A 111,973-nucleotide genomic window follows, 5' to 3' on the forward strand; every position below is an offset into this window, starting at 1 on the left:
TCCTTCACGCCATACGCTGCGGACCACCGGCAGATCACGGGCGAGATGCACGCGGATCAAATCGGCACGCTTGCCAGCAACAATCTCTCCCCGATCGTTGAGTCCGACGGCCTCAGCAGCCGTTTTGGTCACCGTCCGCACCGCCGATGCCAGATCGATCGCGGGCACGTGCCGAGGCAGCTGCAACGCTGCCATCAAGAGGCTCGATGGAATGTAGTCCGACGACATGATGTCGAGCAGGCCTTCGCGGGCGAGATCGATCGCGGCGATGTTTCCGGAGTGCGATCCGCCACGCACCACATTTGGCGCGCCCATCAGGACAGCTATGCCCGCCTGATGTAGCCCGCGCGCAGCCTCCATCGTGGTCGGAAATTCCGCGACCGACACGCGATCGCGGATTGCATCGGTGACGTTTTCCTCGGTCGTGTCGTCATGACTGGCAAGCGGAATGTTGTAGCTGTGCGCGAGCGCCACAATCTCGCGCATGTTGGCCTCGCCGTAGCTCTTTTGATAGAAAAACCGCCGCTCGAACATCACATCGAGTTCGGCGTCCGTCAGGCCGCCGCTCTTGCCTCGGTAATAATCGCGCAGCTTGCCTTCGTCGCGAAACTGGCGCTGGCCCGGTGTGTGGTCCATCAGGGACATCAGCCGCACGTCGGGGCGGCCGACCAACTCCTTCGCCTCTTCCACGACACTCGGCATTGGAATTTCGCAGCGCAGGTGAAGGAAATGCTCTGCACGCAGCAACTTCGCATCGCGAGCTGATGAAATCGCCTCCGCCAGTATTTCTGCCTGCCCGTCGACATCCTCGGCGCCCTCCTCGCGCCACACACGCAGGGAATCCAACACCGTGGTGATGCCACTGGTGGCGAGTTGTCCGTCATAAGACACCACGGCGGCAACCGGATCCCATAACACCTTCGGGCGCGGCACATAGTGCGCTTCCAGATGATCGGTGTGCAGTTCGACCAGCCCGGGCATCAGAAGATCGCCGTGCATATCTTCGCCGCGCTCGGGCGCGTCGCCCTCGCCAACCTCTGCGATCATTCCGTTGGCAGTTGCAACCCAGCCACGTTCAATCACACGGTCCTTCAGGACGACCTGGGCATTGCTGAAGATTCTGTCGGCTCGTTCGGAAATCATTCTCTTCCTCTTACGCTACCGCCGCGAACGACGCCACGTCGATAATGCGGTCCGCGATCAGGTTGCGCACCTCGTCATCATGAACGATTGCCACCATCGCTACACCGCGTAGCTTCTTCTCTGCGACAAGATCGACCACGATCTTCCGATTGGCTCCGTCGAGCGATGCGGTCGGCTCGTCCAGCAGCAGGATCGGCATGTCGGAGATGAAGCCACGCGCGATATTGACGCGCTGTTGCTCGCCACCGGAGAAAGTCGAGGGCGGCAAGGTCCAGAGCCGTTCCGCGATGTTAAGCCGGTGCAGCAACGCACCCGCCTGTGCACGGGCCTCATTACGGGCAACACCGTTCGAGATCAATGGCTCCGCTACCACATCGAGCGTCGCCACGCGCGGCACGGCCCGCAGAAACTGGCTGACATAACCGATCGTCTGTCTGCGGACACGCAGAATGTCGCGCGGCAGCGCCGTGGCGATGTCAACCACAGCATCATTGTGGCGGATGGCAATGCGGCCATGATCGCAGCGATAATTGCCGAAGATCATTTTCAGGATCGACGACTTTCCCGCACCCGAAGGTCCGGACAGCACCACGCATTCACCGACGTTGGCTTGCATCGATACGCCCGACACCACCGGCAGCCGCACTCCATTCTGCAAATGCATGGTGAAAGTCTTCGAAGCGCTGGATATCTCGATCATTGGAGACATGCTGTCCTCACGCGGGCAAAATCGAGGAAACGAGAAGTTGGGTGTATGGCTCATGCGGATCGTCCAGCACCTGATCTGTCAATCCGGATTCGATCACCTCACCGCCCTTCATCACCATGACCCTGTGCGACAATAGCCGCGCCACGGCAAGGTCGTGTGTGACGATGACGACCGCAAGCCCGAGTTCGTTGACCAGTCCCCGCACCAGATCGAGCAGCCGCGCCTGAACCGAAACGTCAAGTCCGCCGGTCGGCTCGTCCATGAACACAAGTCGCGGCTCGGTCACAAGATTACGCGCGATCTGGAGCCGCTGCCGCATCCCGCCCGAGTATGTCTTCGGCGCGTCGTCGATCCGATCCGTCGAAATCTCGACGCGCTCCAGCCACGACGACGACGTTTCACGAATTCGGCCGTAGTGCCCCCAGCCGACCGCCATCAACCGCTCTCCGACGTTCGCGCCGGCCGACACGGCCATACGAAGTCCCATGGCTGGGTCTTGGTGGACGTAGCCCCAATCGGTGCGGAACAGAAACCGCCGCTCCGCTTCGCCGAGGGTGGCAAGATCGCGCGTCACGCCGTCGCCCATGCGGTACGATACGCGTCCCTTGCTTGGCGCAAGCTGCGTGGACAGCATCTGTAGCAGCGTCGACTTCCCCGAGCCGGACTCGCCCACAATGGCAAGCACCTCTCCCGGGTAAAGCTGAAACGAGATGTTCTTGCAGGCAAGCTGCCGACCATAGGACTTGCTGAGTCCCTCGCAGATGAGCAGCGGCTGATCGTCGTTACTCATCACGTCACCTGATGATCGGCGCCGAAACCCGCGCCCTGATGACCGTCCGCGCGGCGCGTTTCGCAGTAATCCGTATCGGAGCAAACAAACATCCGTCCGCCTTTGTCATCAACCACGACTTCATCGAGATAGGACGCACCGGATCCGCACAGCGCGCATGGCGCATCGAACCGGTAGGTCTCGAACGGATGATCCTCAAAGTCGAGCGACGTCACTTTGGTGTGCGGCGGGATCGCATAGATGCGCTTCTCGCGGCCCGCCCCAAACAATTGCAGCGCCGCGCAATCGTCCATCTTTGGGTTGTCGAACTTCGGCGTCGGCGACGGGTCCATCACGTAGCGGTCATTGACCTTCACGGGATAAGCATAGGTCGTCGCGATGTGGCCATGCCGCGCGATGTCCTCGTACAACTTGACGTGCATCAGCCCGTACTCGCCAAGCGCATGCATGCGGCGCGTCTCGGTTTCGCGCGGTTCAAGAAACCGCAGCGGCTCCGGTATCGGGACCTGATAGACCAGAACCTGGTTGTCGTTCAGCGCCGTTTCGGGAATCCGGTGCCGCGTCTGGATCACGATCGCATCCGAGGTCACCGTGGTGGTCTTTACACCTGCGGTTTTCTCGAAAAACTTCCGGATCGAAATCGCGTTCGTCGTGTCGTCCGAGCCTTGATCGATCACCTTCAGGATATCATCGCGGCCAAGAATCGCCGCTGTCACCTGCACGCCGCCGGTGCCCCAGCCATAAGGCATCGGCATCTCGCGGCTGGCGAACGGCACCTGATAGCCGGGTATGGCGATTGCCTTGAGAATTGCTCGGCGAATCATCCGCTTGGTCTGCTCATCCAGATAGGCGAAATTATAAACCGGTGCGTTCATTCCGCAGCCTCCGCGAGCGTGACATCGCTATCCTTCGCAGCCTCAAACTCCTTGCGCAGCTTCCGCAGAAGGCCTAGTTCGGACTGGAAGTCCACATAGTGCGGCAACTTGAGGTGCTCGACGAATCCCGTCGCCTGCACGTTATCGGAGTGCGACATGACGAATTCCTCGTCCTGCGCTGGCGATCGCGCTTCTTCGCCGAGTTCACGTGCACGAAGCGAACGATCTACCAGGGCCATCGACATGGTCTTGCGTTCACTTTGACCGAAAGAAAGACCATAGCCTCGCGTAAAGCACGGTGCCGCCGTGGCCGACCCCTTGAACTGGTTCACCATCTGACATTCCGTCAGCGTGATCGATCCAAGCGGGACAGCAAAGCCAGCGTCTTCCACCATGAATTCGACCTCTACATCGCCGAAACGAATTTCGCCGGCGAATGGATGGGTCCGACCGAATCCGCGTTGAGTTGAATAGCCCAACGCCAACAGGAAGCCCTCGTCGCCGCGCGCAAGATTCTGCAGGCGCAGATCGCGCTCCGCTGGAAAGTTCAACGGCTCACGCGTCAAATCACCGATTGGCTTGTCAGGATCAGCATCAGGCGATGGCTCGATCAAGCCGTCCGCGCCGAGAATGTCGGTTACGCGCGGCATCGACGCATCATCCACATCGCCCCGAGCGGGCGCGGGCACCGGCGTGTCCTGCGTCAATGACGGATCCAGCAGCCGATGCGTGTAGTCGAATGTCGGCCCAAGAATTTGCCCTCCAGGAATATCCTTGAATGTCGATGAGACACGGCGGCGCACCTGCATGGCTGCGGTATTGAGCGGTTCGGTCGCGCCAAACCGTGGCAGCGTGGCGCGGAACGCGCGCAGCAGGAAAATCGCCTCGATCAGGTCGCCTCGCGCCTGCTTGATCGCCAGCGCCGCAAGTTCGCGGTCATAGAGCGAGCCTTCGGTCATGACGCGATCGACCGCCAGCGTGAGCTGCTCAGAGATCTGTGCGAGCGAGAGATCAGGTACAGCCGGATCGCCGCGGCGTTCATGCGCCAGAAGTTGGTGAGCGTTTTCGATGGCGCGCTCGCCACCTTTGACCGCAACATACATGACTCAAGTCCCCTTTACGGTGACGCGTGTGCTGCGCGGCAAGGCCACGAGTTCAGTCCCGCACGTCAACAGCAAATCGATCCCGCGCGGGAATAGCGCGCTATTGGTCTGCATACGTTCGGCAAAGTCGGGTGGCAGCGCACCGGCGCGCAACGACGCCATGCCCTTGATACCTGGACCACAAAGAACCAGTTCAGGCCCCTTGGTCAGTGTTTCGACCTGAATCAAAAGTGTCGTCGATTGATCAGGGTATTCCGGCGTTCCGAGAGCGAAGTCCGCAAAATCCGGCAAATTGGTACCGTTGTGGATCAGGGCAAAAGCTGCGCGGGACGCGTCAGTGGTGAGCGGCGCGTCGCTATGAAACCGCAACCATTCGGAAATTGCCGGAATCCCGGCGAAATGATTGTCCAGCCAGACAGGTGTATCATGATCGAACAGAGTGAGTGCTACCGCGGCGGTCGCCTGCATCAACGGCGATGATGCATGCACCGTATCGGCGATTGCCTGAATCGAACCGGGCCGCGCCAGCGCATTCATCACGCGACGAAACACCGATTGCGACGAAAGCACGGGATCGGTCAAACCTGAGCTGGATTCAAGATTCGCGTGAAGCGCCATCGTCAGCCCTCGCCTCTTACCAGCGTGTAGAAATCGACCCGCGTCGCGGCCGTCTCAGCGGCCTGTTGGCTACGCGTCGTCTCGCGCTCTTGCCGTAGCGGCGCGACAACTTTCTGTTCAATCTCGGCCGCTAAGTCGCCGCTCTGAATCAGCGCGTCGCACAGGGCGATCAGCCGGGCCTTCTCGCCGTCGCGCCCCAGTACGTAGCCAAATCCCACCTCGCCAGAGGCGAGACGCACCGCCGCTCGCGATACGCTGGCCTCGCCAAGGTTGAACGGCGCGCCGTCACCACCAATCCGCCCTCGGATCATGACGAGGCCGCTCTCAGGCTGACGCGCCAGCTCGTGCGATGGAAGGTCAATCGTTACCAGACATGCCGCTATCCGTTCCGTCGGCGCATGTGCCAGGACCGACATGGCGTCGCGGCGACGGGCTTGCTGCGGATCTAAATGGGGTTGGATCATGTCCGACTTGCCGATTCCAAGTTGTCTATGTTAATAGACAACTTCGTAACGCATGGCCATGACAATCTGGTGACACCGGACATGATTTTCACAGCGCAACAGGTGCATCACAACGAGTGGCAATCATGAGCCTAACCGGCGAAACCAATACCGGTGTGGCGCTTTGGCGACGCGTGGCGGATTCCATCGAGCAAGGTATCGCCGATGGAACGTATGCACGTGACACGCGCCTCCCCGGCGAACTGGAGATCGCGGAAGCCCATCGCGTCAACCGCCATACGGTGCGCCGCGCCCTCGCGGCTCTTGCCGAGCGAGGGCTGGTGCGCGCCGAACGTGGCAGCGGCACCTATGTCGAAGTGCCGCCCATCGCCTATCCGCTGCGCTCACGCACGCGGTTTTCGGAGATTGTTGGAGCCGGTGGGCAGGAAGCCGGCGGTCAACTGCTCAGCGCGTCTATTGAATCCGCGCCGCGAGAACTGGCGAAGCGACTGGCTCTCAAGGCAGATGCATCGCTCCTGCGGATCGACGCCCTGCGAATGGCAAATCGCATTCCTATCTGCCTTGGAACCACGTGGCTCGATGCAAACCGTTTCGCGGATGGCGGACGGATCTACGAAAAGACCCGGTCAATGACCAAACTGCTGGCCCATTTTGGTGTGCGTGACTACCGCCGCGAGTGGACCACCGTCTCGGCTGCCATCGCAGACGCCGCGGATGCCGCACGGCTCGACCTCGCTCTGGGACGCCCGGTGCTGGTCGCGGACAGTCTTGATACGGAGCCCAACGGCACGCCCCTGCTCACAACACGGGCGCGCTTTGCCGCCGAGCGCGTTCAGTTCGTCATCGAAAATCAGTAGTCCGCGAATTAGTGATGTACATCGCCCGCACGCCCGATAATCGCAAAACGCAGTCGGGTCGAAATGAAATCGATAATTGCGACAGCGACCAGAATCATCAGGATCAGTGTCGAGACCTTCTGCCATTCCAGCACGCGGATTTGTTCCGCGAGTTGCAGGCCAATGCCGCCCGCGCCGACAATGCCGATGATGGTGGCCGAGCGCGTGTTGGACTCGATGAAATAGAGAATTTGCCCCGCAAGCACAGGCAGCACCTGCGGCATCAGCCCAAACCGTATTTCATGCAGCTTGCTGCCCCCGGCCGCCCGGATGCCTTCCACCTGCTTGCGATCCGCCCCCTCGATCGCTTCCGAAAACAGCTTTCCAAACGCGCCGAAATCCGCCGTGGCGATTGCCAGCACGCCGGCGAATGGTCCGAGCCCCACAACGTTGATCCAGACCAGCGCCCAGATCAACGTATCGACGCCGCGGATCGAGTCCAGAAAGCGCCGTGCGGGGAAACGAAGAAAAATGGATGGAATTATGTTCCGCGCCGCCAGGAGACTGACCGGCAATGCCAGTACTGCCCCGAGCAGCGTGCCGAGAAACGCGATCGACAGGGTTTCCCCCATAGCCGCGAGATAGGTCGGAAGCGACGTTCCGGGATCCGGCGGGATCATCAGCATGACGAACCAGCTGAGCTGCCGGAGGCCGGTCATCAGACGATCCAGCGAAAAGTCCAGATACCAGCACCCAAACAGAAACAGCGCAAAAGCCGCCACGCCGATGGCCAGCGCCTTCAGCCGCGCCGTATGCGCCCCCTGAAAAAGCTCCGGGTACTGCGCCGCCAGTTGGGCTGGGTCTCGCGTCACCGGCGTCATGTGCGCTGCTCCACGCCAAACAAACGCCCGCGCAGCCACCCGGTGAGAATGTCGATGATGAAGACCGTGACGATAATCATCAGCAGAATGGCGCTGACGTCGGAGTAAAAGAACTTGCGCACCGCACCCACAAGTTCCTGGCCGATGCCGCCGGCACCGACAAACCCCATCACCGACGCTTCGCGCACATTGATCTCGAAGCGCAGCAACGTATAGCTCGCGAAACCCGGCATCACCTGCGGCAGCACCGCAAAGCGGATGGAAGACATCCAGCTCGCGCCCGTGGACCGGACACCTTCCAGCGGCTTCATGTCAATATTTTCAGCTTGCTCCGAATAGAGCTTGCCCAGCGCGCCGATCGAATGAATGGCAATGGCCAATACACCCGCCATAGGCCCGAGGCCAAACGCGATCACAAAGATCAAGGCGAACACGATGCTCGGAACGGTTCGGCAGAACTCCATGACCCTGCGCACAACAAACCGAGGGCCGGGATGCGGCGACAGATTGGTCGCAGCGAAAAAATTCAGGCTAAATGCGCCGACCGCACCGATGGTGGTGCCGACATAGCTCAACAGCAGAGTCTCCGCGAGCAACTTCAGCCACTTCTGCCAACCCCAAAACCACTCAGCGGGGTCGGTCCAGACTCTGCTGCCGGTATCGAGATTCAATATCCGATCGAAATAGCCGACAAAATTGCCGATCTTGTCGACAAAAATCCTCGGTGCGACTTCCGCGCCGAGGCTAGCGACGATCAGCAGTGCCACGAAGACTACGAGGCCCGCCGCAAAACGCAAACGCTTGCGTGCGACAGCTGCGTCATACGCGGCTTCGAGCGCCGCGATCTGCTGCGGGGGATAGCTGGAAAGGCTGATCGTCAATTTGGTCACTCTACGCACAAAGGAAGAAGGACCAGACCTGCAAAAGGTCCGGTCCCTCGTTCAAATCAGGAGGCTTTCCTCTTCCGAAGGCTATCGACGAACTTGATTAGTTCGATCATGCCGTCCCAATCCTTGGTGGTCGCGGCGTTGAAGTCCTTCTTCTGTCCGTCGGACAGCCTCTCGAAGGCGGCCTTGTCTTTGGTCGGCACTGCGAAGAAAGCCTTCTCGATGCCGGCCTTCAGATCGGCGGGCATGTCTGTCAGGACAGCATAAGGGCCGTTGAGGATCGGGGCGGACTTTTGAACGATCCGGAAGTCCTCCTTCTTCATTGCCGAGCCGTCTGCATTCTTCAGCATGCCCTTGGTCAGCATCTGTGCAAGCGTCGAATCGTTGTCGGCAGTCCACTGATTGGCGGCGACGTCGATGGTGCCTTGCGAGAGCGCAAGCAACGCGTTCTCGTGGCTTCCGGTGTACACCACCTTGCCAAAATACGATTCGGCGTCGGTAATCTGCATCTTGTTCAGTTCGAACCGTGGCACGTTGTTACCGGAAGTAGAGTTGGGATCGACCAGGCCGAGATTCTTGCCCTTCATATCGTCGATGCTTTTGTAGGGGCTCTTGGCCAGCACAAAGAACATCGAGTAGTAGCCGGTGGTTCCGTCGATATTGCGATCGTTGGCGAAGGCTTCGGTCTTGACGCCGGTCATACGGGCCCGCGCGAACGACGCGGAGCCATGGCTCGCGATATGAATCGCGCCGGTTCGCTGGCCTTCGATGACGGCTGCATAGTCGTTGGCGATGCGCAAGTTCACCTTCACGCCGAGCTCCTTGCTCAGGTAAGTGATGAACGGAGCCCAGCGCTCGGTCACGCCCGATGCGTTTTCAGCAGGAACCACCGCAAAAGTGAGTTCGGGATACTTGGCCTTCCAGTCTTGCGCGAACGAAGCGGTGGCGCTAAAGGCAAGCGCAGCGGCGCCGGCAATGACGGTGCGACGATTGATCATGATGTCCTCTCGGTGAGTCAGATAGGTTCGTTACAGAACAGGAAGTTACGCAGCCACACTTCCGAACGCTGGCGTCAGATCTCCGGGCACGAAGTCCGGCGTCCCGTCCATCACTTCGCCGGCCTCAAGATCATAGAGCTCGCGCGCGATGCTGTCGGTGAGCGCGGCTGGCGCGCCATCGAACACAATTCGGCCGGCGGACATGCCGATCAGGCGATCACAATAGGTCCTCGCGAGATCCAGGGAATGCAGGTTGCAAATCACCGTGATACCGAAATGCTTGTTGATGCGCAGAAGAGCATCCATCACGATGCGGGTGTTGCGGGGGTCGAGCGACGCAATCGGCTCATCCGCCAGAATGATATCCGGCTGCTGCACCAAAGCACGCGCGATGGCCACGCGCTGCTGTTGTCCACCCGAGAGCTGGTCTGCGCGCTGCGCAGCCATGGGCATCATGTCGAACTGCTCAAGCGCTGAAATCGCGATTGCCTTATCGTCCTGCGGCCAAAGCTGGATCAAAGATCTCCACAGCGGCACGCCGGCAAGGCGTCCCATCAAAACGTTGGTCAACACATCGAGCCGTCCAACCAGATTGAACTGCTGAAAGATCATCGCGGAACGTGCCCGCCAGCGACGCAAATCGCGCCCTTGCAGCGCAGTCACATCGATCCCTTCAAACAAGATTCGTCCGCGGGTCGGAGTTTCCAGCCGATTGATCATCCGCAGCAGCGTTGACTTCCCGGCTCCCGAGCGGCCGATCACGCCGACAAAGCGGCCCGGCTCAATCGAGAAAGAGGCATTGTCGACGGCCGTCTTTGTGCCAAACCGACACGTCAATCCGTCTACCTCAAGCATGCGCCGACTCCGTTTATGTAACCTCCCCCCTCGCTAGCGTGCGTTTCCTACAGTTGTGTGACATGACGACTTGCCAAGGCCGATCTGCCCGAAATCGCAAATCCTGTGATGAAAATCCCAGTGTCATTCAAACTTCACACCGTCGTCATGAAGACTCCCGATGACGTGATCTCCTTGGTTTGAAAGCAGTTGGCGCATGACGGACATTTTGATCGAGGGCGGCAGGGCGCTGGTCGGACACGAGCTCGTGGATGCCAGCATCCACATCGCGAACGGAACAATCGCTGAAACATCGTCGCGCAGCGGCACTGCCGCCATGCGTCTCGACAGCCGCGGCCTGATCGCCCTGCCCGGAATCGTTGACATGCATGGCGACGCCTTCGAGCGCCAGATGATGCCTCGTCCCGGAGTCGACTTTCCGATCGATATCGCTCTCGTTGATAGTGATCGTCAGGCGATCGCCAATGGCATCACAACAGTCTTCCATGCCACCACATGGTCGTGGGAGCCGGGTCTGCGCGGAACGGAGAACGCGCACCGGCTGCTCAATGCCATAGAGACCATGCAGCCACAGCTCGCCGCCGACACCCGCTTCCACCTGCGGCAGGAGACATTCAATCTCGACGCAGAGCCCACCATCGCCGAATGGCTGACGGCCGGGCGCATCGATCTCCTTGCCTTCAATGATCACATGGACATGACCACAGCGTCCATGAACAACCCGAAGAAGCGCGCCCGCATGGTGGAGCGCTCCGGTCTCAGCGAAACAGAATTCGACAAGCTGGTCGAACAGGTTCTGGCCCGCGCTGATAATGTTCCAGCGTCAATTACACGGCTTGCAACCGTTGGCCGCGATCACGGCGTCCCGCTGCTGTCCCATGACGACGAATCGCCCGATCAGCGCGCTGGCTTCCGCAGCCTGGGCATCGATATCGCCGAATTTCCAATCAACGAGGAAACGGCGCGCGCGGCGAACGAAGGCGGCGATTTCACCGTCTTCGGCGCGCCAAACGTGGTGCGCGGCGGCAGCCACACTGGATGGACCAGCGCCGCCGAGATGGTGAGCAAGGGCTTGTGTTCGATTCTTGCGTCCGACTACTACTATCCCGCGCCCCTGCTTGCGGCGTTCCTGCTGGCCGCCGACAACATTCTGCCGCTGCCGCAGGCCTGGTCGCTGGTCTCCGGCGCGCCTGCGAAAGCAACCGGGCTACACGACCGTGGTCAGATCGCCGCCAGGAAACGGGCTGACATCATCCTCGTCGATGCGCGCGAGCCGCGGAGGCCGCGTGTTGTTGCAGTCATTTCCGGCGGCCGTATCGTTCACCACACCGAGCCGCAACGCATTTTATCGGGAGTTGTTGCCGCGCGAAGGGTTGAACCGGCCTGAGCGGGCGGGTACTCAAGGTTTGCATGCCGCAGTATCCCCGCTACGCGATCTATTATGTGCCATCAGCCGCCAGCGCCCTTTATCGCTTCGGCGCTGAGCTGATTGGCTACGATGCGTACACAGGTCAACCACAGTCATTCGCCGACGGCATTGAGACCGAGGTTGAGGGATGGAAGCAACTTGCAGCCGATCCGCGCAAGTACGGCTTCCACGCCACACTCAAAGCTCCGATATCACTCGCTCCGGGCAAAAGCGAGAATGAGCTGGCGGCGGCGATGCAAGAGTTTGCGCGGACGCCCCGCAGCATCCCGGTGATCGCGCCCACTGTCCGCAGCATCAGCAGCTTCATCGCCATCGTGCCGGACGGTCCCTGCCCCGAGCTGCAAAAATTCGCGGAAGATTGCGTCACGGAATTTGATAATTTTCGCGCACCGCTAACCAGTCCAGACCGTGAGCGGCGAAATGTGTCGGCGCTCACCGACCGGCAGATCAAATATCTCTATCGCTGGGGCTATCCCTACGTGTTCGAAGAGTTTCGCTTTCACATGACGCTGGCAGGATCTCTTCCGGCAGAACGGCTTGGATCTGTTACCGAGGTCTTGCGAAAACGGTTTGCCGCGCTGGAACTGAAATCGATTCCGATTGATCGGCTGGCGTTGCTGCGTCAGGACGATGCGGCGTCAGGATTCACGCTCATCCAGCATTGGGCCCTTCAGAGCGCTTGATCGTGACAGGGTGCGCGCAGGAATTCTGCGTAGGCCCAGAACTCTATCGATAAAGCCCTTCGATCTCCGAAACATATTTCTTCTGCACGTTGGAACGCCGGACCTTCATCGTCGCTGTGACCTCGTCGTCGTCGTGGTCCAGTTCCTTCGTCAGCAGATGAAACTTCCGGATCTGCGATACTTGCGCAAGCTGCGCATTGGCGGTGTTGATCTCAGACTGGATCAGATCACGCAAGCTTTCGTTTTCAGTGAGATTCTTGAAATTCGTATAGGCGATGCCTTTTTCTTCCGCCCACTTCCCAGCGAGATCATAGTCGATCTGGATCAGCGCCGAGACGTATTTCCGCGCTTCGCCGATGACGATGCACTCCTTGATGAACGGACTCGACTTCACGGTGTTCTCGATTTCCGACGGACTCAGATTCTTTCCACCCGCCGTAATCATGATGTCTTTCAGCCTGTCCACGATACGGAAATGGCCGTCCTTCAACTCCGCGACATCTCCGGTGTGCAGCCATCCGTCGCGGATCGACATGCGGGTCGCTTCTTCGTTGCGATAGTAACCTTCAAACACCGTATCGCCGCGAATGAGCAACTCGTTCGACTGTCCGAGCTTTGTCTCCATCCGGTCAATGCCGCTGCCCACGGTCCCCACTCGCCGGTCCGACAACACCTGCCCCAGCGCGATGCCCGAACTTTCCGTCAAACCGTAGACCTCGATCAGCGGCACGCCGATGGCGCGGAAGAAATGCACTATCGCAGGCGAGATCGGCGCGGCACCGGTCATGGCAATGCGGGTCTTTCGCAGCCCGATGAAGTTTTGCAACGCGCGGAAGACCAGCCAGTACGACAGCGCAAACTTGAGCTTTTCAGACAACGTTCGGTCGGCTACGTTCTTCTCCGCAAAGGGCTCGCAAGCAGCATAGGCCCGCTCGAACATCGCGCGCCGGATGTGCCCCGCCTCCAGCAGCTTGATATGGATCGACGAGTGCAGCTTTTCCCAGATGCGCGGTACGCCGAGGAACATGCTTGGTGCAACCTCCCGCAGATCCTCCTGCACGGTTCGAATTGACTCTCCGAAGTTGACCAGCGAGGCCAGATACGTCGGGACCATCACTGTCGTCATCTGCTCGGCGACATGACACAGCGGCAGGTATGACAGGACACTTGCGGATTGATCGACAACCAGCCGATCCGCACAACCGATCGCCTGCGCCCGAATGTTCTTGTAGCTTAGCATCGCGCCTTTCGGCTTTCCGGTGGAGCCGGATGTGTAGATGATCAGCCCGATTTGCGAGAGTTGCTGCCGGTCGATGATGCCATCTACCAAAGACGAGTGACTGGTCTCGAACTCGACGCCAAGCGCTTCCAGCGCATCGAACGACATCACCTGATCGGGCGGATAATCCCTGATGCCCTTCGTCTCGACAACGATGATCCGCCGCAGCTTCGGCAGTTCATCGCGGCGTTCCAGAACCTTGTCGACCTGTTCCTGATCCTCGCAGACGATGATCTCGGATTCGGAATGTGCCAGCACATAGGCAACTTCATTCGACGGGCTGGTCGGATAAACACCGACCGCGACCCCATCGACGATGTTTGCGCCAATTTGCGCCAGCACCCATTCGATCCGGTTCTCGGACAGAATGGCGACGTGACCACCCTCATTGAGGCCGAGCGCCCGAAAGCCGAGGCCGACATGGCAAGCCCGCGGGTAATAGCGCTGCCAGGTCGAAGGGTTCCAGATTCCGAACTCCTTTTGACGGATCGCCACGCGCTCCGGATAGCGACGCGCGTTCTCGCGCAGCATCTGCGGCAGCGTCAGTTGGGGAAATCTGTCGCTCATTCGATCCTCGTTCACAATCCTAGGACAGCCAGCGCTTACGGCGCTTGTAGTGCTTGATGCCCCGAAAGCCCTTGGTCTCCGCATTCGCCGCGCCGACACCGAGATAGAATTCGCGAACATCCTGATCGCGCAACAGCTGCGCCGTGGGACCATCCGTCACGATCTTTCCCGACTCCATGATGTAACCATAGGTCGAGACAGCGAATGCAACCGCCGCATTCTGTTCCACCAGCAGCATCGAAACGCCCTGCTCGCGGCTGATGCGCGCAATAATCGTGAATATCTCTTCGACCAACTTCGGCGACAGACCAAGCGACGGCTCATCGAGCAGCATCAATTCCGGCTGCGCGATCAGCGCGCGACCGATGGCCAGCATCTGCTGCTCGCCGCCGGAGAGATAGCCTGCGCGCCCGGTTCGCCGCTCGAACAGGCGCGGAAAATAAGTGTAGACGAGATCGAAAGGTGTCTTCGCGCCGCTGCGACCCGACATTGCGTAAGTGGCGGCGGTCAAATTCTCCTCGACCGTGAGGTCCTCGAATATTCTGCGACCTTCCATCACATGGAAAAGCCCGCCCCGCACCAATTGATGCGGAGCGAGACGTGACACGGAGCTGCCCTTGAACAGAATGTCGCCTGTGGTGACCTTGCCATCCTCCAACTCAAGCAGGTTGGAGATAGCCTTGAGCGTGGTCGACTTGCCGGCCCCATTCGAGCCCAGCAAGGCGACCACCGCTCCCTTGTCGACCTTCAATGAGAGGCCGCGGAGCACCTGGACCGTCTTGTTATAGACGACCTCGATATTGTTGACGGAGAGGAGTGCTTCCGCTGTCATCGTCATTACTTCGCGATCTTGATCCAGTCGGAGACCGGCTTCATGGTCTTGTTCGCGCCGTCATACTGATAGACACGCCCAACAGGAACGGTGTTGCCGGGAATCGAGATCGGCACGCCGATGATACCGCCGGTGTCGAAGTCCTTGATCGAGTTCAGCGAGGCTTTCATGTTGGCCGCGGTGAGATCCTTCTTGGCGTCAAGCGTGCGCTTGGCAGCCTCGGTCATCAGCATCGCGGTCAGGAAGCCCTGCATGTAGCCGGTCGACTGATACTCCGGGCGGATCTGCCGGATCTTCTCCAGCATTGGGGACTTGCCTTCCGTGTCGAAATAGTAGCGATACGGCATCACGCCCATGAATCCATCAGCGACATCTGCGGACTTCGCCCAGATTGCATTGTCCATCGACCAGAACGTGCCCATGAACTTGGTCTTGAGGCCAAGCTGCTTGGCCTGGCTCATGAATTCCGGCAACGGCGCCAGGATGTAGCCGTGGAAAATGGTGTAGTCCGGATCAGCTCGGCGCAGCTTGAGCACCTCGGTCGAAACGTCGACGCTGGTCGGCGGCGTCGCAATCTTTTCCACCACCTTCAGGCCGAGTTCAGCCGCCCGCTTCTCGGTCGGCGCGATCGGATCGCGTCCAAATTCCGTATCCGAATTAACCAGAGCGATTTTTGCACCCGGCTTCGTCTTGGCGATGTACTCGAGCAGGATGCCAATCATCTCCGAATAATCTGGACCGGCGATGAACTGGTTGGGAAAGTTCTTCGGATCGTTCAGTTCGGTCGCGAAGGACGCACCTGCAAGCATGATATCGCCACGGCGATTTAGCTCGGCATTGATGGTCTTCGAGAAGGCGGTGGAGTCTCCGTAATAGAGGCTCACCTTTTCCTGGCTGGTGATGCGATTGAAGACCGCCACCGAGTTATCGACCTTGTAGCCGGTGTCCTCCGCAGCATATTTGACCTTGCGGCCATTGATGCCGCCGGCATCGTTCACGATCTTCACATAATCTTGGAACGCATTGTTCAGTGCGATTCCTGCGAAAGCAAACACACCCGTCATAGGCATCGATGCACCGATCACAATGTCGTCGGCGGCACGCGCTGGAGCGTTAAGGCCTAGTGCGAGACAGCCCGCAGCTGCGTAGGACAGCACCTTTCGGCGTGTTGGAAAGAATCTCATGGTTGCTTCTCCCTGTGTGTCATTTCTTGAACGGCCATAGATGAAAGAAACGCCGCACGCGGCGCCAGATTTCGGCAAGGCCCTGCGGCTCGAACAGCAGAAACCCGATAATCAGCAAGCCGAAAACGATTGTCCGGATTGGCGACAATTGCGCTGTCGCATTCGGAATGAAGGTCAGATAGGACACCGCGATCTTCAGAAATTCCGGCACCATGGTCATGAAGATCGCGCCAAGGATGGCGCCCAAGATCGTGCCCATGCCCCCCACGATGACGGCGGCGAGAAAGAACACCGAATAGATCAGCGGGAAACTTTCCGGCGTAACCACGCGGAAGAAGTACGCCCACATGCCGCCCGCAACGCCGGCGTAGAACGACGACAGTGCGAAGGACAACAGCTTGTACTTCAGCAAGGGAATACCGAGCACCTCGGCCGAAATATCGCGATCCCGTATGGCGATGAAGGCGCGGCCGATACGGGTCCGGAACAGATTGGCCGCGGCGAATACAGCCAGCGCCGTCAGCGGCATGAACAGCCAATAAAGCTGGAACGGACGCGCGAGATCGTAGCCGAACAACCGCGCGGGCGGCATGCTCAGCCCCTGCGTTCCACCTAGAAAGGCGGGCCCATTGGCGAACAGAAAGTGCAGAATGAAGGATGCCGCGATGGTCGCAATCGCAAGATAGAGCCCCTTCACGCGCAGGCTAGGCACACCGACAACGAGGCCGACCGCGGCCGACACGAAGCCCGCGATGATGAGATTGATAACGAACGGCGTACCGACGCGAATTTCAAGAATAGCGACGGTGTATGCGCCGACCGACATGAAGGCCGCCTGCCCGAGGCTGACGAGGCCGGTATAGCCAGTGAGGATGTTGAGGCCGGTGGTGCTGACGATGTGGATCAGGACAAGACAGGCGAGATAGATCCAGTACTGATCCGCGAAGAACGGAAACAGCACCAGCGCCGCGAACAGCGCGACCAGCATCACGCGCTGCACGTTGGTGTCGAGCAGTGCTTCTGCCTGAGCGTAGGTTTGATGGGCCGCGCCGATACGCATCAGAGTCGCTCGATTTCAACTGTGCCGAATAATCCGTAAGGACGGATCATCAGGGCAACCACAAGGATACTGAAGGTGACAAGCAACTTGAATTCGCCGCCCATGTAAGTACCGACGAGCGCCTCGACGACGCCGATGGCAAGGCCCGCCACCAGTGCGCCTGCAATGGAGTCCAGCCCGCCAACGATAACGGCGACCAGCACCGAGAGACCGAATACGCCCATGGTTGGCGAAATACCGCCAATCGAACCGATCAAAATGCCTGATCCCGCAGCCGCCATACCCGCGACAATCCATGAGACCGAGAATACCGCAGGAACATTGATCCCGCAGGAGAACGCGGCGCCTTGATCGGTCGCGGTGGCGCGCAGCGCGACGCCGCCCCGCCACGTCTGGAAGACAACGAGAAACGCTGCGATCAATACCGTCGCTACCACAAAGCTCACGGCGATCTTTGGTGAGATGTATGCGCTGCCTATAAATATCGGCTTCGACGGCAAAAAGTTCGGCAAGGTGGCGGGATCACTCCCCCACACAAACTCCACAAATCCGATCAGCACCGAACTGAGACCGACAGTCACCATGAACACCGAGATCGGGCTCTCACCGAGCATCGGTCGGATCAGAATACGTTCGATAACGCCGCCGAGAATGCCGCCGCCGATCACCGTGAGAATAATCGCAAGCCAGATTGGAAGCGCAAATGCCGCGGTCATTCCGAAGAAGAAGTACGCGCACAGCATCAGCATCTCGCCGACGGCAAGATTCAGAACCTTGGTTGCCTTGTAGATCAGCACGAAAGCAATGCCGGTCAGCGCCAACAGCGCGCCCGATCCAAGCCCAGACAACACGACCTCGAACAGGAACAGCCAATCCATCACGCTGCCCTCTCGCCCGCGATCCGCCGCGACAGATCACCGACATCGCCTGACCCGAGATAGGCTGCGATCACGTCCGGGTTGTTCTGAATCTCCGCGGGTTTTCCGGCCGCAATCACCTGACCAAAGTTCAGCACGACAACATGGTCCGAGATGTCCATCACCAGTCCCATGTCGTGCTCGACCATCAGGATGGTCACGCCCCACTCTTCCTTCACGTCGAGGATGAAGCGAGCCATGTCCTCGGTCTCTTCGCGGTTCATGCCCGCCACCGGCTCGTCCAGCATCAGCACACGCGGTTGCATCGCAAGCGCGCGCGCAAGTTCGACGCGTTTGCGCAGGCCGTAGGACAGTGACGCCACCGGCTGGTCGCGGATATGCTCCATCTCAAGAAAATCAAGCACCCGCCGCTCGATCTCGGATCGCAGCTCAAGCTCCTCGCGCCTGGCCCGCCCGAAGTACCACAGCGCGTCAAACACATTCGTCCGCATGTGCGCGTGACGGCCGAGCTTGATGTTGTCGAGCACCGTCATGCCGCGAAACAGCGCGATGTTCTGAAACGTGCGGGCCAGACCGATCTTGGCCCGCGCCGGCGGATGCAATTTGCTAATGTCGCTACCGTCGAATTCGATCGCGCCGGCCGACGGGCGGTAGAAGCCGGAGATGCAGTTGAACAGCGACGTCTTGCCCGCGCCGTTCGGACCGATCACGGCCGTGATCGATCCCGGAGCGACGGAGAACGAAACATCCGACAGCGCTTTCAATCCGCCGAACGCAAGCGAAAGGCCGCTGACGTCTAAACCTGCAGAGGACGACGATGTCTGATTGCTCATCGTCATGCGCCGAACTGCGCCGGGGACGCGGCGAGTACCGCCGGCCTGCCAGTCTTCAAACGGCGTGAATCAATCGAACTCAACTGACGCTCCCCCTTTTGACTTGCCCGCGGTTGATCCGCTCTTTTGGCTGTTCTCTCGTTTCGGTGCCTATCGCTTGCGGCCCACCAAAGCATGTTCCATGTACATTCGCTCGACCGGCCGATCGAGCGAGTTACCCGCGCGCTCAAAGCCTCTCCGCCAGTCTTCAACGTGCCGCCGCATCCATACTTTCCCCGCTTCCTTGTCGCGTCTACGGATCGCGTCGAGCAGGTGATGGTGTGCAACAATGAGGCGCGGCATGCCTTCGGCCACGTTGCGGACCACCATCTCCGTGGTGGGAAAAAACAGCAGACCTGCCGGTTCTCGCGCGAGCTGCAACACGCGGTTATGGGAGGCCTTCGCAATCAGGATGTGAAACTCCGCATCCAGTTCAGCGAATGCGGCATGATTTGCGATGGCCTGCTCGGTCTTCTCGATGTTCGCCGCGATCTCGGCGACGTCGTCATCTGTCGCATGATCGACAGCATATTCGATCGCGGCGATCTCGAGGATCATCGCGGTTTCATACAATTCGCGGAAGGTCACTTCGTGCAGCACAAGCGCCCGGCTCAACCGGCTTGCAAGCTTGTTGTAGCGCGGCAGGCACGCATACAGGCGGCGGCTGGAATCGCGCCGGATCAATCCGCTCTCTTCGAGCACCCGAATGCCCTCGCGAACCGTGGAACGATTCACACCGAACTGCTGAACAAGTTCGGACTCCGTTCCGATCGGATCATCGGGCTTGATGCGGCCATTGACGATTTCTCGCTCAATCGCGTCAGCCACCTTTTGATAGGCCGGCGCAACCTCAATACGCGCGAAATTCGGGACCACGGACGACATAGCGTCTCATCGTTGTTTGTCGGACAAAGGCTAGGGACGAAATCTTTCTCGGTCAATGGCCTAAAAACAGCGTCTGCAACGAAATTTTGGGGTGCATCGCACAAGATTCTGCACCAAATGTCACTTTGTCCGACAAGGCCATTGCATGATGGCAGCGGCCAACGACGAGGCATGATCAATTGACAAGGCACCAGCAGACGCGCCCGCTCGTTGTGGGCGGCCCAGTGATCAGGGTGTCGGTTGTTTGCGCAGTTCTGCGGTGCCAAGAACGTCGAACGACTGTGCAATCGGCGTTCTGGAAGCTGGCTGGCGACGCAGTGCTGATCGCACCGGTCTCCACCCGAATTCACTGCTAACAGGGAATTTTGCAGGGAAATCTACTATTCCAAAGCTTCAGAAGACTATTTCTAATCGACAAACTGCTGCGCTGCAGCGGCTTTCAGGGAATTCCCTGCGCAAGTAAACAGGGAAAGAATTTGGCTGATCAGAGAATTTTTGAACAGGAACAGAGAATTCTACCTGCAAATGCCGTAAGCGTTGAATTCTCACACACTTGTATAGCATCGCGTGGACGCGATCTGTTCTCCCCTTCGATTTGTGGATGTGGAGAGCGAGATGGTGGCAAAGAGTGGATCCTGGACACGTCAGGGCGAGGCTTTCTGGCGGGCGCATCATGAGGCGTGGAAGCGCAGCGACTTGAATCAAAGGCAGTATTGCGAGGCGTATGACATCCCGCTCAAGGCCTTCGGCAATTGGCGGGCTATTTTTAAAGCCGAGCCGCAGCCACCAGAGCGCAAGCTGCTCTATCGACGTCGGGGCTTTAGTCCTCCCCTAAGTCCGCTGCTAAATCCTCCCCTAAGTCACCCCTTAAGTCACCTGGCTTATCCCTCCTCGTGGTCAGGAAGCCCCATCGTTCCGCGAGCGCGTGAGGGCCATCGCCGACGCTTCAGCGAAGCGGACAAACGCCGGATTGTCGACGAGGCGACGCAAGCTGATACGAGCATTGCGGAGGTCGCGCGCCGCTACGGCATCGACCGCCGCGTTCTGCGTCGATGGAAGGTCGAACTAGCAGCCGTCACAGTGCCAACGTTCGTGTCGGTCGAGATCACAGACGCGACCTCGTCTGCAGAGGAGCGCATGGCATGACGCTGCTTCCCTCCGGCGTGAAGGTGCATCTGGCACTTGGCTTTATCGACATGCGCAAGGGCATCGACGGCCTGGCGATGCTGGTGCAGGGCGTACTGCAGCAGGATCCGTTCTCCGGCCATCTGTTTGTGTTCCGAGGCCGCACCAGAGCCAACCTCATCAAGATCATCCATTGGGACGGTACTGGACTTTGTCTCTTCACCAAGCGGCTCGATCACGGCATGTTCCTGTGGCCGCCGAGTATCGATCCGGGCGAGACGCTATCGCTTACGTCAGCACAGTTGTCCCTGCTGATCGATGGCGTGGACTGGCGCGCGCCGGAGCAGCGCTGGCGCCCGGCCCTGGCCGGATGATCTGCGACGGATTGACTCAATGGTGCCTTCGGAGCGGCGGACGCGGACGCGAGTCGGCTACACTCTATCGTCATGAACATCGATCTCGCCGCCCTGCCGGCCGATGTAGAGACGCTGCAGCACTTGGTGCGCGCGCTTGCGAGCGAGCGCGCCAGCTTCACCGAAGCGCAGGCCGAGATTGAACGGCTCCGCCTTATCATCCGCAAGCTGCAGCGCAGCCAGTTTGGACGGCGAGCTGAACAGCTCGACAACGATCAGCTGCAGCTGGGGCTTGATGACCTCAACGCCGATCTGGCGAGAGCGGAGAGCCGGATCGAGGCGAAGACGCCCTCACCGCGGACACGCACCGCGCGGGCAAGTCTGCCGTCGCATCTAGAACGCGAGGATGTTCGGCTCGATCTCGATCACCAGACCTGCTTCTGCTGCGCTGGCCGCCTCCATTTGATCGGTGAGACCGTCAGCGAGATGCTCGACCATGTTCCGGCGCGCCTGCGTGTGATCCGTATCTGCCGGCCGCGCTATGGGTGCCGGAGCTGCGGGACTATCCACCAGGTCGCGGCGCCGGAGCGGCCGATCGCCAAGGGCCTCGCCAGCCCTGCTCTGCTTGCTCACGTTCTCGTCTCCAAATACTGCGATCACCTACCGCTATACCGACAGAGCCAGATCTTCGCCCGGCAGAGCGTGGAGCTCGACCGCTCGACGCTCGCCAACTGGGTTGGTGGCGCCTGTTGGTGGCTGGAGCCGCTCAAGGCAAGGCTCGCCGAGCACGTCTTCGCATCCGGCAAGCTGTTCGCCGACGACACGCCGATCCCGGTGCTCGATCCCGGCCGCGGTCGCACCAAAACCGGTCGGCTGTGGGTGTATGCTCGGGATGATCGTCCCTGGCAGGGGCCCGATCCGCCGGCGGCCCTCTATCTCTATAGCCCCGATCGGAAGGCCGAGCGCCCCATCTCTCACCTCTCGAAGTTCAGGGGCGTTCTGCAGGTCGATGGATATCCCGGCTTCGAGCGGCTCGGCAGCGGCATCGATCTCGCGGCCTGCTGGGCACATGCGCGGCGTAAGTTCTACGAAGTGCATCAAGCAACAGGCTCGCCGATCGCAGGCGAAGCCTTACGCCGCATTGCGGAGCTCTATGCTATCGAAGCTTCTATCCGCGGGCAGACAGCGACTGAACGACAAAGCGCGCGTCAATCGAGGTCATTGCCACTCGTGACTGCACTCAAGGTTTGGCTTGAGCGACGGTTCGTGCATCTCCCGCCCCGCAGCAGCCTCGCCGACGCCATCCGATATAGCCTCACTCGCTGGGAGGCCCTTTGCAGCTTCCTCGGCGATGGCCGTATTGAACTCGACACCAACACGGTCGAGCGAGCAATCCGCCCAGTCACACTCGGCCGCAAGAACCATCTGTTCGCCGGGTCGGATGGCGGGGGCCAGCGCTGGGCGACCGTCTGCTCGCTCATCACAACCGCCAAGCTCAACAATGTCGAGCCCTTCGCCTATCTCAAGGACGTGCTCGAGCGCATGTCCGGCGGTCACCCGATGAGCCGGCTCGATGAACTCCTGCCGTGGAATTGGCGCTCGCCAGCCGCCTTCAACTGACACCACGTGTCAGAAATGGACGCTTACCAAATGCCGACGCATACCGTTCTGGGCAAACGACAGCTTGCCGCCGGTCAGGATCCTGAGCGCCAGCATCATGCCCGTCAGCATCCATGTGCTTGTTGCCAGCTCTTTGGAACAGGCCGAAACCGCGATATTGCGTGCGGCCACTTAACTGCCGCTTCGCGGCAGCAAGCCGAGACGCTTGGCCACGATCCTGTCGAGCATCCGCGTCGGCAACATTCGCCCTATCAGCAACTGGACCGGCTCCGGGCTAATGGAATAACGCACACGCGGGCGCGGGCTCGTCAAAGCTTGATAGACGAGTTCGCCGATTTTCTCTGCCGGCAATGCGCTCTCGCCGAGCTTCAGCATGTAGTCTCGAATCCGCTGAAGCGCGGGAAAGAAGGGAGAATTCCGGTAGGCGGAAATATCGACTTCTCCGGCCTTGGCCCAGATCGGCATTTTCACCGCGCCCGGCCCGATTACGATGACATCGATGCCGAACAGCATGAATTCGCGCCGGATGCTGTCGGAAAATCCTTCGATGGCATGCTTCGACGTGCAGTAGGGCGACAGCAGCGGATTGCCGTTTTTGCCTGAGACCGAACTGATCATGGCGATCCGTCCGGGCGCCCCCCTCAGCGAACGATCCGCGCCGAGCAGCGGCGCGAATGCCTGCGTGACAACGATCTGCCCGATGACGTTGACCTCCATCTGCCGCCGATAGTCATCGATTGAAAGCTCAAGCGCCGGACCTGACACCGCGATGCCGGCATTGTTGACGAGCCCCCTCAGCGTCGCCCCCTTCAATGCCTCACGAACAAAACGCGCCGCAGAAAGCACCTTCGCCTCGTCAGTGATATCGAAGAGAAGCGGCACGAAGTTGCTACCGAACTCTTTTTGCAAGCGATCGGCATCGACCTGCTTTCGCACACTGCCGAAGACGCGAAAACCGCGATCGAGCAGCACCTTTGCGGTGCCCCAACCAATCCCCGTCGATGTACCGGTCACGACGATAGACTGCATACGCAACTCCTGCTTTCGACCAACACCTGTTTACAACAAACAACGGAATCGCGTGCACGGCCCCGTCATCGATCTATCGGCGTTCCACTGCCTCGCCCGCTCTTGCGGTGAGAACTCCGAGAGGGTCGCGATGCAACGAGTCAGCACAGACTGTCCAATGTGGCATCGAGCCAAAATCAGCGCATCCATCGATCGATGTATAGCGCTCGAATATAAAAGGGCAGCGCAGACTTGGTGCCGACCAAAAATATGAGCCAAATCAACGAAATCGCACAAGCCGACTCAAAACCGAAAGCGGTCGCACATGATTTTCCGTCCGCTGTGATCGAAACATCACACACGCGAGTGCCGCTGACATGTCATTGCGGAATTTGGCGCTCAAAACGGTTCGTGATCAGCGGTGACATCATTCAATCGGGGGACGCGGCGCCAGTTGGGTGTCGTTAGAGTTGGCGCAGATGACAAGCTGAGTCGAAAGAAAGATGAATTGCGTTGGAAGTTGCTTTTGCAAAGCAGCGGAAAATTTCAATACGAAGTTCAAACTTTTGCAGGCCAAACCATTGGACCAAGATGTCCGGGCCAACACTTGCAAATCACTCATGGTCGCAGCTTCGATCATTGTGACAGTCTTCGCAGGGCGATGCTTTGACCTGAGAATATTGCAGTTTACCAAGACACTTATCCAAACGGATAGTTTCTGTTTAAGGGTGATCTGGAGTCTAATAGGTGCCTCCGTTGAAGAACTGCTGTTCAGGGGCGTTATACAAACACGGCTCACTGCGCGTCTTGCCTCTTGGCTCGCGATACTTGTCACGACAGTTCTTTTCCTTGCCATTCATATCCCCGGATGGGTCATACTTTCCGTGACGGTGAGCGCATCCGTCGTCGCAACCGTCACCCTCGTCGGCCTTATCTGCGGAGTGCTCAGGCACCGGAGCGGAAGTCTCTGGCCGGGCGTTGCTGCGCATTGGGCCAATAATCTTGGCGCGATGCTCTGACAAGGAACCGTCAACGAACATCGATGAAGTCTACAGTGGCAAAGGGAAGCTCTTTCATGTTGGCCCCGTGGGTGCCGCAAACCGCTGCGATTGCCGGCTTCCGACGTAAGTAGACCTCTCGTGCCGGAATATCGTGCTTCTCGTCACATCGGCCTTCGTCCTGCATGCCGACGCTGCCGGGAGCCATGCACCCGAACCTCCAAACGCCAGCCGGACGCACCCGCTGACAAAGCAATCGGGGCGATCCGTTCAACTGTGACCCGCGCAACACAGCTCCCCCATTTGTGGCGGGTTCAATCGAACGAGGGGCGCTGCGAGGCCGGGCATCCGGTCAAGTCAGACGACCCGCATGTTCGGTTTGAACAGCGAATACGGAGATATGCTCAATGACACGGCACGTGACTCGCGTTCACAATTGCTCGGGAATCCGACGGCAATCGGATGCCACAACCTCCTCACGACCTGCGGCGGAAAGTGTCCGCCATCCGGCAATCACGCGTCCCGGCGGCTGGACACGCTGGCGGGCGGCGCTGTTCGGCACCGCCGCTGCAGGCGCCCTGTGCGCGGCGGCGACTCCTGCTGCCGCCGGCCCGCAGCCCTGCACGATCAGCCCGGCGAATGTCGCCACCTGTCAGGGCAATCAGTCAGCGGGCATCCGATTTCTAACCGATTTGGAGCGGCGGTTGACGCGCTGCACGTCAACAACCTGACGCAGAACATCGGCGGGACCGGAATCGTCTTTAACCCGGCTGGCGGTCCCCTCACCTTCAACCTCTTCAGCAATACCGGAAACTTCGGCATCATCTCCAAGGGAAATGGCATCCAGTTAAACTCTGCCGGTACTCTGTTTAGTGTGGACCACACCGGCAATATCAATGCGAGGAACATCGCAATAAGGGTAGAGTCCTTCGGCGACGGAGAAAACGCCGGTCCCGTGACGGTGAGAATGGCGGGCAACGCCAACGCTGGCGATGGAATTTTTGCGCGGTCCCAAGTTGGCTCTCTCGACACCGGAAGCGCGGGCGCGGCAGCAATTATTTTCAAGGGCAATATCATTTCCGATGGGTTCGGAATTTCTGCCCGATCAACTGTCAATCTCGGTAACGACAACCGCAATGCCGGCATTTCATCTGTGGTCAGCAAGGGCGACATCCTTGCTAGATGCGTTGGCATTGAGGCGATATCTTCCGTGACTGGTACGGGCAACGCGAGCGGAGTCTCGGTCGACTCTGCTGGTAACATCATCACCCAAACGGGATTCTTCGGCATTGAAGCGCGTTCATCTGACAGAGACCGCTTAGGGACAGATCCAATTTTCGCGTCCCGGCTATACGCTGAGCACGTTACCGTTTCCTAGAGACCCTCTAAACACACCTCGCCTTATCTATAGGACTACTCTATAATAGAGAGATGAATAAGCTCTCCGTTATTTTCGACCGCAGCCGCATGCCTCTGTATTTGCAGTTGGCATCCGTGATGCGGCAGCGCATTGAAGCGGGCCGCTGGCAGAACGGCGACAAGATTTCGACGATCGAAGAGCTCGAGGCCGAATTCGGCGTCGCCAAGATCACCATCAGCAAGGCCATCGAAATTCTTCGCGAAGAGCGCATGCTCGATTCGCGGCAGGGTCTCGGCACCTTCGTATCCTACGTACCGAAGGAAAGGCATTGGCTGAACATCGCCAATGACCTCGACGGTCTGATCAGCTCGATCAAGGACAATCGCGTCGAGATCGTGTATATCGAGGAGAAGGTCGCCAGCCCTCCCCTCAGCGAGAACGAAGGTATTCCCGCGCACAGATATACGCTGCTAAGAAGCGTGCAGTACAACGAAGATGAGCCGTTCTCGGTTGTTAACCTGCACCTGTCGCAGGAGATATTCGCACGCGATCGAAAACAGTTCACGCGTTTGCCGGCCTTGCCTCGCATTATGGAGATGAAAGACATCTCGATCAGTCACGTCTATCAGACGGTGACGATCGGCATAGCGAACCCCGAGGTCGCCGATTTGCTCAAGATCGGACTTGGCGAGCCCACTGCCGATTGCAGGATCGTTCTTCTGGACGATCGCAACGTCGCGATCTATGTCGCGGATTTCCATTATCACAGGCATTGCTTCGCGCTTCGGCGAGATCTGATCAACCGCGGCTAAATACAAACTCCGCGCCGTTCCCCCAAAAAAGCTCCTGGGGTGCAAACCCCAGGCAGTACAGAGGAAGTGTCCGCACGCCAAAGACGATCTTGTCTTATGGCGCGCGTAGTTGTGAGCGAATTGCCAGCTCAATGGGCCGTTTCTAGTTCCGCCAAGATAAGTTTATCGACCATTCGGCGCATCTTCATGGGTGCTGCATCAATTCCGAGAATGATGCGCTTGTAATTCGGGTCGCGCTCTTCCTCGAGCTGAATTCGCTCCAGAATGACCTTGTCTTCCTTGAACGCCATATCGAGGTCGGCGGTCAGGGTGGCGTCCATGTCGTGCTCGTTGGTGCGGAAGTTGCGGACGTGAAACCAGTGCTGAAGCACTGTGCGCTCGTCGACAGGCGTCAGCACATGGCAGGCAAACATCTGGACACCCTGGTGCCGCTCGTCCATATCGGGAATAGAGCCCGTCGGGCACGATCCCATGTCGATCGCGAAGTAGCACGGCGTCGAGTAATTATAGTAATGCCAGCGATCGACCGACCCGCTCAGCTTGCCGTACTTCGAGAACAGCGGAATCGCCGGCCCGTTTCGTATCCATCGCCACACCGTGATCTCGTTATTCCGGTATTCGTTGTTCACCGGAACGGTAGCCCCAGCGGGAGTGCCAAGCGTCGTGGTGTGAACAAACGTGACGTGCGCTGGGTCAAGCAAATTGTCGCAAAGGCTGAGATAGTTGCACTCGATCCGCAGCGTGTCGCCCTGAGCTGCATGCCAGCCTTCGGCCTCATACTGCGGCAGATGAAACATCTTGCTGAGATCAGCCTTTTTAGGATCGCCCATCCAAAGCCACACCAGACCGTACTTGATCTGAAGCGGATAGGAGCGGACCAGCGCGTTGCCTGGAATCACTTCCTGGCCCGGGATGAGAACGCATTTCCCGCTGCAGTCAAATGTCATGCCGTGATAGCCGCATTCGATGTTATCGCCCTTCAACTTACCCAGCGACAACGGCGCAAGCCGGTGCGGGCAAGCATCCTGAAGAGCAGCAATGCTGCCGTCCTCAAGACGATAGATGACGATGGGCTCTTCGAGCACCACGTGCCTGGTCAACTCCCGCCCGACGCGATCAGCCCATACAACCGGATACCATGCATTGGTAACGTACTTCATTTTTTTGTTTCCCTTCGACAGTCAAGAATTCCACGGCCGTCAGTGATAGTAAGCGCCGCCATCGACGACCAACGTCTGGCCGGTAATGAAAGCGGCATGGGGGCCCGCAAAGAAAGCGACGGCGCCGACGACATCCCCGGCCAACATGTCCCGCTTGAGAGCTCTGTTGCGCACGGAGAATCCGGAAACCGTGTTCGCCAGCTCGGGATTGTTCTGAACGCCGTCGCTCAACGTGAAGCCGGGGGCGACGCTGTTGACGAGGACGCCATGTTCGCCAAGCTCGGTCGCGAGCGTTCTCGTCATGGATACGATCGCGCCCTTTGAAGCGACATAGTGCAGCATGCCGGGATTGCCCTTGAAGGCGACACCCGACGAGATGTTGATGATGCGGCCGGAGCCTTGCTTCTTGAACGCAGGAAGTACCGCCTTGCAGCACAGAAACTGCCCGATGACATTGACGTTCAGCATCTTGTGCCAGTCGTCGACCGTGAGCTGTTCGAAAGGCTTGAGGGACAGTGTCGAATAGATCGCCGCATTGTTCACAAGAACGTCGATGTGACCGAACCGCTCGATGGCCGCCGATGCCATGCGCCCGGTGTCCTGCTCGCTGGAAACATCCGCATCGACGTGATGGGCTTCATATCCGTGTTGGCGCAATTTCTCGGCGGCGGCCACACCTCCCTTGAGATCCGCGATCATGATCGACGCACCCTGCTTCGCCAGCGCCTCGCTGATCGCATAGCCGATACCCATCGCACCGCCGGTGACCACAGCCACCTTTCCTGTCAGGTCCATTCCTAATCTCCAGTTCCAAAAAGTGTGGGCGGCACGATGTAGAAGCCTCTTCCGATAGGCGCGGCAGCGCCTCTTTCATCGAGGATCGCAAGATTGATTATCGGCATAACGCCGGTGGCGCGGACGGCCTCGATATCGATGACGCCCCGGTCGCGATGAATGATGGCGCACCCGCGCGTTTGCGCATCTGGCGGAAGCAGATGCGCCCACTCTGCCGCGAGCATTGGCGCATGATTCAGCGCCTGTCCGCCAAATCCGCAGACATCGACGAGCGCACTGTCCCCGATGGCGCCGAGCGCAGGCGCTTCCTGCTGCGAATTGAAACGGATTCCCGTTGGGGGCGCGCATGGCACAGTGGCCCAGCGTGTCGTGCCGCGCCGGCGCAAGCCGAATTCAATGCCGTTGCCGCCGATGGCCACGATCTCGCTTGCCGAAGCCTGCAATTTCCAGGCAGCCCAGGCCATCCAGATGCCCAGAACGAACCCGGGATTTGCTCGGATGTCGGCTGCTATCCCCGCGGGCGTCTTGTTCAAAAGTTCGAGGAATAGCTCGTTCCCTGCACGGGTGATAGCATGGCAGTCGTCGCCGCTACGCAGCGCCTGCCGCATCATCGATTCAACGTCCGGGAGAGTGGCGAGTTGCGGATTGATGGCCTGCGCTGCCTCTGCGGTCCAATCGCGCGCACGCGTAACGCAGAGCGGATCGGCGGAGCCAAATCGCAGCGCTGGCGGCGGCCCCTCCGACACGGGAGAATAGAAGACGTTATCCTTGTCCCCGACCTCCAAGCACCACATCGACGGTGCGACGACCATCGCAAGCGGAACAACGACACCATGATCCTGCGCCGGTTCAAGTAAAAGAGAACCCGCCTCAAGCATCGCGCGCGCGGTCACGGCATCCCCGGCGAAGCCGCCGACTACAACAGCCTGCTCCGCCGCCGCCATGACGGCACGTGGGGGTTTACCTTTGAAAGGCGGTCCAGCATGGAGCAAAGTGCGCTCCGGCAGGTTCGCCTTGGCCTCACTTAACCGAACGAGACGACGAAGATGCGCGAGCTTCCGATTCATTCCGCACTCACCTGGCGCGCAGGACGCGCGGCTCTCACGACGTTGATTTGCAGCATTCGGCACTTCAAAAGTGCCTTCCTACCAATCTAGTCATTCTATTTATAGCATGATAGAGATATGCTGCAACTACGCAGAGTAAGGTTTTTGTGCAGATTGCCGTAATAAATAGCACCTATCGTTCACATTTGCGGCTTGGTCATCCTATCAATAGGGTGATAGATTGACTTTAGCGCGCTAACAGGCGGGCGGGTAAACCGGAGGGAGGAACGTTCGATGAAATCGTCTTGGTCCAGAATATTGCTAGCGATCCTGTCAACCAGCGTTGGGACAGGCGCGATGGCGCAGGAAACCATCAAGCTCGGCGTCAATCAGCCACTGACGGGCGTGGTCGCCGCGTCGGGTAATTTCGTCACCAATGGCGCAAAGATCGCCGCAGACGAGATCAATGCGAAGGGTGGCGTGCTTGGAAAGAAACTTCAACTGATCATCGAAGACAATAAGAGCAATCCTACCGAAGCCGCGAACGTCGCCGAGAAGCTAATCACGCGCGACAAGGTACCTGCGATGATGGGCGCATGGAGCTCGACTTACACACTCGCGGTGATGCCGAAGCTGATGGAATACAAGGTTCCGATGCTGGTCGAGACGTCCAGCGCCGACAAGATCACGACCATGGGCAACCCCTATGTGTTCCGGATCAGCCCGACCAACAGCATGGAAGCAAAGAGCTTCACTCGCTTCGTCGAACCACTGAAGATCAAGAAGGTCGATTTCCTGGTCGTCAACAATGACTGGGGTCTCGGTGCGGCTGCGGAGTTCGGGAAAATGCTCAAGGAGAAGGGCATCACGGTCAACCGCACGCTTCATATGGATGCAGCGGCGCAAGACATGTCTTCGCAGCTTTCTACCATCAAGAGCACCGACAGCGACACCCTGTTCACAACGTCCGGCCCGGAACAGATGACGCTGGTCATGAAGCAGGCGCAGGCACTCGGCATCAAGCGGCAGATCATCACGACCGGCGGCACTGTGCCGGATCAGTTGATTGCACAGGCCGGCTCGGCCGCCAACAATTCGCTGCATGACGCAATGTTTGCGCCGTGGTTTCCTGAAACCTCGGCAGATCCGACAGCCGCCCGCGCGTTTATCGCAGCGTGGGAAAAAACCGGACTTCCGTTTGCCGGGCTGCCTGAGGGTGCGCGCGGCTACGACGGCATCCAGGTGCTTGCCGCAGCTATCAAGAAAGCTGGCGTCGCCGAACCGGAGAAGATCCGCGCAGCTCTCTGGGAAGTCGAGTATCCCGGCCTGACCGGCCGTATCGTGTTCGAGAAGGTTGGGCCGGCCGGCTCCGAGAGCGGGCAAAGCCCGGCGACGACGCACCTCGTCAAGATCGACAACGGAAAGGTCGTGCTGGTCAGCAAGTAAACGAGGCAAGAATCAGCGGCGGCGCCGATGTCGGTGCCGCCGCTGCTTTTTACTTTGCTTTCAGAAGCAGCTAAGCCAAAACGGTGCGAAGTTTTGCGAGATTGAACGTTGTGTCGCCGGCCTGCTGTGCGGTCGGCGAGATCCGCCGCCCGATCAGATCCCGCGCAATCATGTGATCCCTTGCAGCGTTGATCGAATCGACCGCCACCAGACAGCTCTCGCTAAAATGAAAGATCGAGAACGAGTGGCTTTCCATGTCGCCCCGCAGGACGTGAGTATCTGCCCCGCGCGACAGGCCGGCAATCTGGAGCTTCATTTCATACTGGTCCGACCAGAACCACGGCGCTCCAAGGCTTGGCTTTTCCGCGCCCAGAAGTGCGCTAGCCGCCGATCGGCCCTGCTCGACCGCATTCTGAACCGACTCCAGCCGAAGCATCGAGCCGTCAGACAAACGGCGAACCGTGCAGTCTCCCGCGGCGACGATGTTCGGAACGGAGGTGCGACCGCACGCGTCCACCACGATACCCGTTTCGCATGCGATGCCGGCGTTCCGCGCCAGTTCGTCATTGGGCGTGACGCCGATTCCCACAACCACCAGTCCGGCAACGATGCAAGTTCCGTCGGCAAGCCGCACCTCGGCAGCATGGTCCGAGGTCTTTCGGATTTCGGCTATCCGAGCGTCAAAGATCAATGTCGTGCCGCGGTCGGCATGCAGCCTGGCGTACCAGTCGGACAGGTCCTGAGACAAAACCCTTTCAAGCAACCGCGAAGCCGCTTCGAGGATGGTGACCGCGATACCAAGCTTGCGCGCGCTCGCTGCGACCTCCAATCCGATGAATCCTCCGCCGACGACGACCAGAGGCAGCTCCCCTTGCGCGCAGTTCCGAAGTCTGCGCGCGATCACATCAGCATCGGCGCGGGACCGCAGCGTGCAGACCAGATCGCCAGCGCCTTGCGCCTGTGGAAGCTGGCGCGGTGTTGCGCCTGTGGCGAGAACGAGACCGCTATAGGTCAACGCCCGCCCGTCATGCAGCAACACTGATTGTGATTTCACATCGATCGCTGACACGGATGTGCCTGTGCAGAGATCGATCTGTTTCCGCTCCAACACGGAGAGATCGCGCAGCGTGAGCTGTTCGGGATCGAGATGATCTGTCAGCCACGCTTTCGAGAGCGGAGGCCGTTGATAGGGAGGGTGGGGCTCAGCGCCGAGGAGCGTTATTCTGCCTTCAAACGCTTCGCTGCGTAGCGTTTCCGCGGCCTGAAGACCGGCCTGCCCTGCCCCGACAATGACGATGTGAGGATCGGCGCCGATCACGTTTGGTACTCGGGAATGGTGACGATGAGTCCGTTCAACTCGGGTGCTGCCTTGATCTGGCATGACAGCCGGCTGTTGGGGCGCCGCTCGGCTTTCACTTCGTCCAGAAGTTCGAGCTCGTCCTCGCCCGGAGGCGGCAGCTCCGCGAAACGCTCTTGCTGGACGTAGACATGGCAGGTCGCGCAAACGCAGGAACCGCCGCACTCAGCGACAATGCCGTCGATGCCGTTTTTCACTGCGGCTTGCATGAGACTCCAGCCCTCCGGCACATCAAGTTGCAACGATGCTCCCGAAGGCTGAATGAGTGTAATCTGAACCATATCTCTCTATCTCATTGTTGTCCTATAGATAGGATGATATAAAGCAATCCAACCTGTTGCAAGCAGTGTAATCGGAGGGGGCAATGGATTCTCAGGGCGTCGGTGCGTCTCTGCTGCGAAAGGAAGACGATCGTTTCTTGCGTGGCCGCGGCCAGTATGTGGGCGACCTCAAGTTGCCGGGGCTCAAGGACGTCGCCTTCGTCCGCTCCCCGCTGGCGCATGCAAAAATACGCGGCGTGCGAATCCCGCCGGAACTCCAAGATCGCGTGTTCACCGCGAACGATCTTACGAACGTCAAACCAATCATTGCCGCGTCCGGCCTGCCCGGGTTTAAACATTCGGAGCAGCCTCTTCTGGCGCACGAAAAAGTCCGGCAGGTTGGCGAGCTTGTAGCCATGTGCGTAGGCAGTACGCGCGCCGAAGCAGAAGACATCGCCGCCGCGGTGGAACTCGACCTCGATGAACTACCGGTGGTGAGCGAGATGCTGGCCGCGAGGCGGCCCGATGCGCCACTGATTCACGAACACTGGGGCGACAACGTTTTCCTGGAAACGTACATCGACGTGAATATGGAGGCGGCCTACGACGCCCCGATCAAGGTGACCCGCGAAATCAAGACGGCGCGGCAATGCATGGCGCCTCTGGAGGGGCGCGCCACCGTTGCCTACTGGGACAATCGGCTCGATCAGCTTGTGCTCTATACCGGCACGCAGCAGCCGCACATCATAAGAACCGGCATCTCCGAATGTCTCGGGCTCGATCAGAGCAAGGTGCGGGTGATCTCGCCCGATGTCGGAGGCGGATTCGGTTATAAGGCTCTCATGCCGCCGGAGGATGTGTGCCTCGCCTGGCTTGCGATGCACTGCGGCCATCCGGTTCGCTGGATCGAAGATCGCCGCGAACATCTGACCGCGAGCGCAAACTGCCGGGAACATCACTATCTCATCACCGCATACGCGGATCGCGACGGCACCCTCCGCGGCATCGAGTGCGAGGCAACCGTCGATTCAGGCGCTTACTCATCTTACCCGTTCTCGGCATGTCTCGAGGCTGCTCAGATCGCGAGCATTCTGCCGGGGCCTTATGATTTCCCGTCATACCGTTGCCGGACATGGTCGGTCGCAACCAACAAGTGTCCGATCCTTCCCTATCGTGGCGTCGCCCGCACTGGCGTCTGCTACGCCATGGAACTGATGATCGATGCCGTTGCTCGCGAGGCAGGATTGGATCCTCTGGAGGTGCGGCTGAAGAATCTGGTGAAGCCCGAGCAGATGCCGTTCGACAACATCACCAAAAAGCACTTTGACAGCGGTGATTATCCCGAAGCGCTGAAACGTGCGATGGCGATGATCGATTTGGACAGCATCCGCAAGCGGGAGAAAACCAAGGACGTGCAAGGCCGGCTGATCGGCGTCGGTCTTTCGATCTACTGCGAACAGGGCGCGCATGGCACGTCGGTCTATTCCGGATGGGGAATCCCGATGATCCCCGGCCACGAACAAGCCACGGCGCGTGTCACGCCGGATGGAGGCCTTGAGCTGCGCACCGGCGTCCATTCGCACGGGCAGAGCATGGAGACCACATTGCCGCAGATCGCCCACGAAATTCTGGGCATCGAGACCGCGAAGATCAAGCTCGTCCACGGCGACACCCAATATACGCCCTATTCGACCGGGACGTGGGGCTCGCGGTCGGCCGTGATGGCGGGCGGCGCGGTCTCCCGCGCCTCGCACGAAATCGCCGGTCTCATCAAAGGCATCGGGGCGCATCTTCTGCAAACAGATGTCGCGAACGTGCACCTCGCGGGCGGCTCTGTCATCGGACCGTCGGGAAGCGTGACGGTGAAGGAAGTCGCTCACACCTGGTATCGGCGCCCGCAGGATTTGCCGGCCTCGGTCGATCCGCGCGGCCTCGAAACCACCATTGGCTACAAGCCAGTGCGTGATTCCGGCACCTTTAGTTACGCCGCACATATCGCAGTTGTCGCAGTGGACCCGGAAATGGGCGACATCGAGATTCTCGACTACGTTATCGTCGAGGACGGCGGCAAGTTGATCAATCCGATGGTCGTTGACGGCCAGATCTATGGCGGACTCGCACAGGGTATCGGCACTGCTCTCTATGAAGAGATGCCGTTCGATCCATCGGGACAACCGTTGGCATCAACCTTCGCGGATTATCTGCTGCCTGGTCCCACCGAGGTTCCTGCCCCCCAGCTCGAGCATATGGAAACGCTGTCGCCTTACACGGAATTCGGCGTCAAGGGCCTGGGCGAAGGCGGCGCGATTGCTCCTCCTGCCGCCATCGGCAATGCTGTTAACGATGCGCTCAAGCCGCTGAGAGTGGAATTGCTGCATTCGCCGATGACACCGCGCCGAGTACTGGAGGCAATCCACCGAGCGAAAGCGACCTGACGGATAAGCGTCTTTCATTGGACGATATGTCCGTACTGTGGGGAGCTTTTTTGCCGTGGAATGCCCGACGATCTGCCCAAATCTATTTCGCAGCACCGGACTTCACTGACGGAGATCGCGCGGCCATCGACGAAGCACTTGAGGCGCTAAAGTATCACAATTTTGAGCCTCGACGGCCAGTCATCGAAAACGGCCAATTGCCGCCGAACTCCGACGCCGCAGCCTTAAGCGACATGTACGTGAAAGATCGCGATCTGCTTAAGCAATGCGCAATGGTTTTTGCGGTGCCAGGATGCGTTAAAGTCCAGAAAGCCTGACCAACCGGACGAAGAACCGACCATTCCTTTCAACATCGCGATGATTGCGACCAGGACGGGGGTCAAGATCGACAGGACCGAAACGGAAATCAACGCTGCCTTTGCCAAGGTTGCCGCCGACGAACGAGATCGCGCTTACGCCAGATACGAAGCTACCTTGGCCGGCCTCCACGCGACCATTGAGGCCTTGAGTAGCCGTCTTTACGACTCCGAGGCAATGGAAGCCGAACTCGCAACGGAACTGGCTAAAGCCAAGGAAACCATTGAGCGGCTCACCGCCAATAGTGCGGTCCTGCTCACCGAAAACGAAGGGATGAAACACACCATGGTCGAGATCGACTCGGAAATGGAATCCTTGCGAGCGCACTCAATGGCTCTGGCGAAAGAAACGATCGACGTCAGGACGCTAAACGTCTTTCTCGCAGAGCGCCATTCTGATGTGGTCCAGCAGCGCGACACCCTTAAGGCCGAGGCCGAGAGCCTCCGGAGTGAGGTAAATCTCAGGGATAAAACCCACTTCGACCTGCTTCGGTCCAATTCAGCGCCCAGGCTGGATGTGAATGCACTGTCCGCCAAGATTCGGTTTTCGGAAGTGTCGTTGCAGGCGGCCGAACGGCGCAACACCAACGAGATTGCCGCGCTGCTTGATGCCATGAAGTCGTTGATCGCATCGATGTCACGGGACGGCAGCGGATACAGCCCGCCGCCCGAGCATGTATGAGCACGATAGCCGGTTTTCTGCGTCCTTCCGGAGAAATTCCTTAAACCAATCTAGGGCGCGTACCCATAAATTTCGGTCACGTCCGCTTTGCTCCTAAAGCGATTCGGTTGCTGCAGCGAAATGACGCGATGTGCCAATTGCAGACATTCCGCCTTCTGCAGATCGGGTAAGCAGTTTTCCGCCACTAATTCACTGTTGCTAAGTACAAACTGGAATCGAAATAGTCCGTGGCCGGCATCGCCGTCGTCACGCCAGCTTCGGTCATGAAGAAATCGCTGACTTGCTGCAGCCATTTTGTAACCGTTCCGTCGGCGTAAAGCCGCTTCCATTCCCGTGACGAGAACATCTTTTGCGCCTTAAGCGCCTCGGCGATGTCGGCAATCGAGGCCTTCTGGTAGTGGCGCTGCTGGAGAGACTCGGCTGCGGCCTTGGGATTGCGCACCATGTGGTCGTTCGCCGCCGCCCAGCCGCGGATGATCCGCTGCAACACATCCTTGTTCGCCGCATAGTAGTCATGGCGCGCGACCCAGCCGCCGACCACCGCCGACTGCGGATAGAAAGCGGAGGCATCCACCAGCTTGATGGCATCGGGAAGCTTGTCGCGAACGCTCAGGTTAAAGGGCACCCACAACGCGACGGCAGACACCTCGCCGGCAATGAATGCGCCGACAGCTTGGGGCATGCTGCTGTTGACCACCTGAATGTCGGCGAGGCCAAGGCCATTGGCGCGCAAGGCGCGGTCGAGAAAGATATGCGCCGTGGTTCGGGTCGTTGTCGCGACGCGCTTGCCGCGGAGGTCTGCGAAGGATTTGACCCCGCGGTCCGGGCGTACCCAGAGCTGCGCGGTGGCGACCTCGATATCGTTAATCAGAAAGGCGCGGCCGGCGCCGAGCGCGAGATAGTTAGAAATCACTCCCCCGGCCGACAGCACGTCCACCTCCCCCCGCGCCATCGCCTCAAACACTTCGGGTCCGGTATTGCGCTCAACCAGCTCGAAATCGATGCCCTGCTTATTGAACGAGCCTAGGTCGAGGCCGGTGAATATCTGACCATCGACGGCGACGACATGGAGGTACCCCACCCGGACGCGTGTTCGCGCCTGCGCGATCGCAGGAGCGGCAAAGGCGACGCCTGCCGCAAGCCCACCGGCCAGCACCTGACGCCTGTCGAAGGGACTGAGCACGCGCGTCATTGCATCGCTCCGTCAACCACACGGCGCGGCCCTCGCAACTCCGCGCGAAGCCGTTCGGCATGGTATTGCGCAACGCCGTCGCCGGGATACTGGGCAAGAAAGTCGGTGACACGCACCAGTGCTGCGGCCGGCTGATCCTGCCGGATCGCGGCGTACGCGAGTTCCCAGCGCTGGCAGAAGGCATGCTCCGACGCTCCATCCGTCTCGCAACGCAGTTCAAAGATCCGCACGGCCTCCGCAAAGCCCTTCGGCCTGATCTCGTCGACGCTGCGGAAAGCAAAGCGCCCTTCGACGCGCTCCTTCACGGCTGCGCTGACCAGCACCTGTGTCCCATAGTTTTTGTTGAGCCCTTCCAGGCGCGCTGCGAGGTTAATGGTGGCGCCGAGCGCAGTGTAATTCATGCGGTCGGCGGAGCCGACATTGCCGACGACGGCATCGCCGGCATGCAGGCCGAAGCGGGTGCCATAGGCGGGCCAGCCCTCGCCGCGGAACTGTTCGTTCAGCTCGCTGTTGCGTTTTACGCAGGCAAGCACGGCCTCGCAGGCATGGACGACGTGATCGGGATCGTCATCGGGCGCATTCCAGAACGCCATCACGGCATCGCCGATGAATTTGTCGATCGTGCCGTGGTGTTTCATGATGACCTCGGATAGCGCCGCGAAATAGCGCGAGGTGAAGATCATGACCTCGGACGGATCTGCCTTTTCCGTCTTGGCGGTGAAATCGGCGACATCGGTAAAGAGCACGGTGACTTCTCGCCGCGCTCCACCGAGTTCAATCGATGCTCCGGACTCAATGAGTTGTCGCACGATCGGCCTCGGCACGAAGCTTGAAAAATTGCGGATCGTCGTCCGCATCGTGAATACCGACCGGCCGAGTTCGTTGATCTCATCGATGATCGAACGCACGCGCGGACGATCCGCAAGGCGAAAATGCTGAATCTCGTCGGTTTGTTGCGCAAGGTTTCGCAGCGAACGCGAGAGCATGGAGCCAAGCCAGATGGCCAGCGGTAGCATGCCCAGCACAAAGCCGAGAGCAAGTGCAAACAGACCTCGGCGCTCCGAAATGATCTTTGCGAAAAATTCGTCGAGCGGCGCGATCACTGCGAGCTGGATACCGGCATTGCCCGCCGTCTCGATGCCGTGGAAGGCGGCGACGTAGGATCGTCCGGCATCGTCCGCAAAAAACTGCTGAGAAGCGCCGCCCTTTCGCCACGCCCCAACCGCTTGCGAAAGACCGGGCAACTTGATGGCGCTCATCAGCGGCAAGTCGTTGCCGCGCTCGAGAATTTCGTCCATCAGCCGACTCATCTCGGGATGACCGACGATCCGCCCGGAATCGTTAAACAGAACGGCGAGCCCTGAGTTACCAAGCCTTTGCTCGCCCAGCATCTCCTCGAGACGATTGAGCAGGAGATCTGCCGCCACCACGCCGCGGCGGCCCTCCTTCAGGATTGTGCGCAAAGTATAGCCGGGCTGACCGGTCGCAAAGAACACATACGGCCCGGTCAGCAGCGTTTTCTCGTCCTTGAAGGCCTCGACGTACCAGGGCCGCTGACGAGGATCATAGGTAGCGGGACCCTTGGTCTCAGCAACCTGGATCAGATTATCCGAAAGGAAGATGGTGACGGGCGACGGCGCGGTGCCGGTGCGCGAAATGATGACCACGCGGAAAGCGGCATCCTCATCGACGCCAAGGCTTGCACGGAAAGCCAGTTTGGCGCGGTCGATCACATCCATTTCAAGAAATGAGCCATCCTCATAGCCGATGTAGAGATTGAATATCTGCGGATTGTTGCGCAGCATCGAAGCCATCAGGGCGTAGAGCCGCGAATTGTCCTCGATTTCCGCTGATTGAATCGACGGAAGGCCCGCGAGAATTTCGAGGCTGTCGCGCACGTTGCGGAATTTTGAATCGATCCGGTCTGCGCCGAGCTGCGCCACCTTGTCGATGAAAGTGCTTGCCGCCGTCTGCGTGATCAGGGAGACGCGGCTGAAGCTGAGATAGACCAGCGTCAATCCGACAAGCAGCACCACAGCCACGAACAGCGTGACGATGGATGTGCGAAACCCGATACGAAGTGGGCGCCGCTCTGCTGGACGATTATTGGTCATCTCAGGACTCAAAACGGATTGACGTAATTCAGGATCGCAATCTGTCTCAGCAGCACCTTGCGGATGATGTGCGTTGCCTTGACATGCTCGGTGAAGATCGCGGCGTCACCGGCACTTCCCGCAGGCAACAGCGCCGCGATTTCGGCGTCGTCGAGCTTCACGCGGACGACGAACGGCGCGGACTGAACTTCTTTCGGCATCACCGCAACACCTGATGTTTGGGTCTGCCCCGTAGCGACAGCCTGCAGGATACTTTCCACGCGTCCCGTATAGATCTTGCCCGGGAAGAACTTGAACGTCACCTCGACGGGCTGTCCGGTTCGCAGATGCCGAGCATCATTCTGCGCGATTTCGACACCGACGATCGTCTCCGACGTATCGATGAAGGCCATCACCGGCGTCAGCGGCAAATTTGCCACCCGCGCGCCCTTGCGCAGCGCGACGTTGGTCACATAGCCATCGGCCGGCGCGCGCACGATAGTCTTGTCCAGATTCCATCGCGCACTGTCGCGCTGCGCGTTGAGCTGATCGACCTCCGATTGCCGCTGCTGAACATCGAAGCCGCGCCCGGCATCGCGCTCAAGCAGTTGCGTCATCTGTGCAAGGCGCATGTCCGACAATTTCAGTTGCGCTTCGATTCCTTTCACCTGCGCGTCGTAGGGCACCGGATCGATCCTGAACAGCACGTCGCCGGCCTTGAGCGGGGTGTTGGCGGCGACCGGCACATCGATTACCTCGCCGGCAACGTCCGGGACAATGGAGACCGCGTGGCGGACCACCAGCGCAGGCCCCTGCGGCGCGCCCCATCCCATCGGGATGAACAGCAACAGATTCAACAGCAGGAGGACAATAAAAGGAGAGGATTTCCAGAAGAGGTTGAAACGAACGATGCCCGTTCGCACAAGCACGAACAACAGAACGAGATAAACTGCCATCATCGCGATCATCATGACTGCTGCTCCCTCTTGCTGGAGGCAGGCACATCGACGTAAGCCCAGATCAATGCGACTGGCCAGAGCGCGAAGCCGCAGATCAGGGTGACCCAGCCTGCCACGGTCACGGCCTGCGCCTGCGGATGACCGCGGGTTTTCGCGATATGTCCGGGCAGCCAGCCGGCGATGCAGAACACAGAGATAATGCAGGCAGCCAAGATGATCAGGACAATCCACGCAAAGATGTCGAGTCCGCTCACCATTCCCTCCTAACTGACGCGCTGCACCGCCGGCGGCGTCCAGCTGCCATCCATCGCGGCTGCCTTCGGCCAATATGTACGGACGTAGAGTGAGAAGTCGCCTTTCGGGGCCGGCAGCCAGTTGGCGCGCTGCATCGGGTCCGTGGGCGCATCGGGCTGCACGTAGATTGTGAGCGAACCGTCGGCGGCAAACTTGATATCCTTGTTCTTGGTGCCGACCGAGAAGCGGTTGATCGGGTTGGCGACGAAGAAATGATGCTCGTTATAGATCGAGATCGACCAGAAACCGCTCACCGGCGGTGTGCCATCCTTCGCGAACGTCACGATGTAGCGGTTGGCACTGTTGAGCCGCGCACCCGAGGCATCGAGATCCTGGTAGAAATACTTCGTCTCGTTTGGCGCGTTGACGAGGATGTTCGATTTCGCCACCGCCGTGCGGGTGAAGTAATCGGTGCCGAACGCGGCTTCGTTCGAGATCGTGCTCCAGCGATGCGGAAGCTGCTGGCCCCAGTTGCGGAATTCGAACAGCGGCTTGACGACCTGCTCGTCCACTTCCGTCACAGCTTTAGTCAGCGCGTCCTTCAGCGCCGGATTGCTCTTGATCGCTTCAAGCAGCGCGCGCATCTGCGCGTAGCGCGATTCCTCGCCCGGCAAGGGAGGCGCGTCGGCGAGAATGTCGGGAAGCTGATCGAAGAATTTGTCAGGGAATACCCATTTCGATTCCGTCTCACCGGCCGCCGCCGCCGGCACCTTTTTGATCTTGCTCCAGTCCGTGCTTTTCATCCGCTCGTCGTATTCCGCCAGCGGATACATCGTGATCCACTGCAGCACGCTCTGGATCGCCTTCTTGTCTTCCGGCGTGTCGTCCTGAAACACGCGCGGCCCGGCAAAGCCGGTGTTCGTTGGGCAGCGAAACACCTGAGTGATTCCCTTGGGAACAGCGCCGTTCCAGTTCGGCCCAACCAAAAGGTAGAAGCCGGGCGTCGTGCCGTACATCTTGCCAAGCTGCACGAAGCCGTCGGTGCGCAGGTCGACGACCTGGTAGACCCAGAACCGCTCGCCGAAATCCGGCACCTGGATCACCACCGGCGAAAGATCGAGCGCGAGGGATCCTGCGCCATAGACCACGTCCTGATTGGGACAGGCGACCAGCCGCTCCTCAGGCTCGATGTAGTCGGTAAGCATCGCCAGACGGTTGAGTGGGGCGGCAGGTCCAGGCCCCACCATCATCACTTCGGGCACGTCCTTGAAATTAAGCCGCTTGTTGTAAATGTTGACCAACGGCCAGGCCCAGAAGAAGGCGTCGCGCGCGATCATCGCCGCATAGGCCTCGGAGATCTTCACGCTGGTGTCCGGCCCCGGCGGCAGCGCGCGTGCCCATTCCGGCGACGGGGGCAAGGGCTGCGGATTCAGCGACGAGTTTTGCGCGCGCGCGGCGGACGGCGCGCCGGCGCCGAGCGTCGAAGCGGCGACAAGCGTCGCTCCCGCCCCCAGCAGGATGCGCCGATCAACACCCGGATTATTCGTATTGCTCATTGTGTCCTCCACTGTTCCGGTCAGATTCTGGATTCCACGGAAACCGCATTGAGCGCGCGGCGCGCAGCGTTGAACGCGAAGATCGCGCCCGCAAAGTACACGGCGATGAAGAGCGCCTGCCCCAGTAGCCAGGCATTCTTTCCGGCGGCGACGGGCGAGTAGTAAAAGCTCGGCCAGATCGCATCGAAGACGAAATAACCGGGATAACCGACGGCGAACACGCCGAGGAGTCCAACGATGCAGAGCCAAAGCGCCGCCGAGCCTTCTTCCGACGGGCGCATTGGCGATACGCGCGCAGCAAGCATCAACGTGAGACCGATTGCCACCATGCCGAGCCCGCCAGCCTGCACGGCCGCGACCGACAGCGTCCACGGGCAGGCCCACCACAGCGAGATGTTCTGCTTGAAGAGTTCGCCGGTCGGCCATCGCGCGCCCACGCAGTAATGCGCGATGATCCCGAAGGTCAGGAATACGCCGAAGATGAAGAGACCCAGGCCCCATTTGGCGAAACGCGCGCCGACGTGCATCGCTCCCTCCTGTCGCATCATCGCTTGATCAGTGGCGGCGGATAGTAGGTACCGTTCGCCACACCTTCCGTCGGGCGATAGAACCGGAACGTGAGGCGATACTTCTGCCCCTTTGGCGTCGGCAGCCAATTGCTGTCTGGGGCGTCGGCAGGCTTCTGATCGGCGAAGTAAAGCGTGAGTGAGCCGTCCGGGTTGAATCGCACGCCAGACTGATTGTTGATCAGAAACCGGTTGATCGGGTTGGGCAGCACGCGAAAACGGTGGCTGTCGACCGCGATCACCGACCAGTAGAACGTCGCATACTGAGCTGGCAGCCCGTCTTTCGGGAAAGTCAGCGTGTAGACATTGTCGCCGTTCAGGTCTGCACCCGCCTGATCCACACTTCCTCGGTAGTAGAGAACCTCCGGCTTGATGTTGGCCCAGATGCCGCCGGTATTGATCATTGTCCGCGCCACATAATCGAGGCCGTATTCTCCGACAACACCCGGGCGCGCCCACCCGCGCAACACGGTCCCGTGACCGATGATGGGACTGGCCTTGGCGATATCGGCAAAGGCGCGCGTCTTGATCACCTGATCGACGCGCGTCCGTTCGGCAGGGTCCTTGACGGCGTTTCCGATGGCGCGGGCTTTCTCTGCCAGAGCTTCCAGGCCGACGCTGAGATCCGGCTCGCTGTCGAGCGCGATGTCAGCGGCCTCGAAGGCCTCGACGCCCGGCAACGCCTCCAGTTCGAATATCGGCGTCTTGGGAATCTCAGGAAGCTTCGGTGAACCTGTCGCCCGGAACTTGAACTGGTGTTGCAGAGCGACGGCGGCGTTCGGATCGGAACCGAGCTCGACGCGCGCAAGGACGCGGGAATACTTCACCGGAAGATCGATGCGCGTCGCGCCCGCAGGGATCGCAACGTTCGCGCCCCTGAGGCACATGGCGAACTCGCCGAACGGCCGCTTGGGAAAGAGGCGTTCGTTGATGTTGGTAATTGTCTCGCCCCAACCGTTGAGGAAGTGGACCGTGTAGTAACGGCCCTCGACCTTCGGCACGCTGACGATCGTGCAACTGCTCTCATCGACTGCGACCCACGCTTCGGAATATGCCACATCGAGATTGGGATTGGGCCAATCCACTTCGCCGGGCTTGCGATGGACGAGTTCGTTCCACTTGAAGCCTTCCTTGAAGTCGAGCTGCTGCTGACGCGTGACCAGCAGGCGACCCAGCAGGTAGATATACGCGTCGCTGACGTCCTGATCGGAAAACTGTGCGGGCTGCTGCTGCGCATTTGTTGATGTCGTTATCGCCATTAGTGCACCGAGAGCTGCGTAAATGAATCTGTTCATTTCCTGCTCCTGTCCGTGTTTGTAAAAAAACCTCACGGCTCGAATGCGAAAACCTTCTTCCAGTCCTGCTTCATATCCACGACGGTCCAGCCTTTCGCCTTCGCCTCCTCCCATGCCTTGTCGAGCTGCCCGATCTTCGACGGCCGGTCGTAGGCATATTCGCGTGCGGCATCGGTGTGATGGACGATGCCGGCAAAGCGAGCCCCGCTTCCCGCCATCGTCCATTGCAGCATCTGATGGTCGCCGTCGGAGTTGCCGAAGGCCAGGATCGGGCGGCGGCCGATGATCATGTTGATGCCGGCAGGTTTGCCGGGCCCGTCGTCAATGAACTGCACCTTGGCGGTCTTCAGCAACGACGGCTTTCCTGCGGCGTCGAGCCGGAATTGCGTGACGCCGGATGAGCCGACCACCTGCTCGGGTGGAATGCCGTAGGCCTTTTCGGCCCACACCCGCATGAACTCGACGCCGCCGCCGGACACGATGAAAGTCTTGAAGCCGTTGGCGCGAAGGTAGGCCAGCAGTTCGACCATTGGCTGATAGATCAGATCATTATACGGCCGGTTGAAGCGCGGATGTTTTGCGGTCGCGAGCCAGTCGGCGACGGACTTTGCGAATTCATCCGTGGTCATGCCGCTATGCGCTGCGGCCACCAGCGTTAGCAGGCCCTTCTCACCCTGCTCTGCCAGAGCCTTCTTGTCTCCGGCGAGGAACGCCTTGAACGGCTGCTGCTGCTTCCATTCGAGATGCTGCGCCGCCATCGCCTTGACGCGGTCGAGCGCAAAGGCAGCCTCGAAATAGATCGGCTGCTCGCACCACAGCGTGCCGTCATTGTCGAACACGGCGATGCGCTCGGCGGGCGGCACATAATCCGGCCCGCCCTGCGTGGTCACCTTTGCAACGAATTCGGTGATGGATTTTTTTACCGCGCCATCGTTCCATGAGGGCAGCGGATCGGATTGGGCATATGCCGTGCCGCCACCGATACAGATCGCGAGAAGTGTGAGGAATGCGCGTTTGGTGAACATAACGTCCTCTTCATCAGGCCGCTGGAGGTGATTCGGTGGCTTCGCGCTGGCGTCGACGCACGTCCTCCAAATCACGATCGAGAAAGTAATTGAGGAAAGTCCGGATCGCAGCTACCGCAGCAATCCGCCCCACCGCTTCCCAGCTTGTGGTGATCGAAGTCTCGATGATGTCGGCCGCGAGCTGGAATGTGAGTCCCGCAACCAGCCACCGCGCATAGCGCAGCCAGATGTCACGCCGCTCGTGCCCGGCCGGCGACGACAGCATTGCTCGCAGACCTCCGATGAATGCCTCAACGGTGCCGACGACGACAATAACGAGGGCCAGCGCATCGATGAACACGATGGCATTCTCGGTTGCAAAGATCAGCCATTGCTTCATGAACGCCTCGGCGGTCCGCGTTTAAAGACATCAGGCGGCGAAATCTTCGCCGCCTGATGGAGTGTCATTCAGTGATTTGCGCCGCTTGCCATGTCCGACATTTTCTTCAGCGCGTCGTCGATGGTGAACGTGTTCGGTGGCTGGATCGCAGGGAATTCCTTGAAGGTTTCCGCGAATTTTGAAGCAGCGACCTGCGCCATATAGATGAACGGGGCGTGCCGCATCATCCACTCCCAGTAGGAGTTCGAGGTAACCGTCGCGAACTCATAGGGATCGGTGCGCAGGTTGAACAATTTCACCCCGCGCAGCCGAACGAACGGGTCAACCCAGACCGCCATGGTACCTTGCGTGCGCTGCTCCATGAATGTCATCTTCCAATTGTCGTAGCGTATTGCGAGCACGTCGCCGTCGTCGCTGAAGTAGAAGAAGAGTTTGCGTGGGCTCTCCTTCGCCTCTCCCGTCAGGTATGGCAGCAAATTCATGCCATCGATGTGGTTCTTGTAGGTGCGGCCGATCGCCTGATAGCCTTTCTTGCATTTCTCGATGATCTCAGGCTCACCCGCCATGGTGAGGAAGGTTGGAAACCAGTCGTGGTGCTGCACGATCCCGTTGGCAACCGAGCCCGGCTTGATCTTGCCGGGCCAGCGGACGAGCAGCGGCACGCGGAAGGCACCTTCCCAGTTGGTGTTCTTCTCCGAACGGAACGGGGTCATGCCGCCATCCGGCCATGTGTTTCGGTGCGGACCGTTATCGGTCGAATACTGGACGAAGGTGTTGTCCGCGAGACCTGCCTGATCGAGGAAGTCCAGCAACTGACCGACATTCTTGTCATGATCGATCATGGTGTCGTGATAGTCCGATTGCCAGCGGCCCGCCTGCCCTTTGCTGGACGGTTTTGGATGCGTAATAAAATGCATATGCGTCGTGTTCACCCACACGAACCAGGGTTTGCCCGCCGCTTCCTGGCGCTTCATGAAGTCGATCGCCGCGGCGACGAAATCGTCGTCACAGGTTTCCATGCGCTTCCTGGTGAGCGGACCGGTATCCTCGATCTTCTGTTTGCCGACCTTGCCCCAGCGCGGCATGTCAGCGGAATCGTCCTTGTCGGTGGCCCATGACTTGATAACGCCGCGCGGTGCGAACCTTTCCTTAAAACCGGGAACATCGGCTGGATAGTCGTCCATTTCCGGTTCTTCCTCGGCATTCAGGTGATAGAGGTTGCCGAAGAATTCATCGAAACCGTGATTGGTTGGCAACATGTGGTTGAGATCACCGAGATGGTTCTTGCCGAACTGGCCAGTGGCGTAGCCCTGGTTCTTCAGCGCGGCGGCGATGGTTATGATCTTCTCGTTCATTCCAATGGGTGCGCCGGGAAGGCCAACCTTCGACAGGCCGGTGCGATACACACTCTGTCCAGTGATGAACGATGATCGGCCGGCAGTGCAGGACTGCTCGCCGTAGCTGTCCGTGAACAGCATGCCTTCCTTGGCGATGCGGTCGATGTTGGGCGTGCGATAGCCCATGAGCCCGTGCGTGTAGCAACTCAGGTTCGACTGGCCGATATCGTCGCCCCAGATGACGAGGATATTGGGCTGCTTGGTCTTAGCCATACGACTACTCCCTTTTTTAACTTTCGCTGCCGTGGTGGTTACCTTGGTTTCGATGATGCGGTTTTCCCTGCTTTCTTCGGTCCAGCCGTCTTGCTGGACTTCTTCTTCGTCGCGCGCGTTGCCATGTATCCTCCTCAGCCGAACGGCCCAACTCGAAACACCATGCTGACAATCGCGAATATCCCGATGAGCAGAAGAATGATCGCTGTGAGCAGTGTCAGTGAAACGGGAAACTGGCTTTGCGCGTGGATGAGCCCCTCAGCGGCCATGGCCTTGCGCTCTTCGCGCAGGTGAAACATGAACTGCAGGTGATAGATGATGCCGCCGATCAGCATGACGATGCCGAGCGCGACGAGCGTGACCCCGAAGTTGCGCGCGGCGCCCGCATGCGTGATAACGTCGTGGTCGCGCATCTTCTCGAATACCTGGAAGATCGTGAAGCCGAACGAGATTAGTGATAGCGACGTTCGGATCACCGACATCAGTGTCCGGTCCGCGCTCATGCGCGTACGCTGGAACGACATGCCTGTGCGGCGCGAAGACAACTCGACCGAAATCAGATCAGAGCTCGACTTGGACGTGATGTTTTCCATACCCGAATGCCCTCAAGCTCTGCCGATACGTACTATGCCAACGTGTTCGTCCCCTTGCGCGCAAACCACCATCTGGCAGCACGCTCAACAATCCATCGGAAGACGAAGTAGGGAATAACGGCGAGCAGGAGCGCCATCATCAGCGCCTCACCGGGATAGAAGCGATCCAGCACCTTGAACTGGTAGATTACGTCCATGCTTAGTCCGAGCAGTACGACGCGCGCCGTCGAGATCAGGCCCTCGCGCAGACGCCCCTTGGGCGCGCTTGAATCCCACAGCGCTGACCAGAAAAATGATTTGTGCCCGGCCCGCGCATCATTGACGCCGTCGGGAAGCGCCGCAATCGCCGCCATCACTGGCTGGAGATAGAAGCGGAATGTCATCGGCCCGTGAATGCGATCAAAGATGTCCGCCCAGAACCGCTGGTGAATGTCCATCGACCAGCCGTAACGAAGAATCCCCCACACAAGCAAAATGGCAGCAAGCCCGACCGCCAGCCATGTCATGGCGCGTGCTACACTCGATGGTTCGGCCGCGCTCATGGCCCAGGCCTTCCGCGCACAACGCAGCGGAATCCGACATGGCTCGTCGATGTGTCGACCGGTTCGGCGTGTCGGGCCGCCGGGCGATAACGGCGGCAATAATTCGGCGCGCACAAATGCGAGCCGCCCTTGAGCACCTTGCGCGGAATTCTGATAGTCGGCTGGCAGGCGTCGTAGCTTTGCTCTTCCCGGCCTCCGCGCGGATTTTCGGGAATGCAGCATGCCTTCGGCGCATCGGCATCGTGCTTCGGCGAGTACCAGTCGCTGGTCCACTCCCAGACATTGCCGATCATGTCGTGAAGCCCGTAGCCATTCGGCGGAAACGCAGTCACCGGCGAGGTGCGCTCAAAGCCATCCTGATTGAGATTCAGCCGCGGAAATTCGCCCTGCCACGTGTTGGCTAAGTGTTGACCACCCGGCGTGAACTCCTCACCCCAGGCATACTCTGCACCATCGAGCCCCCCTCTCGCGGCGAACTCCCATTCAGCTTCGGTCGGCAAATCCTTGCCGGCCCATTTCGCGTAAGCGAGTGCATCCGAATATGAAACGTGCACGACAGGGTGATTGTCGTGCACATTGATGTTGGTCTTGGGACCGTAAGGGTGCCGCCAGTCGGCACCCTTCATAAAGTTCCACCACTCAGCCCAATTGCGCAGATCGACCGGCTGATGCGGCGGCGTGAACACCAGCGAACCGGCATAAAGCATGTGAGGCAGTGCGCCGGGGTAATCCTTCGGATCGGGTGGAATTTCGGCGAGGGTCACATGCCCTGTGGCTTTCACGAACTGTTTGAACTGCCGGTTCGTGACAGGTGTTTTGTCAATCCAGAAGCCACCAACCGCCACGCGATGGCTCGGCGCTTCCTCCGGATAATGATGATCCGACCCCATGCGGAAGGTCCCGCCGGGAAGCCACATCATCCCGTCCGTTCGTAAATCGTCCGCTGGTCGGTCCCCTCGCTCATTGTCGGGCAGCAACATCGTTGTCATGGCATTCCCACTAACCATCGCCTATTGGCAAACGTCCCAGAACCCCTGTCTCTGACTTGGGTCGGTATAGTACCAGCAATAGCCGGGCGCAGGCGGAGACCCAGCCCATGCGGCCGCTGTCGCTGCCGTTACGACACCGATGGCCGCACCTGCGGCAATCGCACCGCCGGGCGGCCATCTGTACCAGCCAGGACGTACCCAGCGCGCCGGCTTGACGACCGGGCGAACAGGCCGAACGCCGGGACGCGCGACAGTGGATCGGCGCACGGCAGCGCCGCCGCGTGGACCGACAACGGCCCGGCCTCTGCGCGCAACCGCGATCGGGACAACCGCTGACGTGTCGCTGACTTGTTGTTTGAGCAATGCACCGCGACCAGGGACGGCGGCGGTCGCCGGCGCATCTTGAATGGCAACGAGGAGCCCCGCCACAATGAGCAGCGCAGAACTCCTGCGAAGAAGCCTTGAATTGTCGAAGGTCATTGTGTCTGCCCTTCTTGTTTCAACGCATTGAAATTTTAGCAAAAGCGAACTACAGCCGCGTCGAGCGATAACGCAGCTCACTTGATGGGGCCGGCGACGGGCACACTATGCGCATGATCTGAAATTGGGATGTGCAGTTTGTGCCAAATTTTTCGATTGCCGAACAAGCATTAAAGAACATTTGTCACAATTCGCAATTTGCTTAAAAATAGAGCCTGAGGTTTCACGCCTGACTTTTGAGGTTGGTGTCCGGCAAAAATTCCGCTTAGACTGAACGTGGCCATACTCGCGGTCGCACGTCGATTCCTTTGGGCGGAGGTAACGATGCGATACGGTTTTCGTTTGTTCGGCGTTGCGGCAGCGCTGTTCCTCGGTGTTGCGGGCGAGTCAGCAGATGCAGCGGAAGGCGCGGTCGGCGTCTATCTGCTTGGCGCGCGCGGTCCGATGGCCGGCTTCACTCCACCACCTGGCGTCTATTTCCAGGACGACACTTATTTCTATTCGGGAAAGATCGGCGGCGGCCGCGCGCTTCCAACCGGCGGCTTGCTCGTTGCAAATGTGAGCGCCCAAAGTTGGTTCAATCTTCCAACAACGTTGTGGGTAACGCCTGCAAAAATACTGGGCGGCGATCTCGCGTTCTCGGCGACCATTCCGACTTTTGGCGCGCCGCGCGTCAATGCCAGCTTGCTGGTGAACTCTCCCCGCTTCGGGCCGATTGGCATCAACGTGACCGATGAGAAGACCAACCTAAGCGATTTCCAAGTTGGCTCGTTTCTCGGATGGCATTCGGGAAATTTTCACTGGCAACTCGGTGTCAGCGGCGTCATCCCATCCGGCAGCTATGTCTCGGGGCAGTTGTCCAATGCGTCGTTGAACCGGCCAGCGGTGGATGTATTCGGCGCACTGACATGGCTCGACCCTGCGATCGGTGTTGATCTATCCATGGCCATGGGCGTCACATTCAATCAAGTCAACCGGGCGACGGACTACAAGACTGGCGACGAATTCCATCTCGAATGGGCCGCCTCGAAGTACATCACCAAGGAATTCACCATCGGTCTCGTAGGTTACTACTATCAGCAGATTACCGGCGACAGCGGCAGCGGCGCGAGACTTGGAGCGTTCGAAGGCCGCGTCATCGCGCTGGGCGGAACGGTCGGCTACACTTTTGAAGTCGGGAAGCTGCCGATCTCGACGCGCATCAAGGTCTATCGTGAGTTCGATGTGCAGAATCGCATGGAGGGAACCGCAGGCTACTTCACCGTCTCCCTTCCCCTCGGCGTCGATTCATCCGTGAAGCCGATGGCATCAGCGATCAAGGCTAAGTTTTAGGCGAGGCCCTCACTAGACAAGACCCTTTATTGGACGAGACCTTTATTAGACGAGACCCTTGGCGGTCGGTGCGAGGCCGTTCAAATTTTATCGATCAGTTTCTCTCATGCAATCTGTTGCGTCGCCCGGTGCGACGAGTTCGGTTCGTTATCGCATCCCGTTCGTCATCTCGCCATTAGAGCGACAGAAGGGCAATCGTATGAGCGAGGGATTTTCGGTCACCGCCGCTCGCGTGGACGATTTCGAAGGTTTTCGCGAGGCGGTCCATGGTTCCCACGTTGACGTGATGCAACTTGAGCGCGGCAAGCTGCACGGCTCTCTGACTCATGTCGGAATCGGAAATTTCTCTCTCAGCATTGGATCATTCTCAGCCGGAATTCGAACGCAGCGGACGTCGAAGGAGCAAAAACTTATTGTCGGGATGCTGCTGGGATCAACGAATCGCGTGACGCACTGGTCGTACGACATGCAGCCCGGCGACGTTCTGGTTATTCCGCCGAGTATCGACCATGATGGCAGGCTCTTTGGCGCCTCCTCCTACGCGGCCATTCGTCTGGATTTGACGGACGTGGCCAGCATCTTCGGCGGTGAAACGGATTTGGCCGATCCTGCGACATGGACTGCAAAGAACCACTACAAGGCCAATCCATCCATCGGCTCGGTTGCGATTCACAGATTGCGCAAGATTGTCTCGTCCCTTGCAGACCCGAACATCGACTTGTCCGAGCAATCGGCTGATTTCTGGAGACGATCGATCACCGACGCCATGATGGCAACCGTCATGCATTCGCTGCCATCTGACAACTCAGGGCTGCCGCTGTCCGCAATCCGGCTGGTTCGGAACGTAGAGCATTACGTCGATACTGTAGGCGTCAGGCCTGTGCACATCTCCGAGATTTGCGCCGAGTTCGGTGTATCTCGTCGAAGCCTGCATCGTGCTTTCGACGAGGTTCTCGGCATGGGGCCGGTGACGTTCCTGCGCTACAAGCGCCTGTGCTGGATTCATTCCGTGCTGCGAGAGAGCGATCCTGCGCAAACCACGGTGGCCGAGGTCGCGTTGCAGCATGGATTTATCGAGTTGGGTCGTTTCGCCCACTATTACCATATGCTTTTTGGAGAGCATCCGTCTGAGACGCTACGGTCGCATTCGGGCGGCTTCACAATATCGCGCGCGGCAACGGAGCGAAATAGCATCGCCCGGCTGAGTGGTTGAAGCGTCACTCATGCGCGCCGAAGGCAGCGCTCTCTCCCCAGCACACCGTGATATCTCTGCGCAATATAAAGGCTGCGCCAAGCGGACTTAGCTCGAGTGGGACCTTAATGGCCGCTAAGAGTCATTCTCGACTGAGTCGACAGTCATTGCCTACCATCTGATGTCCGCTCTGCCCCAAAAGCGACCGGTTGCCGAGCCTAGCCCCCAAAGTGCAGGCCTCGGCTCAAAGCGGCAAGCGCGAAAAGCCCCTCCTCGTCTTCGTTGCTGTCCCGGGTGATGCCGCCGCCTCAGCCTCGCGCCGAAGCGTCTCCATGAGGCGACGCGAGACGCAGATGGCTGGCGCTTCCCACGCCTTGTCCAGACCATGGACTCATAATTTCCGATCCAGAGGCAGAACAACGGAGACCAGGAGGTTTCTGATGAGCTTATCGAAACGAGTTGCAAGTTGCGACGCGCCTGACGGCCATCGTGATCAGTCAACGCCGCATTTTTGCGGCGTTGGGACTTCCGGTGAATTCGCCGCGGCGTCCACAAGGCGCGGAATATCAACCGGCAGCACCCGCTTGTCGATGGCCACTTTCAGAATTGCAAGCGTCCTGCCGTGATCGTAGTTCGCGAACTCGCTGCTACGGGCCTCGCTCGTGTGGCCGGTGAGTGCTTCTGCATGCGCCTGGGGAACACCGACATTGATCATCTCGGTACAAAATGAATGCCGGAACGAATGCAAATCTCTCAGATGAGCATAAAGGGGGACAAAGGCATGTCCGTTATCACCATTCTTCCTATGGGCCTCGTCGTAATTCTTCCGGTAGGTTCCGAATTTCTGACCGAGTTTGTCGCCAAAGGAGTTGTTTGACTTCGACCGATAAAGGTCCGGAAATAGCTGTTCGTTTGGCTCCCGCCCCTTGTGCAAGGCCTTGATGATGCCGAGTTGAATCAGCGCATCCGGCACCGTGACCCAGCGTTTAGATCCGGAATCCCTCCTCCCATTTTTTTCCCTCTCCTTTTTATGATCTTCAACTGAAGCCCGGGAGCCTTCAGATTAAAGTACCAGATGTCCTTTTCTTCGTGATGGCACAGATGCTCCACTCGGAGCTGGCAGATTTCCTCGCGCCGCATTCCGGTGTAAGCAACAATCAGGATCACCCAATACAGCGAGTCACGGATCACGAGGTTACCCGGCTCATATCGGCGGCCAGGTGAACGGCAACCTGCAAAGAGAGGCGAGGCAAACAGAGCGCGCATCTCCTCTTCCCTCCAGGGCTTGCGCTCTTGGCTTCCTCCCTCCGAGACCGGCTCGTCATCGACAATCAGGAAAAGTTGTTCAAACGGGTTTGGAGCCGTTGGAAAGGTGAGCGCATTCAGCTTGCCCCATTTCCAGAATTCCGACAGCGTTGACAGGTGGCGATTCCAAGTCTTGCGCGCCGTCCTCTTCTCTCGCAAGCTCGTCTTCTCCTCCTCCGATGGAGCCTGTTCGATTTCCTGCTGGAAAGCATGAGCTGCCTTGGCGAATGGGCATATCGAGCTGTTCGGCAAGGTCCTGGATTTCCTCGACCACGCCACTGATATTGTTTTTCAAGCGATCGGCACGGGCTCTTTTGGCCCAGACCTCATAATTGAGGAGAAGGCGGGCGATTACATATTCATCGTTGTATCGGTTGAGGGTGAGCATCGCATCGACGAACAACTTCAGTTGATCGGGATTGATGAGATCGGGTTCGTCGCCTTCTTCTAATTTGAATTTTACAAACATTTGAAACATCCGCTCGGTGACGATCCAGAGCTGGCTGGCCCGGAAACGGGCCGTCCGGGGATCGCAGCGTCCAAGCGAACGGACTATCTCCCGTTTCTTGAGAAGAGCTTGCAAAGCGGCAGGCACCTTGCGGCGGAAGAAGAAGATTCCGTTTTTCTGGCGAAGATTATGTAAAAGCGGCACTTTCCACGCCTTTTGTGGCCCGAGGGGTGGACCTTGGCGGTGGTGTTCCCTATCTTGGGGTGGATAACTGTCGCTTTTCGCTGGACTTTTAGAAAGCTGGCTGGGGAACTAGGATTCGAACCTAGACAAACAGAGTCAGAGTCTGTTGTGCTACCGTTACACCATTCCCCAATCGATCGCGGACCTGATCTTGCACGGTGAAGCACCGTGCGGATCGCTGTCCAAATCAGCAAATCGATGTCGCGCGCAGGATATAGAGCGGTGCTGCGCCGCGGTCTACCCCTGCCTTGCCCTGTCCACCAGCGGCGCTCAAAAAACCACACACCCGGCGTATCAACCGGGCTGGAAGATCATCCATTAGTCCAAGGTAAACAAAGACTTAATTCCAAGGAAATCCGCCGGCGGGCTCTCGTCAACCAATATCAAAATACCCCTTCAACTTCGGGACCTTAGCCCGACGGGTAAATCTCATCGGTTGTACCATCATCTGGGCACCACCTCGCAGAACCGCCCAAAGTCACCAGGGGCATTTAACAATTCCTGCAACAAGCCTTTGTACAGTCGAGGAAATTCAGCAGTTCAGACAGGCCATATCGCTCTATGTTGACTTCACCGCAGCCAGCCTCGCTCGGGCGCGTCATTTCGGTACGCGGCTCACAAGCGCGAGTCGGCCTTGTGACGACGAGCCAGATCAACGACGCGAATGTCCGCGCCACGGTCGGCCAGTTCTTCGGCATCCGCACCGCCACGACGATCATCGTTGCGATGATCACCGAGGTGAGCCGCGAAAACCTGCCGCCCACCGACAACTACATCGCAATTGCCTCTGTCGACCTGCTGGGCGAGATCGCCGCCGGCCCTTCCGGCCGCTTCCAGCGCGGCGTCACGAGCTATCCGACCATCGGCGATCTGGTGGACGTGTTGACTAACCAGCAATTGCGGACGGTGTACGCGCCATCGAAAGCCGAGCAGATCAATATCGGTACGCTGCAGCAGGATCCGTCCGTCATCGCCTATGTTGATGTCGAGGACATGCTGAGCAAGCATTTCGCCGTACTCGGCTCCACCGGCGTCGGCAAGTCCAGCGGCGTCTCGCTGCTGCTAAATGAGATTCTCCGCGTAAGGCCGAACCTGCGCGTGTTCCTACTCGACGTGCACAACGAATATGGCCGCTGCTTCGGCGACAAATCGCTGGTTCTCAATCCGCGAAATCTCAAGCTGCCGTTCTGGCTTTTTAATTTCGAGGAATTCGTCGACGTGATCTTCGGCGGCCGCCCCGGCGTGCCCGAAGAACTCGAGGTTCTCGTTGAACTCATTCCGGTCGCGAAAGCGACCTACACGCAATATCAGAACACAGACCGCGTCGGACTGAAGCGTGTCGATGCCAAGACCGTCGGCTACACCGCCGATACACCGGTGCCCTATCGTCTGGTCGATCTGATTTCGTTGATCGATGAGCGCATGGGCAAGCTGGAAAACCGCTCATCGCGCATCGTCTATCACAAGTTGATTTCGCGCATCGAGACGGTCAAAAACGATCCGCGCTACGCCTTCATGTTCGAAAACGCCAATGTCGGCGGCGACACAATGGCGGAAGTCATCAGCCACCTGTTCCGGATGCCCGCCAACGGCCGGCCCATGACCGTCATGCAGCTCGCAGGCTTTCCTGCTGAAGTTGTGGACTCCGTCGTATCCGTACTCTGCCGCATGGCGTTCGATTTCGGTTTGTGGAGTGACGGCGCCTCCCCGCTGCTGTTCGTCTGCGAAGAAGCGCACCGTTACGCGTCCGCCGATCGCGGCGTGGGTTTCGGGCCGACACGTAAGGCCGTCTCGCGCATCGCCAAGGAAGGCCGCAAATACGGCGTCTACCTTGCGCTGGTTACGCAGCGCCCGGCGGAACTGGACGCAACGATTATTTCCCAATGCAACACTTTGTTCGCGATGCGCCTTGCAAACGAGCGCGACCAGATGCTGTTGCGCTCCGCAGTCTCGGATGCCGCGGCGAATCTCCTGTCGTTCGTGCCATCGCTAGGCACACGCGAAGTGCTGGCTTTCGGCGAAGGCGTTGCTTTGCCAACCCGGCTCCGCTTCAAGGAAGTCCCTGTGCACCAGTTGCCGCGCAGCGAAGCCACCATCGCGACGACGCCATCGGCCCTCAGCGGTCACGACATCAACTTCGTTAGTTCCGTGCTCGAACGCTGGCGCGGCGCGACCTCGCATCGCGAAACTCCAAACGATCCGACGTTCGATCGCGGCGGCATGGATCGGCCTATTCCGCGCGCGCCGGAAGCACCGATGCTGCAACCGTCGCTAGGTCTTGATCCCGACCGCTTCTCGCTGCTGAAAAAGCCCCTTCGCTGATCACTACGCGCCGCGTGGGACTGTCTTGCATCGGCGGACGCTTTGCGCCGGTGCCTTCCTCGACTATGGTCCCTGCAGACACTCCTACCGCCTGCATCGGATCATCAGCATGACCACACCGTCCATCAGCCGCTTTCCTGTTCCTGCGCTGAACGCGCTGCCGGATGATATCCGGACGCGCATTCTCGGCGTGCAGGAGAAGTCGGGTTTCGTGCCGAACGTGTTCCTCGCGCTGGCCTACCGGCCCGACGAGTTCAGGGCATTTTTCGCCTACAACGACGCGCTGATGGAAAAAGACGGCGGACTGAGCAAGGCCGAGCGTGAAATGATCGTGGTCGCGACCAGCGCGGCCAACCAGTGCCATTACTGTGTCGTCTCGCACGGAGCGGTGCTGCGGATTCGCGCGAAGAATCCTCTGATCGCCGATCAGATTGCCAACAACTACCGCAAGGCCGACATCACACCGCGCCAGCGCGCGATGCTGGATTTCGCTGTCAAGGTTTGCCTGGAATCACAAAAGACGTCGCCGCAGGATTTTGAGATATTGCGTGGCCACGGCTTCAGTGATGACGACATCTGGGACATCGCGGCGATTGCAGCGTTCTTTGCGCTGTCGAACCGCATGGCGAGCCTCACAGACATGCGCCCGAACGATGAATTCTATATGATGGGTCGCGTACCGAAGGCGTAACGCGCCCGGTTCCCGGCTATCCTTTTTGACATCCCAGCATTACGCTGGTGTCCGAAGACAGTTTTGTTTCATGGGCTAATGTCTTCGCGTTGATTTGGGACCGTTTACCGATGACTGACGGCGAGCATCGCGTACTGAAATTCCGTCCGCGTACGCATACACCGCTACCGGCGGTTCAACGGTCGGGGAAGCTCGCGCCTGACCTGTCTCGATACGAGCAAACTGACGAAAGCCCGGATGACTATCGTCACCGCATGATCGCGAACGCCGCCGCCATCGCGTTCACGGCGGTACTGACCGGCGTCGGTATCTGGCTGGCGATTGCTCTCGCCGATCTGCGCAACACGCAGGATTGTGTCCTGATGGGTCGGCGGGACTGCGCGCAGATTTCGGCGCAGAGAATCGATCCGATTCGCCACAATTAGGCTTGGAAACCGGTCCTTCTTCGCCCGTGCTGCGCCATTGAACTCGGATCATGGCTCCGATATACGGGGTTTCAACCCGTCCCGAGGGGAACGCGGCACGGTTTCAAGCCAGCGTCCCGCGCCAAGAAATGGCATTTATCTCAAAAATCTCAAAGGTTTAGCATGTCGTCTACATTCGATCAGGTCGCCACGATCATTGCGGAAACGTGCGACATTCCACGCGACACGATCAGCCCGGAAAGCCACGCAATCGACGATCTGGGCATCGACAGCCTCGACTTCCTCGACATCGCTTTCGCCATCGACAAGGCGTTCGGCATCAAGCTGCCGCTGGAGAAGTGGACGCAGGAGGTCAACGACGGCAAGGCCACGACCGAGCAGTACTTTGTCCTGAAGAACCTCAGCGCGCGCATCGACGAATTGGTCGCCGCCAAGGGCGCCTGACGCGCCCCGCCATGCAGCTCGAATACTTCCAGATGGTTGACCGCATTACCGATCTCGACGTCGGTAAGCGGACGATTACGGTCGAGTCACAGGTTCCCGAGACCAGTACCGTCTTCGAGGGGCATTTCCCCGGCTATCCACTGATGCCGGGTGTGCTGCTGACTGAGGCGATGGCGCAGACTTCGGGCTGGCTTCTGATCGCGCTTCTGAAGTTCGAACGCATGCCGTTTCTTGCCAGCGTCAAGGAAGCTAAGATGCGCGACTTCGTGAGGCCCGGCGAACTGCTGACGATCGATGCAAGTCTGGTCCATGATGGCTCGGGCTACGCTGTCACCGACGCAAAGGTCCGCGTTGACGGCAAGCTGAAGTGCAATGCGACGCTGACCTTCCGTCATACACCGTTTCCGCATCCCGATTTACGCGCACACATGGAATCGATGGCCAAGCGGATCGGCTTTCCCGAACAGGTAATCGCTCATGGCTGAGACCCCTTCATCGCCCGGCGGCCCGCGCGAAGCCTGGATCACGGGTATCGGCCTTGCGACGTCGCTCGGCGAAGGCCTCGACGCGCACTGGGACGCGTTGAACGCCAAGACAGTTAATGTCGACGAGACGACATTCGCTCCTTACGTCGTCCATCCCATGACGAAGCTGGTCTTCGATGCGCAGATCCCGAAGAAGGGCGACCAACGCCAGATGGAAGCGTGGCAGCGGATCGGCACTTATGCAGCCGGTCTCGCGCTCGACTCCGCCGGTATCAAGGGTAACACCGACATTCTCTCGCGCATGGATATGATCGTCGCTGCCGGTGGCGGCGAACGCGATCTCGCCGTGGATTCCTCGATCATCAATGCCGATGTTCAAGGCAATGCCGCGCCCGGATTTCTCAACGAACGCCTGATGAACGATCTGCGCCCCACTCTGTTTCTGGCGCAACTGTCCAACCTGCTCGCCGGCAATATCTCGATCGTCCATGGCGTCACCGGATCATCCCGCACGTTCATGGGCGAGGAAGCCGCCGGCGTCGATGCCGCGCGCATTGCGCTGGCGCGGATCGCTTCAGGTCAAAGCGACATTGCCCTTGTCGGCGCCGCACAGAACAGCGAGCGCAAGGAAATGCTGATGCTCTATGAGTTCGGCGATTTCAATCTGAAGAACAAATTCAAGCCGGTCTGGGAGCGCGACAACGGCTTCGCGCTCGGCTCCGGCGGCGTGTTCCTCGTCATCGAGTCCAAGGAACACGCGCAGGCGCGCGGCGCCAAGCCATATGCGAAGCTTACAAACGTGATTGCTGACCGCGCCAAGCGCAAGACTGATGGCGATGTGACCGCAACACTCGACGGCCTGTGGTCGAAAATTGGAACTGTCAGCCAGGACAGCGCAATCATCACCGGTGCGACCGGCGCTTCACCCGTCACCGCCGAGGAGCGCGCATTCCTGGCCAAGCATCGCGACATCCCGGCACGTGCGACCGGCACTGCATTCGGGCATGCCGTGGAGGCGCAGTTTGCACTCGGGATCGCACTTGCCGCCCTATCGATTTCGCGGGGCGCGCTGTTTCCGGCGAACGATACCGCCGGTGTCGAGATTGAAATGACGAAGCCGCCGTCCCAGATTGTTGTGATCGGGGCTGGACACTGGCGCGGCGAAGGCATGGCGCTGGTCGAGGCGGTATAAAGCCACATATGAGGGCACGATGACATCGACTCGCGACAAGTTCGGACGGCCTATCGTCGTCGTCACCGGCATGGGCCTCGTCACCTCCCTCGGCGCAGGCAAGTCCGACAACTGGGCCAAACTTACCGCTGGCGAATCCGGAATCCGGACCATTACCCGTTTCCCCACCGATGGTCTCAAGACCACGATGGCAGGCACGATCGATTTCATCCCGGTCGAGCCGTTCTCGTCGACGGTTCTGTCCGAGCGTCTTGCCGACGTCGCGACCGAAGAGGCCGTTGCGCAGGCCGGAATCGGCGCCAAGGGCGACTTCCCCGGTCCGCTGTTTCTGGCCGTTGCACCGGTCGAACTCGAATGGCAGCCGCGGCAGGACATTGCCCGCGCCACCGGCATGAAATCCGGCATCGACTACGATGCGCTGTTGAAAGCCAGCGGCGGCGGACGCTTCACCAATCTGCACCGCCGGTTCATCTTCGGCTCTGTCGCCGATCATCTGGCCGACACCTTCGGCACCAAGGGCTCCCCCATTTCGCTCTCGACCGCCTGCGCATCGGGCGCGACCGCGATCCAGCTCGGCGTCGAGGCGATCCGCCGCGGCGAAACCGACGCGGCGCTCTGCGTCGCAACCGACGGCTCGGTCAACGCGGAAGCACTGATCCGCTTCTCGCTGCTATCTGCTCTTTCTACCCACAATGATCCGCCGCACGCGGCGGCGCGCCCCTTCTCCAAGAACCGCGACGGTTTTGTCATGGCGGAAGGCGCTGGTGCGCTGGTGCTCGAAAGTCTGGAAGCGGCAACCGCGCGCGGCGCGAAAATTCTCGGCGTGGTCGCAGGCTGCGGCGAACTCGCCGACTCGTTCCATCGCACCCGCTCGAGCCCCGACGGCAAACCGATCGTCGGGTGCGTGCGCAATGCGCTGGCCGACGCGGGCGTCGGTATCGAGCAGATCGACTACATCAACGCGCACGGCACCGGGACGCCCGAGAACGACAAGATGGAATATCTCGGCATCTCGATGGTGTTCGGCGAGCGCGCCAAGGAAATTCCGGTATCGTCCAACAAGTCGATGGTCGGGCATACCCTCTCGGCCGCCGGCGCGGTGGAGGCAGTAGTCTCGCTGCTCACCCTTGAGCACCAGCGCATCCCGCCGACGATCAATTACGACATGCCCGATCCTGCGATCCCGTTCGACGTGGTGCCCAACAAGGCCCGCGACGCGCGGGTAAGCGCGGTGATGTCGAATTCGTTCGGATTCGGTGGCCAGAATGCGTCGCTGATCCTGACCCGCGAACCGATCTAGCAGTCACGGACGCAGCTTTCGGCGGTTGACGGCCTTCGCCGAACCGGCGATACGCAGCCCAACAGTTCACAATCCTTCGTGCCGGAGACGCGGTATTATGCGTGCGCTCAGTCTTGTTGCCGACCGCCAGCTGGTGGTCGCGGATACGCCGCCACCCCCGCCGCCCGGCGCGGGCGAGGTGCAGATCCGCGTCAAGGCCGTCGCCCTCAACCATATCGACGTTTGGGGCTATCGCGGCATGGCGTTCGCGAAGCGCAAGCTCCCGCTCGTGGTCGGCGCGGAAGCCTCCGGCGAGATCGCTGCGATCGGCGAAGGCGTCACGCGCTTCACGCCGGGGCAAAAGGTCGTGATGTACGGCGCGCTGACCTGCGGCGTCTGTCCTGCATGCCAGGCTGGCCGCGACAACCTCTGCGAAAACGTCGCCGGCATCATGGGATTTCATGTCGATGGCTTTGCCCGCGAATTGATGAACCTCAACGAACGGCTGGTCATCCCGGTGCCGGATGGCGTATCCGACCGTGACGCCGCCTGCGCGCCGATCGCGTTCTCTACCGTTCAGCACATGCTGTTCGACAACGCCAAACTGCTGCCGGGTGAAAGCGTGCTGGTGCATGCCGGCGGCTCCGGCATCGGCACAGTCGCGATCATGATGGCCAAGGCGATCGGCTGTACCGTCATCACCACCGTGGGCGACGATACCAAGATCGATGGCGTGAAGAAGCTCGGCGCCGATCACGTCATCAACTACCGCAAGGATCGTTTCGAACACGAGACCCGCAAGATCACCAAGAAAAAGGGTGTCGATGTGGTGTTCGAGCATGTCGGCGCTGACACCTTCAACGGTTCATTGCTGGTCCTGAAGCGCGGCGGGCGGCTGGTGACCTGCGGCTCGACCTCTGGTCCCACCACCACGATCAATCTGATGCAGTTGTTCCAGCAGCAGTACCGCATCTTCGGATCGTTCGGAGCCACGATACGCAACATCGCCGAGAGCCTCGACAAGATGGCTCAAGGTATGACCCCGGTGATCGACACCGAAGTGCCGATTGAAGATGTCGCCCCCGCGCTCAAGCGAATGGAAAGCCGACAGGTGTTCGGCAAGATTGTCGTTACGTTCTGATGCGCCGCTTGCTCCTCCGCACAAGAGCCATCCTGCGCGATGCGCTGAAGCCTGTGACGGGAGCGATCCTGGGCGCGATTGCCGTCGGCCTGTTGCGCGTCACTCGCTATTTCGACCCGGACCGCACCGCAAACTTCTTCGCATCGGTGACACGCGCCGTTGGTCCCTGGCTGCCCGAGCACAAGATCGGTCGCGCCAACCTGATCGCAGCATTCCCGGACAAGCCGCCTGCCGAGATCGACGCCATCCTCATGGGTGTCTGGGACAATCTCGGCCGGGTTGGTGCGGAGTTCGCACATCTCGATCACATCTGGAAGCTCGATCCCGAGCATTGGGACGCCAGCCGCGTTGAGCCCGCGCCCGGCGCCATCGAGAAATTCGAGATGCTGCGTGACGACGGCAAGGGTGCACTGATCTTCGCAAGCCATCTTGCAAACTGGGAGCTACCGGCACTCGCTGGCCCCGCCTACGGGCTGGAATCGGCGGTGCTGTTCCGCCGCCCCAACATTGCAGCCGTGGATCGCGCGATCCAGCAAATTCGCTCCGTCAACATGGGCACGATGATCGCCACTACGCACGACGCACCGCTGCGACTGGCGCAGGCGCTGCAAAAGGGCGTGCATGTCGGCATGCTGGTGGATCAGCATTTCGGGCGCGGCGTCGATGTGACATTCTTTGGCCGCACCACCAAGGCCAACCCGTTGCTCGCTCGCCTCGCCCGGCAGGTCGAAGTCCCGATTCACGGCGTACGCATCATCCGGCTGCCGAACCATCGCTTCCGCGCGGAGCTATCGGACGAGGTCAAACCCGTCCGGGATGCCGAAGGCAAGATCGATGTTCAGGCCACCACGCAGGCGATCACTACCGTGCTCGAGGGATGGATTCGCGAACATCCCGAACAATGGCTCTGGCTCCACCGCCGCTGGCGGTAATCACCGCCCGGTCTTCACCCGCGTCCACAGGCGATTGATGATGCGCTGGGTGGCAGGATCGCGTGCCGTGATCACGAACAAGCGACTCAGCGTTGCCTCGTCCGGGTAAATCGTCCTGTCATTGAGTATCTTCGGATCGATCAACTTCTGGCTGGCAAGATTCCCGCTCGCATAAGACAGGAAGTCCGAATTCTTTGCGGCGACATCAGGCCGATAGAGATAATTGATAAGCTCATGGGCCTCGGCGACGTTCCGCGCGTCTGCCGGAATGGCGAAGTTGTCGAAGAACATCTGCGCGCCCTCTTTCGGAAGCGCATAGCCGATCTCGACGCCATTCTTGGCTTCCGCCGCGCGGCTTTGAGCCTGCTTGATATCGCCCGACCAGCCGACCACGAAGCAGATTTCGCCCGTGGCAAGCGCGTTCAGATACTCCGACGAATGAAACTTGCGCACATAGGGCCGCACCTTGCCGACCAGTTCTGCTGCTTTATCGAGATCGGCCTGCTTCGTCGTGTTCGGATCAAGACCAAGATAATTCAGCGCCGCCGGCAGAATGTCGTCTGCGGAATCCAGCATGTGGATTCCGCAATCCTTGAACTTGGCAAGGTTCTCGGGCTTGAACACGATGGACCAGGAATTCATCGCTGAATCGATCTTCGCGTCCGCGCCGAGAATCTCCTGAACCTTCTTGACGTTGTAGCCGATGCCCGTGGTGCCCCACATGTAGTTGGCCGCGAAAGCGTTGCCGGGGTCGTAAACCGCAAGGCGCTTGGTCACCTCGGGCCACGCATTGGCAAGATTGGGGAGCTTCGACTTGTCGAGTTTCTGGAAAATGTTGGCCGCGATCTGACGTTGCAGAAAATACGCCGTCGGCACCACGACATCGTAGCCGGATTTTCCGGCCAGCAGCCGGGTCTCGAGCGTCTCGTTGGCATCGAACGTGTCGTAGGTGACCTTGATGCCGGTTTCCTTGGTGAACTGTTCGAGGACGCCGGGCGCCATGTAGTTCGACCAATTATAGAAATTCACGCTGCGCTGCTGCGCCTGCGCCAATGACGCCGAAGCCACAAAAGCACCTGCGACGACTGCGAGGGCTAGCCCCCTCTTCATGCCAATGGACACCGGATTTCCCCTCAACCGTGAAGAACGTGCGTGAGCCGCTCCAGCGCCGTGTCGAGCGTTGCGTCCTTCTTCGAGAAACAGAACCTCACCACCGAAGTGACATGGTTCTCTTCATAGAAGGCCGACACCGGGATAGCGGCAACCTTGTGCTCGTGCACGATACGCTTGCAGAAGGCCACGTCGCTTTCATTCAATCCGAGCGGCGCGAGATCGACGTTGAGAAAGTAAGTCCCCTGCGATTGCAGCACCGGGAAACCAAGGCTGGTCAGGCCTTTGCTCAGGCGATCACGGCTCCGTGCAAGATCGGCCCGCATCTGCAGGAAGTAGTCGTCAGATTTGCCAAGACCATAAGCGACCGCGACCTGAAGGTTGGGCGGAGTCGTGAAGGTGATGAACTGATGCGCCTTGGCAAGTACGCGCAGGATATGCGGCGCGGCGCAGACGAAACCGATTTTCCAGCCGGTCAATCCGAACATCTTGCCCGCGGACCCGATCTTCACGGTGCGATCGCGCATTCCCGGAATCGCAATCAGCGGAATGTGCCCGCGCCCGTCGAACACGACATGCTCCCAAACCTCATCGCAGATAGCGATCAGGTTGTATTCCTGACAAATCCGCCCGAGCATCTCGAGGTCCTCGCGCGGATAGACCACGGCCGCCGGGTTGAGCGGATTGTTGAGGATCACGTAACGCGTCTTAGGAGTGATCGCGGCGCGGATCGCCTCTTCCGGCAGGCGCCAGTGCGGCGGCTCAAGGCGAAGGAACTTGGGAATGCCGCCAGCGAGCCGGATGATCGGCACATAGGAATCGTACATCGGCTGGAAAACCAGCACCTCGTCGCCGGGCTGAACCAATCCGAGGATCGATCCCGTCAAAGCTTCGGTGGCGCCCGAGGTCACCATCACCTCGCTCATCGGATCGAGTTGTACGCCGTGCCAGTGCGCGTAGTGGGTGGCGATGGCCTGGCGCAGTTCCGGGATCCCCATCATCGAGGGATACTGGTTGTAGCCGTTCAGGACGGCATCCGCGGCCTTCTCCCGGATGTCGAGCGGGCCCGGATCGTCCGGAAAGCCCTGGCCCAGATTGATCGCGTTGAGATCGCGGGCGGCCTGCGACATGACGTCGAAGATGGTATTCGGCAGGTCCGCGAAAATCTTGTTCATCGGAAGATCAGCCGCCGGTTTTGGACGGCAGCCCGGCAGCCTTCCACGCCAGCATGCCACCTGCGAGGTGTGAGTCATAAGGCTTGCCGCCGGCTTGTGCGGCCAGCGATGCAGTCACCGAACGCTTGCCGGAGCGGCAGGCGAAAACCACTGTTTTGCCCTGCGGATCGGGAATTTCCGCCGGATCGAAGGTCGAAAGCGGCAGAACCACCGCGTCCGGATAAGCCTCGACGGCAACCTCATTCGGTTCACGCACGTCGATCAGGAGATAGCGCCCCTGCGCAATGCCGGCAGCAACCTCTTCCGCCGTCAGATCGTGAACTTTTTCAGCCTGTGACACATCAACCTCCACCAGGGGCAATCCGAAAAGCGGTCGCAGCTTTTCGAAAAATCACGCCCCGAGATTACGCGCGAACGGCGCACAACCTCTCTTTTTGCAGCAAGAAAATCAAGCGCGGCAGACCACCGATTGTCCTTAAATGGTGACCTGCGTACCGACTTCCACCACCCGCCCTGTCGGGATCTGGAAGTAGTCGGTGGCGTCGTTCGCCGACCGGCTCAAGGCGATGAACAGATGGTCCTGCCACTGCGGCATGCCGGATTGCGCCGCTGGCTTTAGCGAGCGCCGCGACACGAAGAACGACGTCGACATGATGTCGAATTGCCAGCCGAGCTTGCGGGCAACTGCCAGCGCCTTTGGCACGTTCGGCGATTCCATGAAGCCGAACGACAGCCGAACGGTGGAGAATTTGTCGCTGATCTTCGCCATCCGCACACGATCCGCCAGATCGACACGCGGCGTTTCGGCTGTGTGGATGGTCAGGATCACATTGTGTTCGTGGAGAACCTTGTTGTGCTTCAAGTTATGCAGCAATGCGGTCGGCACGTATTCGGGATCGCTGGTCAAAAATACCGCAGTGCCCTTGACGATATGCGGTGGGCGTTTCTCCAGGCTCTTGATGAGATCGAGCAACGGGACCTCGGTGCGCCGGGTCTTGTTGGTCAGGATCGCGGCGCCACGGCGCCATGTCCAGATCAGACCGGCCATCAAGACTCCGAAGAGCACCGGTACCCATGCGCCCTGCAACAGTTTCAGGAGGTTCGCGGCCAGGAACGTCAGATCGACAATCACCAACGGCACGATTAGCGCTGCCGCCGTCGCGGCTCGCCAGTTCCAAACCTTCCAGATCACGACGAAGCACATGATGCCGTCGCAGACCATTGTCGTGGACACCGCGATCCCGTAGGCCGATGCTAGGTTACTTGAGGTGCGGAACAGCCCGACCAGCAGCAAGACACCGATCAGCAGCATGATGTTGACCCGCGGCAGATAAATCTGTCCCGCATGAGTCTCCGATGTGTAGCGAACCTCGAACCGCGGCAGCAGACCAAGTTGAATCGCCTGACGCACCAGCGAGAACGCGCCGGTGATGACAGCCTGACTCGCGATCACGGTGGCGGCCGTCGCAAGACAGATCAACGGCACCAGGAATGTTTCCGGCACCATGCGATAGAATGGATTTTCGATGGTGCCCGGATTCGCCAGAACCAACGCGCCCTGCCCGAAATAATTCAGCAGCAGGCATGGCAGCACGAAATAGAACCACGCCGCCTGAATCGGTTTGCGTCCGAAATGCCCCAGGTCGGCGTAGAGCGCCTCGCCGCCTGTAACCGCGAGGAATACCGCGCCGAGAATCACCAGCCCGATCACGCCGTGGGTCAGCAGGAACCTGACGGCATGCCAGGGATTGATCGCATAAACCACTGTGGGATCGTCGCTGATGTGCATCAGGCCCATGACGCCCAGCGTCAGAAACCAGATAATCATCACCGGGCCAAAAGCGCTGGCGACCATCGCCGTTCCCCTGCTCTGCACCGCGAACAGACAGATGAGGATGACAATAGCGAGCGGGACGACAAAGTGCTCGAGCGCGGGCGCTGCGATCTTCAAGCCTTCGACCGCCGAGAGCACCGAAATAGCCGGCGTGATCATCGCGTCACCGAGGAACATCGATCCGCCGATCACACCAAGGGCAAGGAGCGGCCAACTGCGCCGCCCCAACGCTCGCTGGCCGAGAGCCATTAGAGAGAGCGTGCCGCCTTCGCCGTTGTTGTCGGCGCGCAGCAGGAGCAGCACATACTTGATGGTGACGACAACGATCAGAGACCACAGGATCAGCGACAGCACGCCAAGCACGATCTCGCGGGAGACGGGACCACCATGCGCCGCGTTATGGACCGCCTCGCGAAAGGCGTACAACGGCGACGTACCGATGTCGCCGAACACCACCCCGACACTTCCGAGAGTGAGAGCCCAAAAGCCGGTGGTTACCGGCACCTCTTGGGGCGTATCGGCAGGTGAGTCGCTGGCAGCCATGATCGAGGGAACGCCCTGACGGTGTCATTGATCCCGGCAAGCCCGGTGATCACTTTGGAGTGGCGCTTCTTATATCACTACCATCCGATGTCTACTGCGACAGGAAGCCGGAACCCGGAACATATCGCTAAATGGTATAATAATACAGTCAGATCAAGGCTTGAGGTTTGGAGGCAGCGGCGGATCCTCCCTCATCAACGTAATGGTCACACGACGGTTTGCGGCCAGCGAGGGATCGTCCGGAAACAATGGCTGGGTATCCGCCTTGCCCGCGACAGAGAACACGTGCGAGGCCGGCAACCCCTCCTGTTCAAGGATCTGGCGGACAACATTGGCACGATCCGCAGACAGGTCAAAACCGTCATACCCGGATCGCGTGGGCATGAAGCCCGCAGAGGTGTGGCCGACGATGGCCACACGCAGCGGCGTCGCCTTCAGCGGCGAGGCAAGTTTTTGAAGCAGGCGGCGGGTTCGCTCCAGCGGCTGCTTCGAGCCATCGGCAAACATCGAGCGGCCATCCTGATCGACGATTTCGAGATTGAGCCCCTGCTTGGTTTCCTCGAACAGGATGTGCTTGGACAGTTCGGAGATTTCCGGCAGGTCCTGCAGCGCCTGGCGCAGCGAGGCCGACGCAAGCGCGAATTCGCGGTCGGTCTTCATGCGCGCGCCGGCGGTCTTGTGCTTGTCTTCCTGATCCGGCGTCGGATTGTTCGACGCCTCTTCCGGCGGAACGTGGGACGTGTTCTTCAGCCGCGCACGGGTCGGAAGCCCGTCAGATTCGATAATGCCGGAGAAGCGAGATTGGGTCTGAACGCCGAATGCGTCGCGCATCGATCCGGCGACGATCTTGAGCTTGTCGGAGTCCTGATTGGAGAACGCCACGAGCATCACGAAATAGCTCAACAGAAGAGCCATCAGGTCGGCAAAGGTCACGAACCAGCCGTGACCTCCATGCTCCTCTGCGCGCTTTTTCTTGGCCATCCTGGTAGATCCGTTTCCGCAGCCGTCGTTTAAGCCGGAACCGGCTCACCCTCTTCGTGGCGATGTTTTTCCGGCAAGTAAGCCAGCAGCATTTCACGGACGAGCGTCGGAGACTTAGCATCACGGATCATCAGGATTCCGTCGATGATCAGCGTACGATTGGTCTCCTCGTCGAGCACCTTGACGTGCAGCTTGTCAGCGATCGGCAGACAGACGAGGTTCGCAACCAGTGCGCCGTAGAGCGTTGCCAGCAGCGCCACCGCCATGAAAGGACCGAGCTTGGAAGGGTCCGACATGTTGGAGAACATCTGCACCATGCCGAGCAACGTGCCGATCATGCCGAACGCAGGTGCGCAATCGCCAATCGCGCGATAAATCTTCGACCCCTCGGTGAGGTGCATCAGGAAGTTGTCTCGATCGCGCTCGAGATTGTCGCGAATGAACTCGAGGTCGTAACCGTCCGCGATGTAGCGAATGCCCTTCGCCAGAAACGGATCGTCGGCTTCGATTTTTTCAAGGCCGACCGGCCCCTGTTTGCGGGCCACTTCGGCGATGCGCGCCAATTCATCGACGAGATCGCGCGCGGTCAGGCGGCTCAACGTAAAGGCGTACTTGGCGCCAAGCGGCAAGCCATGGATGATCGCGGAAAGCGGAAAACGGATCAGAGTTGCAGCGAAAGAACCGCCGAAAATGATAATGACGGCATGAATGTCGTAAAACATCCGGAAATCGCCGCCCATCAGGACCAAGGTGCAAAGCACCGCGATACCCACGAGCAGACCGATACTTGTAGCGATATCCATGGAGAACTCCGACGCAACTCGACGGCGCGCTCGTTCTGAGGGCGCATCGAAACTCTAGCGTCGGGGCCATTAAGGTCGGGTAAAGGTTATCGAATTGATGCGCGACTGGTGCGAGATTGTCGGCAAAACTAACGACAAGCGGTCAAATGGTAGCGATCGGTGCCGATAATGGCACCGCGCGTAACATCGATCCGAACAAATTTCAGGAAATCATTAACCATACGACCGCGCGTGGCTGCGGCTAGTTCAGACGCGGCGGGCGGTCCGCTTCGACAGGATCAACCGGCACGTTGAAATCCGACGCGGTGGGGCTCGCATGGCCTGGTTCGCTTGCCGCCGCGGCTTCGCGAGCGCGGCGCTCATGCGCGCGATAGGACATCCAGCCGATGGGAAGACTAAGCAAATACAACAGCGAGCCACCGGTCAGAAGCTGCCACGGATAACTGATCAGCACAGCGATGAACAACACGACAAGTACGACCACCGGCAGCACCATGTCCGGCGCGATCTTGCCGCCGATCATCTTGCCGGAGAACACGGGCAGCCGCGACACCATCAGGAATGCGATCGACAAGGTGAATACTGCCGTGATCGGGGCCGGCAACTGCGGCGCGCCGATAAACACCAGGTACATCGGCAGCAACACGCAAAGTGCGCCCAGCGGAGCCGGTACGCCCGTGAAATAGTTCGCGGCGAACGGTGGCTTGTTCGGATCGTCCATGGTGGCGTTGAAGCGAGCCAGCCGTAATCCGCCGCTGATCGCGAAGATCATCGCCGCGATCCAGCCGACGTTCTTCAAATCATGCAACTGCCAGAAATACAGGATCAGCGCGGGCGCGACGCCAAAATTGACGAAGTCCGCAAGGCTATCGAGTTCCGCGCCGAAACGGGACTGGCCCTTGATCATGCGTGCCACGCGGCCATCGATGCCGTCCAGAATTGCCGCGAACACGATCGCCGCGAGGGCGAGTTCGTTGCGCCCTTCGATGGACAGCCGGATCGCAGTCAGTCCGGCGCAGATCGCCAGCAACGTGATGACGTTGGGCACCAGCATCCGGATCGGAATCTGGCGAAACCGGCGGCGGCGCAGGTCGGGCGTTCTGGGATCGGGAAGCATGGCCATGGGACCTTATATAACAAGCCCCACCCTGCGTCGCCATTGTGGCGAAAAGCCTGCCGGATGATCGCAGGCTTGGTTAATCCACGCGGTAGCTCCGCCCGCCGTCGCCCAGCTTGAAATCGGCCAGCACGGTTTCACCGGCGATGGCCGTCTGGCCCTCCGATACAAGGGCTTTGGCGCCCTCGGGAAGGAAGACGTCGAGCCGCGAGCCGAAGCGGATCAGCCCGAACCGCTCGCCTGCCCCAAGGACCTGTCCTTCCTTGACGAAGGACACGATACGCCGGGCCACCAGACCCGCGATCTGGATCACCCCGATCCGGCCCGCCGGCGTGGAGATGACCAGCGAATTGCGCTCGTTGTCCTCGCTGGCCTTGTCGAGATCGGCGTTCAGAAACTTGCCGGGGCGGTAGGCAATGCGATCAATGCGGCCAGCCACCGGGCTGCGGTTCACGTGGCAGTTGAACACGCTCATGAAGATCGAGATGCGCGGCAGTGGCTTGTCGCCAAGGCCGAGCTCCGCCGGCGGCACCGCCTGCACCACCATCGACACCCGGCCGTCGGCCGGCGACACCACGATGCCCTCGCGCACCGGTGTGACACGCACCGGGTCGCGGAAGAACAATGCACACCACACCGTCAATCCGCATCCGATCCAGCCGAGCGGCGTCCAGATCCAGAACAGGATCAGGCTGGCGAAGGCGAAAGCCCCGATGAAGGGATAGCCTTCCGGATGGACCGGGGGAATTTGCGCGCGAATGGAATTGACGACGGACATGAGTTCAAAGACCTGCGTTTAATGTGACCCAAAACTATTCGGCGGCAGCGGGCGTGACCAGTGGATCGTTGACCGGCGGCGGCGCGCGATTGGGCGCGATGTTCTCGTCGGCCATCATGGCCAGCTTTTCCCGCGCTTCCTGAGCCTCACGTTGCCTGTTCCACATGCTCGCGTAAAGGCCATTTGCCGCCAGAAGCTGTGAGTGGGTGCCGCGCTCGGAAATGCGTCCCTGATCCAGCACGATAATTTCGTCCGCGCCGACAATCGTGGACAGCCGGTGAGCGATCACCAGCGACGTTCGGCCGCGCGCGACTTTCTCCAGCTGATCCTGGATCTCCCGTTCGGTGTGACTATCGAGCGCGGACGTCGCCTCATCCAGCACCAGAATCGGCGGCCCCTTCAGGATGGTGCGAGCGATTGCAACCCGCTGCTTTTCGCCACCGGACAATTTCAGCCCGCGTTCGCCGACCTCGGTCTCGTAACCGTGCGGCGACATGCGAATGAAGCCGTCGATTTGCGCCATCCCCGCCGCAGCCTCCACTTCCGCGTCGGTCGCATCCCAGCGGCCGTAGCGTATATTGTAGCGAATGGTGTCGTTGAACAGCACGGTGTCCTGCGGCACCATGCCGATGGATGCGCGCAGCGACGATTGCGTAATGTCGCGGATATTCTGACCATCGATGGTGATCCTGCCGCCGCTGACGTCGTACAGCCTGAATAGCAATCGCGAGATGGTCGACTTTCCCGCGCCTGATGGGCCGACGATAGCGACGGTCTTGCCCGCCGGCACCTCGAACGAGAGCCCTTTCAGGATCGGCCGCTCCGGATCGTAAGAGAATTGCACGTCTTCGAAGCGAACCGTGCCGGCAGAAATATGCAGTGGCTCCGCGCCCGGGATGTCTTTCACCTCCGGATTGCGCGACAGCACGCCGAACATCTTCTCAATGTCGATGATTGCCTGCTTGATCTCGCGATACACCATGCCCATAAAGTTCAGCGGCTGATAAAGCTGGATCATCATGGCATTGATCATGACGAAATCGCCAACCGTGTTGGTGCCGTTGCGGATGCCGACGGCACACATCATCATGGTTGCAGTGAGACCGAAGGTGAAGATCACCGCCTGCCCCGTATTCAGCACCGCTAGCGATGTATAGGTGTGAACGCTGGCGCGTTCGTAACGCTCCATGGACTTGTCGTAGCGCAGCGCCTCTCGCTCCTCGGCGCTGAAGTATTTCACCGTCTCGTAGTTCAGCAGCGAGTCGATCGCCTTGGTGTTGGCCTCGGTATCGGAATCGTTCATGCGGCGGCGGATCTCAATCCGCCATTCGGTCGCGTAGTAAGTGTACATCATGTAGATGACGACGGTCACGAACGTCACCAGCACGTAACGCCAGTCGAATTGCCACAACAGCACGCCCATCATCAGCGCCAGTTCGACGATGGTCGGTGCGAGTTGAAGGATGACCATGCGCACCATGGTCTCGATGCCGGTACGACCGCGTTCGAGCACGCGCGTTAGACCGCCGGTCTTGCGCTCAAGGTGAAACCGCAGCGACAATTCATGCATGTGCACGAAGGTGAGAAAGGCCAGCTTGCGCACCGCATGCATCGCCACTTTGGCGAAAAGGCCGTCGCGCCATTGCGTTAGTACCATCATGATGATGCGGATGGCGCCATAACTGAGGGTCATGATCAGAGGCGACGCGATCAGCCACAACATCCAGTTCGAGGACTGAACCGGCGCGGTGTCAGCGCCCGTCAGGGCATCAACGGCCCACTTGAATGTGAACGGGACGAACAGTGTCGCCGCCTTGGCAACGAGCAGCAGCACCATCGACCAGACGACGCGCATTTTGAGGTCGTCTCGGTCACCCGGCCAGATGTACGGCCACAGATGGGCGAGCGTTCCGAAGAGCGTTGCTTTCTCGGCATTCAAATCAGCAGGCGCCGGCGCCTTGGCGTCGTCCGACACCTCGTCAGGCGGGGCAGGATAGAGATCGGCCATTTAAACGTCAGTCACCTTGAGGCCAAGCGGGGCCTGATGCTGCGCGGGGCGCCCGTTCGTGATTGCGGTCATGGCCGTCATATAAAGCGTTTGCGCGGTTTTCGCACCCTTCCCCACCGATTCTTTTCCCCAAAACCGCCGATTTGGAGAACTATCCACCTTGCACTGCGAGACACACGCCTTGAAGATGTCGCAACAAATCGCCAGATAACCGGTATGAATACAATTAAGAACGTTTGCGTCTATTGCGGTTCCGGTCCCGGTACCAATCCCGAATTCGTCAAAGCGGCCACAGCTTTCGGCAAGACCCTCGCCCAGAATGGCGTCGGCCTCGTCTATGGCGGCGGGTCGATCGGCCTGATGGGTGCGGTCGCGGCCGGTGCGCTCGACCACGGCGGCAAGGTCACGGGCATCATCCCGACGTTTTTGACGAAACGGGAGCATGTGCTGAAAGACGCGCAGGAGGTTATCGTCACCAAGGACATGCACGAGCGCAAGCAATTGATGTTCGAGCACTCCGATGCCTTCGTGGCGTTTCCCGGCGGGGTCGGCACCCTGGAAGAACTGGTCGAGCAAATGACGTGGTCGCAGCTCGGCCGTCACAGCAAGCCGATCCTGCTCGCCAACATTGACGACTTCTGGAATCCCCTGCTCGTGCTGATCGATCACATGAAGCAAACAGAATTCATCCGCGCGAACCTGTGGGTGGATGTGCTGACCGCTGATCGGGTCGAGGACATTCTCCCGACCCTTCAGAAGGTAGCCGCGCAGGTGCCCGAAGCCGCCAAGCTGATGGACGATCAGGTCGCGAGCCGGCTCTAGCTAGCCTCTGGAGCCGAAGGCGAGACCTCATCCTTGAGGAACGTCACCACCTCGATGCGGTTGCCGTCGGGATCGACGACAAACGCGGCGTAGTAGCTCGGGTGATATTCCGGGCGTGGGCCTGGAGCACCGTCCGACCGGCCACCCGTCTTCAATGCGGCATTATGAAACGCGTCAATCTGGGCCGCCGTCCTCGCGCGCAGACAGATATGCGTGCCGCTTTCCGGAGGCACCGGTGTCATGCCGGTGCGAAGATTGATCCAGAATTCAGGATAGGTCTTTCCAAAGCCGATGGTCGCCGGTCGCTGAATCAACCTGGTCAGTCCTAACGGCGCGAATGCCGCTTCGTAGAATTTTGCGGCCCGCTCAAGGTCCGCAACACCCACCGAGACGTGATCAATCATTGCGCCCTCTCCCGTTTTCGGGATCAGCTATGCCGGCGCGTTCGACTTCACCAGCTTGTAGACGACCGAATCCATCAGCGCCTGAAACGATGCGTCGATAATATTGGGCGACACGCCGACCGTGGTCCAGCGCTCGCCGGCCTCATCCTCGCTTTCGATCAGAACGCGCGTCACGGCCTCGGTGCCGCCATTGAGGATACGCACGCGGTAATCGACCAGCTTAAGGCCCTCGATGTATTTCTGATACTTGCCGAGATCCTTGCGCAGCGCAACATCGAGCGCGTTCACGGGGCCGTTGCCTTCCGCCGCCGAGATCAGCATTTCGCCGGCAACATCGACTTTCACCACCGCCATCGCCACGGTGACACGCTGAGCCAGTGCGTTGTAACGCTGCTCGACATTGACGTCGAACTGCACAACGCGGAAATAATCCGGCACCTTGCCGAGCGTGCGCCGCGCCAGCAGATCAAACGAAGCGTCCGCGGACTCATACGCGTAACCCGCGGCCTCCTTCTCCTTCATTTCCTCGACCAGACGCGTCAGCTTCGGATCGTTCTTGTCGAACGGAATGCCGGCGCGTTCCAGTTCAGCGATGACGTTGGAGCGCCCCGCCTGATCGGAAACCAGAACCTTGCGGTGATTGCCGATCGCTTCGGGAGCAACATGCTCGTAGGTCTGCGGATCCTTCAGCACCGCCGAAGCATGGATGCCGGTCTTGGTGACGAAGGCACTCTCGCCGACATACGGCGCATGTCGATCCGGCGCGCGGTTGAGAATGTCGTCCAGCGCACGCGAGGCATGGACCAGCGTTGCGAGCTTTTCCTGCGACACGCCGATCTCGAACCTGTCGGCAAATTCTTTCTTCAGCTTCAGCGTCGGGATCAGCGAACAGAGATTGGCATTGCCGCAGCGCTCGCCAAGCCCGTTCAGCGTGCCCTGAATCTGCCTAGCGCCCGCGCGGACCGCGGCCAGCGAATTCGCAACCGCCTGCTCGGTGTCGTTGTGGGTGTGGATGCCGAGGTGGTCGCCGGGGATGTGCTTCACCACCTCGCCGACGATAGCCTCGATCTCGTTCGGCATCGTGCCGCCATTGGTGTCGCATAGCACCACCCAGCGCGCGCCGGAGTCATACGCGGCCTTGGCGCAGGCCAGTGCGAACTGTGGATTTTCCTTATAACCATCGAAGAAATGTTCGCAGTCGAGCATGACCTCGCGGCCCGCCGCTTTGGCGGCGCCAACGCTGTCGCGGATCGAGGCGATGTTTTCCTCGTTGGTGGTCTCTAGCGCCACTCGCACTTGATACTCGGACGACTTCGCCACGAAGCAGATCGCGTCGGCCTTGGCCTCGATCAGCGCCGCAAGGCCCGGATCGTTCGATGCCGAGCGGCCAGGACGGCGCGTCATGCCGAAGGCGGTGAATTTCGCATGCTCGAACTTCGGTTTGGCTGCAAAAAATTCGGTATCGGACGGATTTGCGCCCGGATAGCCGCCCTCGACATAATCGATGCCGAGATCGTCGAGCATATCGGCGATGATCCGCTTGTCGTGCAACGTGAAATCGACGCCGTTGGTCTGCGCGCCGTCGCGCAGCGTGGTGTCGAACAGATAGAGGCGTTCGCGGCTCATGATGGCCTTCCCGGCATTTCGCCTCGCGGCGCATCGCCGCCCAGTGACTTTTTCATTGTCGTGTTGGCAAGCCATTCATCGCCGACCGACACCGTATTGCGTTGCTGGCTTGTGTAGCCGCGCTTGACGAAGAACGGTTCGGCGGTGTCGCTGGCTTCGACTGTCAGCGCCGTTGCCCCTCGCGCTCCGGCTAGTTTCTCAAGCGCATCGCAAAGCGCTGTCGCGACACCCTGCCGTGCAAAACCCGGCAGAACATAAAGAAGATCGAGATGATCCTTGCCTTTCAGCGAGGCAAAGCCGACCGGCGAGCTTTCTATCGTTGCAACCAGCGTGAGCTGGCCGGCGAGGCGCTTTCCGAATTTGTCCTCATCCTCGGCGGCACCTGCCCAGGCCTCGCGCTGCGCATCCGAATAGTCTTCCTCGGCAAGCTCATCGATACTGGCGACGAAGATCGCCGCGAGCACCGGGGTGTCTTGGGGGAGAAACGGCCGCAGGCCGACTTTGGGCATAGATTGTCCCATCGGACTAAAAAGCTCCAAACAGCTTGAGCGCGATCACGACCGCAGCCACGATCACGACCCACTTCAACACGATGTAGTAGCGCCAGTGCTTTGGAAAAGGCGTGTCAGGCTTCGTCATCGCGCGATCTCCCACGTGGTGCCGTCCTTGGAATCCTTGATCACCACGCCCATCGCCGCGAGTTCATCGCGGATGCGGTCGGATTCCTTGAAGTCTTTCCGCGCGCGCGCGGCGGTGCGGTCGGAGATCAGGTTGTTGACTTGCGCCTCGTCAATCCCGCTCGCAACCTGCTTGCGCGATTTCCATTCGGAGGCACTCTCAGAAAGGAAACCAAGCAAACGCAACGACGCTGCAAACTCACTACGGCGATCATCATCTCCGGAGGCTGCAGCATTGCGCAAACTATGTAGTGAAGCGATAACTTGCGGCGTATTAAGATCGTCAGACAACGCGACGGTCACGGCGCTCGATGGACGACCGCCGTTGTCATCTGCGGCGACCCAATACCAGTCATCGAGCGTCTTCGCGCTTTCCTCCAACCCCTTCAGCGTCCAGTCGATCGGCGAGCGGTAATGCGTTCTCAGCATGTTGAGGCGCAGCACCTCTCCCGGCCAATCTTTCAGCAATTCATTGATCGTGACGAAATTGCCGAGGCTTTTCGACATCTTCTCGCCTTCGACCTGCAGGAAGCCGTTGTGCATCCAGACATTCGCCATGCGCTCTTCATGAAAGGCGCAGCACGATTGCGCGAGTTCGTTCTCGTGATGCGGAAATACGAGATCGATGCCGCCGCCATGAATGTCGAACTGCTCGCCGAGATGCTTCCACGCCATCGCCGAGCACTCGATGTGCCAGCCCGGACGCCCCTCGGCCTTGATGCCAGCCGGAGACGGCCACGACGGTTCGCCCGGCTTCGACGGCTTCCACAGCACGAAATCCATCGCGTCGTGCTTGTAGGGCGCAACGTCGACGCGCGCGCCTGCCAGCATCTCGTCAAGCGACCGGCGCGCGAGCTTTCCGTAGTTCGGATCGGACGCCACCTTGAACAGGACGTGGTCCTGCTCGGCATAGGCATTTCCGTTGGCGATCAGCTTTTCGATGATCTCCCGCATCTCTGCGATATGCTCGGTCGCGCGCGGTTCAACGGTCGGCCGCAGGCAGCCCAGCGCATCGACATCGGCATGAAACTGCTTTTCAGTCTGCTCGGTGACCTTGCGGATCGCTTCGTTCAACGGAAGCCCCGGGAAATCCCGCGCCGCGCGATCGTTGATCTTGTCGTCGACGTCAGTGATGTTGCGGACATACTTGACGTGATCGGCGCCGTAGACATGCCGGAGCAGCCGAAACAGCACATCGAAAACGATGACGGGGCGCGCGTTGCCAATATGCGCAAAGTCATAGACCGTCGGCCCGCACACATACATGCGCACGTCTTTGGGATCGAGCGGCCGGAACGGCTGCTTCTCCTTGGTCAGCGTGTCGTAGAGCTTTAGCTCCATGGAAATAGAATCCCTTGCCTTGCGGCCGGGTCGTCCCATGATCTCGATTGAGAAAAGACGGCTCCAGCCAGCGAATCGCTAGCTAATAATCTCGCGGCAAATGCCGAAAATGGAGACAGAACCGTTCATGGGCCGCACAATGGTCCAGCCGGGGTAACCGCGTCAAGGTCACACTCCATGGATTTCGGCCTCTTTGGGTCCGGTCCGCCACGGAATCGCCGTCCTTAATCATTCTTAACCGTTCGGGCTTATTGATGGAGGCGCCTGTGCTTCTCCCGAACTGGTGCCACCATGCGATTCCTGTTCACACTGACTGCCTGCATATCTCTGATGGCTGCGGCCGAGACCCGCGCCGACAGCCGTGTTTTCATCATCGCCAACCAGCCGGACGGCTACGGCGTCGATGAGTGTCTGGCCAAGGGTGAAAAATGCGGAGCCCCTGTTGCGCGGGCCTACTGCCAGTCGCGGGATTTCGCGCAGGCCACCGGTTACCGCCGCATCGATCCCGACGAGGTGACGGGCGCGATCCCAGCATCCACCGGCACAACCGGAAGTCATGGCGAGTTCGTCGCGATCACCTGCCATCGCTGAAGCGGGCCACCCCAGTTCCCTGGGGCTTCTTTTCGTCACGATTCTCTGCCTTATCTCGTCCCTGAATCGACGTGACCTTGCCGCCGGAAGCTAGTATGTGAGCGTCCGTCGGCCGCGCCGCGGTCAGCCAGCCGGATCGGGACAGCTTGCCGAATTCTTCGTTTCTGCGATGGACTTTTGCCTACGTTGCGCTTGTGAGCGCGGCGATGCTGAGCCATGGCGCCACGGCACAGCAGGGATTTCCGCCTCCTCCGCCAGGTCAGCCCGCAGCCGCCAATCCCATCTGCCAGCGGCTTGTTGGCCAGTTGTCGGCAATCGAGGGCGGCGGTGGCGACAGCGCCAAGGCGGACCAGATACAGCGTTATATAGAGGCCCAGAGCCGGCAACAGTCCGAGCTGGAGCGCGTGCAGGATCAGGCCAAGCGGCAGGGCTGCGACAGTTCGGGTTTTTTCTCGCTGTTCAGCGGCCAGTCCGCGCAATGCGGGCCGATCAACACGCGTATTCAGCAGATGCGGTCCAACCTGGACCAGATCACCAACAATCTTGAACGCTTGCGCGGCGGCGGGTTCGGCGGTTCGGAGCGCGAGAACCAGCGCCGCTCGGTGCTGATGGCGCTCGCGCAGAACAATTGCGGCCCGCAATACGCGGCTCAGTTGCGCAACAGCGGTGGCGGCGGCTTCCTCGAGAACCTGTTCGGCGGCAATAACAATACCGGCGCGCCGATCGACAACGGGGCCGCCTCGGGCACCTACCGAACGGTCTGCGCCCGAAGCTGCGACGGCTTCTATTTCCCGATCTCTTTCGCCACCGTGCCGGGCCGCTTTGCGGACGACGAGCGCACCTGCAAGGCACTCTGCCCGGCCGCGGATGCGACGCTCTACAGCTATCGCAATCCCGGCGAAGACATGAACCAGGCCGTATCGATCAACGGCCAGCCGTACGCTCAGTCCCCGAACGCATTCAAGTATCGCCAGGCGTTCGACAAGTCGTGCAGTTGCAAGGCCGTCGGCCAGACATGGTCAGACGCGCTGAAGAACATCGACGACAAGGCCGCGGCCGCCCAGCAGGGCGACATCATCGTGACCGACGAGAGCTCGAAGAAGATGTCGCAGCCAAAAGCTCCGGCACCGGCCCAGAAGAAAGCGGGCTCCGTCGCAACGCCGGCGAACGCCCAACCGTTGCCGACCGGCGCACCGACTGCGCCCGCCGATTCTGGCGACAAGCCGATCCGATCGGTCGGGCCGACATTTATCCCAGCACGCTAAGGCTGGCTCACCCCTCGAAAGCTTCCGCCGAGCCGCGGCTGGATCGCGTCACCAGCGAATGATCAGGCGCGGACGGCTCCGTCCCCGTGTCCCGGAATTTGTTGATGATCGGATAACGACGGTCGCGGCCGAAATTCTTGCGCGTCACCTTCACGCCGGGTGCTGCCTGACGGCGCTTGTATTCGGCGATATTCAGCAGCCGGTCGATGCGCGTGACGGTCTCGCGGTCGAAGCCCTCGGCGATGATCGAGGCCAGTGGCTCCTCGCGTTCGACCAATCTCTCGAGAATGGCGTCCAGCACATCGTAAGGCGGCAACGAATCCTGATCGGTCTGGTTCTCGCGCAATTCCGCCGTCGGCGGACGCGTGATGATGTTCGGCGGAATGACCTCGCCGGACGGACCAAACGCGCCCTCAGGCTTCCATGAATTGCGCAACGTCGAAAGCCGAAACACTTCCGTCTTGTAGATATCCTTGATCGGATTGTAGCCGCCGTTCATGTCGCCATAGAGCGTAGCGTAGCCGACCGACATTTCGGACTTGTTGCCGGTGGTCACCAGCATCGAACCGAACTTGTTGGAAATCGCCATCAGCAAAACGCCGCGCGTGCGGGCCTGCAGGTTTTCCTCGGTGACATCACGTACACGCCCCGCGAATGTCGGCTTCAGGATGTCCTCAAACCCTTGCACCGCCGCCGCGATTGGCAGCACCTCGTACTTGATGCCGAGTTGTTTTGCGAGCTTTGCCGCGTCGTCCAGCGATTCCTGCGCCGTAAACCGAAACGGCAGCATCACGCCGCGCACCTTGTCCGCGCCGAGTGCGTCCACAGCAATGGCCGCGCACAAGGCGGAATCGATACCGCCGGATACACCGAGCAGCACACCTGGGAAACCGGTCTTGCCGACATAATCCCGCAAACCCAGCACACAGGCGGCATAGTCGCCCCTGTCACCGTCAAGCACCGGCGTGACCGGCCCCTTGCAGCTCCAGCCGCCCTCACCCTTGGTCCAACGTACCGTCGTGATGTCTTCCACGAACCCCGGCAACTGGAAGGCCAGCGAGCGATCCGCGTTCAGCGCGAAAGACGAACCGTCGAATACCAGCTCATCCTGACCGCCGATCTGGTTGAGATAGATGAGCGGTAGCCCGCTTTCAGCCACACGAGCCACGGAGACCGACAATCGCATGTCGTTCTTCTCACGCGTATAAGGCGAGCCATTCGGTACGATCAGGATTTCCGCGCCGGTCTCTGCGAGACATTCGACGACGTTTTCGTAGTCTTCGGACTCTTCCATCCATGTGTCTTCACAGATGGGCACACCGACCCGCACACCGCGGATCGTGACCGGGCCGGACACCGGCCCGCGCGCAAACACCCGCTTCTCGTCGAAAACACCGTAATTCGGAAGGTTGACCTTGAACCGCAGCGCCGCGATCCGGCCGTCGTCGAGCAGCGCGCAGGCGTTATAGAGTTTGCCGTCCTCGACCCATGGAGTGCCGATCAGTACCGCCGGTCCGCCATCGGAGGTTTCCCGCGCGAGCGCTTCAACCTCGGCGCGGCATGCGGCCTGAAACGCCGGCTTGAGTACCAAGTCTTCCGGCGGGTAGCCCGCCATGAACAGTTCTGGCAATACCAGCAAATCGGCGCGATCGGCTTTCGCCCGCGAGCGGGCTACACGGGCCTTGGCAGCGTTGCCCGTGACGTCGCCGACGACGGGATTGAGCTGCGCGAGCGTGATCGTGAACTGGGATTTGGTCATGATCGCTTTTAGCCCGCCCAACGCAGCATCCGCAATTGCTCAATATGAGCACAATTCAGATGAGACCTATGCGTTCGGCGATCGCAAACAGCCAGAAAGCGCCCGCGATCAGCAGCATCACGGCGACTGCCGCTGATCCCATGTCCTTGACGCGGCCGATCTGGGGATCGTGATCGGTCGTGAGACGGTCGGCGAGCTTTTCGATGGCGGTGTTCAGGAGTTCGACCACCATCAGCAGCAGCACGACCATCACAAGTTCAAGACGGCGCACCGGCGTGACGCCGATCAGCCATGCCAGCGGGATCGCCAGCAGTAGCGCAATCAACTCTTCGCGGAAGGCCTGTTCGGAACGGAAGGCAAATGCCAATCCGTTCCGGCTGTTGATCGTGGCGCGGCACATCCGCGACAGCACCACTCGCACCATCAGAACCCCGCGACGGCCGGCATCGGCTTCACCTTACCGACGCGCTCCTGCTTGAGAAGTTCGGCGATCAGGAAAGCCATGTCGATCGATTGCTCGGCGTTCAGGCGCGGATCGCAGACCGTGTGATAACGGTCGTTGAGATCCTCGTCGGTGATCGCACGTGCGCCGCCGATGCACTCGGTGACGTCCTGCCCGGTCATTTCCAGATGGACGCCGCCGGCATGGGTGCCTTCCGCGGCATGGATCGTGAAGAACGATTTCACCTCTGACAGCACGCGATCGAACGGCCGGGTCTTGTAGCCGGACGTCGACGTGATGGTGTTGCCGTGCATGGGATCGCACGACCAAACCACGACGCGGCCTTCCCGCTGCACAGCACGGATCAACTGCGGCAAGTGAGCATCAACCTTGTCCGAACCGAAACGGTTGATTAGCGTCAACCGGCCCGGCTCGTTGTCGGGGTTGAGGACGTCGATCAGCTTGATCAGTTCATCCGGCTTCAGCGACGGGCCGCACTTCAGGCCGATCGGGTTCTTGATGCCCCGGAAGTATTCGATGTGGCCATGATCGAGCTGGCGGGTGCGGTCACCGATCCAGATCATGTGACCCGTGGTCGCGTACCAGTCGCCCGTCGTGGAATCGACGCGCGTGAACGCCTGCTCGTAGCCGAGCAGCAGCGCCTCGTGGCTGGTGTAGAAGTCGGTCGCGCGCAGTTCCGGATGGCTCTCGAGATCGAGGCCGCAGGCGCGCATGAAATTCAGCGCCTCGGAAATACGGTCGGCCAGTTCCTTGTAACGACGAGACTGCGGCGAATCCTTCAGGAAGCCGAGCATCCACTGATGCACGCTGCCCAGGTTGGCGAAGCCGCCGGTTGCGAACGCGCGCAGCAGGTTCAGCGTTGCCGCCGACTGCCGGTACGCCATTAGCTGGCGTTGCGGATCTGGAATGCGCGCCTCTTTCGTGAAAGCCATGTCGTTGACGATGTCACCGCGATAGCTGGGCAACTCGACATCGCCCTGCTTTTCCATCGGCGAAGAGCGCGGCTTGGCGAACTGTCCGGCGATGCGGCCGACCTTCACCACCGGCAGCGCGCCGGCATAGGTCAGAACCACCGCCATCTGCAGCAGCACGCGGAAGAAGTCGCGGATATTGTTCGCGCCGTGTTCGGCAAAGCTTTCGGCGCAGTCGCCGCCCTGCAGTAGGAAGGCTTCGCCGGCCGCGACGCGGGCCAGCGATTTCTTCAGGTTGCGCGCCTCACCTGCAAAAACCAGCGGTGGAAACGTTGCAAGCTGCGCCTCGACATCGGCCAACGCTTTCGCATCGGGATAATCCGGCACTTGCATAACTGGCTTCTTGCGCCAGCTGTCGGGCGTCCACCGCTCGGACATGACTGAAACTCCTCAGGAAACGACAATCGCGTGATAGCGCCGGGTTATACACAGGTGGTCCCGGTCTTGCCAGTTGCAAATCGGCATGACGGATCAGGGACTTGCCGCCTCAGACAAGGCTGCCTTGGCGGGCTTTGTGCCGGTTTTGGCGGAATTTTCCAGCTGGCCGTATGGCTCAGCCGGACCGGAGTTGGCTATTCCGCGGCCTGGCGGACGTGGCGTGCACTTGGGGTCCGCAAGGTCACCAGCTCTTCCGCCGCAGTCGGGTGAACCGCCATCGTTGCGTCGAAGTCAGCCTTGGTCGCCTTCATTTTCACGGCAATGCCGACAATCTGAATCAGTTCGCCCGCCTCCGGCCCCACGATATGGCAGCCCACGATGCGGTCGGTCGAGGCATCGACGATCAGCTTCATCATGATCCGGGATTCGCTTCCCGACAGTGTCGATTTCAGCGAACGGAAATCGGTCTTGTAGATATCGACGTGGGTATATTGCGCCCGTGCCTCAGCTTCGTTGAGCCCCACTGTGCCCACTTCAGGCTGCGTAAAGACTGCGGTTGGAATGTCTGCATGGTCGACGCGCGTCGGTCGTTTGCCGAACACCGTGTCAGCGAACGCGTGCCCTTCGCGGATCGCGACGGGCGTCAGGTTGAGCCGATGCGTAACATCACCCACCGCGTAGATGTGCGGGACATTGGTCTGCGAAAATCCGTCAACCGCGACCCCCCCATTGACCGGGTTCAGCGCAACGCCAGCCTTCTCCAGCCCAAGCCCCTTGATATTCGGGTGTCTCCCGACTGCGAACATCACCTGATCGGCGGCAACACTCGATCCGCTCGACAGATGCGCCGTGAAAGCTTCACCGTGCTTGTCGACTTTGGTGACGACGCAGCCGGTCAGCACTGTGATGCCGGATTTTTCCATTTCGTTGCGCACATGCTTTCGCACGTCGTCATCGAAACCACGCAGGATATTCTCGCCGCGATAGATCACGGTCACATCCGCACCAAGACCGGCGAAGATGCAGGCGAATTCCAGCGCGATGTAACCCCCGCCCTGAATCACGATCCGCTTCGGAAACGTCGTAAGGTGAAACACCTCGTTGGAGGAGATCACATACTCGATGCCTGGAATGGCTTCGCCATGGTTCGGCGCGCCGCCTGTGGCAATGAGGATATATTTTGCTCTGACGGTTTCGCCTGTTGAAAGGCGCAGCGTATGCGCGTCTTCGAACGTGGCACGTGCTTTTAGAATTTTGGCGCCGGCCTTTTCGACATTGAACGTATAGGCCGCCTCGAGCCGGGCAATTTCCCTGTCCTTGTTGGCGATCAGGGTCGGCCAGTCGAATGTCGCGGGCGGAATGGTCCAGCCGAAGCCCGCAGCGTCATCCAGTTCGTGGCGAACATGGGATGCGTAGACCATCAGCTTCTTGGGCACGCAGCCGCGAATCACGCAGGTGCCGCCCATGCGGTATTCCTCTGCGACCAAAACGCTTGCACCGTAGCCGGCGGCAATCCGGCCAGCGCGTACGCCGCCCGAGCCACCGCCGATCACGAACAGATCAACGTCGAAGTCCGCCATAGGAATTCCGATCGTGCTTAAATTTCCTTGCCGCGCTTCTTCATTTCAGCACGAAACTTGCCGTTGATTTCTTCGCCGAATTTCTGCGCCCACTGATCCATATATTGGCGCGCTGTGTTGAATGCCACCGGCTCCTGCGCGATCACCTTGACGCCGAGCGGCGACTTGTAGAACGCCGCCAGCTCCTTCAGCTCCTGCTCGGTGAAGGCGGTGGCGTAGATCCGCGCCATTTCCTCGCCGATTTCCTTTTCGCGGCCCGCGAGGTCCTTCGCGACCTGGACAGCGACTTCGTTGAGGTCCTTCTGGTAGTTCAGGTTCGACTGCAACAGCACATCCTTGGTCCGCTGTACGAGACCCGGGACCGCGCCCTGATAGATCATGCTGACATTCTTGGACGTCAGGATGTCCTTGGCATAGCCGAGGGCAGCGGCGGATGGCGGCTTCGGAGCCTGCGCCATCGCGCTACCCACCATCAGGGCAAGCGCCGCGCCGGCCGCGAGCAACACGTTCGAAAACTTCTTCATTTCAATTCTCCTCAATTGCGGCGCGAGGGCCGTTCAACAACGCGAATACCCTCGGGGCCAGCGAGCACAGCCGTCCGCGCGAGTCCGATAAACAAACCGTGTTCGACCACGCCCGGAATCGAATTCAGTGACACTGCCAATCTGGCGGAATCCGGTATTTGCCCAAGGCGGGCATCGACAATCCAGTGGCCGCCATCGGTGACGAAAGCATGGCCGTCTTTGGCCTTACGAATATCCATTTGGCCGGAAACGCTATTTTCCGCAAAGGCCGCCTCGATGGCCCGGCGCGTCGCGCCGAGGCCGAACGGAACAACTTCGATCGGCAGCGGAAAGCGCCCGAGGGTTTTGACCCACTTGGACTCGTCTGCGATCACAATCATCCGGTCAGAGGCCGCCGCGACGATCTTCTCGCGCAGCAGGGCCCCGCCTCCGCCCTTGATGAGTTCGAGATTGGGATCAATTTCGTCGGCGCCATCCACGGTGAGATCGAGTCGGTCGACCTCCTCCAGTGTGGTAAGTGGTACTCCGCAGCGCTCGGCGTCGGCTCGTGTCGCTTCCGAGGTCGGAACGCCAATAACTTTTAGGCCCGCCTGCACACGTTCGCCGAGCAGTTCGACGAAGTGCTTGGCGGTGGAACCGGTGCCGAGCCCAAGCTTCATGCCGTCCCGCACCTGCTCGACCGCACGCGCCGCAGCCTGTCTTTTCAGATCGTCCATCGACATCATCGCCCTCGACGTTCCGTTCCCATGGAACGCGAGGCATATAGCGCGGTTTCCGCAGCGGTGGATACGGCCTTGCGGCGGAAAAAGCCGCCAAAAGGGTCCCGCATAAGACCAATTCCACTGCAGGTCTTGCATGATCCTGCCCCGCCCGTTAGCGATCCGCCATGACCATTCAGCCCCTTATCGTCTTCGATCTCGACGGCACCCTCGTCGATACCGCGCCCGACCTGGTTGGGGCTCTGAACTTCGTGCTTCAACGCGAAGGCCTGCCACTCGTGCCGGTTGCATCAGCGCGCGCCATGATTGGTGCCGGCGCACGCAAGCTGATCGAGCGCGGTCTGGAACTCGAGGGCCGGGTCATGAGCGTCGCCGATGTCGACCGGCTGACCGCCGATTTCATCGCATACTACAAAGACCATATCGCCGACGCCTCGCTCCCGTTTGACGGTCTTCATGCGGCCCTCGACAAGCTTGAAGGACAGGGATTCAGGTTCGCTGTCTGCACCAATAAGCTCGAGGGCCTCTCGAAGCTTCTGCTCGACAAGCTGGATATGACCGGGCGATTTGCGGCGATCTGCGGGGCCGATACCTTCGGGGTGGCGAAGCCCGATCCCACCATTCTGCGCCAAACCATCGTGCAGGCCGGCGGGGAAGTTTCGCGATCAATCATGGTCGGCGACTCCGGGCCGGATGTCGGGGTCGCGCGGCGGGCCGGCATTCCGGTGATCGGAGTTGAATTCGGCTACACGGAAATTCCGATTGCCGACCTGAAGCCTGACACTGTCATTGGTCACATGCGGGAACTGCCCAGCGCTGTTACAAACCTTTTGGAACCAGCCGTAACGCGTTGATATTTAATATATTTATGCCATCTTGGATTTCAGGCTCGACATTAACCCTCTCTTAACGAATCCGATGCGAACCGTTGCGCGCGCGGAACGACACTTCTAAGGTCCGCGCGGGGACTATGCGGCTACAACCGCATCACATGACGGATGCACCATGCGTATCATTGTTGTTGTCGCGGCGGGTCTTGGCCTCGCGGGCTGCTCATCGTTCTCCATGCCCGACATGTTCAAGTCGACGCCGCCGAGCGCAACGATTCAGCTTGAATCGCTGCCCGCAGGCGCTGAGGCGCGCGCCTCCAGCGGCGAGACATGCAAAACCCCCTGCTCGCTCTCGGTCGTTGCGGCTGAGAATTTCTCTGTGACGTTCTCGCTGCCGAAGTATCAGCCGGAAACAGTCCCGGTTCAGATCATCCGCGACCCAAGTGGCCCTGGCGTCGTCGTCGATCCGAATCCGGTCTATGCGGAGCTACAACCAGCCCTTCCTACCAAGAAAGGCCGGGCAGCCCCCAAGGCCGCGCCAAAAGCCAAAAAGCCACCCCCACCGGCAGCCGCTGAGCCAGCCGAGGAACCGAACTCCCCCTTCCCGCCGCCACCGCGTCGCTGACGGTTTCCTGCAGACAGATTCATTGTGTCTGCAGCCGATCGTCCCTAGATTGTGACTGGCATGCCAAGCCCACAACGGCTTGGCATCTTGCGACAATCAAGGCGCGCTGAATGACCGGATCGCTTCCGAGCTCCATGGCAGAACCCATCACCTCCGCGATGACCGATCCTTTCGGGCGGACGATCAAGTATCTGCGCGTGTCGGTGACCGACCGCTGCGATCTGCGCTGTTTCTATTGCATGTCGGAAGACATGACATTCCTGCCGAAATCGGACCTGCTCTCACTCGAAGAACTCGACCGGCTTTGCTCTGCCTTTATCGCCAAGGGCGTTCGAAAACTGCGCCTGACCGGCGGCGAACCGCTGGTTCGGCGCAACGTGATGTCGCTGGTGCAGTCGCTGTCCCGTCATCTTGATACTGGCGCACTTGATGAACTGACTCTGACAACCAACGGATCGCAACTCGAGAAGTTTGCTGCCGAGCTTAGGGGGCACGGCGTGCGGCGCATCAATGTCTCGCTCGACACTCTCGACCCCGCAAAGTTCCGCGCCATCACGCGCTGGGGAGACCTCGACAAGGTACTGCGCGGCATCGAAGCTGCTCGGACCGCGGGCCTGAAGGTCAAGATTAACGTCGTCGCGCTGAAGAACATGAACGAGGACGAGATCCCCTCGCTGATGGAATGGGCGCACGGCAAGGGCATGGACCTCACCCTGATCGAGGTGATGCCGATGGGCGATATCGGCGAAGGACGAATTGACCAGTACCTGCCGCTGTCGTTGCTTCGGGCTCGCCTCGCTGGCCGATATACGCTGACTGACCTCGCCGACGACACCGGCGGCCCGGCACGTTACGCTGGCGTCAGCGAGACCGGCGGAAAGCTCGGCTTCATTACACCGATGACCCACAATTTTTGCGAATCCTGCAACCGGGTTCGCATCACCTGCACTGGGACGCTCCACACGTGTCTCGGTCACGAGGATGCCTCCGACCTGCGCAAACCGCTGCGGGCGTCCAGCGACGACGCCCTCCTTGCGGCAGCGATCGATCGAGCGATCGGGCTCAAGCCGAAGGGGCACGATTTCATCATCGACCGCCGCCACAATCGGCCCAGCGTCAGCCGGCACATGAGCGTGACTGGCGGCTAGTCCGGTTACGATTATTTCCGCACCGGCGGCTTTGCTTGCCATAAATTTCCGCACCCTCTGAGCGACGCAACATTCCGCCTTGGAATCAACAAACTTCCAATTGACGGCGGCGTGACACGCTGATTTGGTCGAGCGGCTTTATGCGCCTTCGGCTGTAAAAGCCGGCATGCCGTCACCCTTCCTGGTCCCGGCAGAGCCAAGCAACGCAAGGGCATATTCGGGAGGATGGGGTTTGCAATCGCTTCTCAAATTGAGCCGCGCGATCGACGCGTTCAATACGCTTGTCGGCCGCTGGGTATCGTGGCTGATCGTGCTCGCCGTGATCATTTCATCGGCGAACGCAACGATCCGCAAGATTTTTGACGTCTCGTCGAACGCTTACCTCGAATTGCAGTGGGTTTTGTTCAGCGTCGTGTTCCTGCTCTGCGCGCCATGGACGTTGCTGAACGGCGAACACATCAAGATCGATATCATCAATCACAGTCTGCCTCTCAAGGTCCGAAGCTGGATTGATATGATTGGGCACGTGTTTTTCCTCGTGCCGTTCTGCATCATCCTGATCTGGACCTCCATTCCGTTCTTCCTGGTTTCCTATCATCAAAACGAACAATCGTTCAGCGCCGGCGGACTACCGCAGTGGCCCGCGAAATCCCTGATTATGATTGGTCTCTCGCTGCTGCTCGTTCAGGCGATATCGGAAATCATCAAGCGCGCCGCTGTGATGCAGGGTCTGTTGCCCGATCCGAACGCACACGCATTGAGTGCACATGAGATCGCCGAGCTTGAGGCCTTGAAGCTGGCGCAAGCCATTACACCCGAAAAACCATGACCGGCGTCGCCGTCACAGCGTTCAACGAGAGAGATTTCTAATGGCGGCTATGTTCATCCACTACATGGCGCCGATCATGTTCGCGTCGCTGGTGCTATTCCTGCTTCTGGGATATCCGGTCGCATTCTCTCTGGCCGCCAACGGGCTGCTGTTCGCGTTCATCGGCATCGAACTCGGGCTGTTCCGGCCGGACTTCCTTCAGGCGCTTCCTGAGCGCGTCTACGGCGTCATGAACAACGAGACGCTGCTGGCGATCCCGTTCTTTACATTCATGGGGCTGATACTCGAACGATCAGGCATGGCCGAGGATCTGCTCGAAACGATCGGACAATTGTTCGGCAGCATCCGCGGCGGCATCGCCTATGCCGTGATCTTCGTCGGCGCGCTGCTAGCCGCTACCACCGGCGTCGTCGCCGCATCCGTAATTTCGATGGGCCTGATCTCGCTGCCAATCATGTTGCGCTACGGCTACGATCGGCGCGTCGCCACCGGCGTGATCGCCGCCTCCGGCACGCTGGCGCAGATCATTCCGCCATCGCTGGTGCTCATCGTGATGGCCGACCAGCTCGGACGATCCGTCGGCGACATGTACGAAGGCGCCTTTATCCCGGGTATCGTGCTCTCGATCCTTTATGCGTTCTACATTTTCCTGGTCGCGACTTTCTATCCGCAGGCAACGCCCGGCCTGCCGCTGGAAGCGCAGACCCTGCGCGAACCCGAAACTGCCACGCATCCGATCATCATGCCGCTGGCGGCGGTTTCCGCCGCTGCGACCGCCTATTTCTTCGTGGTGAAACTCGGACTGTTCGACTGGACTTCGCCCGTCTTCAACATGATCTCGGAAAATCCGCTTGTGCGGCACGGCTTCTGGTTTGTCGTGATCACCGGACTTTTTGCCAAACCTTTCATTGGCATCATCCGCACGATGACGCTGTCGCTGTTCGTGGTTCTGATCGGCGCCACCGCGATCGCGCTCGAAATCATGCAGTTCACCAACGTTAAGGCCGGCGCAGACTATGTTGTGCTGACCATGTCCCTTGTTGTCGCGATGTCGTTCGTGCTCGCCGTCATCAACCGTGTTTCCGGCCTGAAGCTGCTGTCGAAGCTCGCCGAACAGGTCGTGTTCGTGATGGTGCCGCCGCTTGGCCTGATCTTCCTCGTGCTCGGTACGATCTTCATCGGCGTCGCAACGCCGACCGAAGGCGGCGCGATGGGTGCCGCCGGTGCGATGATCCTAGCGATGATGAAACGCCGGTTGAGTTTCGATCTGACGCGGCAGGCTGCGGAATCCACCGCGAAGCTTTCTGCGTTCGTGATCTTCATTCTAGTTGGCGCCCGCGTGTTCTCTCTCACCTTCTACGGCGTCGATGGCCACCGCTGGGTCGAGGAACTACTTGTCTCGCTGCCCGGCGGCCAGACCGGCTTCCTGATCTTCGTCAACGCTTTCGTCTTCGTCCTCGCGTTCTTCCTCGACTTCTTCGAACTCGCGTTCATCGTCATTCCGCTGCTTGGCCCCGCAGCCGAAAAGCTCGGTATCGACCTGATCTGGTTCGGCGTGATCCTCGGCGTGAACATGCAAACCTCGTTCATGCACCCCCCGTTCGGATTTGCTCTGTTCTACCTGCGCTCCGTGGCACCCAAAGAAGCGTATACCGATCGCCTCAGCGGCAAGCGGATGGAGCCTGTGACCACCGGACAGATCTATTGGGGTTCGGTGCCGTTCGTGATCATCCAGGTCATCATGGTCGGTCTCGTGATCGCCTTCCCCGCCATGGTCATGCATTACAAGGGAGCTTTGTCGACTGTCGATCCGAACAAAGTCGACATCCAGATCCAGCAGCAGGAAATGCCGCCGCTCGATTTCGGGCCGCCGAGCAGCAAGTAAGGCCGCGGTCTTTATCTCTTTCCAGGCAAAAAATCCCGGCCTTCTCACGAAGGCCGGGATTTCGTTATGCGCGAAACGATCAGGTCCGCGTGCGGGACCGGATCTGGAAGCTGTCGAAGCCGTATTCCGCGACCTGCCACCACGTGTACTGGTCGTTACGGAACGCGGCCATTGCCTCATAAAGCTTCTTGAAGTTGGCGTTGGTCGCCGAGGTCTCGGCATACACCTCGTTCGCAGCCTTCAGCGACGCATCCATGATCGACGCCGTGAACGGACGCAATTGCGTTCCGCTCGCCACCAGCCGCTTCAGGGCCGGCGGATTGTAGGCGTCGTAGCGTGCCTGCATGGTTTCGTTCGCGAGTGACGACGCCGACTTGAGGATCGACTTGTACCCTGCCGGCAACGATTCCCACTTTGGAAGATTGATGAGATTGTGCAGCGCAGGTCCACCTTCCCACCAGCCCGGATAATAATAGTACTTCGCAACCTTCTGAAACCCGAGCTTTTCGTCATCATACGGACCGACCCACTCGGCCGCATCGATGGTGCCCTTTTCCAGCGACGGATAGATATCGCCGCCTGCGACCTGCTGCGGTACGACGCCGAGCTTGGTCAGAACCCTGCCGGCGAAGCCACCGATCCGCATTTTTAGACCGCTAAGATCTGACGGCTCCTTGAGTTCCTTTCGGAACCAGCCACCCATCTGGCAGCCGGTATTCCCGGCCAGAAGCGCAACAACATTATGCGGCTTCAGAAACTCGTTGAAAAGTTCCCCGCCGCCACCGACCTGCAACCAGGCGGTCTGCATGCGACTGTTCAGGCCGAACGGCACGGCGGTCCCGATCGCAAAAGTCGGGTCCTTGCCAATGTAGTAGTAGCTGGCCGTATGAGCCATTTCCACGGTGCCGTTCGACGCCGCGTCGAGAGCCTGCAGGCCGGGGACGATTTCGCCTGCGGCGAAGACCTGAATCTGGAACTTGTTGTCGGTGGCTTCTGCGACAGCTTTCGAAAACACCTCGGCCGCGCCGTAGATGGTGTCGAGAGACTTAGGGAAGCTGGACGTCATGCGCCATTTGATTTCAGGCGACGACTGGGCGATAGCAGGTGAAGCAATCGCGGCACCGGCTGCGCCTATACCCGCGACTTTGATAAATTCACGACGTTTCATGAATAACTCCCTGGATGTGATTTTCCGTGTCCGCCTTTCTTTCCGAGGCTTTGATCTCAGCATGGAACAAGCGCTTCCGAATATCCATGCTGATTTCCTTGACCGCACTGCAAAAGAAAAGCCCGGCCTCCTTGCGGAGACCGGGCTTGCCGTAGGGGAGATGAAGCCGGGATCAGCCGCGGGTGCGCGACCGGATCATGAAGCTGTCGTTGGTGTACTCGGCAACCTGCCACCACAGGTACTGATCTGAACGGTAGGCCTGCATCGCATCGATCGTCTTCTTGAAGTCGGCGTTCTTTGCCGAGATTTCGGCCCACAACTCGTTGGTGGCCTTCAAGCATGCGTCGAGCACTTCGTTGGTGAACGGACGCAGCTGCGTGCCGCTGGCCACCAGACGCTTCAGGGCGCCGGGATTCTGCATATCGTAACGTGCAGGCATCCAGCCGTTAACGTGCGCCGTAGCGTTGGTCAGAATCGCCTGATAGTTCTTCGGCAGCGCGTTGAACTTCTCGAGGTTGGTGAACGCGTGGACCGTCGGTCCGCCTTCCCAGAAGCCTGGATAGTAATAGTATTTCGCGACCTTATTGAAGCCGAGCTTTTCGTCGTCATACGGACCGACCCACTCGGCCGCATCGATCGTGCCCTTTTCCAGCGAAGGATAGATGTCGCCGCCGGCAAGCTGCTGCGGAACGACGCCGACCTTGGCCAGCACCTGCCCAGCGATGCCGCCGATGCGCATCTTCAAGCCCTGAAGATCAGCGACCGTCTTGATCTCCTTACGGAACCAGCCGCCCATCTGTGTGCCGGTGTTGCCGCAAGGCATGCCGATCACGCCGTACTTCTTGTAGAACTCGTTGGCCAGCTGGTTGCCGCCACCCTGATCGAGCCATGAATTCTGCATGCGGGTGTTCAAGCCGAACGGCACCGATGCGAAGATCGCGAAGGTGGGATCCTTACCGACATAGTAGTAGGAAACCGTGTGGCTCATTTCGACCGTGCCATTGGAGGTCGCGTCAAGAGCCTGCAAACCCGGAACCAGTTCGCCCGCGGCAAACACCTGAATCTGGAACTTGTTGTCAGTCATCTCGGCGACGTACTTCGAGAGCTGCTCAGCACCGCCGTAAATGGTGTCGAGCGACTTCGGGAAGCTGGACGCCAGGCGCCACTTAACTTCAGGCGAGGACTGGGCAATGGCCGGCGAGGCAACCGCAGTTGCTGCTGCTCCGGCCGCAGTTACTTTCAAAAAATCACGACGCTTCATTGGCATCTCCTTTTGGGGGCGTTTCTTTTTGAAATCCCTCTGGGGCGGTCTCTAGCACGGAAGTTGACCGGCGGAAAATGCAGTAGCACTGCTTCCTGCGGGCATTAAACCAAAGTCGAATAAGGCCTCAAACCACCATAAAACGAGGCATTCTGAGATCATCAGACCGCCGCTGCCGCGCCCACAACCTGCCTTTTGATTTCCGCGCCGATAGAGCGGTAAATCGCTGCGTGAACGCCGTCCGGCTCGCTGTTGACCACCGGCGTGCCGGCATCCGACGACGTCCGGATCGACATGTGCAGCGGGACTTCGCCCAGAAACGGCACCTTGAGCCGTTCAGCCTCATGCCGGGCTCCGCCATGTCCAAAAATATCGGAGCGCGTGCCGCATTCGGGGCATTGAAAGTAACTCATGTTCTCGATGATCCCGAGGGTGGGCACGTTGACCTTGTCAAACATGGCGATCCCCCGCCGTGCGTCGATCAACGCCAGATCCTGCGGCGTGGAAACGATCACCACGCCCCGGAGTGGCACCTGCTGGGCCAGCGTCAATTGTGCATCCCCCGTACCGGGCGGCATATCCACCACAAGGACGTCCAGTTCACCCCAGGCGACATCCCACAGCATCTGCCGGATCGCGGACATGACCATTGGTCCGCGCCAGACCATCGCGGTCTCTTCTTCGACCAGAAAACCGATCGACATCAGCGGCAGCCCGAAGCGCACAATCGGGACCATTTTCTTGGCGTCGTTGAGTGTTGGCTTTTCGCGCACCCCGGTCAGGCGCGGCACCGACGGACCGTAAATATCGGCATCGAGAAGGCCGACGCGCAGGCCTAGGTCGCGTAGCGCCAGGGCAAGATTGAGCGCCGTGGTGGATTTACCGACACCACCCTTGCCCGACGCCACTGCGATGATGGAGCTGATGCCCGGAATGGAGGCCTGCTTGCCCATCGGAGAATCCGCCGGTGCGCCGTGTGGCCTGTGCTGCGCCACAGGCTTCACACCATGCGAGTGCGAAGCTTGCGCCGGAGCTGCCGCACCCGGCTTGCGCTCGGCCGTCAACGCGACCATTGCGGTGGTCACCCCCGGAATAGCGCGGACGGCCGCCTCCGCTCTGGCGCGGACCTCTTCCCACGCCCTCGCCTCGTTGGCATCGACATTGATCGAAAAGAAAACCTTGCCGTCCGAGGCGGTGATTTCCGAGAGCACCTTTGCTTCGGTCAGCGATACGCCGCGCGGCGAAGCCACGGTCCGAAGGGCTGCAAGAACCTGAGCTGTATCAACTGCCACAACCAACCTCCCAGCATACGGCCCCGGTGGGCCGCCGCCTCGCGGGCCTTCATACGCGCGTCACCTGCGCCGTCAACGGCCTTGCAAGGCTGTCCATCATTCGCATAGCTGTTGCCATCCCACCTGCCGGGAAACCCGGCCGAAACACACCAGCAATCCAAAGAGCAAGATATGGCAAAAGTCGCATTTCTCGGTCTCGGCGTCATGGGATTCCCCATGGCGGGACATCTGGCCACCAAGGGTGGTCACGAGGTGACCGTCTACAATCGTACCGCCTCAAAATCGAAGGCATGGGCCGAGAAATTCGGCGGGCGCGCCGCAGCAACGCCCAAGGCCGCCGCGGAAGGTCAGGACTTTGTGATGGCCTGCGTCGGCAATGACGACGACCTGCGCGCCGTCACTATCGGGGCCGACGGAGCGTTTTCGGGCATGAAGTCGGGCGCCATTTTTGTCGATCACACCACCGCTTCTGCAGAGGTTGCCCGGCAGCTTGATGCAGCCGCAACGAAGAGCGGATTTCAGTTCATCGATGCGCCGGTTTCAGGTGGTCAAGCGGGCGCTGAAAATGGCGTGCTGACGGTGATGTGCGGCGGCAACGAAGCGGCTTACAAGCAAGCCGAGCCCGTGATCGCCTCCTACGCCCGCATGTGCAAACTGCTTGGCCCCGCCGGCTCCGGTCAGCTCACCAAGATGGTCAACCAGATTTGCATCGCCGGGCTCGTCGAAGGCCTGTCGGAGGGCATTCATTTCGCTAAGAAGGCCGGTCTCGATGTCCAGGCTGTGATCGACACCATCTCGAAGGGGGCCGCACAGTCCTGGCAGATGGAGAACCGCTACAAAACCATGAACGAGGGCAAGTTCGATTTCGGATTTGCCGTCGAATGGATGCGCAAGGACCTCTCAATCTGTCTCGCGGAGGCTCGCCGCAACGGCGCAAGCCTGCCGGTGACCGCGCTCGTCGACAATTTCTATTCTGAAGTCGAGAAGATGGGCGGCAAGCGCTGGGACACATCGAGCCTTTTGGCGCGGCTCCAGCGATAATATCGGTCTCGCGAACGACCGAGATTTGAGGCGGTACGGTATCCCGTGCCGCCTTTCTCGTTTGCGCAACTAGGCGGCATCGAAATTCATACTTTCTTAACCCGAATAAATTGACCTTTAAGCCACCTCTTAATGATTTAGCGCCAGAAATAGCGGGCAGGAGTATGCGCGCGGCCAGGCGCATCATTCGCATTTGTCCAGGATTTGTCGCGTAAATATGAGTGAGCCCGCCGACAGGAAAGAACTCTCCGCAACATCGGCGGAAATGCCGGCGCGGAGCCGCCGGGCAGCCTCGCAACGCGTGCGCGAGGCGCGCGATCGTCTGACATCGACCAGCGGGACCCGGCCGGCTTTCGATCACGAATTGCTGCGGCAGTATGCGCAAACACGCATCTCGGCTTCGCTTGTCGTCATTCTTCTTGTTGTCTCGACCGGCATCCTGGCGAGCTTCTGGATTCCTCCCGTCGCTGCGCTGGTCTGGACTGCCGGTATTCTCGCAATCCACGGCGTCGTCATTCGGTTCTGTTCGAAATTTCTTGCCGTTGCATCCTCATCGCCAGCCATTACGCGCAAATGGCGCCTGCGCTTTGTGGGACTGGATCTGCTTTACGGATTGGCGTGGACGCTGGTCCTGATTCATCCGTCCGGCATCGACGTCGTCTCGAACACACTGATGCTGTTCGTGATGCTGCTGGTCATTGCGGTATCTAGCATGCTGGCCGCGAGCCTGCCGATCGCGGCCTTCGCCGCGACCGTCCCGGTATCCGCGGCCATCGCCATGAACTTCGTTCTTCGCGGCACCTTCGACGACTATATTCTTGCAGCGCTCGCCGTGACCGCGGAGGGTTACTTCGCCCTGCTCGCTCACCGTTTGCATTCGACAACACTTGCGACCCTGGAGGCGCGCGCCGAAAAAGATGCGCTGATCGGTGAACTCGAGCAAGCCAAAGCAATCTCGGACGAAGCGCGCCATCGCGCTGAATCCGCCAACGTCTCGAAATCGCGCTTTCTCGCCCAGATGAGCCACGAGCTGCGTACGCCACTGAACGCCATTCTCGGATTTTCCGAGGTGATGAAGAGCGAAATCTTCGGACCACATGCCGTCGAGGTCTACAAGGACTATTCCGCAGACATTCATAATTCCGGCGTCCATTTGCTGAACCTCATCAATGAGATTCTCGATCTGTCGCGCATTGAGGCCGGACGTTACGAACTCAACGAAGAACCCGTAGCGCTGGTTCATGTCGTCGCGGATTGTCATCACCTGCTGAAACTGCGCGCGTCCAGCCGTGGCATCACCATTCACGAGGTATTCGAGCAGGACATGCCGAAGCTGTGGGGCGACGAGCGCGCCACGCGGCAGGTCGTCCTCAACCTGCTGTCCAATTCGATCAAGTTCACGCCGCCGGGCGGCGAAATCTGGCTCAAGGTGGGCTGGACTGCATCAGGCGGACAATATCTCAGCGTCAAGGATACCGGCTCCGGCATCGCCGAGGACGAGATCCCGGTCGTGCTGGCATCGTTCGGTCAGGGATCCAACTCGATCAAATCCGCCGAGCAAGGCGCCGGACTCGGCCTGCCGATCGCCAAGAGTCTCATCGACATGCATGGCGGCACGTTCACGCTCAAATCGACCCTTCGTGTCGGGACCGAGGTGATCGTCACATATCCACCGGAGCGCGTGATGACGGCCCTCGCGCCGATGCGGGACGACTCGCCGCCATTGCAACCCGACCGACCGCCGGAAGGAATGACCGGCGACAAAAGCCGCCCCCGTTACAAGCCGATCATGAACGCAGGAACCGGCTTGTAAGGACCTTGCGCGAGCGATGAAAATGTCCATCAGTAACGCCCATGAACCAGGAAGCGACCTCGAAACAAGAGACGCCTTGCATCGCCGTGTGCTTCATCGATCCGAAGGCCAAGCTTTGTCTGGGCTGTGGACGCACCCTGCCCGAGATCGCGAGCTGGCACAAAATGGACAACGGCGAACGACGCGCCGTGATGGCCACGCTGCACCAGCGTATGCTGGACGCGGGCTTACCAATTCCGGCACCACCGTCCGGACGCCGGACCGGCTCCTGATCGCGACAGGTGCCGTATGATGCGCGGACTGATGATCGTTGTCCTCGTGGTGTCGGCTGTCGGCTTTCTGCTCTCGATGTCCCATCCCGTCGCATTCGCAAGCATGAAGGGGGCGCTGATCCGCGCCACGGATCAGACCTTGAATACGAAGCCGACTCGCTCCGTCGAGATCGCACGCGGCGATAGCGGTGAATTTACATTGCGGGCAAAGATCAACGGCGTGAGCACGCCGATGGTGATCGACACCGGTGCAACCTCCGTCGTTCTGACCTATGAAACCGCGAAGGCCGCCGGTCTGCCGCTGGAGTTGCTCGACTATAGCGTGGACGTCGAAACCGCAGGAGGCCGCGTTCGCGCCGCGCGGCTGACGCTCGACCGTCTCTCCGTCGGCAAACTTGTCGAGCGTTCGGTCCCTGCGCTGGTCGTGCCGCGCGGCCAGATGAAATCAAACCTGCTCGGCATGAGCTTTCTCAACCGGTTGGAAAGCTGGGAAGTCCGTCCCGACAAGCTGATGCTGCGCGGATATCCGTAGTCCTGCGCGGGTCTAATTACGCAGCGATCGATGCATCAGTGCGTTGTCCGACAATGCGAAGCGCCTCGCGCAACGAATCCGTTCCCGCGCCCGGCTTCGTACAGACCTCCGCAAGATAACGGCGAAACCCGCGCGCGCCCGGCACGCCATGAAACGCGCCGACAAGATGACGGGTGATGGAATGCAGCCGCGTACCGAGCGACAGCTGACGTTCGATATAGGGCACCAACGCTTCGATCGCCTCATGCATCGTTGCATGGGGTGCCGCCTCGCCGAACAGTTCGGGATCGACACTCAGCAGCCGCCACGGCTCCTGATAGGCCGCGCGGCCAAGCATGACGCCATCGACATGATCGAGATGCGCCTTCGCCGCCGCGATGGTGGTGATGCCGCCATTGATGACGACCGGCACATCAGGCAACGCCGTCTTGAGGCGATAGACCCGGTCGTAGTCGAGCGGCGGGATGTCGCGGTTTTCCTTCGGTGACAATCCGTTGAGCCACGCCTTGCGGGCATGAACCACCAGCGTGTCCGCACCCGCCGCGATCACCGCGCGTGAAAGTGTATCGAGCGCGACTTCCGGATCCTGATCGTCGATGCCGATGCGGCACTTCACTGTGACGGGAACGGCGACAGCCTGCTTCATCGCCGCGACACACTCCGCCACGAGTTGCGGCTCCGCCATCAGGCAGGCGCCAAAATTTCCGCCCTTTACGCGATCCGACGGACAACCGACGTTGAGATTGATTTCGTCGTAGCCGAAGCCCTCGCCGATCCGCGCGCTTTCGGCAAGGTCGCGTGGATTCGATCCGCCAAGCTGGAGCGCCACGGGATGCTCGCTCGCATCGAAGCCGAGCAGCCGCTCGCGATTGCCATGAATGACCGCGCCCGTGGTCACCATCTCGGTATAGAGCCGGGCACGGCGTGACAGCAGGCGGTGAAATACCCGGCAATGAGTATCCGACCAGTCCATCATCGGCGCGACACTAAATTTCCATCTATTATCAGTCACTTAGGAGCCCTTGTCGATCCAGTATTGGGAGGACACGGCATGTGTACACTGATTTCGTTGGGTTTTCTGTAGCGGTTAGATTTTTTAGCCAGTTCTAGCGGGGTGAGTGCTCTGTGATCGCTGCCACCGAGTCCGCCAGTGCGGCGCAACGGGAAAACTCAACAAGCCCTAGTACAGGGTGGCAACTGCGCGATCGACGGGCACATCAATGAGAACGGGCCCGTTCACCCGCCAGGCTTCGATCAGCGCGGCTTCAAGCGACGCGGCGTCACGGACTCGGGAGGCGGCGCAGCCGAACCCGGCCGCGATCTGCACGGAATCGATGCCAGGAAGATCAATGCCCGGCGGGGCCTCGACATTCAAGGCCCGGCTGAACGAGCGCATAGCACCATAGCCGCCGTTGTTGGCGACGACGATCGAAATCGGCAGGCGATGCTGCGCTGCCGTCCAAAGGGCTTGGATGGAATACATCAGGGAGCCATCCCCCATGATGCAAATGACGCGCTGTTCCGGCTTCGCCAGCGCGACGCCGACGGCGGCGGGCAGCCCATAGCCAAGCCCGCCGCTCGCCATCGTGTAGAACTGGCCAAAGCCGCGGATCGGCAGATGCTCGTGCATTGCGGGCCGATGCGATGGTGCCTCTTCCACAATGATGGCGCCGGCCGGCATCGTCGCAGAGATCATATGCATCAAATACTCGGCAGGGATGGGGTCGCGTGCCAGCGGTATCTCGCGCAAGGGGCGTTGCGATGGCGCGACGCGGTTGCGCGCGGGCAAGAGCGCCATAATCGCGGGCAGCGCGAGACGCAAACTGCCGACGATGCCCGTCCCGATCGGCGCGGCTGCGGCCGCCTCGCCATCTGTCGTGATTTGGAAGAGCGGCGTATCGCTCCTGAACAGCGCGCAATCGCCGGCAACATGAAAGGTGAAGACAGGCGCCCCCAGCACGACAACGAGATCATGAGGAGATAGCGACGCCGATACCGCTCCCGGTGCGGCAGGCAAGAAACCGGCAAAAAGCGGATGCTCTTCCGGAAAGCCGACGTTGCTCGAAAAGGGGCTGACCCAGACCGGGGCGCAGAGACGTTCGGCCAACGCGACGGCAGTCTCGCCCGCGCCTTCGGAATCGACTTCCGGTCCGATCACCAGCACCGGACGTTCCGATCTCCCCAGCGCGCGCGCCAGCGCTGCAAGCAGATCAGGATCAGGCGCCGTGTCGCGGCTGACAACGCGCGCGGCGGCGGGATAGGTCTCGGCGCTCCAGTCATCCATCGGGATGGAAACAAAAGTCGGCCCGCAAGGCCTTTGCATGGCGATATGGTAGGCATGCGCTAAAGCCATCGGCACATCCTCGGCGCGCGCCGGTTCGCAACTCCATTTGACGTAGGGCTGAGGAAAGTTCGCCGCTTCCGTGGCGCCGAGGAATGGCTGCATCGGCAGGAGGCTGCGAGCTTGCTGCCCGGCAGAAATAACCAGGGGCGCTTGATTGCGGAACGCCGTGAAGACGCTTCCGAGCGCATGACCGATGCCGCCAGCGGAGTGCAGATTGCAGAAGGCGGCGCGGCCGGTGGCGCGCGCATAGCCATCCGCCATCGCCACGACCGACGCTTCCTGCAAACCGAGAATGTAACGGAAATCACGCGGCCAGTTGTTCAGGAACGGCAACTCCGTGGAACCGGGGTTGCCGAATACTGTCGTCATATCGAGCCGGCGCAATAAATCGATTGTAGCTTCGCGAACGGTTATCTTGTCGGTTGCCGCCGGCGTTCGTGTCGTCATTATGCTACTCCAGGCGAGTCCATGGGCTGTTCAATTGTCCTGCGCCTTGATACCGGCTTCGCGGATGACCGCTCCCCAACGATCCATCTCGGCGCGTACATGGCTCGCGAGCGCATCCGAGGTCGAACCGGCGACGCGAGCGCCAAGGTCCTCCAGCCGGGCCTTCACCGAGTCATGCTGCAGGGCCGCCCGCACGTCCTCCGATACTTTCTCGACGATATCGCGCGGCGTCTTCGCCGGGTAGAATAGCGCAAACCAAGACCCGACATCGAAGCCAGTCACGGTATCGGCGATCGGCGGCACCTCGGCCAGAGCCGGAATGCGCTCGCGCGTGGAAACGCCCAGCGCGCGGATTGTGCCCCCACGAATCTGGCTCATGGATACGGTCGCTGTATCGAACATGACGTCGATACGCCCTCCCACCAGATCGTTCATCGCGGGCGCCGCGCCACGATACGGCACATGCTTCATATCGATGCCGGCCGAGCGTTTGAACAACTCGCCGATCAGATGCAGCGATGAGCCGATGCCGGCGGAGCCGAAATTCGATGTCCCGGGCTTCGCCTTTGCCATTGCGATAAAGTCGGTCACGCTTCGCGCCGGCGAGGAGGTTGGGACGACCATCACATTGGGAATGACCGCCACCAGCGATACCGGCGCGAAGTCGGCGATCGGGTCAAAGGGCAGCTTTTCGAAAAGGAAGCGGTTCACCGCAATCGCACTCGATGTGATCAGGAGATGATGTCCGTCCGCGTCGGCGCGCGCCACTTCAGTCGTCCCGATATTGGCGCCTGCGCCGGGCTTGTTCTCGATATAGACCTGCTGGCCCCACATCGCGCTCAGGCGCTCGGCGAGTACGCGCGCGATGATGTCGTTGGCGCCGCCGGCAGCAAAAGGAACGACAAGACGAACGCTCTTCGTCGGGCGCCAGTTCGACGCGCGTGCGGGGCGCCGATCGATCAGCGGCAAGAATACTGCGGCGCTGGCCAGCGACATCACCTGGCGACGCGTCACGCCTAACGCCCCTGATCGCTTGATTGAACCGCACGACGGGTTCAGAGAGCCTTGCTTGCGCGTCATTGTGCACCTCCTCCATTTTGCTGGTTTTGGTTGTCTGTTCTTCGGAACCTTCCCTGATTATTCTAAATCGGATAATGCTGCGGGCCGGTTTCGATCGTGATCCATCGCAGTTCGGTGAATTCAGCGATACCCGCCTTGCCTCCGAAGCGCCCATAGCCTGACGCTTTGACGCCGCCAAATGGCATCTGGGCTTCATCGTGCACCGTCGGTCCGTTGACATGACAGATGCCGGACTCGATCCGCTTTGCGACATCGAACGCGCGCGCGATGTCGCGGCCAAAGACCGCGGCCGACAATCCATATTCGGTGTCGTTCGCAACCCGCACGGCCTCGTCCACGCCGTTGACCCGGACGACCGTTACGATAGGGCCAAATGACTCCTCGCCGTAAATCCGCATCGTCGACGTGACATGATCGATCACCGTCGCTGACATCAGCGTGCCATCGACCTTCCCGCCCGCAACGACCCGCGCGCCTTTCCCGACCGCATCCTTGATCAAGCCCTGAATCCGGCTTGCGGCTTCAATGCCGATCAGCGATCCAAGCGGCATGTTTCCCGTGCGTGGATCGCCCGCCACGAGCGTTCCTGCCTTGGCGGCGAGTTTGGCGACAAACGCGTCAGCGACTTTCGTATCGATGACAATTCGTTCGGTCGACATGCAGATCTGTCCCTGATTCATGAAGGCGCCGAATGCTGCGGCCGCGACTGCCGCGTCGATGTCGGCATCGTCCAGCACGAGAAGCGGCGCCTTGCCGCCAAGTTCGAGCAGGACGGGCTTGAGATATTTCGCGGCGGTCTGGGCAATGATGTGCCCCACGCGGGTGGAGCCTGTGAAGTTGATGCGCCGTACCGCCGGATGGGAGATCAGCGCATCAATGAGCGCTGGTGCATCTTCCGGCGCATTTGTAATGACATTCAGCACACCCGGCGGCAGGCCTGCCTCGCGCAGACATTCGGCAATGAGCCGGTGCGTGCCGGGGCAGATTTCCGACGCTTTGAGGACAACCGTATTTCCACAAGCCAGGGGCAACGCCACTGCGCGCACGCCGAGGATAACCGGCGCGTTCCAGGGTGCAATGCTGAGCACCACGCCGGCTGGTTGGCGGATCGCCATTGCGATACATCCGGGTTTATCGGAGGGGATCACCTCGCCGGAAATCTGCGTCGTCATCGACGCTGCCTCGCGCAGCATGCCAGCGGCAAGGTTGACATTGAACCCCGCCCAGCCAGCGGTCGCGCCAGTTTCCGCAGCCATCAACTCAACGAATTGGGGAGTCCTGCTCGCCAGTACATCCGCCGCTTTCAGCAGGATCGCGCGGCGCTGGCTCGGACCGGTTGCCGACCACGACGGAAAGGCCGCAGCAGCGGCGTCGGCTGCCCTCCTGACATCTGCGATCTTCGCCGCGGCAGCGCGCGTGGCCACATCGCCTGTTATCGGATTGAGCCGGTCGAAGGTCACGCCATCGACTGCCTGAACATCCCGGTTCTCGAGCAACAGATTAATCTGATTCATTTCAGCTTCCCTCTGTGATTTCTTGAGGCGCTCCGTCATGCCGTGCTGGACGGAAGACCGCCAAGATAAGCGCGCCGCACCGCCGGATCGGACTTCAGGGCCGACGCCGTGCCGCTGCCGACGATCTTTCCGTTCTCGATGAGATAACCGCGATCGGCGAGCGCAAGGCTCTCCTGCGCGTTCTGCTCGACCAGCAACAGGCCGACACCTGCCGCGCGCACCTGTCTGAGCGACGCGAATAACTCCCGGACCATCAAAGGTGACAGGCCAAGCGAGGGTTCATCAAGCAGCAGGATGTCCGGGTTCGACATCAGCGCGCGGCCGATCGCGACCATTTGCTGCTCACCACCGCTCATGGTGCGAACAGTTTGAGACAGTCGTTCGCCGAGACGGGGAAACAGCGACAACACCTGCTTGCGGCGCGCCGCCTCGCCATCGCGCGCTCGCTTCGGATTGGCGCCGAGCAACAAATTCTCGGCAACAGTCAGTTCCCCGAAAATACCCCGCCCTTCCGGGACCGACGCGAGGCCCGCCTCCACGATCTCGTGCGCCGGAAGGCTGGAAAGATCGCGGCCGGAAAGTCTGACGCTCTTGCCGGGAAGGCATGGGGTAATGCCCGCGATAGCCTTCATCAGCGAGGTCTTGCCCGCGCCGTTCGCGCCAAGAATGACGACGATTTCTCCGTCGCCAACATTCAGCGAGGCTTCGGTGAGCGCACGATGCTGGCCATAGGCAACGCTGACATTTGAGACCTCAAGCATCGGCCGCCACCCCGAGATAAGCCTCGATGACAACGGGATCAGTCAGAACCCGCCCCGGTTCGTCTTCGGCGATCTTGCGGCCGCTGTTCATGACCACGCAGCGATCGCAAAGCGAACGGATCGCGTCCATCACGTGTTCGACGAGCAGGATCGAGAGCCCGTCGTTCTTCAGCGAACGGATCAACTCGATCCCTATCAGCAGTTCCGACGGGTTAAGGCCTGCGAGCCACTCATCAAGCAATAAAAGTTGCGGCTTCAGCGCCAGCGCACGCGCCAGTTCAAGCCGCTTCTGATCGATATAGGTGAGTTCCGATGCGGGCCGCTCGCCCTGCCCTCCCAGTCCGACGCGTTCCAGCAATTTGGCTGCGGCATCATTCATCGCGCCGGACGCAAGCGGCGAGCCATGAAATGCCAACCCTGCCCGAACATTTTCGGAACAGGTCATGCCGTCGAGTACGCGGACAAGCTGAAACGTGCGGGCGAGACCGAGACGCGCAATGCGAAACGCCGGCAGTCCGGCAATGTCAGTTCCAGCAAAGCGGATGGTTCCCGAATCCGGGCGCAGCAGGCCCGACATCAGATTGAGCGCCGTCGTTTTTCCGGATCCATTCGGGCCGAGCAGCCCGACGATCTCACCGCGATGCACGGTCAGATCAATCGCATTGACCGCAACCAGACCGCCGAACGCGCGGGTCAAAGCCGAAACTTCGAGGATGGGAAATTGCGCAGCGGCCTGCATCACGCCTCCGCCTTTTTCGTCAGTCGCCACAGCGGACGTGCGGCAACGCGATCCCACAAACCAGCCACCCCGGATGGCAGCGCATACACGATCAACAGAAAGACGATACCCATTACGAGAGTTGACGTGCTTGGAAAGCGCGCCGACAAGAACTCGAACAGCAAGGTCAACGGTACTGCACCGAGGATCGGGCCCCAGAGCCGGTGCGCGCCGCCGAGTAGCGCCATGATCACGACCTGAAAGGAAATCGCTGCGTTGAACGCAATCGACGGCTCGATATACGTCCAGCGCGGCGACATGATAGCACCAACCAAAGTCATGACCGTGGCGCTGATCGTGAACAACGCAACCTTGGCAATGGTAACGTTGATTCCGCAATGCTGCGCGACAGTTTCGTCCTCACCAATGATGCGAAGAGCGAAGCCCAGCCGCGAACGCGCAATGATCCAGCCGATGGCGAACACCACAATCGCAAGGGCAAGAAGCTGCCAATAGATATCGTTCTGTGTGATATCCACGAAAACATAGCGGCCTAGCACGCGCGTCTTGTTGACCTCGTACCAAACCACGAGCTGGCGCACGAGTTCGGCAAGTCCAAACGTGAAGATCACGAAGTGAACACCGCTGAGCCTCAGCGTCGAGAGGCCGACGATCGCCGCCATCAATCCGCCGATCGCAGCCGCAATGCCGAGCACCAGCGGCCAGGCCAGGACTTCGCCCAGCACCGCGACCGTATAGGCGCCAACACCGAAGAAGGCCGCGGTCGCCAGCGAGACGTAGCGCGTGGGGCCGGAGAACATACCCCACGCCGTTGCAAGAACGGTAAATTGGAGAAGGCTCATTGCCAGCGACAAATAGTAGGCATTCACAAAAAATGGGAGAAAGGCCAGTGCCGTAAGGCCGCCGATGGCTGCCAAGCCGAGCGCGATCCGCCACGGGCTCATCGCTGCGCCCTCCCGAACAGACCGGCCGGCTTGATCAGCAGCACCGTCAGAAACAGCGCGAAATTGACCGCGAGGGTCAGACCCGGATCTACATACGTCGCCACAAAGGCTTCGCTGAGACCCAGAAGAAGACCGGCAACCAGGCATCCCAGCAGATTGCCCACGCCTCCCATCACGACGATGATCAGCGCCTTCATCGTAAACACAACGCCCGAACTGGCGCTGAATGTCAGGAACATGCTGATCAGCACACCGGCGGTGGCAACCAGCGCGCCACCCAGCGCAAAAGCAAGCGCCGATGTTTGAGCGACATTGATCGCGACCAGTTGAGCAGCTGCGGGATCGACTGCGACGGCGCGGATGGACGTCCCGATGCGAGTGCGCGTCAGCGCCAGATACAGCGCAAGGCCGATCACAACAGCGAGGCCAAACGCCATCAGCCGATTGAGCGCGAGGCTCTCGCCGAGCAACTGGACCGGAATCGCAAGAAACGAATAGCTGTAATAAGCGCCTCCGAACATCGCCAGCATGATGCCCTGAACGATGAACATCATTCCGAACGTCGCCAGAATGCTTTCGACCTCAAGTGCATCACGCGTACGGGCGCGCCGCACCAGTGGCGTGAGCAGCACACGGTAAAGTGCGTAGCTCACGCCAAAGCTGAGGGGGATGACGAGCGTCAATCCAAGCAACGGACTGAGAGCCCATCCTGTGAACAGCCAGTAAGACGCAAAGGCCGCCGCGACGAGAAACTCGCCGTAGGACAGGTTCATGATCCGCGCCACGCCATATTGAAGCGTCAGACCCATGGCGATCAGCGCGTACATACCGCCAAGCATGAGTCCGGTGAGGACCGCGTTCGTCATCTTTGTTCAAACCAACCGGATTGGGCGTTCACTGCGCCTTCCAGGCCGGCTTTGGCACGACAGCGTTACGCGCGCCCTCGTTAGCTGCGGGTCCAACGCCGTAGAACTCGCCGCCCTGCCATTGTCCGACCCACCAGTATTTGGTCGGCATATTGTTCTCGAGTTTGATTTTTCCGATCACCGTGTCGAACGTGCCGGTCTGCAAGTCATTGATAACCGCAGCACGATCGATCTTGCCAACGCGCTCGATGGCCTGTTGCAGCATCTGGAGGCTGGCATAGGTCACCGCACTGGCCCAACGATCCGGCTCGGCCCCATTCGCGGATGCAGCCTTGTGTCGCGCGAGATAGTCCTTAATCGCCGGGCTGTCGCCGCTCCAACCCCCGATGCCCATCACGCCTTCGGCGTTCGCGCCAAACTTCTGCCGGAACAGCGGAAACGCCGTGCCAACACCGGTGTAGAAGACCTTGGGGTTGAAGCCGGCAATGCGCGACTGCTCGGTAATCCCAAGCGTATCCGGTGGATAGCTGAAGGCGATAAAGACATCGGGATTGAGCCCCTTCGCTTCATTGACAATGGGTCCGAGATCCTGCGTGCCGATGGGATAAGTCTTGTCGTACACGAGCTTGAATTTGGCCGCTGTGAGCGCGGGGCGAGCCGCCGCCGAAAGATCGATGCCGAACCCGTCCGCGATGCTTGCCATCGCGACCGTGTCTCCGATCTTGCCTTCGGTTCGCAGCTTGACCAGCAGTTCAACGAGAGTCTTGGAGGCATCCGCGCTGGTGCCGAGCAGCCAGAAACTGTTGGGCCAGCGCTTTGCCAGTTCCGGTGCGCGATCGGTCACCGCGGTCGCCGCGAGATGCGGATATCCAGCCTTGTTGAGAATAGGCCCCACTGCGAGATTCAGGCCTGTGCCCCATGGCGGCAGAATGAAGTCCACCTTGTCCTGGCTGATCAACCGCTCCAGCGCGCGCGCTGCTTCTTCCGCACTCGATCGATCGTCGTACTGCACGATCTCGATGGGGACGCGCTTGTCGCCGAGCTTCAGTCCGCCAGCGGCATTCACTTCCTTCACCCACAGGTCGTAGTTCGGGATCGTGCTGACCGCGGCTCCCCCGGCATTCGGGCCGGTTCGCGAGATCGCGTAGCCGATCTTGACCGACGTTTGCGCCTGAGCGGCATCGTTCGCTCCGAAAACGGCAGCGCCGGCAATCGCAAGCACCCCCGCCGCGAGGCGCGTGACTGGTGACACCATGTTCTCCTCCCAGAGATATTCCGTCCGTCGCCTTGATGGCGTTCGACGGGAGAAGACTAATGGAGCGTTCCCGGCATGGAATTGGACGGTTCCGGGGAAAGATTGTATTGTTTCGTCACATTTATCGGTTTTCAAGCGACGGATTGTCTCAATGCAGCACGGCGCAACGCTTAGCACTCCTGGCCCGGCCGGCTTTGCCGAGGCGGCAAGTCCAGCCCTGTATGCGGAGGGTTTCTCCGGCGGACTTGCGCCACGCGACTGGGTTATTCGCCACGACGTTGATCGGCGCGCGCATCTGCTTGTGATCGAGACCCGACGCGGCACTGCTAGGCTGCGCGGAACGGCGATTGCAGTTGAAGCTCCAGCCCTGTTGTGGTTGCCGGGCGGCGTGGATGCGCATCTCCAGGTGCAGGCCGGCGCGACCGGTCATCTCGTCGCCATCTCCGAAGATTTCCTGACGAGGATTGTTTCGGGCAGTGCGGAGGCTCTTCACCTGCAACGCACGATCGACCGGTTCGTGATGCTCAGCGGATCGCAAATCGAGAATGCATTCGAAGCCATCGCAGACTCCTGTGCGACGCTGGTGCGCGAACTCCACACACCGGACCGCGGCAGCATGACCATGGCCTCATCCCACATCCTATTGCTGTGTTTGCATCTATGGCGCTCGGCAACGCGGGACGAGACCGCCAGCGAGGCAGCCCAGCGCGGCGACGGACCGCGTCTTGTTGGCAATTTTCTTCAGATGGTCGAGCTGCACTATCGCGACGGCTGGCCAATTGCGCGGTATGCCGCGGCTCTCGGCGTTACGGACGACAAACTGCATGCGCATTGCAAACGCGAAAAAGCACGCAGCCCGCGTGCCATCATACATGAGCGATTGATTCACGAGGCCTGCACCCGGCTGCATCAACTCGATCTGCCGGTCGAACAGATTGGATACGGTCTCGGCTTTCGCGATCCGGGCTATTTCAGCCGCTTCTTTCGCAAACATCAGGGCATCTCACCCGGCGCCTACCGGCGCCGCGCCCGAGTTGAGCAGGCGAAACGAGGTCCATTTTATGCGGCATGGCCATAGCGCGATTGCGACGCCTCTCGTTCGGCCCTCCGAGACAGGGGCTACTGCTCATCCAACGCAAGCCGCATTTGCCGATCATTCATTTCGCGATCATTGAGCCTTCGCCAGCTTTGCTCCGCCGGAAGCTACCTCTGCTTTCTTTCCGCTGGAATCGAACTGCTTGAGGTAGGCGATGATATCCTCAACCTGCTGCGGATTCTTCAAGCCCGTGAAAATCATCTTGGTCCCGGGTATCTTGGCCTTCGGGTCCTTGATGTACTCGCGGAAGGTTGCTTCATCCCAGGTGATGCCGGAATTTTTGTTGGCAGGCGAATAGTTGAAACCGTCAATCGTCCCGGACTTGCGCCCGAACAATCCGTTGAGCAGAGGACCGACCGCATTCTTCGCAGTCTCGCCGACCTGGTGGCACGCCTTACACTGGGCAAAAACTTTCTCTCCCGCCGCCGCGTCCTGGGCGGAGGCGGAGACGGTCGAGAGGAATCCTGCTGCGATGGCGAAAACAAAAATGCGCATGCGACCACTCCACGGCTGACAGCCAAAATGGCTGATAAAGTCAGATCTGAACGAGCGTGTTGTTGGCGAGTTAGCCCAGTGACGTGATGATTTCCCGGTAAGCAGCCTCAGGGAACGCCTTCAACGTGCGCGTCCGGATGTTACCCATCATTCCAAGCTGCAGGTTGAAACGCGCAGCGACTGCATCGTCCGGGGCTTCATAAATCGCGACGATGTCGTAGTCGCCCATGGTCAGGAAAAACAGTTTAAACTCGCCGTCCATATCCTTGAGGGCTTTCTTCGCCGCGTCCAAACGACGTGGCGACTCCTTCACGCTTTGAACGCCTTTGTCGGTCCAGTTTGCAAGCATGACATAGGTGGTCATGGCAGTCCTCCCTGCGCACGAGGCCCCCCGCTTCTACGCTCCTGACTTGAAGAAAACGATCCGGGTCAGCAGCGTGTAATCCGACTCAAGCACCATGATGGCCACGAAGACCAACAGCGCCAGTGGTGGAAGCAGAATGGCATAACTCAATGCCAGCCGCTCCCAGGCCATATGCATGAAGACGGCGACGATCAAACCGGCCTTCGCAACCATGAACAGCAGGATCAGCGACCAGCGCAGATATCCGTGAACGCCAAAGTAATCGACGAGATACGAACAGGCGCTGAGGATAAACAGCCATCCCCAGACGACAAGGTA

114 protein-coding genes and 1 tRNA gene (2 of these 115 only partly in view) are annotated in these 111,973 nt (G+C 59.9%); 37 read left to right on the plus strand and 78 right to left on the minus strand.

All coding sequences use genetic code 11. The annotated features are described in order from the left end of the window. The 7 genes in view from HNQ36_RS01575 to phnG are tightly spaced (at most 10 nt apart) and all read right to left on the minus strand, a layout consistent with a single transcriptional unit that may run on beyond the window. On the minus strand, positions 1 to 1,143 hold the 5' portion of the coding sequence (locus HNQ36_RS01575) for an alpha-D-ribose 1-methylphosphonate 5-triphosphate diphosphatase (protein ID WP_184082199.1). Its footprint begins 15 nt before the window's first position; 1,143 of the gene's 1,158 nt are visible here — the first part of the coding sequence; it begins with the start codon at positions 1,141 to 1,143; its stop codon lies beyond the left edge, outside the window. Positions 1,144 to 1,153: 10 nt separating this feature from the next. Continuing rightward, on the minus strand, positions 1,154 to 1,852 hold the full coding sequence (phnL, locus tag HNQ36_RS01580) for a phosphonate C-P lyase system protein PhnL (RefSeq protein ID WP_184082200.1): 699 nt from the start codon (positions 1,850 to 1,852) through the stop codon (positions 1,154 to 1,156). A gap of 7 nt (positions 1,853 to 1,859) precedes the next feature. After that, positions 1,860 to 2,642 carry a phosphonate C-P lyase system protein PhnK gene (gene phnK, locus HNQ36_RS01585; RefSeq protein ID WP_184082201.1) on the minus strand — a complete coding sequence of 261 codons (783 nt, stop codon included), beginning with the start codon at positions 2,640 to 2,642 and terminating at the stop codon, positions 1,860 to 1,862. Then, complete coding sequence (locus HNQ36_RS01590; RefSeq protein ID WP_184082202.1) at positions 2,642 to 3,517, minus strand: alpha-D-ribose 1-methylphosphonate 5-phosphate C-P-lyase PhnJ; 876 nt, start codon at positions 3,515 to 3,517, stop codon at positions 2,642 to 2,644. Before HNQ36_RS01590 ends, phnK begins: the two co-directional genes overlap by 1 nt. Further along, entirely contained in the window at positions 3,514 to 4,620 is a 1,107-nt protein-coding gene (locus HNQ36_RS01595; RefSeq protein ID WP_184082203.1) for a carbon-phosphorus lyase complex subunit, read from the minus strand. The genes HNQ36_RS01590 and HNQ36_RS01595 overlap by 4 nt, the downstream gene beginning before the upstream one ends. A gap of 3 nt (positions 4,621 to 4,623) precedes the next feature. After that, complete coding sequence (gene phnH / locus HNQ36_RS01600; protein WP_184082204.1) at positions 4,624 to 5,238, minus strand: phosphonate C-P lyase system protein PhnH; 615 nt, start codon at positions 5,236 to 5,238, stop codon at positions 4,624 to 4,626. 2 nt (positions 5,239 to 5,240) lie between these two features. Continuing rightward, the gene (gene phnG / locus HNQ36_RS01605; protein ID WP_184082205.1) at positions 5,241 to 5,702 is read right to left on the minus strand and encodes a phosphonate C-P lyase system protein PhnG; all 462 of its coding nucleotides are present in this window, start codon (positions 5,700 to 5,702) and stop codon (positions 5,241 to 5,243) included. 125 nt (positions 5,703 to 5,827) lie between these two features. Between phnG and phnF the strand changes: the two genes are divergently transcribed. Next, positions 5,828 to 6,559: a phosphonate metabolism transcriptional regulator PhnF gene (phnF, locus tag HNQ36_RS01610; protein WP_184082206.1), complete on the plus strand. Its 732-nt coding sequence runs from the start codon at positions 5,828 to 5,830 to the stop codon at positions 6,557 to 6,559. Between the two features lie 8 nt (positions 6,560 to 6,567). Here phnF and phnE (HNQ36_RS01615) read toward each other — a convergent pair whose 3' ends face one another. The 4 genes from phnE (HNQ36_RS01615) to phnC form a co-directional block, all read right to left on the minus strand. Then, positions 6,568 to 7,419, minus strand: a complete 852-nt coding sequence (gene phnE, locus HNQ36_RS01615; RefSeq protein ID WP_184082207.1) for a phosphonate ABC transporter, permease protein PhnE — start codon at positions 7,417 to 7,419, stop codon at positions 6,568 to 6,570. Next, positions 7,416 to 8,300, minus strand: a complete 885-nt coding sequence (gene phnE / locus HNQ36_RS01620) for a phosphonate ABC transporter, permease protein PhnE (protein WP_184082208.1) — start codon at positions 8,298 to 8,300, stop codon at positions 7,416 to 7,418. The genes phnE (HNQ36_RS01615) and phnE (HNQ36_RS01620) overlap by 4 nt, the downstream gene beginning before the upstream one ends. Before the next feature lie 65 nt (positions 8,301 to 8,365). Then, entirely contained in the window at positions 8,366 to 9,304 is a 939-nt protein-coding gene (gene phnD / locus HNQ36_RS01625; RefSeq protein ID WP_184082209.1) for a phosphonate ABC transporter substrate-binding protein, read from the minus strand. A 45-nt stretch (positions 9,305 to 9,349) separates the two neighbouring features. After that, entirely contained in the window at positions 9,350 to 10,159 is an 810-nt protein-coding gene (phnC, locus tag HNQ36_RS01630; RefSeq protein ID WP_184082210.1) for a phosphonate ABC transporter ATP-binding protein, read from the minus strand. 196 nt (positions 10,160 to 10,355) lie between these two features. Here phnC and HNQ36_RS01635 point away from each other — a divergent pair, with 196 nt between their 5' ends. Both HNQ36_RS01635 and HNQ36_RS01640 read left to right on the plus strand, forming a co-directional pair. Further along, positions 10,356 to 11,546: an alpha-D-ribose 1-methylphosphonate 5-triphosphate diphosphatase gene (locus tag HNQ36_RS01635; RefSeq protein WP_184082211.1), complete on the plus strand. Its 1,191-nt coding sequence runs from the start codon at positions 10,356 to 10,358 to the stop codon at positions 11,544 to 11,546. A 23-nt stretch (positions 11,547 to 11,569) separates the two neighbouring features. After that, entirely contained in the window at positions 11,570 to 12,271 is a 702-nt protein-coding gene (locus tag HNQ36_RS01640; protein ID WP_184082212.1) for a DUF1045 domain-containing protein, read from the plus strand. A gap of 43 nt (positions 12,272 to 12,314) precedes the next feature. On the opposite strand, the gene HNQ36_RS01645 is transcribed toward HNQ36_RS01640, so the two are convergent. The 7 genes from HNQ36_RS01645 to HNQ36_RS01675 all read right to left on the minus strand — a co-directional run bounded on the left by HNQ36_RS01645 (position 12,315) and on the right by HNQ36_RS01675 (position 19,828). Further along, positions 12,315 to 14,117, minus strand: a complete 1,803-nt coding sequence (locus HNQ36_RS01645; RefSeq protein WP_184082213.1) for an AMP-dependent synthetase/ligase — start codon at positions 14,115 to 14,117, stop codon at positions 12,315 to 12,317. Positions 14,118 to 14,136: 19 nt separating this feature from the next. Continuing rightward, a complete protein-coding gene (locus HNQ36_RS01650) occupies positions 14,137 to 14,949 on the minus strand; it encodes an ABC transporter ATP-binding protein (RefSeq protein ID WP_210311907.1) in 813 nt (270 codons plus the stop codon). Between the two features lie 5 nt (positions 14,950 to 14,954). Next, complete coding sequence (locus tag HNQ36_RS01655) at positions 14,955 to 16,133, minus strand: ABC transporter substrate-binding protein (RefSeq protein WP_184082215.1); 1,179 nt, start codon at positions 16,131 to 16,133, stop codon at positions 14,955 to 14,957. A 19-nt stretch (positions 16,134 to 16,152) separates the two neighbouring features. Continuing rightward, complete coding sequence (locus HNQ36_RS01660; RefSeq protein ID WP_184082216.1) at positions 16,153 to 17,193, minus strand: branched-chain amino acid ABC transporter permease; 1,041 nt, start codon at positions 17,191 to 17,193, stop codon at positions 16,153 to 16,155. Continuing rightward, complete coding sequence (locus tag HNQ36_RS01665) at positions 17,193 to 18,071, minus strand: branched-chain amino acid ABC transporter permease (RefSeq protein WP_184082217.1); 879 nt, start codon at positions 18,069 to 18,071, stop codon at positions 17,193 to 17,195. Before HNQ36_RS01665 ends, HNQ36_RS01660 begins: the two co-directional genes overlap by 1 nt. Next, positions 18,071 to 18,904, minus strand: a complete 834-nt coding sequence (locus HNQ36_RS01670; protein ID WP_184082218.1) for an ABC transporter ATP-binding protein — start codon at positions 18,902 to 18,904, stop codon at positions 18,071 to 18,073. Before HNQ36_RS01670 ends, HNQ36_RS01665 begins: the two co-directional genes overlap by 1 nt. A 150-nt stretch (positions 18,905 to 19,054) precedes the next feature. Further along, positions 19,055 to 19,828 carry a FadR/GntR family transcriptional regulator gene (locus HNQ36_RS01675; protein ID WP_184082219.1) on the minus strand — a complete coding sequence of 258 codons (774 nt, stop codon included), beginning with the start codon at positions 19,826 to 19,828 and terminating at the stop codon, positions 19,055 to 19,057. 615 nt (positions 19,829 to 20,443) lie between these two features. Between HNQ36_RS01675 and tnpA the strand changes: the two genes are divergently transcribed. The 3 genes from tnpA (at position 20,444) to tnpC (ending at position 22,926) form a co-directional block, all read left to right on the plus strand. Then, positions 20,444 to 20,974, plus strand: a complete 531-nt coding sequence (tnpA, locus tag HNQ36_RS01680) for an IS66 family insertion sequence element accessory protein TnpA (protein WP_184082220.1) — start codon at positions 20,444 to 20,446, stop codon at positions 20,972 to 20,974. Then, a complete protein-coding gene (gene tnpB / locus HNQ36_RS01685) occupies positions 20,971 to 21,327 on the plus strand; it encodes an IS66 family insertion sequence element accessory protein TnpB (RefSeq protein WP_184082221.1) in 357 nt (118 codons plus the stop codon). Before tnpA ends, tnpB begins: the two co-directional genes overlap by 4 nt. A 72-nt stretch (positions 21,328 to 21,399) precedes the next feature. After that, positions 21,400 to 22,926 (plus strand): IS66 family transposase, encoded by a 1,527-nt coding sequence (gene tnpC, locus HNQ36_RS01690; RefSeq protein WP_184082222.1) that lies wholly within the window; start codon positions 21,400 to 21,402, stop codon positions 22,924 to 22,926. Between the two features lie 9 nt (positions 22,927 to 22,935). On the opposite strand, the gene HNQ36_RS01695 is transcribed toward tnpC, so the two are convergent. From HNQ36_RS01695 to HNQ36_RS26045, 3 genes are all read right to left on the minus strand, one after another. After that, positions 22,936 to 23,097: a hypothetical protein gene (locus tag HNQ36_RS01695; RefSeq protein WP_184082223.1), complete on the minus strand. Its 162-nt coding sequence runs from the start codon at positions 23,095 to 23,097 to the stop codon at positions 22,936 to 22,938. After that, the gene (locus tag HNQ36_RS01700) at positions 23,098 to 23,955 is read right to left on the minus strand and encodes an SDR family oxidoreductase (protein ID WP_184082224.1); all 858 of its coding nucleotides are present in this window, start codon (positions 23,953 to 23,955) and stop codon (positions 23,098 to 23,100) included. Positions 23,956 to 24,361: 406 nt separating this feature from the next. Continuing rightward, the gene (locus HNQ36_RS26045) at positions 24,362 to 24,574 is read right to left on the minus strand and encodes a hypothetical protein (RefSeq protein ID WP_184082225.1); all 213 of its coding nucleotides are present in this window, start codon (positions 24,572 to 24,574) and stop codon (positions 24,362 to 24,364) included. Here HNQ36_RS26045 and HNQ36_RS26620 point away from each other — a divergent pair. After that, the gene (locus HNQ36_RS26620; protein WP_430641345.1) at positions 24,555 to 24,953 is read left to right on the plus strand and encodes a CPBP family intramembrane glutamic endopeptidase; all 399 of its coding nucleotides are present in this window, start codon (positions 24,555 to 24,557) and stop codon (positions 24,951 to 24,953) included. The two genes, HNQ36_RS26045 and HNQ36_RS26620, sit on opposite strands and share 20 nt — an antisense overlap. Before the next feature lie 10 nt (positions 24,954 to 24,963). On the opposite strand, the gene HNQ36_RS01715 is transcribed toward HNQ36_RS26620, so the two are convergent. Beyond that, positions 24,964 to 25,140, minus strand: coding sequence for a hypothetical protein (locus tag HNQ36_RS01715; RefSeq protein WP_184082227.1), 177 nt, complete (start codon positions 25,138 to 25,140; stop codon positions 24,964 to 24,966). A gap of 162 nt (positions 25,141 to 25,302) precedes the next feature. Here HNQ36_RS01715 and HNQ36_RS01720 point away from each other — a divergent pair, with 162 nt between their 5' ends. Together HNQ36_RS01720 and HNQ36_RS01725 are read left to right on the plus strand one after the other, a co-directional pair. Beyond that, a complete protein-coding gene (locus HNQ36_RS01720) occupies positions 25,303 to 26,310 on the plus strand; it encodes a hypothetical protein (protein ID WP_184082228.1) in 1,008 nt (335 codons plus the stop codon). Between the two features lie 53 nt (positions 26,311 to 26,363). Further along, the gene (locus HNQ36_RS01725; RefSeq protein ID WP_184082229.1) at positions 26,364 to 27,104 is read left to right on the plus strand and encodes a GntR family transcriptional regulator; all 741 of its coding nucleotides are present in this window, start codon (positions 26,364 to 26,366) and stop codon (positions 27,102 to 27,104) included. A gap of 128 nt (positions 27,105 to 27,232) precedes the next feature. Here HNQ36_RS01725 and HNQ36_RS01730 read toward each other — a convergent pair whose 3' ends face one another. Genes HNQ36_RS01730 through HNQ36_RS01740 form a run of 3 tightly spaced genes read right to left on the minus strand, consistent with a single transcriptional unit; the run spans position 27,233 to position 30,126 of the window. Further along, the gene (locus tag HNQ36_RS01730; protein ID WP_184082230.1) at positions 27,233 to 28,264 is read right to left on the minus strand and encodes an aromatic ring-hydroxylating dioxygenase subunit alpha; all 1,032 of its coding nucleotides are present in this window, start codon (positions 28,262 to 28,264) and stop codon (positions 27,233 to 27,235) included. Between the two features lie 39 nt (positions 28,265 to 28,303). Continuing rightward, on the minus strand, positions 28,304 to 29,059 hold the full coding sequence (locus HNQ36_RS01735) for an SDR family NAD(P)-dependent oxidoreductase (protein ID WP_184082231.1): 756 nt from the start codon (positions 29,057 to 29,059) through the stop codon (positions 28,304 to 28,306). A gap of 2 nt (positions 29,060 to 29,061) precedes the next feature. After that, positions 29,062 to 30,126, minus strand: a complete 1,065-nt coding sequence (locus tag HNQ36_RS01740) for an oxamate carbamoyltransferase subunit AllG family protein (protein WP_246395197.1) — start codon at positions 30,124 to 30,126, stop codon at positions 29,062 to 29,064. Between the two features lie 273 nt (positions 30,127 to 30,399). Here HNQ36_RS01740 and HNQ36_RS01745 point away from each other — a divergent pair, with 273 nt between their 5' ends. Continuing rightward, on the plus strand, positions 30,400 to 31,551 hold the full coding sequence (locus HNQ36_RS01745) for an ABC transporter substrate-binding protein (protein ID WP_184082232.1): 1,152 nt from the start codon (positions 30,400 to 30,402) through the stop codon (positions 31,549 to 31,551). A 70-nt stretch (positions 31,552 to 31,621) separates the two neighbouring features. Here the strand turns inward: HNQ36_RS01745 and HNQ36_RS01750 are convergent, their stop codons facing one another. Together HNQ36_RS01750 and HNQ36_RS01755 are read right to left on the minus strand one after the other, a co-directional pair. Then, positions 31,622 to 32,869, minus strand: coding sequence for an NAD(P)/FAD-dependent oxidoreductase (locus HNQ36_RS01750; protein ID WP_347339935.1), 1,248 nt, complete (start codon positions 32,867 to 32,869; stop codon positions 31,622 to 31,624). Next, complete coding sequence (locus tag HNQ36_RS01755) at positions 32,866 to 33,189, minus strand: 2Fe-2S iron-sulfur cluster-binding protein (RefSeq protein ID WP_184082234.1); 324 nt, start codon at positions 33,187 to 33,189, stop codon at positions 32,866 to 32,868. Before HNQ36_RS01755 ends, HNQ36_RS01750 begins: the two co-directional genes overlap by 4 nt. Positions 33,190 to 33,272: 83 nt before the next feature. Here HNQ36_RS01755 and HNQ36_RS01760 point away from each other — a divergent pair, with 83 nt between their 5' ends. The 3 genes from HNQ36_RS01760 to HNQ36_RS01770 are packed head-to-tail and all read left to right on the plus strand — an operon-like array spanning position 33,273 to position 36,641. Next, entirely contained in the window at positions 33,273 to 35,603 is a 2,331-nt protein-coding gene (locus HNQ36_RS01760; protein ID WP_184082235.1) for a xanthine dehydrogenase family protein molybdopterin-binding subunit, read from the plus strand. A 17-nt stretch (positions 35,604 to 35,620) separates the two neighbouring features. Continuing rightward, a complete protein-coding gene (locus HNQ36_RS01765) occupies positions 35,621 to 35,920 on the plus strand; it encodes a hypothetical protein (protein ID WP_184082236.1) in 300 nt (99 codons plus the stop codon). 40 nt (positions 35,921 to 35,960) lie between these two features. Next, on the plus strand, positions 35,961 to 36,641 hold the full coding sequence (locus tag HNQ36_RS01770; RefSeq protein ID WP_184082237.1) for a coiled-coil domain-containing protein: 681 nt from the start codon (positions 35,961 to 35,963) through the stop codon (positions 36,639 to 36,641). Between the two features lie 184 nt (positions 36,642 to 36,825). On the opposite strand, the gene HNQ36_RS01775 is transcribed toward HNQ36_RS01770, so the two are convergent. The 13 genes from HNQ36_RS01775 to HNQ36_RS01835 form a co-directional block, all read right to left on the minus strand. Continuing rightward, on the minus strand, positions 36,826 to 37,833 hold the full coding sequence (locus HNQ36_RS01775; protein ID WP_184082238.1) for an ABC transporter substrate-binding protein: 1,008 nt from the start codon (positions 37,831 to 37,833) through the stop codon (positions 36,826 to 36,828). Continuing rightward, on the minus strand, positions 37,830 to 39,947 hold the full coding sequence (locus HNQ36_RS01780) for an adenylate/guanylate cyclase domain-containing protein (protein ID WP_184082239.1): 2,118 nt from the start codon (positions 39,945 to 39,947) through the stop codon (positions 37,830 to 37,832). Before HNQ36_RS01780 ends, HNQ36_RS01775 begins: the two co-directional genes overlap by 4 nt. Positions 39,948 to 39,955: 8 nt before the next feature. Next, positions 39,956 to 40,897, minus strand: a complete 942-nt coding sequence (locus tag HNQ36_RS01785; protein ID WP_184082240.1) for an HlyD family secretion protein — start codon at positions 40,895 to 40,897, stop codon at positions 39,956 to 39,958. Further along, entirely contained in the window at positions 40,894 to 41,139 is a 246-nt protein-coding gene (locus HNQ36_RS01790; protein WP_184082241.1) for a DUF3302 domain-containing protein, read from the minus strand. Before HNQ36_RS01790 ends, HNQ36_RS01785 begins: the two co-directional genes overlap by 4 nt. 9 nt (positions 41,140 to 41,148) lie before the next feature. Continuing rightward, positions 41,149 to 42,675 carry a DUF1254 domain-containing protein gene (locus tag HNQ36_RS01795; protein WP_184082242.1) on the minus strand — a complete coding sequence of 509 codons (1,527 nt, stop codon included), beginning with the start codon at positions 42,673 to 42,675 and terminating at the stop codon, positions 41,149 to 41,151. Between the two features lie 20 nt (positions 42,676 to 42,695). Further along, on the minus strand, positions 42,696 to 43,202 hold the full coding sequence (locus HNQ36_RS01800; RefSeq protein ID WP_184082243.1) for a hypothetical protein: 507 nt from the start codon (positions 43,200 to 43,202) through the stop codon (positions 42,696 to 42,698). A gap of 17 nt (positions 43,203 to 43,219) precedes the next feature. Continuing rightward, a complete protein-coding gene (locus HNQ36_RS01805) occupies positions 43,220 to 44,536 on the minus strand; it encodes a DUF1214 domain-containing protein (protein WP_184082244.1) in 1,317 nt (438 codons plus the stop codon). A 32-nt stretch (positions 44,537 to 44,568) separates the two neighbouring features. Continuing rightward, positions 44,569 to 45,561, minus strand: a complete 993-nt coding sequence (locus HNQ36_RS01810; protein ID WP_184082245.1) for an HAD family hydrolase — start codon at positions 45,559 to 45,561, stop codon at positions 44,569 to 44,571. Positions 45,562 to 45,574: 13 nt separating this feature from the next. Next, positions 45,575 to 45,940: a DUF1622 domain-containing protein gene (locus HNQ36_RS01815; RefSeq protein ID WP_184082246.1), complete on the minus strand. Its 366-nt coding sequence runs from the start codon at positions 45,938 to 45,940 to the stop codon at positions 45,575 to 45,577. A gap of 68 nt (positions 45,941 to 46,008) precedes the next feature. After that, positions 46,009 to 47,550 (minus strand): arylsulfatase, encoded by a 1,542-nt coding sequence (locus HNQ36_RS01820; protein WP_184082247.1) that lies wholly within the window; start codon positions 47,548 to 47,550, stop codon positions 46,009 to 46,011. 134 nt (positions 47,551 to 47,684) lie between these two features. Continuing rightward, positions 47,685 to 48,143: a YidH family protein gene (locus HNQ36_RS01825; protein ID WP_246395199.1), complete on the minus strand. Its 459-nt coding sequence runs from the start codon at positions 48,141 to 48,143 to the stop codon at positions 47,685 to 47,687. Between the two features lie 32 nt (positions 48,144 to 48,175). Continuing rightward, positions 48,176 to 48,685, minus strand: coding sequence for a hypothetical protein (locus HNQ36_RS26050; protein WP_246395201.1), 510 nt, complete (start codon positions 48,683 to 48,685; stop codon positions 48,176 to 48,178). Then, a complete protein-coding gene (locus HNQ36_RS01835) occupies positions 48,682 to 49,665 on the minus strand; it encodes a formylglycine-generating enzyme family protein (RefSeq protein WP_246395267.1) in 984 nt (327 codons plus the stop codon). The genes HNQ36_RS26050 and HNQ36_RS01835 overlap by 4 nt, the downstream gene beginning before the upstream one ends. 813 nt (positions 49,666 to 50,478) lie before the next feature. Between HNQ36_RS01835 and HNQ36_RS01840 the strand changes: the two genes are divergently transcribed. Next, positions 50,479 to 51,486: a SphA family protein gene (locus tag HNQ36_RS01840; protein ID WP_184082249.1), complete on the plus strand. Its 1,008-nt coding sequence runs from the start codon at positions 50,479 to 50,481 to the stop codon at positions 51,484 to 51,486. Between the two features lie 199 nt (positions 51,487 to 51,685). Continuing rightward, complete coding sequence (locus HNQ36_RS01845; protein WP_184082759.1) at positions 51,686 to 52,699, plus strand: helix-turn-helix domain-containing protein; 1,014 nt, start codon at positions 51,686 to 51,688, stop codon at positions 52,697 to 52,699. Positions 52,700 to 53,171: 472 nt separating this feature from the next. On the opposite strand, the gene HNQ36_RS01850 is transcribed toward HNQ36_RS01845, so the two are convergent. The 4 genes from HNQ36_RS01850 to HNQ36_RS01865 form a co-directional block, all read right to left on the minus strand. Then, a complete protein-coding gene (locus HNQ36_RS01850; protein ID WP_184082250.1) occupies positions 53,172 to 53,651 on the minus strand; it encodes a site-specific integrase in 480 nt (159 codons plus the stop codon). After that, on the minus strand, positions 53,636 to 53,944 hold the full coding sequence (locus HNQ36_RS01855; protein WP_184082251.1) for a site-specific integrase: 309 nt from the start codon (positions 53,942 to 53,944) through the stop codon (positions 53,636 to 53,638). Before HNQ36_RS01855 ends, HNQ36_RS01850 begins: the two co-directional genes overlap by 16 nt. A 79-nt stretch (positions 53,945 to 54,023) precedes the next feature. After that, complete coding sequence (locus HNQ36_RS01860; protein ID WP_184082252.1) at positions 54,024 to 54,635, minus strand: DUF6538 domain-containing protein; 612 nt, start codon at positions 54,633 to 54,635, stop codon at positions 54,024 to 54,026. 97 nt (positions 54,636 to 54,732) lie between these two features. Next, positions 54,733 to 54,806, minus strand: a tRNA-Gln gene (locus HNQ36_RS01865). Positions 54,807 to 55,235: 429 nt separating this feature from the next. Between HNQ36_RS01865 and HNQ36_RS01870 the strand changes: the two genes are divergently transcribed. The 9 genes from HNQ36_RS01870 (at position 55,236) to HNQ36_RS01910 (ending at position 63,585) form a co-directional block, all read left to right on the plus strand. After that, positions 55,236 to 56,996 carry an ATP-binding protein gene (locus HNQ36_RS01870; protein WP_184082253.1) on the plus strand — a complete coding sequence of 587 codons (1,761 nt, stop codon included), beginning with the start codon at positions 55,236 to 55,238 and terminating at the stop codon, positions 56,994 to 56,996. Between the two features lie 109 nt (positions 56,997 to 57,105). Further along, entirely contained in the window at positions 57,106 to 57,687 is a 582-nt protein-coding gene (locus tag HNQ36_RS01875; protein ID WP_184082254.1) for a peroxidase-related enzyme, read from the plus strand. Positions 57,688 to 57,797: 110 nt separating this feature from the next. Next, complete coding sequence (locus HNQ36_RS01880; protein ID WP_184082255.1) at positions 57,798 to 58,112, plus strand: hypothetical protein; 315 nt, start codon at positions 57,798 to 57,800, stop codon at positions 58,110 to 58,112. A 162-nt stretch (positions 58,113 to 58,274) separates the two neighbouring features. Continuing rightward, a complete protein-coding gene (locus HNQ36_RS01885; RefSeq protein WP_184082256.1) occupies positions 58,275 to 58,556 on the plus strand; it encodes an acyl carrier protein in 282 nt (93 codons plus the stop codon). Between the two features lie 11 nt (positions 58,557 to 58,567). After that, a complete protein-coding gene (locus HNQ36_RS01890) occupies positions 58,568 to 59,041 on the plus strand; it encodes a 3-hydroxyacyl-ACP dehydratase FabZ family protein (protein WP_184082257.1) in 474 nt (157 codons plus the stop codon). Then, complete coding sequence (locus HNQ36_RS01895) at positions 59,034 to 60,233, plus strand: beta-ketoacyl-ACP synthase (RefSeq protein WP_184082258.1); 1,200 nt, start codon at positions 59,034 to 59,036, stop codon at positions 60,231 to 60,233. The genes HNQ36_RS01890 and HNQ36_RS01895 overlap by 8 nt, the downstream gene beginning before the upstream one ends. A gap of 19 nt (positions 60,234 to 60,252) precedes the next feature. Next, positions 60,253 to 61,533: a beta-ketoacyl-ACP synthase gene (locus HNQ36_RS01900; protein ID WP_184082259.1), complete on the plus strand. Its 1,281-nt coding sequence runs from the start codon at positions 60,253 to 60,255 to the stop codon at positions 61,531 to 61,533. Between the two features lie 97 nt (positions 61,534 to 61,630). After that, positions 61,631 to 62,653 (plus strand): zinc-binding dehydrogenase, encoded by a 1,023-nt coding sequence (locus HNQ36_RS01905; protein ID WP_184082260.1) that lies wholly within the window; start codon positions 61,631 to 61,633, stop codon positions 62,651 to 62,653. Further along, positions 62,653 to 63,585, plus strand: a complete 933-nt coding sequence (locus tag HNQ36_RS01910) for a lipid A biosynthesis lauroyl acyltransferase (protein WP_184082261.1) — start codon at positions 62,653 to 62,655, stop codon at positions 63,583 to 63,585. Before HNQ36_RS01905 ends, HNQ36_RS01910 begins: the two co-directional genes overlap by 1 nt. On the opposite strand, the gene HNQ36_RS01915 is transcribed toward HNQ36_RS01910, so the two are convergent. The 9 genes from HNQ36_RS01915 to HNQ36_RS01955 all read right to left on the minus strand — a co-directional run bounded on the left by HNQ36_RS01915 (position 63,586) and on the right by HNQ36_RS01955 (position 73,934). Beyond that, entirely contained in the window at positions 63,586 to 64,695 is a 1,110-nt protein-coding gene (locus HNQ36_RS01915; protein WP_184082760.1) for a polyamine ABC transporter substrate-binding protein, read from the minus strand. A gap of 23 nt (positions 64,696 to 64,718) precedes the next feature. Next, a complete protein-coding gene (locus HNQ36_RS01920) occupies positions 64,719 to 65,870 on the minus strand; it encodes an aminotransferase (RefSeq protein ID WP_184082262.1) in 1,152 nt (383 codons plus the stop codon). 7 nt (positions 65,871 to 65,877) lie between these two features. Then, on the minus strand, positions 65,878 to 66,222 hold the full coding sequence (locus HNQ36_RS01925) for a rhodanese-like domain-containing protein (RefSeq protein WP_184082263.1): 345 nt from the start codon (positions 66,220 to 66,222) through the stop codon (positions 65,878 to 65,880). Positions 66,223 to 66,345: 123 nt separating this feature from the next. Further along, the gene (locus tag HNQ36_RS01930) at positions 66,346 to 68,247 is read right to left on the minus strand and encodes a potassium transporter Kup (RefSeq protein ID WP_184082264.1); all 1,902 of its coding nucleotides are present in this window, start codon (positions 68,245 to 68,247) and stop codon (positions 66,346 to 66,348) included. A gap of 153 nt (positions 68,248 to 68,400) precedes the next feature. Next, the gene (locus HNQ36_RS01935; protein WP_184082265.1) at positions 68,401 to 69,228 is read right to left on the minus strand and encodes an OmpA/MotB family protein; all 828 of its coding nucleotides are present in this window, start codon (positions 69,226 to 69,228) and stop codon (positions 68,401 to 68,403) included. A 29-nt stretch (positions 69,229 to 69,257) separates the two neighbouring features. After that, positions 69,258 to 70,031, minus strand: coding sequence for a motility protein A (locus tag HNQ36_RS01940; RefSeq protein ID WP_184082266.1), 774 nt, complete (start codon positions 70,029 to 70,031; stop codon positions 69,258 to 69,260). Between the two features lie 241 nt (positions 70,032 to 70,272). Beyond that, a complete protein-coding gene (gene pssA, locus HNQ36_RS01945) occupies positions 70,273 to 71,154 on the minus strand; it encodes a CDP-diacylglycerol--serine O-phosphatidyltransferase (RefSeq protein WP_184082267.1) in 882 nt (293 codons plus the stop codon). A 73-nt stretch (positions 71,155 to 71,227) separates the two neighbouring features. Next, complete coding sequence (locus HNQ36_RS01950) at positions 71,228 to 71,926, minus strand: phosphatidylserine decarboxylase (protein WP_046830101.1); 699 nt, start codon at positions 71,924 to 71,926, stop codon at positions 71,228 to 71,230. Positions 71,927 to 71,960: 34 nt separating this feature from the next. After that, positions 71,961 to 73,934, minus strand: coding sequence for an ABCB family ABC transporter ATP-binding protein/permease (locus HNQ36_RS01955; RefSeq protein ID WP_184082268.1), 1,974 nt, complete (start codon positions 73,932 to 73,934; stop codon positions 71,961 to 71,963). A gap of 216 nt (positions 73,935 to 74,150) precedes the next feature. Between HNQ36_RS01955 and HNQ36_RS01960 the strand changes: the two genes are divergently transcribed. After that, entirely contained in the window at positions 74,151 to 74,756 is a 606-nt protein-coding gene (locus HNQ36_RS01960) for an LOG family protein (RefSeq protein ID WP_046830103.1), read from the plus strand. On the opposite strand, the gene HNQ36_RS01965 is transcribed toward HNQ36_RS01960, so the two are convergent. The 4 genes from HNQ36_RS01965 to cysS all read right to left on the minus strand — a co-directional run bounded on the left by HNQ36_RS01965 (position 74,753) and on the right by cysS (position 78,804). Beyond that, positions 74,753 to 75,160: a VOC family protein gene (locus HNQ36_RS01965; RefSeq protein WP_184082269.1), complete on the minus strand. Its 408-nt coding sequence runs from the start codon at positions 75,158 to 75,160 to the stop codon at positions 74,753 to 74,755. The two genes, HNQ36_RS01960 and HNQ36_RS01965, sit on opposite strands and share 4 nt — an antisense overlap. A gap of 27 nt (positions 75,161 to 75,187) precedes the next feature. Next, on the minus strand, positions 75,188 to 76,786 hold the full coding sequence (cimA, locus tag HNQ36_RS01970) for a citramalate synthase (protein WP_184082270.1): 1,599 nt from the start codon (positions 76,784 to 76,786) through the stop codon (positions 75,188 to 75,190). Continuing rightward, the gene (locus HNQ36_RS01975) at positions 76,783 to 77,307 is read right to left on the minus strand and encodes a GNAT family N-acetyltransferase (protein WP_184082271.1); all 525 of its coding nucleotides are present in this window, start codon (positions 77,305 to 77,307) and stop codon (positions 76,783 to 76,785) included. The genes cimA and HNQ36_RS01975 overlap by 4 nt, the downstream gene beginning before the upstream one ends. 114 nt (positions 77,308 to 77,421) lie before the next feature. After that, positions 77,422 to 78,804 carry a cysteine--tRNA ligase gene (cysS, locus tag HNQ36_RS01980; RefSeq protein WP_184082272.1) on the minus strand — a complete coding sequence of 461 codons (1,383 nt, stop codon included), beginning with the start codon at positions 78,802 to 78,804 and terminating at the stop codon, positions 77,422 to 77,424. A gap of 291 nt (positions 78,805 to 79,095) precedes the next feature. Here cysS and HNQ36_RS01985 point away from each other — a divergent pair, with 291 nt between their 5' ends. Next, entirely contained in the window at positions 79,096 to 79,395 is a 300-nt protein-coding gene (locus HNQ36_RS01985) for a hypothetical protein (RefSeq protein ID WP_184082273.1), read from the plus strand. Between the two features lie 146 nt (positions 79,396 to 79,541). After that, positions 79,542 to 80,660 carry a DUF2865 domain-containing protein gene (locus tag HNQ36_RS01990; RefSeq protein WP_184082274.1) on the plus strand — a complete coding sequence of 373 codons (1,119 nt, stop codon included), beginning with the start codon at positions 79,542 to 79,544 and terminating at the stop codon, positions 80,658 to 80,660. A gap of 7 nt (positions 80,661 to 80,667) precedes the next feature. Here HNQ36_RS01990 and HNQ36_RS01995 read toward each other — a convergent pair whose 3' ends face one another. The 6 genes from HNQ36_RS01995 to rpiA all read right to left on the minus strand — a co-directional run bounded on the left by HNQ36_RS01995 (position 80,668) and on the right by rpiA (position 87,057). Then, on the minus strand, positions 80,668 to 82,419 hold the full coding sequence (locus tag HNQ36_RS01995) for an NAD+ synthase (protein ID WP_184082275.1): 1,752 nt from the start codon (positions 82,417 to 82,419) through the stop codon (positions 80,668 to 80,670). Between the two features lie 55 nt (positions 82,420 to 82,474). Next, the gene (locus HNQ36_RS02000; RefSeq protein WP_184082761.1) at positions 82,475 to 82,828 is read right to left on the minus strand and encodes a diacylglycerol kinase; all 354 of its coding nucleotides are present in this window, start codon (positions 82,826 to 82,828) and stop codon (positions 82,475 to 82,477) included. Between the two features lie 14 nt (positions 82,829 to 82,842). Beyond that, the gene (locus HNQ36_RS02005; RefSeq protein WP_184082276.1) at positions 82,843 to 84,231 is read right to left on the minus strand and encodes a class II 3-deoxy-7-phosphoheptulonate synthase; all 1,389 of its coding nucleotides are present in this window, start codon (positions 84,229 to 84,231) and stop codon (positions 82,843 to 82,845) included. A gap of 194 nt (positions 84,232 to 84,425) precedes the next feature. Then, a complete protein-coding gene (gene gor / locus HNQ36_RS02010) occupies positions 84,426 to 85,811 on the minus strand; it encodes a glutathione-disulfide reductase (RefSeq protein WP_184082277.1) in 1,386 nt (461 codons plus the stop codon). Positions 85,812 to 85,828: 17 nt separating this feature from the next. Continuing rightward, complete coding sequence (locus tag HNQ36_RS02015) at positions 85,829 to 86,335, minus strand: DUF2059 domain-containing protein (protein ID WP_184082278.1); 507 nt, start codon at positions 86,333 to 86,335, stop codon at positions 85,829 to 85,831. A gap of 11 nt (positions 86,336 to 86,346) precedes the next feature. Then, positions 86,347 to 87,057 (minus strand): ribose-5-phosphate isomerase RpiA, encoded by a 711-nt coding sequence (rpiA, locus tag HNQ36_RS02020; protein WP_184082279.1) that lies wholly within the window; start codon positions 87,055 to 87,057, stop codon positions 86,347 to 86,349. 164 nt (positions 87,058 to 87,221) lie between these two features. Between rpiA and HNQ36_RS02025 the strand changes: the two genes are divergently transcribed. The 5 genes from HNQ36_RS02025 to HNQ36_RS02045 all read left to right on the plus strand — a co-directional run bounded on the left by HNQ36_RS02025 (position 87,222) and on the right by HNQ36_RS02045 (position 92,371). Next, positions 87,222 to 87,908, plus strand: coding sequence for an HAD hydrolase-like protein (locus HNQ36_RS02025; protein WP_184082280.1), 687 nt, complete (start codon positions 87,222 to 87,224; stop codon positions 87,906 to 87,908). Between the two features lie 151 nt (positions 87,909 to 88,059). Continuing rightward, positions 88,060 to 88,509, plus strand: coding sequence for a PEGA domain-containing protein (locus HNQ36_RS02030; protein WP_184082281.1), 450 nt, complete (start codon positions 88,060 to 88,062; stop codon positions 88,507 to 88,509). Between the two features lie 134 nt (positions 88,510 to 88,643). After that, positions 88,644 to 89,657, plus strand: a complete 1,014-nt coding sequence (moaA, locus tag HNQ36_RS02035; RefSeq protein WP_184082282.1) for a GTP 3',8-cyclase MoaA — start codon at positions 88,644 to 88,646, stop codon at positions 89,655 to 89,657. A gap of 232 nt (positions 89,658 to 89,889) precedes the next feature. Next, positions 89,890 to 90,486, plus strand: a complete 597-nt coding sequence (locus HNQ36_RS02040) for a TRAP transporter small permease subunit (protein WP_184082283.1) — start codon at positions 89,890 to 89,892, stop codon at positions 90,484 to 90,486. 40 nt (positions 90,487 to 90,526) lie between these two features. Continuing rightward, positions 90,527 to 92,371, plus strand: coding sequence for a TRAP transporter large permease (locus HNQ36_RS02045; protein ID WP_184082284.1), 1,845 nt, complete (start codon positions 90,527 to 90,529; stop codon positions 92,369 to 92,371). 79 nt (positions 92,372 to 92,450) lie between these two features. Here HNQ36_RS02045 and HNQ36_RS02050 read toward each other — a convergent pair whose 3' ends face one another. From HNQ36_RS02050 to HNQ36_RS02060, 3 genes are all read right to left on the minus strand, one after another. Next, positions 92,451 to 93,539: a TRAP transporter substrate-binding protein gene (locus HNQ36_RS02050; RefSeq protein ID WP_184082285.1), complete on the minus strand. Its 1,089-nt coding sequence runs from the start codon at positions 93,537 to 93,539 to the stop codon at positions 92,451 to 92,453. 172 nt (positions 93,540 to 93,711) lie between these two features. Next, a complete protein-coding gene (locus HNQ36_RS02055) occupies positions 93,712 to 94,800 on the minus strand; it encodes a TRAP transporter substrate-binding protein (RefSeq protein ID WP_184082286.1) in 1,089 nt (362 codons plus the stop codon). A gap of 161 nt (positions 94,801 to 94,961) precedes the next feature. Further along, a complete protein-coding gene (locus HNQ36_RS02060) occupies positions 94,962 to 96,092 on the minus strand; it encodes a P-loop NTPase (protein ID WP_184082287.1) in 1,131 nt (376 codons plus the stop codon). 123 nt (positions 96,093 to 96,215) lie between these two features. On the opposite strand from HNQ36_RS02060, the gene HNQ36_RS02065 reads away from it, so the two are divergent. The 4 genes from HNQ36_RS02065 to HNQ36_RS02080 all read left to right on the plus strand — a co-directional run bounded on the left by HNQ36_RS02065 (position 96,216) and on the right by HNQ36_RS02080 (position 99,750). Continuing rightward, positions 96,216 to 97,133 (plus strand): NAD(P)-dependent oxidoreductase, encoded by a 918-nt coding sequence (locus HNQ36_RS02065; protein WP_283813998.1) that lies wholly within the window; start codon positions 96,216 to 96,218, stop codon positions 97,131 to 97,133. A 217-nt stretch (positions 97,134 to 97,350) separates the two neighbouring features. Then, the gene (locus HNQ36_RS02070; RefSeq protein ID WP_184082289.1) at positions 97,351 to 98,946 is read left to right on the plus strand and encodes a sensor histidine kinase; all 1,596 of its coding nucleotides are present in this window, start codon (positions 97,351 to 97,353) and stop codon (positions 98,944 to 98,946) included. 41 nt (positions 98,947 to 98,987) lie between these two features. Next, positions 98,988 to 99,218 (plus strand): DUF1289 domain-containing protein, encoded by a 231-nt coding sequence (locus HNQ36_RS02075; RefSeq protein ID WP_184082290.1) that lies wholly within the window; start codon positions 98,988 to 98,990, stop codon positions 99,216 to 99,218. A 103-nt stretch (positions 99,219 to 99,321) separates the two neighbouring features. Beyond that, positions 99,322 to 99,750 carry a TIGR02281 family clan AA aspartic protease gene (locus HNQ36_RS02080; protein ID WP_430641346.1) on the plus strand — a complete coding sequence of 143 codons (429 nt, stop codon included), beginning with the start codon at positions 99,322 to 99,324 and terminating at the stop codon, positions 99,748 to 99,750. A 16-nt stretch (positions 99,751 to 99,766) separates the two neighbouring features. Here the strand turns inward: HNQ36_RS02080 and dusA are convergent, their stop codons facing one another. The 9 genes from dusA to HNQ36_RS02125 all read right to left on the minus strand — a co-directional run bounded on the left by dusA (position 99,767) and on the right by HNQ36_RS02125 (position 109,700). Further along, entirely contained in the window at positions 99,767 to 100,762 is a 996-nt protein-coding gene (gene dusA, locus HNQ36_RS02085) for a tRNA dihydrouridine(20/20a) synthase DusA (protein ID WP_184082292.1), read from the minus strand. Positions 100,763 to 100,930: 168 nt separating this feature from the next. Further along, positions 100,931 to 102,541, minus strand: coding sequence for a benzoylformate decarboxylase (gene mdlC / locus HNQ36_RS02090; RefSeq protein ID WP_184082293.1), 1,611 nt, complete (start codon positions 102,539 to 102,541; stop codon positions 100,931 to 100,933). Positions 102,542 to 102,571: 30 nt separating this feature from the next. Continuing rightward, positions 102,572 to 103,555, minus strand: a complete 984-nt coding sequence (locus HNQ36_RS02095; protein ID WP_184082294.1) for a tripartite tricarboxylate transporter substrate-binding protein — start codon at positions 103,553 to 103,555, stop codon at positions 102,572 to 102,574. A gap of 128 nt (positions 103,556 to 103,683) precedes the next feature. Continuing rightward, positions 103,684 to 105,135 (minus strand): aldehyde dehydrogenase, encoded by a 1,452-nt coding sequence (locus HNQ36_RS02100; RefSeq protein ID WP_184082295.1) that lies wholly within the window; start codon positions 105,133 to 105,135, stop codon positions 103,684 to 103,686. 35 nt (positions 105,136 to 105,170) lie between these two features. Further along, positions 105,171 to 105,896, minus strand: coding sequence for an ABC transporter ATP-binding protein (locus HNQ36_RS02105; RefSeq protein WP_184082296.1), 726 nt, complete (start codon positions 105,894 to 105,896; stop codon positions 105,171 to 105,173). Beyond that, entirely contained in the window at positions 105,889 to 106,635 is a 747-nt protein-coding gene (locus HNQ36_RS02110) for an ABC transporter ATP-binding protein (protein WP_184082297.1), read from the minus strand. Before HNQ36_RS02110 ends, HNQ36_RS02105 begins: the two co-directional genes overlap by 8 nt. Beyond that, positions 106,635 to 107,579: a branched-chain amino acid ABC transporter permease gene (locus tag HNQ36_RS02115; protein ID WP_184082298.1), complete on the minus strand. Its 945-nt coding sequence runs from the start codon at positions 107,577 to 107,579 to the stop codon at positions 106,635 to 106,637. The genes HNQ36_RS02110 and HNQ36_RS02115 overlap by 1 nt, the downstream gene beginning before the upstream one ends. Next, positions 107,576 to 108,445 carry a branched-chain amino acid ABC transporter permease gene (locus HNQ36_RS02120; protein WP_246395203.1) on the minus strand — a complete coding sequence of 290 codons (870 nt, stop codon included), beginning with the start codon at positions 108,443 to 108,445 and terminating at the stop codon, positions 107,576 to 107,578. The genes HNQ36_RS02115 and HNQ36_RS02120 overlap by 4 nt, the downstream gene beginning before the upstream one ends. A gap of 28 nt (positions 108,446 to 108,473) precedes the next feature. After that, entirely contained in the window at positions 108,474 to 109,700 is a 1,227-nt protein-coding gene (locus HNQ36_RS02125; protein WP_184082299.1) for an amino acid ABC transporter substrate-binding protein, read from the minus strand. Positions 109,701 to 109,851: 151 nt separating this feature from the next. Here HNQ36_RS02125 and HNQ36_RS02130 point away from each other — a divergent pair, with 151 nt between their 5' ends. Next, complete coding sequence (locus HNQ36_RS02130; protein WP_184082300.1) at positions 109,852 to 110,778, plus strand: helix-turn-helix domain-containing protein; 927 nt, start codon at positions 109,852 to 109,854, stop codon at positions 110,776 to 110,778. 90 nt (positions 110,779 to 110,868) lie between these two features. On the opposite strand, the gene HNQ36_RS02135 is transcribed toward HNQ36_RS02130, so the two are convergent. The 3 genes from HNQ36_RS02135 to HNQ36_RS02145 all read right to left on the minus strand — a co-directional run. Then, positions 110,869 to 111,291 carry a c-type cytochrome gene (locus HNQ36_RS02135; RefSeq protein ID WP_184082301.1) on the minus strand — a complete coding sequence of 141 codons (423 nt, stop codon included), beginning with the start codon at positions 111,289 to 111,291 and terminating at the stop codon, positions 110,869 to 110,871. Between the two features lie 70 nt (positions 111,292 to 111,361). After that, on the minus strand, positions 111,362 to 111,655 hold the full coding sequence (locus tag HNQ36_RS02140) for a GYD domain-containing protein (protein WP_184082302.1): 294 nt from the start codon (positions 111,653 to 111,655) through the stop codon (positions 111,362 to 111,364). Between the two features lie 33 nt (positions 111,656 to 111,688). Next, positions 111,689 to 111,973: the 3' portion of a cytochrome C oxidase subunit IV family protein gene (locus HNQ36_RS02145; RefSeq protein WP_184082303.1), read on the minus strand. Its footprint extends 96 nt past the window's final position; 285 of the gene's 381 nt are visible here — the last part of the coding sequence; the start codon falls outside the window, past its right edge; the stop codon is at positions 111,689 to 111,691.

The sequence above is a fragment of the Afipia massiliensis genome (assembly GCF_014203115.1).
GTDB classification, from domain to species: Bacteria; Pseudomonadota; Alphaproteobacteria; order Rhizobiales; family Xanthobacteraceae; genus Afipia; species Afipia massiliensis.

Excerpts from the sequence above, each read along its gene's own strand:
- HNQ36_RS01870 (WP_184082253.1), top strand. The coding sequence starts at position 55,236 with ATGTTGACTTCACCGCAGCCAGCCTCGCTCGGGCGCGTCATTTCGGTA.
- HNQ36_RS01835 (WP_246395267.1), bottom strand. The coding sequence starts at position 49,665 with ATGTTGCTGCCCGACAATGAGCGAGGGGACCGACCAGCGGACGATTTA.
- HNQ36_RS01740 (WP_246395197.1), bottom strand. The coding sequence starts at position 30,126 with ATGAATCGGAAGCTCGCGCATCTTCGTCGTCTCGTTCGGTTAAGTGAG.
- HNQ36_RS01920 (WP_184082262.1), bottom strand. The coding sequence starts at position 65,870 with ATGAACAAGATTTTCGCGGACCTGCCGAATACCATCTTCGACGTCATG.
- HNQ36_RS01795 (WP_184082242.1), bottom strand. The coding sequence starts at position 42,675 with ATGAGCAATACGAATAATCCGGGTGTTGATCGGCGCATCCTGCTGGGG.
- phnD (WP_184082209.1), bottom strand. The coding sequence starts at position 9,304 with ATGATCAATCGTCGCACCGTCATTGCCGGCGCCGCTGCGCTTGCCTTT.
- phnC (WP_184082210.1), bottom strand. The coding sequence starts at position 10,159 with ATGCTTGAGGTAGACGGATTGACGTGTCGGTTTGGCACAAAGACGGCC.
- HNQ36_RS26045 (WP_184082225.1), bottom strand. The coding sequence starts at position 24,574 with ATGATCGAAGCTGCGACCATGAGTGATTTGCAAGTGTTGGCCCGGACA.
- HNQ36_RS01855 (WP_184082251.1), bottom strand. The coding sequence starts at position 53,944 with ATGCGCGCTCTGTTTGCCTCGCCTCTCTTTGCAGGTTGCCGTTCACCT.
- moaA (WP_184082282.1), top strand. The coding sequence starts at position 88,644 with ATGGCAGAACCCATCACCTCCGCGATGACCGATCCTTTCGGGCGGACG.
- HNQ36_RS01915 (WP_184082760.1), bottom strand. The coding sequence starts at position 64,695 with ATGAAGAGGGGGCTAGCCCTCGCAGTCGTCGCAGGTGCTTTTGTGGCT.
- HNQ36_RS02050 (WP_184082285.1), bottom strand. The coding sequence starts at position 93,539 with ATGAAACGTCGTGAATTTATCAAAGTCGCGGGTATAGGCGCAGCCGGT.
- HNQ36_RS01880 (WP_184082255.1), top strand. The coding sequence starts at position 57,798 with ATGACTGACGGCGAGCATCGCGTACTGAAATTCCGTCCGCGTACGCAT.
- tnpC (WP_184082222.1), top strand. The coding sequence starts at position 21,400 with ATGAACATCGATCTCGCCGCCCTGCCGGCCGATGTAGAGACGCTGCAG.
- tnpB (WP_184082221.1), top strand. The coding sequence starts at position 20,971 with ATGACGCTGCTTCCCTCCGGCGTGAAGGTGCATCTGGCACTTGGCTTT.
- HNQ36_RS26050 (WP_246395201.1), bottom strand. The coding sequence starts at position 48,685 with ATGAGCGCGGCCGAACCATCGAGTGTAGCACGCGCCATGACATGGCTG.
- phnG (WP_184082205.1), bottom strand. The coding sequence starts at position 5,702 with ATGATCCAACCCCATTTAGATCCGCAGCAAGCCCGTCGCCGCGACGCC.
- HNQ36_RS02125 (WP_184082299.1), bottom strand. The coding sequence starts at position 109,700 with ATGGTGTCACCAGTCACGCGCCTCGCGGCGGGGGTGCTTGCGATTGCC.
- HNQ36_RS01935 (WP_184082265.1), bottom strand. The coding sequence starts at position 69,228 with ATGGCCAAGAAAAAGCGCGCAGAGGAGCATGGAGGTCACGGCTGGTTC.
- HNQ36_RS01775 (WP_184082238.1), bottom strand. The coding sequence starts at position 37,833 with ATGACGCGCGTGCTCAGTCCCTTCGACAGGCGTCAGGTGCTGGCCGGT.
- HNQ36_RS01640 (WP_184082212.1), top strand. The coding sequence starts at position 11,570 with ATGCCGCAGTATCCCCGCTACGCGATCTATTATGTGCCATCAGCCGCC.
- HNQ36_RS01735 (WP_184082231.1), bottom strand. The coding sequence starts at position 29,059 with ATGGACCTGACAGGAAAGGTGGCTGTGGTCACCGGCGGTGCGATGGGT.
- rpiA (WP_184082279.1), bottom strand. The coding sequence starts at position 87,057 with ATGTCGATGGACGATCTGAAAAGACAGGCTGCGGCGCGTGCGGTCGAG.
- HNQ36_RS02070 (WP_184082289.1), top strand. The coding sequence starts at position 97,351 with ATGAGTGAGCCCGCCGACAGGAAAGAACTCTCCGCAACATCGGCGGAA.
- HNQ36_RS01965 (WP_184082269.1), bottom strand. The coding sequence starts at position 75,160 with ATGATTGATCACGTCTCGGTGGGTGTTGCGGACCTTGAGCGGGCCGCA.
- HNQ36_RS01950 (WP_046830101.1), bottom strand. The coding sequence starts at position 71,926 with ATGTCCGTCGTCAATTCCATTCGCGCGCAAATTCCCCCGGTCCATCCG.
- HNQ36_RS01890 (WP_184082257.1), top strand. The coding sequence starts at position 58,568 with ATGCAGCTCGAATACTTCCAGATGGTTGACCGCATTACCGATCTCGAC.
- mdlC (WP_184082293.1), bottom strand. The coding sequence starts at position 102,541 with ATGACGACACGAACGCCGGCGGCAACCGACAAGATAACCGTTCGCGAA.
- HNQ36_RS01895 (WP_184082258.1), top strand. The coding sequence starts at position 59,034 with ATGGCTGAGACCCCTTCATCGCCCGGCGGCCCGCGCGAAGCCTGGATC.
- HNQ36_RS02110 (WP_184082297.1), bottom strand. The coding sequence starts at position 106,635 with ATGCAGGCCGCTGCGCAATTTCCCATCCTCGAAGTTTCGGCTTTGACC.
- HNQ36_RS01755 (WP_184082234.1), bottom strand. The coding sequence starts at position 33,189 with ATGGTTCAGATTACACTCATTCAGCCTTCGGGAGCATCGTTGCAACTT.
- HNQ36_RS01840 (WP_184082249.1), top strand. The coding sequence starts at position 50,479 with ATGCGATACGGTTTTCGTTTGTTCGGCGTTGCGGCAGCGCTGTTCCTC.
- pssA (WP_184082267.1), bottom strand. The coding sequence starts at position 71,154 with ATGGCCATGCTTCCCGATCCCAGAACGCCCGACCTGCGCCGCCGCCGG.
- HNQ36_RS01885 (WP_184082256.1), top strand. The coding sequence starts at position 58,275 with ATGTCGTCTACATTCGATCAGGTCGCCACGATCATTGCGGAAACGTGC.
- phnH (WP_184082204.1), bottom strand. The coding sequence starts at position 5,238 with ATGGCGCTTCACGCGAATCTTGAATCCAGCTCAGGTTTGACCGATCCC.
- gor (WP_184082277.1), bottom strand. The coding sequence starts at position 85,811 with ATGGCGGACTTCGACGTTGATCTGTTCGTGATCGGCGGTGGCTCGGGC.
- HNQ36_RS01995 (WP_184082275.1), bottom strand. The coding sequence starts at position 82,419 with ATGACCAAATCCCAGTTCACGATCACGCTCGCGCAGCTCAATCCCGTC.
- HNQ36_RS01780 (WP_184082239.1), bottom strand. The coding sequence starts at position 39,947 with ATGACCAATAATCGTCCAGCAGAGCGGCGCCCACTTCGTATCGGGTTT.
- HNQ36_RS01900 (WP_184082259.1), top strand. The coding sequence starts at position 60,253 with ATGACATCGACTCGCGACAAGTTCGGACGGCCTATCGTCGTCGTCACC.
- HNQ36_RS02015 (WP_184082278.1), bottom strand. The coding sequence starts at position 86,335 with ATGAAGAAGTTTTCGAACGTGTTGCTCGCGGCCGGCGCGGCGCTTGCC.
- HNQ36_RS01700 (WP_184082224.1), bottom strand. The coding sequence starts at position 23,955 with ATGCAGTCTATCGTCGTGACCGGTACATCGACGGGGATTGGTTGGGGC.
- HNQ36_RS02120 (WP_246395203.1), bottom strand. The coding sequence starts at position 108,445 with ATGACGAACGCGGTCCTCACCGGACTCATGCTTGGCGGTATGTACGCG.
- HNQ36_RS01940 (WP_184082266.1), bottom strand. The coding sequence starts at position 70,031 with ATGGATATCGCTACAAGTATCGGTCTGCTCGTGGGTATCGCGGTGCTT.
- HNQ36_RS01770 (WP_184082237.1), top strand. The coding sequence starts at position 35,961 with ATGATTGCGACCAGGACGGGGGTCAAGATCGACAGGACCGAAACGGAA.
- HNQ36_RS02105 (WP_184082296.1), bottom strand. The coding sequence starts at position 105,896 with ATGCTTGAGGTCTCAAATGTCAGCGTTGCCTATGGCCAGCATCGTGCG.
- phnE (WP_184082207.1), bottom strand. The coding sequence starts at position 7,419 with ATGACGCCGGTGACGCGAGACCCAGCCCAACTGGCGGCGCAGTACCCG.
- HNQ36_RS02135 (WP_184082301.1), bottom strand. The coding sequence starts at position 111,291 with ATGCGCATTTTTGTTTTCGCCATCGCAGCAGGATTCCTCTCGACCGTC.
- HNQ36_RS01590 (WP_184082202.1), bottom strand. The coding sequence starts at position 3,517 with ATGAACGCACCGGTTTATAATTTCGCCTATCTGGATGAGCAGACCAAG.
- HNQ36_RS02045 (WP_184082284.1), top strand. The coding sequence starts at position 90,527 with ATGGCGGCTATGTTCATCCACTACATGGCGCCGATCATGTTCGCGTCG.
- HNQ36_RS01810 (WP_184082245.1), bottom strand. The coding sequence starts at position 45,561 with ATGTTCACCAAACGCGCATTCCTCACACTTCTCGCGATCTGTATCGGT.
- HNQ36_RS02030 (WP_184082281.1), top strand. The coding sequence starts at position 88,060 with ATGCGTATCATTGTTGTTGTCGCGGCGGGTCTTGGCCTCGCGGGCTGC.
- HNQ36_RS01875 (WP_184082254.1), top strand. The coding sequence starts at position 57,106 with ATGACCACACCGTCCATCAGCCGCTTTCCTGTTCCTGCGCTGAACGCG.
- HNQ36_RS01975 (WP_184082271.1), bottom strand. The coding sequence starts at position 77,307 with ATGGGACAATCTATGCCCAAAGTCGGCCTGCGGCCGTTTCTCCCCCAA.
- HNQ36_RS01805 (WP_184082244.1), bottom strand. The coding sequence starts at position 44,536 with ATGAACAGATTCATTTACGCAGCTCTCGGTGCACTAATGGCGATAACG.
- phnL (WP_184082200.1), bottom strand. The coding sequence starts at position 1,852 with ATGTCTCCAATGATCGAGATATCCAGCGCTTCGAAGACTTTCACCATG.
- HNQ36_RS01665 (WP_184082217.1), bottom strand. The coding sequence starts at position 18,071 with ATGGATTGGCTGTTCCTGTTCGAGGTCGTGTTGTCTGGGCTTGGATCG.
- HNQ36_RS02140 (WP_184082302.1), bottom strand. The coding sequence starts at position 111,655 with ATGACCACCTATGTCATGCTTGCAAACTGGACCGACAAAGGCGTTCAA.
- HNQ36_RS02100 (WP_184082295.1), bottom strand. The coding sequence starts at position 105,135 with ATGAATCAGATTAATCTGTTGCTCGAGAACCGGGATGTTCAGGCAGTC.
- HNQ36_RS02055 (WP_184082286.1), bottom strand. The coding sequence starts at position 94,800 with ATGAAGCGTCGTGATTTTTTGAAAGTAACTGCGGCCGGAGCAGCAGCA.
- phnF (WP_184082206.1), top strand. The coding sequence starts at position 5,828 with ATGAGCCTAACCGGCGAAACCAATACCGGTGTGGCGCTTTGGCGACGC.
- HNQ36_RS01960 (WP_046830103.1), top strand. The coding sequence starts at position 74,151 with ATGAATACAATTAAGAACGTTTGCGTCTATTGCGGTTCCGGTCCCGGT.
- HNQ36_RS02130 (WP_184082300.1), top strand. The coding sequence starts at position 109,852 with ATGCAGCACGGCGCAACGCTTAGCACTCCTGGCCCGGCCGGCTTTGCC.
- cimA (WP_184082270.1), bottom strand. The coding sequence starts at position 76,786 with ATGAGCCGCGAACGCCTCTATCTGTTCGACACCACGCTGCGCGACGGC.
- HNQ36_RS01715 (WP_184082227.1), bottom strand. The coding sequence starts at position 25,140 with ATGGCTCCCGGCAGCGTCGGCATGCAGGACGAAGGCCGATGTGACGAG.
- HNQ36_RS02005 (WP_184082276.1), bottom strand. The coding sequence starts at position 84,231 with ATGTCCGAGCGGTGGACGCCCGACAGCTGGCGCAAGAAGCCAGTTATG.
- HNQ36_RS01910 (WP_184082261.1), top strand. The coding sequence starts at position 62,653 with ATGCGCCGCTTGCTCCTCCGCACAAGAGCCATCCTGCGCGATGCGCTG.
- HNQ36_RS01845 (WP_184082759.1), top strand. The coding sequence starts at position 51,686 with ATGAGCGAGGGATTTTCGGTCACCGCCGCTCGCGTGGACGATTTCGAA.
- HNQ36_RS01670 (WP_184082218.1), bottom strand. The coding sequence starts at position 18,904 with ATGAGCAATCAGACATCGTCGTCCTCTGCAGGTTTAGACGTCAGCGGC.
- HNQ36_RS01785 (WP_184082240.1), bottom strand. The coding sequence starts at position 40,897 with ATGATGATCGCGATGATGGCAGTTTATCTCGTTCTGTTGTTCGTGCTT.
- HNQ36_RS02075 (WP_184082290.1), top strand. The coding sequence starts at position 98,988 with ATGAACCAGGAAGCGACCTCGAAACAAGAGACGCCTTGCATCGCCGTG.
- HNQ36_RS01815 (WP_184082246.1), bottom strand. The coding sequence starts at position 45,940 with ATGAAGCAATGGCTGATCTTTGCAACCGAGAATGCCATCGTGTTCATC.
- HNQ36_RS01825 (WP_246395199.1), bottom strand. The coding sequence starts at position 48,143 with ATGGAAAACATCACGTCCAAGTCGAGCTCTGATCTGATTTCGGTCGAG.
- HNQ36_RS01730 (WP_184082230.1), bottom strand. The coding sequence starts at position 28,264 with ATGAAGTACGTTACCAATGCATGGTATCCGGTTGTATGGGCTGATCGC.
- HNQ36_RS01745 (WP_184082232.1), top strand. The coding sequence starts at position 30,400 with ATGAAATCGTCTTGGTCCAGAATATTGCTAGCGATCCTGTCAACCAGC.
- HNQ36_RS01955 (WP_184082268.1), bottom strand. The coding sequence starts at position 73,934 with ATGGCCGATCTCTATCCTGCCCCGCCTGACGAGGTGTCGGACGACGCC.
- HNQ36_RS26620 (WP_430641345.1), top strand. The coding sequence starts at position 24,555 with ATGGTCGCAGCTTCGATCATTGTGACAGTCTTCGCAGGGCGATGCTTT.
- HNQ36_RS01985 (WP_184082273.1), top strand. The coding sequence starts at position 79,096 with ATGCGATTCCTGTTCACACTGACTGCCTGCATATCTCTGATGGCTGCG.
- HNQ36_RS01930 (WP_184082264.1), bottom strand. The coding sequence starts at position 68,247 with ATGGCTGCCAGCGACTCACCTGCCGATACGCCCCAAGAGGTGCCGGTA.
- HNQ36_RS01800 (WP_184082243.1), bottom strand. The coding sequence starts at position 43,202 with ATGCACGTCGGCGCGCGTTTCGCCAAATGGGGCCTGGGTCTCTTCATC.
- cysS (WP_184082272.1), bottom strand. The coding sequence starts at position 78,804 with ATGGAGCTAAAGCTCTACGACACGCTGACCAAGGAGAAGCAGCCGTTC.
- HNQ36_RS01720 (WP_184082228.1), top strand. The coding sequence starts at position 25,303 with ATGTTCGGTTTGAACAGCGAATACGGAGATATGCTCAATGACACGGCA.
- HNQ36_RS02080 (WP_430641346.1), top strand. The coding sequence starts at position 99,322 with ATGAAGGGGGCGCTGATCCGCGCCACGGATCAGACCTTGAATACGAAG.
- HNQ36_RS02115 (WP_184082298.1), bottom strand. The coding sequence starts at position 107,579 with ATGAGCCCGTGGCGGATCGCGCTCGGCTTGGCAGCCATCGGCGGCCTT.
- HNQ36_RS01655 (WP_184082215.1), bottom strand. The coding sequence starts at position 16,133 with ATGAGATTCTTTCCAACACGCCGAAAGGTGCTGTCCTACGCAGCTGCG.
- HNQ36_RS01820 (WP_184082247.1), bottom strand. The coding sequence starts at position 47,550 with ATGGCTAAGACCAAGCAGCCCAATATCCTCGTCATCTGGGGCGACGAT.
- HNQ36_RS01595 (WP_184082203.1), bottom strand. The coding sequence starts at position 4,620 with ATGTATGTTGCGGTCAAAGGTGGCGAGCGCGCCATCGAAAACGCTCAC.
- HNQ36_RS01725 (WP_184082229.1), top strand. The coding sequence starts at position 26,364 with ATGAATAAGCTCTCCGTTATTTTCGACCGCAGCCGCATGCCTCTGTAT.
- HNQ36_RS01635 (WP_184082211.1), top strand. The coding sequence starts at position 10,356 with ATGACGGACATTTTGATCGAGGGCGGCAGGGCGCTGGTCGGACACGAG.
- HNQ36_RS01675 (WP_184082219.1), bottom strand. The coding sequence starts at position 19,828 with ATGTCGTCCGTGGTCCCGAATTTCGCGCGTATTGAGGTTGCGCCGGCC.
- HNQ36_RS01650 (WP_210311907.1), bottom strand. The coding sequence starts at position 14,949 with ATGACAGCGGAAGCACTCCTCTCCGTCAACAATATCGAGGTCGTCTAT.
- HNQ36_RS02025 (WP_184082280.1), top strand. The coding sequence starts at position 87,222 with ATGACCATTCAGCCCCTTATCGTCTTCGATCTCGACGGCACCCTCGTC.
- HNQ36_RS01760 (WP_184082235.1), top strand. The coding sequence starts at position 33,273 with ATGGATTCTCAGGGCGTCGGTGCGTCTCTGCTGCGAAAGGAAGACGAT.
- phnK (WP_184082201.1), bottom strand. The coding sequence starts at position 2,642 with ATGAGTAACGACGATCAGCCGCTGCTCATCTGCGAGGGACTCAGCAAG.
- tnpA (WP_184082220.1), top strand. The coding sequence starts at position 20,444 with ATGGTGGCAAAGAGTGGATCCTGGACACGTCAGGGCGAGGCTTTCTGG.
- HNQ36_RS01645 (WP_184082213.1), bottom strand. The coding sequence starts at position 14,117 with ATGAGCGACAGATTTCCCCAACTGACGCTGCCGCAGATGCTGCGCGAG.
- HNQ36_RS01905 (WP_184082260.1), top strand. The coding sequence starts at position 61,631 with ATGCGTGCGCTCAGTCTTGTTGCCGACCGCCAGCTGGTGGTCGCGGAT.
- HNQ36_RS01660 (WP_184082216.1), bottom strand. The coding sequence starts at position 17,193 with ATGCGTATCGGCGCGGCCCATCAAACCTACGCTCAGGCAGAAGCACTG.